The 115,343-nt window shown below is 70.0% G+C and carries 81 protein-coding genes (2 of these 81 running past the window's edge); 41 read left to right on the top strand and 40 right to left on the bottom strand.

Annotated features, from left to right (window positions below; genetic code table 11):
* The 5 genes from RCR19_RS07480 to RCR19_RS07460 form a co-directional block, all read left to right on the top strand.
* Positions 1-24: the final stretch of a carbohydrate ABC transporter permease gene (locus RCR19_RS07480; RefSeq protein WP_331269368.1), read on the top strand. 783 nt of this gene lie to the left of the window's left edge; only the last 24 of its 807 coding nucleotides appear in the window; the start codon falls outside the window, past its left edge; its stop codon occupies positions 22-24.
* A 39-nt stretch (positions 25-63) separates the two neighbouring features.
* Positions 64-2,193 carry an alpha-galactosidase gene (locus tag RCR19_RS07475; protein WP_331264404.1) on the top strand — a complete coding sequence of 710 codons (2,130 nt, stop codon included), beginning with the start codon at positions 64-66 and terminating at the stop codon, positions 2,191-2,193.
* Between the two features lie 224 nt (positions 2,194-2,417).
* Positions 2,418-4,277, top strand: coding sequence for an alpha-L-fucosidase (locus tag RCR19_RS07470; protein WP_331264403.1), 1,860 nt, complete (start codon positions 2,418-2,420; stop codon positions 4,275-4,277).
* Positions 4,278-4,965: 688 nt separating this feature from the next.
* A complete protein-coding gene (locus RCR19_RS07465; protein WP_220291498.1) occupies positions 4,966-5,196 on the top strand; it encodes a GntR family transcriptional regulator in 231 nt (76 codons plus the stop codon).
* A gap of 2,014 nt (positions 5,197-7,210) precedes the next feature.
* Positions 7,211-7,606 (top strand): DUF5133 domain-containing protein, encoded by a 396-nt coding sequence (locus RCR19_RS07460; protein WP_331264402.1) that lies wholly within the window; start codon positions 7,211-7,213, stop codon positions 7,604-7,606.
* A gap of 190 nt (positions 7,607-7,796) precedes the next feature.
* Here the strand turns inward: RCR19_RS07460 and RCR19_RS07455 are convergent, their stop codons facing one another.
* Together RCR19_RS07455 and RCR19_RS07450 are read right to left on the bottom strand one after the other, a co-directional pair.
* Positions 7,797-8,477, bottom strand: coding sequence for a TMEM175 family protein (locus RCR19_RS07455; protein ID WP_331264401.1), 681 nt, complete (start codon positions 8,475-8,477; stop codon positions 7,797-7,799).
* A gap of 364 nt (positions 8,478-8,841) precedes the next feature.
* Positions 8,842-10,248: an amidase gene (locus RCR19_RS07450; protein WP_331264400.1), complete on the bottom strand. Its 1,407-nt coding sequence runs from the start codon at positions 10,246-10,248 to the stop codon at positions 8,842-8,844.
* 441 nt (positions 10,249-10,689) lie between these two features.
* On the opposite strand from RCR19_RS07450, the gene RCR19_RS07445 reads away from it, so the two are divergent.
* The 6 genes from RCR19_RS07445 (at position 10,690) to RCR19_RS07420 (ending at position 21,394) form a co-directional block, all read left to right on the top strand.
* Positions 10,690-11,445, top strand: a complete 756-nt coding sequence (locus tag RCR19_RS07445; protein ID WP_331264399.1) for an RraA family protein — start codon at positions 10,690-10,692, stop codon at positions 11,443-11,445.
* Positions 11,446-11,566: 121 nt separating this feature from the next.
* Positions 11,567-12,295, top strand: coding sequence for a flavodoxin family protein (locus tag RCR19_RS07440; RefSeq protein WP_331264398.1), 729 nt, complete (start codon positions 11,567-11,569; stop codon positions 12,293-12,295).
* Between the two features lie 693 nt (positions 12,296-12,988).
* Entirely contained in the window at positions 12,989-15,070 is a 2,082-nt protein-coding gene (locus RCR19_RS07435) for an NPCBM/NEW2 domain-containing protein (RefSeq protein WP_331264397.1), read from the top strand.
* Positions 15,071-15,587: 517 nt separating this feature from the next.
* Complete coding sequence (locus RCR19_RS07430; protein WP_331264396.1) at positions 15,588-16,574, top strand: hypothetical protein; 987 nt, start codon at positions 15,588-15,590, stop codon at positions 16,572-16,574.
* A 48-nt stretch (positions 16,575-16,622) separates the two neighbouring features.
* A complete protein-coding gene (locus tag RCR19_RS07425) occupies positions 16,623-18,470 on the top strand; it encodes an HSP90 family protein (RefSeq protein WP_331264395.1) in 1,848 nt (615 codons plus the stop codon).
* A 2-nt stretch (positions 18,471-18,472) separates the two neighbouring features.
* Complete coding sequence (locus RCR19_RS07420) at positions 18,473-21,394, top strand: hypothetical protein (protein ID WP_331264394.1); 2,922 nt, start codon at positions 18,473-18,475, stop codon at positions 21,392-21,394.
* Positions 21,395-21,565: 171 nt separating this feature from the next.
* Here the strand turns inward: RCR19_RS07420 and RCR19_RS07415 are convergent, their stop codons facing one another.
* From RCR19_RS07415 to RCR19_RS07400, 4 genes are all read right to left on the bottom strand, one after another.
* Positions 21,566-22,051 (bottom strand): peroxiredoxin family protein, encoded by a 486-nt coding sequence (locus tag RCR19_RS07415; RefSeq protein WP_331264393.1) that lies wholly within the window; start codon positions 22,049-22,051, stop codon positions 21,566-21,568.
* A gap of 695 nt (positions 22,052-22,746) precedes the next feature.
* A complete protein-coding gene (locus tag RCR19_RS07410; RefSeq protein ID WP_220291480.1) occupies positions 22,747-22,971 on the bottom strand; it encodes a hypothetical protein in 225 nt (74 codons plus the stop codon).
* Positions 22,968-23,678 carry a sigma-70 family RNA polymerase sigma factor gene (locus tag RCR19_RS07405; RefSeq protein WP_331264392.1) on the bottom strand — a complete coding sequence of 237 codons (711 nt, stop codon included), beginning with the start codon at positions 23,676-23,678 and terminating at the stop codon, positions 22,968-22,970. Before RCR19_RS07405 ends, RCR19_RS07410 begins: the two co-directional genes overlap by 4 nt.
* Before the next feature lie 462 nt (positions 23,679-24,140).
* On the bottom strand, positions 24,141-25,283 hold the full coding sequence (locus RCR19_RS07400; protein WP_331264391.1) for a beta-propeller fold lactonase family protein: 1,143 nt from the start codon (positions 25,281-25,283) through the stop codon (positions 24,141-24,143).
* Positions 25,284-26,250: 967 nt separating this feature from the next.
* Here RCR19_RS07400 and RCR19_RS07395 point away from each other — a divergent pair.
* A complete protein-coding gene (locus RCR19_RS07395) occupies positions 26,251-26,472 on the top strand; it encodes a winged helix-turn-helix domain-containing protein (protein ID WP_331264390.1) in 222 nt (73 codons plus the stop codon).
* 196 nt (positions 26,473-26,668) lie between these two features.
* Complete coding sequence (locus RCR19_RS07390; RefSeq protein WP_331264389.1) at positions 26,669-27,478, top strand: DUF427 domain-containing protein; 810 nt, start codon at positions 26,669-26,671, stop codon at positions 27,476-27,478.
* A gap of 31 nt (positions 27,479-27,509) precedes the next feature.
* Here the strand turns inward: RCR19_RS07390 and RCR19_RS07385 are convergent, their stop codons facing one another.
* The gene (locus tag RCR19_RS07385; protein WP_331264388.1) at positions 27,510-28,370 is read right to left on the bottom strand and encodes a DUF2690 domain-containing protein; all 861 of its coding nucleotides are present in this window, start codon (positions 28,368-28,370) and stop codon (positions 27,510-27,512) included.
* Complete coding sequence (locus RCR19_RS07380) at positions 28,367-29,080, bottom strand: peptidoglycan-binding protein (protein ID WP_331264387.1); 714 nt, start codon at positions 29,078-29,080, stop codon at positions 28,367-28,369. Before RCR19_RS07380 ends, RCR19_RS07385 begins: the two co-directional genes overlap by 4 nt.
* 298 nt (positions 29,081-29,378) lie before the next feature.
* Here RCR19_RS07380 and RCR19_RS07375 point away from each other — a divergent pair, with 298 nt between their 5' ends.
* Positions 29,379-29,813: a peptidoglycan-binding domain-containing protein gene (locus RCR19_RS07375; protein WP_331264386.1), complete on the top strand. Its 435-nt coding sequence runs from the start codon at positions 29,379-29,381 to the stop codon at positions 29,811-29,813.
* 60 nt (positions 29,814-29,873) lie between these two features.
* Here RCR19_RS07375 and RCR19_RS07370 read toward each other — a convergent pair whose 3' ends face one another.
* A complete protein-coding gene (locus RCR19_RS07370; protein WP_331264385.1) occupies positions 29,874-30,044 on the bottom strand; it encodes a hypothetical protein in 171 nt (56 codons plus the stop codon).
* Between the two features lie 124 nt (positions 30,045-30,168).
* Here RCR19_RS07370 and RCR19_RS07365 point away from each other — a divergent pair, with 124 nt between their 5' ends.
* From RCR19_RS07365 to RCR19_RS07355, 3 genes are all read left to right on the top strand, one after another.
* Positions 30,169-30,555, top strand: a complete 387-nt coding sequence (locus RCR19_RS07365; RefSeq protein ID WP_331264384.1) for a peptidoglycan-binding domain-containing protein — start codon at positions 30,169-30,171, stop codon at positions 30,553-30,555.
* A 176-nt stretch (positions 30,556-30,731) separates the two neighbouring features.
* Positions 30,732-31,106, top strand: coding sequence for a peptidoglycan-binding protein (locus tag RCR19_RS07360; protein WP_331264383.1), 375 nt, complete (start codon positions 30,732-30,734; stop codon positions 31,104-31,106).
* A gap of 768 nt (positions 31,107-31,874) precedes the next feature.
* The gene (locus RCR19_RS07355) at positions 31,875-37,472 is read left to right on the top strand and encodes a GH92 family glycosyl hydrolase (RefSeq protein ID WP_331264382.1); all 5,598 of its coding nucleotides are present in this window, start codon (positions 31,875-31,877) and stop codon (positions 37,470-37,472) included.
* Between the two features lie 206 nt (positions 37,473-37,678).
* On the opposite strand, the gene RCR19_RS07350 is transcribed toward RCR19_RS07355, so the two are convergent.
* From RCR19_RS07350 to RCR19_RS07335, 4 genes are all read right to left on the bottom strand, one after another.
* Complete coding sequence (locus RCR19_RS07350; protein WP_331264381.1) at positions 37,679-40,102, bottom strand: lamin tail domain-containing protein; 2,424 nt, start codon at positions 40,100-40,102, stop codon at positions 37,679-37,681.
* A 497-nt stretch (positions 40,103-40,599) separates the two neighbouring features.
* Positions 40,600-41,739, bottom strand: coding sequence for a winged helix DNA-binding domain-containing protein (locus RCR19_RS07345; protein ID WP_331264380.1), 1,140 nt, complete (start codon positions 41,737-41,739; stop codon positions 40,600-40,602).
* A 204-nt stretch (positions 41,740-41,943) separates the two neighbouring features.
* Complete coding sequence (locus tag RCR19_RS07340) at positions 41,944-45,645, bottom strand: S8 family serine peptidase (protein WP_331264379.1); 3,702 nt, start codon at positions 45,643-45,645, stop codon at positions 41,944-41,946.
* 436 nt (positions 45,646-46,081) lie between these two features.
* Complete coding sequence (locus RCR19_RS07335) at positions 46,082-47,050, bottom strand: winged helix-turn-helix transcriptional regulator (RefSeq protein WP_331264378.1); 969 nt, start codon at positions 47,048-47,050, stop codon at positions 46,082-46,084.
* Positions 47,051-47,476: 426 nt separating this feature from the next.
* On the opposite strand from RCR19_RS07335, the gene RCR19_RS07330 reads away from it, so the two are divergent.
* Entirely contained in the window at positions 47,477-48,982 is a 1,506-nt protein-coding gene (locus RCR19_RS07330) for a phospholipase C, phosphocholine-specific (protein ID WP_331264377.1), read from the top strand.
* A gap of 653 nt (positions 48,983-49,635) precedes the next feature.
* Here the strand turns inward: RCR19_RS07330 and RCR19_RS07325 are convergent.
* On the bottom strand, positions 49,636-52,914 hold the full coding sequence (locus tag RCR19_RS07325; RefSeq protein WP_331264376.1) for a GH92 family glycosyl hydrolase: 3,279 nt from the start codon (positions 52,912-52,914) through the stop codon (positions 49,636-49,638).
* A 588-nt stretch (positions 52,915-53,502) separates the two neighbouring features.
* On the opposite strand from RCR19_RS07325, the gene RCR19_RS07320 reads away from it, so the two are divergent.
* A complete protein-coding gene (locus RCR19_RS07320) occupies positions 53,503-57,345 on the top strand; it encodes a S8 family serine peptidase (RefSeq protein WP_331264375.1) in 3,843 nt (1,280 codons plus the stop codon).
* A 648-nt stretch (positions 57,346-57,993) separates the two neighbouring features.
* The gene (locus tag RCR19_RS07315) at positions 57,994-61,671 is read left to right on the top strand and encodes a S8 family serine peptidase (RefSeq protein ID WP_331264374.1); all 3,678 of its coding nucleotides are present in this window, start codon (positions 57,994-57,996) and stop codon (positions 61,669-61,671) included.
* A gap of 124 nt (positions 61,672-61,795) precedes the next feature.
* Here the strand turns inward: RCR19_RS07315 and RCR19_RS07310 are convergent, their stop codons facing one another.
* Positions 61,796-65,866, bottom strand: a complete 4,071-nt coding sequence (locus RCR19_RS07310) for a carboxypeptidase regulatory-like domain-containing protein (protein WP_331264373.1) — start codon at positions 65,864-65,866, stop codon at positions 61,796-61,798.
* 542 nt (positions 65,867-66,408) lie between these two features.
* Here RCR19_RS07310 and RCR19_RS07305 point away from each other — a divergent pair.
* Entirely contained in the window at positions 66,409-70,650 is a 4,242-nt protein-coding gene (locus RCR19_RS07305; RefSeq protein ID WP_331264372.1) for a carboxypeptidase regulatory-like domain-containing protein, read from the top strand.
* A gap of 103 nt (positions 70,651-70,753) precedes the next feature.
* Here RCR19_RS07305 and RCR19_RS07300 read toward each other — a convergent pair whose 3' ends face one another.
* From RCR19_RS07300 to RCR19_RS07290, 3 genes are all read right to left on the bottom strand, one after another.
* On the bottom strand, positions 70,754-71,794 hold the full coding sequence (locus RCR19_RS07300; RefSeq protein WP_331264371.1) for a helix-turn-helix domain-containing protein: 1,041 nt from the start codon (positions 71,792-71,794) through the stop codon (positions 70,754-70,756).
* A 379-nt stretch (positions 71,795-72,173) separates the two neighbouring features.
* Entirely contained in the window at positions 72,174-72,896 is a 723-nt protein-coding gene (locus RCR19_RS07295; RefSeq protein ID WP_331264370.1) for an FAD binding domain-containing protein, read from the bottom strand.
* Positions 72,897-73,222: 326 nt separating this feature from the next.
* Positions 73,223-74,176: a hypothetical protein gene (locus RCR19_RS07290; RefSeq protein WP_331264369.1), complete on the bottom strand. Its 954-nt coding sequence runs from the start codon at positions 74,174-74,176 to the stop codon at positions 73,223-73,225.
* A gap of 732 nt (positions 74,177-74,908) precedes the next feature.
* Between RCR19_RS07290 and RCR19_RS07285 the strand changes: the two genes are divergently transcribed.
* The 6 genes from RCR19_RS07285 to RCR19_RS07260 are packed head-to-tail and all read left to right on the top strand — an operon-like array spanning position 74,909 to position 80,613.
* A complete protein-coding gene (locus RCR19_RS07285; protein WP_331264368.1) occupies positions 74,909-75,649 on the top strand; it encodes a DUF1684 domain-containing protein in 741 nt (246 codons plus the stop codon).
* Between the two features lie 45 nt (positions 75,650-75,694).
* Positions 75,695-77,215, top strand: coding sequence for an ABC transporter substrate-binding protein (locus RCR19_RS07280; protein ID WP_331264367.1), 1,521 nt, complete (start codon positions 75,695-75,697; stop codon positions 77,213-77,215).
* On the top strand, positions 77,215-78,180 hold the full coding sequence (locus RCR19_RS07275) for an ABC transporter permease (RefSeq protein WP_331264366.1): 966 nt from the start codon (positions 77,215-77,217) through the stop codon (positions 78,178-78,180). Before RCR19_RS07280 ends, RCR19_RS07275 begins: the two co-directional genes overlap by 1 nt.
* Entirely contained in the window at positions 78,177-79,055 is an 879-nt protein-coding gene (locus tag RCR19_RS07270; RefSeq protein WP_331264365.1) for an ABC transporter permease, read from the top strand. Before RCR19_RS07275 ends, RCR19_RS07270 begins: the two co-directional genes overlap by 4 nt.
* Entirely contained in the window at positions 79,052-79,852 is an 801-nt protein-coding gene (locus tag RCR19_RS07265; protein ID WP_331264364.1) for an ABC transporter ATP-binding protein, read from the top strand. The genes RCR19_RS07270 and RCR19_RS07265 overlap by 4 nt, the downstream gene beginning before the upstream one ends.
* Positions 79,849-80,613 carry an ABC transporter ATP-binding protein gene (locus RCR19_RS07260; RefSeq protein ID WP_331264363.1) on the top strand — a complete coding sequence of 255 codons (765 nt, stop codon included), beginning with the start codon at positions 79,849-79,851 and terminating at the stop codon, positions 80,611-80,613. Before RCR19_RS07265 ends, RCR19_RS07260 begins: the two co-directional genes overlap by 4 nt.
* 148 nt (positions 80,614-80,761) lie before the next feature.
* On the opposite strand, the gene RCR19_RS07255 is transcribed toward RCR19_RS07260, so the two are convergent.
* The 4 genes from RCR19_RS07255 to RCR19_RS07240 form a co-directional block, all read right to left on the bottom strand.
* Positions 80,762-81,562 (bottom strand): L,D-transpeptidase family protein, encoded by an 801-nt coding sequence (locus tag RCR19_RS07255; protein WP_331264362.1) that lies wholly within the window; start codon positions 81,560-81,562, stop codon positions 80,762-80,764.
* 410 nt (positions 81,563-81,972) lie between these two features.
* On the bottom strand, positions 81,973-83,202 hold the full coding sequence (locus RCR19_RS07250) for a CU044_5270 family protein (RefSeq protein ID WP_331264361.1): 1,230 nt from the start codon (positions 83,200-83,202) through the stop codon (positions 81,973-81,975).
* Positions 83,199-83,765 (bottom strand): sigma-70 family RNA polymerase sigma factor, encoded by a 567-nt coding sequence (locus tag RCR19_RS07245; RefSeq protein WP_331264360.1) that lies wholly within the window; start codon positions 83,763-83,765, stop codon positions 83,199-83,201. Before RCR19_RS07245 ends, RCR19_RS07250 begins: the two co-directional genes overlap by 4 nt.
* A gap of 239 nt (positions 83,766-84,004) precedes the next feature.
* The gene (locus tag RCR19_RS07240) at positions 84,005-84,493 is read right to left on the bottom strand and encodes a MarR family transcriptional regulator (RefSeq protein WP_331264359.1); all 489 of its coding nucleotides are present in this window, start codon (positions 84,491-84,493) and stop codon (positions 84,005-84,007) included.
* An 83-nt stretch (positions 84,494-84,576) separates the two neighbouring features.
* Between RCR19_RS07240 and RCR19_RS07235 the strand changes: the two genes are divergently transcribed.
* Both RCR19_RS07235 and RCR19_RS07230 read left to right on the top strand, forming a co-directional pair.
* Positions 84,577-85,410, top strand: coding sequence for an alpha/beta hydrolase (locus RCR19_RS07235; RefSeq protein WP_331264358.1), 834 nt, complete (start codon positions 84,577-84,579; stop codon positions 85,408-85,410).
* A 405-nt stretch (positions 85,411-85,815) separates the two neighbouring features.
* The gene (locus RCR19_RS07230; RefSeq protein WP_331264357.1) at positions 85,816-86,133 is read left to right on the top strand and encodes a hypothetical protein; all 318 of its coding nucleotides are present in this window, start codon (positions 85,816-85,818) and stop codon (positions 86,131-86,133) included.
* 246 nt (positions 86,134-86,379) lie between these two features.
* On the opposite strand, the gene RCR19_RS07225 is transcribed toward RCR19_RS07230, so the two are convergent.
* The 4 genes from RCR19_RS07225 to RCR19_RS07210 form a co-directional block, all read right to left on the bottom strand.
* Entirely contained in the window at positions 86,380-86,652 is a 273-nt protein-coding gene (locus tag RCR19_RS07225) for a GntR family transcriptional regulator (RefSeq protein ID WP_331264356.1), read from the bottom strand.
* Between the two features lie 898 nt (positions 86,653-87,550).
* The gene (locus RCR19_RS07220; RefSeq protein WP_331264355.1) at positions 87,551-87,988 is read right to left on the bottom strand and encodes a Rid family hydrolase; all 438 of its coding nucleotides are present in this window, start codon (positions 87,986-87,988) and stop codon (positions 87,551-87,553) included.
* Positions 87,985-89,112: an enolase C-terminal domain-like protein gene (locus RCR19_RS07215; RefSeq protein ID WP_331264354.1), complete on the bottom strand. Its 1,128-nt coding sequence runs from the start codon at positions 89,110-89,112 to the stop codon at positions 87,985-87,987. The genes RCR19_RS07220 and RCR19_RS07215 overlap by 4 nt, the downstream gene beginning before the upstream one ends.
* Positions 89,113-89,183: 71 nt before the next feature.
* Entirely contained in the window at positions 89,184-89,948 is a 765-nt protein-coding gene (locus RCR19_RS07210) for a creatininase family protein (protein WP_331264353.1), read from the bottom strand.
* 62 nt (positions 89,949-90,010) lie between these two features.
* On the opposite strand from RCR19_RS07210, the gene RCR19_RS07205 reads away from it, so the two are divergent.
* Positions 90,011-90,949, top strand: a complete 939-nt coding sequence (locus RCR19_RS07205; protein WP_331269367.1) for an ROK family protein — start codon at positions 90,011-90,013, stop codon at positions 90,947-90,949.
* Positions 90,950-90,960: 11 nt separating this feature from the next.
* Here the strand turns inward: RCR19_RS07205 and RCR19_RS07200 are convergent, their stop codons facing one another.
* Genes RCR19_RS07200 through RCR19_RS07180 form a run of 5 tightly spaced genes read right to left on the bottom strand, consistent with a single transcriptional unit; the run spans position 90,961 to position 96,143 of the window.
* Positions 90,961-91,830, bottom strand: coding sequence for an ATP-binding cassette domain-containing protein (locus RCR19_RS07200; protein ID WP_331264352.1), 870 nt, complete (start codon positions 91,828-91,830; stop codon positions 90,961-90,963).
* Positions 91,827-92,672 carry an ABC transporter ATP-binding protein gene (locus RCR19_RS07195; protein ID WP_331264351.1) on the bottom strand — a complete coding sequence of 282 codons (846 nt, stop codon included), beginning with the start codon at positions 92,670-92,672 and terminating at the stop codon, positions 91,827-91,829. The genes RCR19_RS07200 and RCR19_RS07195 overlap by 4 nt, the downstream gene beginning before the upstream one ends.
* Positions 92,669-93,583 carry an ABC transporter permease gene (locus RCR19_RS07190; protein ID WP_331264350.1) on the bottom strand — a complete coding sequence of 305 codons (915 nt, stop codon included), beginning with the start codon at positions 93,581-93,583 and terminating at the stop codon, positions 92,669-92,671. Before RCR19_RS07190 ends, RCR19_RS07195 begins: the two co-directional genes overlap by 4 nt.
* The gene (locus tag RCR19_RS07185; RefSeq protein WP_331264349.1) at positions 93,580-94,572 is read right to left on the bottom strand and encodes an ABC transporter permease; all 993 of its coding nucleotides are present in this window, start codon (positions 94,570-94,572) and stop codon (positions 93,580-93,582) included. The genes RCR19_RS07190 and RCR19_RS07185 overlap by 4 nt, the downstream gene beginning before the upstream one ends.
* Positions 94,569-96,143, bottom strand: a complete 1,575-nt coding sequence (locus tag RCR19_RS07180; RefSeq protein WP_331264348.1) for an ABC transporter substrate-binding protein — start codon at positions 96,141-96,143, stop codon at positions 94,569-94,571. The genes RCR19_RS07185 and RCR19_RS07180 overlap by 4 nt, the downstream gene beginning before the upstream one ends.
* 54 nt (positions 96,144-96,197) lie before the next feature.
* Between RCR19_RS07180 and RCR19_RS07175 the strand changes: the two genes are divergently transcribed.
* Together RCR19_RS07175 and RCR19_RS07170 are read left to right on the top strand one after the other, a co-directional pair.
* A complete protein-coding gene (locus RCR19_RS07175) occupies positions 96,198-97,034 on the top strand; it encodes an IclR family transcriptional regulator (protein WP_331264347.1) in 837 nt (278 codons plus the stop codon).
* The gene (locus tag RCR19_RS07170) at positions 97,031-98,071 is read left to right on the top strand and encodes a serine hydrolase domain-containing protein (RefSeq protein ID WP_331264346.1); all 1,041 of its coding nucleotides are present in this window, start codon (positions 97,031-97,033) and stop codon (positions 98,069-98,071) included. The genes RCR19_RS07175 and RCR19_RS07170 overlap by 4 nt, the downstream gene beginning before the upstream one ends.
* Positions 98,072-98,200: 129 nt before the next feature.
* Here the strand turns inward: RCR19_RS07170 and RCR19_RS07165 are convergent, their stop codons facing one another.
* The 4 genes from RCR19_RS07165 to RCR19_RS07150 form a co-directional block, all read right to left on the bottom strand.
* Positions 98,201-98,443: a DUF5302 domain-containing protein gene (locus tag RCR19_RS07165; protein ID WP_331264345.1), complete on the bottom strand. Its 243-nt coding sequence runs from the start codon at positions 98,441-98,443 to the stop codon at positions 98,201-98,203.
* Positions 98,444-98,712: 269 nt separating this feature from the next.
* On the bottom strand, positions 98,713-99,726 hold the full coding sequence (locus RCR19_RS07160) for an FAD-dependent monooxygenase (RefSeq protein ID WP_331264344.1): 1,014 nt from the start codon (positions 99,724-99,726) through the stop codon (positions 98,713-98,715).
* Complete coding sequence (locus RCR19_RS07155) at positions 99,723-100,253, bottom strand: isoprenylcysteine carboxyl methyltransferase family protein (RefSeq protein ID WP_331264343.1); 531 nt, start codon at positions 100,251-100,253, stop codon at positions 99,723-99,725. The genes RCR19_RS07160 and RCR19_RS07155 overlap by 4 nt, the downstream gene beginning before the upstream one ends.
* Before the next feature lie 29 nt (positions 100,254-100,282).
* Positions 100,283-101,341: a 3-oxoacyl-[acyl-carrier-protein] synthase III C-terminal domain-containing protein gene (locus tag RCR19_RS07150; protein WP_331264342.1), complete on the bottom strand. Its 1,059-nt coding sequence runs from the start codon at positions 101,339-101,341 to the stop codon at positions 100,283-100,285.
* Between the two features lie 148 nt (positions 101,342-101,489).
* Between RCR19_RS07150 and RCR19_RS07145 the strand changes: the two genes are divergently transcribed.
* A complete protein-coding gene (locus tag RCR19_RS07145; RefSeq protein ID WP_331264341.1) occupies positions 101,490-102,359 on the top strand; it encodes a UbiA family prenyltransferase in 870 nt (289 codons plus the stop codon).
* A 32-nt stretch (positions 102,360-102,391) separates the two neighbouring features.
* Here the strand turns inward: RCR19_RS07145 and RCR19_RS07140 are convergent, their stop codons facing one another.
* Positions 102,392-102,874 carry a hypothetical protein gene (locus tag RCR19_RS07140; RefSeq protein ID WP_331264340.1) on the bottom strand — a complete coding sequence of 161 codons (483 nt, stop codon included), beginning with the start codon at positions 102,872-102,874 and terminating at the stop codon, positions 102,392-102,394.
* 61 nt (positions 102,875-102,935) lie between these two features.
* Complete coding sequence (locus tag RCR19_RS07135; RefSeq protein WP_331264339.1) at positions 102,936-103,493, bottom strand: hypothetical protein; 558 nt, start codon at positions 103,491-103,493, stop codon at positions 102,936-102,938.
* Between the two features lie 192 nt (positions 103,494-103,685).
* Between RCR19_RS07135 and RCR19_RS07130 the strand changes: the two genes are divergently transcribed.
* Positions 103,686-105,209: a cysteine desulfurase family protein gene (locus tag RCR19_RS07130; RefSeq protein WP_331264338.1), complete on the top strand. Its 1,524-nt coding sequence runs from the start codon at positions 103,686-103,688 to the stop codon at positions 105,207-105,209.
* A gap of 264 nt (positions 105,210-105,473) precedes the next feature.
* Positions 105,474-107,060 (top strand): Na+/H+ antiporter, encoded by a 1,587-nt coding sequence (locus RCR19_RS07125; RefSeq protein WP_331264337.1) that lies wholly within the window; start codon positions 105,474-105,476, stop codon positions 107,058-107,060.
* A gap of 64 nt (positions 107,061-107,124) precedes the next feature.
* Here the strand turns inward: RCR19_RS07125 and RCR19_RS07120 are convergent, their stop codons facing one another.
* Complete coding sequence (locus RCR19_RS07120; protein ID WP_331264336.1) at positions 107,125-108,489, bottom strand: MFS transporter; 1,365 nt, start codon at positions 108,487-108,489, stop codon at positions 107,125-107,127.
* A 282-nt stretch (positions 108,490-108,771) separates the two neighbouring features.
* Between RCR19_RS07120 and RCR19_RS07115 the strand changes: the two genes are divergently transcribed.
* From RCR19_RS07115 to RCR19_RS07100, 4 genes are all read left to right on the top strand, one after another.
* Positions 108,772-109,908: a molybdopterin-dependent oxidoreductase gene (locus RCR19_RS07115; protein ID WP_331264335.1), complete on the top strand. Its 1,137-nt coding sequence runs from the start codon at positions 108,772-108,774 to the stop codon at positions 109,906-109,908.
* Positions 109,905-110,339: a hypothetical protein gene (locus tag RCR19_RS07110; RefSeq protein ID WP_331264334.1), complete on the top strand. Its 435-nt coding sequence runs from the start codon at positions 109,905-109,907 to the stop codon at positions 110,337-110,339. The genes RCR19_RS07115 and RCR19_RS07110 overlap by 4 nt, the downstream gene beginning before the upstream one ends.
* Positions 110,340-110,411: 72 nt before the next feature.
* Positions 110,412-111,023, top strand: a complete 612-nt coding sequence (locus RCR19_RS07105; RefSeq protein WP_331264333.1) for a hypothetical protein — start codon at positions 110,412-110,414, stop codon at positions 111,021-111,023.
* 53 nt (positions 111,024-111,076) lie between these two features.
* Positions 111,077-112,129, top strand: coding sequence for an NAD-dependent epimerase/dehydratase family protein (locus RCR19_RS07100; RefSeq protein WP_331264332.1), 1,053 nt, complete (start codon positions 111,077-111,079; stop codon positions 112,127-112,129).
* 93 nt (positions 112,130-112,222) lie between these two features.
* Here the strand turns inward: RCR19_RS07100 and RCR19_RS07095 are convergent, their stop codons facing one another.
* Entirely contained in the window at positions 112,223-113,335 is a 1,113-nt protein-coding gene (locus RCR19_RS07095) for a HAMP domain-containing sensor histidine kinase (RefSeq protein ID WP_331264331.1), read from the bottom strand.
* Entirely contained in the window at positions 113,325-114,047 is a 723-nt protein-coding gene (locus RCR19_RS07090; RefSeq protein WP_331264330.1) for a response regulator transcription factor, read from the bottom strand. The genes RCR19_RS07095 and RCR19_RS07090 overlap by 11 nt, the downstream gene beginning before the upstream one ends.
* Positions 114,048-114,160: 113 nt before the next feature.
* Between RCR19_RS07090 and RCR19_RS07085 the strand changes: the two genes are divergently transcribed.
* Complete coding sequence (locus RCR19_RS07085; protein WP_331264329.1) at positions 114,161-114,889, top strand: glycosyltransferase family 2 protein; 729 nt, start codon at positions 114,161-114,163, stop codon at positions 114,887-114,889.
* Positions 114,886-115,343: the 5' portion of a DUF2064 domain-containing protein gene (locus RCR19_RS07080; protein WP_331264328.1), read on the top strand. 199 nt of this gene lie beyond the right edge of the window; 458 of the gene's 657 nt are visible here — the first part of the coding sequence; the start codon lies at positions 114,886-114,888; its stop codon lies beyond the right edge, outside the window. Before RCR19_RS07085 ends, RCR19_RS07080 begins: the two co-directional genes overlap by 4 nt.

Here is a 115,343-nt window from a genome sequence, read left to right as displayed (position 1 = left end):
ACGAGCGGCGCCACCAAGGGCTGAACCGTCCTCGGCAGCCAGAGCCTCAAGGAAAGGAAGTCCATGGCGTCCGTTGTCGTCGACCGCGAGCGGCGTGTCTGGTCCCTGTCCACTCAGCACACCACCTACGCGCTGCACGCGACCGAGGACGGCAAGCTCGTCCAGCTTCACTGGGGGGTGCGGCTGGCCCCCGCCGAGGCGGCGGGTCTCGCCGGCCGACCGCACATCACCGCCCCCTACGACCTCCCACTCGACATCGAGGAGCAACTGCCGGTGGACGGTGGCCTGCGCTGGGGAGTGCCCTCGTTGCAGGTGACGTTCATCGGTGGGGTGCGTTCCCTCGAACTCGCCCTCGTCTCGGATCACATAGAGCAGGAGCCGCACGGGACCCGGCTCGACCTGGTCCTCGCGGACACCCACTTCCCACTCACGGTCGTGCTGCACTACCGGGTGCGGGAGGACTGCGACGTCGTCGAGCGGTGGACGACTCTGCGGCACACCGGTGGCGGGGATACGCCCGTCACCGTGCACCGGGCCGACTCCGGCAACTGGCTGCTGCCCGAACTGCCGCACTACCGGTACAGCGCGGTCTGGGGGGCCTGGTCCGCGGAACATCAGTTGCGCAGGGAGCCGCTACCGCGCGGCGAACTGACCTTCGGCAGCCGGCACGGGCTCACCGGCCACCAGGCCAATCCGTGGATCATGCTCGACGACGGTACGGTGACCGAAGACCGTGGCGAGGTATGGACGGTGGCGCTGGCCTGGAGCGGCTCATGGCGGCTCACCGCGCAGCACCGGTTCGAGGGCCGGGTCGCGGTGTCCGCGGGATTCGGGCACGAGGGCGTGACCTGGCGGCTCCAGCCGGGGGAGGAGCTGACCACGCCGCCCGTGCTCGGGGCCTACAGCGAGGGAGGGTTCGGGGCTGCGAGCCGCGCCTGGCACGGTTATGCCCGCCAGTACGTGCTGCCGCTCGCGCAGGAGGTGCGGCCCGTCCTCTACAACTCCTGGGAGGCGGTGGCCTTCGACGTGGAGGAGGAGGGCCAGCTGGAGATCGCCCGCAAGGCGGCGGACCTGGGCGTCGAACTGTTCGTGATGGACGACGGCTGGTTCGGGCGACGGGTGGACAGCAGCGCGGGCCTGGGGGACTGGTGGCCCAACCCGGAGCGCTTCCCGGAAGGGCTCGACCGGCTCGCCGACGAAGTGCGCAGGCTCGGCATGGGATTCGGGGTGTGGGTTGAGCCGGAGATGGTCAATCCGGACAGCGACCTCTATCGGACGCACCCCGACTGGGTGCTCCATCACCCGAACCGCCGACGTGAGGAGCTGCGTACCCAGCTCGTCCTCAACTTCGCCCGCGAGGACGTCGGCGAGTGGGCGTTCGGCTGGCTGGACAAGCTGGTCGGCGATCACGGCATCACCTTCCTCAAGTGGGACATGAACCGAGCCTTCTCACAGGCCGGCTGGCCCGCACGGGAGAAGGATGGGGACGGCGACCAGGACCGGCTGTGGATCGATCACACCCGCAACGTGTACGCGGTGATGGACCGGCTGCGGGCCAACCACCCGGATCTGCGCATCGAGTCGTGTGCGGGCGGCGGTGGCCGGGTCGACTTCGGCATCCTCGCCCGCACCGACGAGGTGTGGACCTCCGACAACACCGATGCCTTTCACCGGCAGTCCATCCAGCACGGATTCAGCCAGGTCTACCCTGCGGGCGTGATGGCGGCCTGGGTGACCGACGCCGGGCGGGCACCGTTGGCCTACCGGTTCCACGTCGCGATGGCCGGGGTGCTGGGCATCGGCGGGAACCTCCACCAGTGGTCGCCGGAGGACATCGCCGAAGCGCGGGAGCTGGTGGCGCGGTACAAGGACATACGGGCCACCGTTCAGCATGGTGAGCAGTACCGCCTCGGCGCCGAGCCCGGACGGGGCCTGTCGGCGATCCAGTACGTATACCGAGACGAGGTGGCCGTCCTCCTCTTCCACCCGCACCCCGAGGTGCTGCCCGCACCCGGCCTCCTACGCCTCGCCGGGCTCGACGCGGATGCCGTCTACCAGGAGTACACAGGAGCGGACGCCGCCGGGCCCAAGGCCACCGGTCGTGTCCTGATGAGCGTCGGCCTCCCGGTCCGCGACCGTCTCGCCCCGGGCGACTGGGCCAGTGCGCTGATCCGTCTGCGCCCCGCCCGGTAGGCGACCGGTGCCTGAGCGCCTGTCAGTACATCCAGTCCGGGGCAGGGCCGTCCGGGACTCCCGCCTCGGATTCGAAGGCCCCAGACGCCCTGGCCGCATCCGTAAGCGGGTTTGCCGACGGGCTCGGACCGACCCCACAGACGCGCATCGCCGGCCGAGTACCGGAGCGTTGCGCCAGATATCCGCCAGCCCAAATCGTTGGACGACAAGATGGGTGACAAGCAATGACCTCCAGACGTGAAGTCCTCAAAGCGACCGGAGCCCTGATGGGCGCCACCGTCCTCACCGGGGCGCTGTCCGAGTCCTGGACGGCCTCGGCGGCGCCGCGAGGCGCCGACCGCCCCGGGGCGCTCCCCAGCTACCTCCCCGAAGGCCTCTACAACCGTCGGCAGAGCTGGCTGCGTTCGGCCTCGGCCGGCCTGTTCCTGCACTGGGGCATGCGCACCTTCCCCGGCTACACGGACGCCGCCTCCTGGGAGGATGCGATCACCGGCGGCGGCTGGGACCCCAACTACTGGGTGGACGAGGCCCGCAAGCTGCACGCGAGCTATCTGGTGCTCGCCTCCTTCCACAGCAGGCTCGGCTACTCGCGGGCATGGCCCTCGAAGATCCCCGGCAGCGCCAGCACCAAGCGCGACTTCCTCGGCGAGCTCATCGCCGCGGCCAAGGCCAAGGGTCTGCACGTCATCCTGTACATGACCGACGACCCGCAGTGGCATGCCGAGGGCGGTCACGAACAACTGGACTCCGCCGCCTACTCCGCCTACAAGGGCAAGCAGGTCGATCTCACCACCCGGCCGGGCTTCGGCGAGTACAGCTTCGACAACTTCGTCGAGATCATGAACAACTACCCGGACCTGTCAGGCTTCTGGATCGACAATGACAACGAGTACTGGGAGCAGAACGGGCTGTACGCGCTGATCCGCCAGCGGCGACCCTCGTGGCTGCTGTCGAACAACAACGAAGACACGCCCATCATGGACACGGTCAGCAACGAGCAAAAGGTCGGCATGGTCCCGCCCTACGACTATCCGGCCGCGGTGTGGACCCCCATGCCCCGCCTCACCGAGGCGTGCTACAAGCTTCCGAGCAAGGGACAGTGGTGGTTCGACGGCTCCGACTCGACCGTCGACCACGGACTCAACCTCGGCCGCTTCATCACCAACGCCGGATCCTCCATCAAATCGCTGATGGCCGAGACCGCCCAGGTGAACGGCCGATTCCCGGCGAACCAGGAGGCGTTCAACAACTTCCTGGCCAGCTACCTGCCCGCGATACGCGAGTCGATCGACGACACCGTGGGCGGCGGCTACATGTACGGCGGACTGCAGCCCGGGGCGTGGAACGACGGCGCCTACGGAGTGGTCATGATCAGCAAGAAGGATCCGTTCCTGCAGTACGTCCACGTCACCACACCGCCCACCACCGGCATCCTCACGATCCGCGACAACGGTTACAAGATCGTGCGCGTCACCGAGTTCCGCTCCGGAAAGCGGCTGCCGTTCGAGCAGAAGGACGGCCGTGTCACCATCAGCGGCATCGCGACCTGGGACCCGTACGACACAGTCCTGCGGGTGCACACCGCCGCGCGTGAGGGGCTCTACCCGCAGCGACAGATCACCTCCACCGCGAGCGCCGCCGCCGACGGCTTCCCGGCCACAGGCCTCACCGACGGCTCCTTCCTGACCTGGTGGGACAGCGGCGAGGCGCTGCCCGTCTCGGTCACCCTCGACCTCGGCCGGCGACTGCCGGTCAGCTTCCTCGCAATCAACCAGCGTGAATGGTCGCCGACCTACAATCGCGAGACCTTCGGACGCAAGGAGGATTCGGCGCGCATCAAGGACTACGAGGTATATGTCAGTGACGACGGGAAGGAGTGGGGCGCACCGATCCTGACGGGTGTCCTGGAGAGTGCCCGTGGTGTTCGCTTCATCGACCTCGACGCCCCCCGCACCCGATACGTCCGGCTCACCGTCAATACGACCTGGGCAGCGGCCACCGTCCCGGCGTTCTACCAGAAGCTGGGCATCGACGAGATCCGCGTCGGCTGGCGCTCGCCCGTCGGCCATGACCACGTCGACTGAGCAGACCCGATTTCGACCCGGCCGGCGTACGGACGTCGGCCGGGTTCGCGGGGCCGGCTTCCACTCCTCCTCGAACCGGCCGAGCGGCGCATCCAGCCGCGACAGTCAGCCCTCGACGAACGTGGTGGACACGTCGACTTCCCGGGCCGGCCGTCCCGGCGCAGGCGGGTCCACTGCGCTGGGGATCTTCATCGGCCGAGTCCGGACGGGGCAGTCGGCTGCGGCGCTCGCTTGCACCAGCCCTTGTGTACAAGGAGCGCCACGCCCGGGCCGGACGGTCGCATCACGTCTCGGGTCTCGTACTCTTCGCCCTCGCGGATCTGCTTGTCGCAGCGAGCGCAGATCACTGGGCAACCCCAGGGCCGGCGCGGCGGGCTGCGGACCATGCGCTGCGCAGGCGGCTCGCTTCGGGGCAGGCGACAGCCGTTGTCCTGCGGCAGGTGTGGCAACCACAGCAGTGGTTGGTAAGGGCTTTGTATTCAGCGGCGCCTGGCTTTGCCGTGGTTGCGATGGTCGTACGGTCCGCCATGTCGATGCTCCCTCGTAGCGTCGGCCACACCCCCGGCCCGGCAACCGCGGGGGCTTTCTCGTGTGATTCACAATAGACGGCCTGTACACCCCTGTCTATGCCTAGGCGTGCCTATGCGCCTCTATGCCCTGATAAGCTCGAATATCTACAGTCGGTCGGGTGATCGACTACGACCCGACGCGGCCCAAGTGGGAGCAGATCGTCGACGTGCTGCGCGCCCGCATCGCCAGCGGCGAGTACCCGCCTCGCACGCTGATCAGCGAGGTGCAGCTCGAAAGCGAGTTCGGCGTGGCCCGTGGCACCGTGCGCAAGGCGACTGCCGCGCTGCGGGACGAGGGCTTGATTGTGACAACGCCCGGTATGGGCTCGTTCGTCGCTGAGCGGGCGTGACGAAACCCCCAAACGGCCCGAAAGGTGTTCTGCCGCATCTCGATCACGCGGGCACGCCTCCCGCTCCATCCGCGTGGCCGCAGAATGCAGAGCGGGGGCCGTATCCTGCGTCGACTTCCGGCGGCCTGGGTTATGGGTACCACCAGGTCGTGGCGGGGTCACGCCCAGCCTGACTCGGCAGCAAGACGCTGGCCGCCGGGGAGTATCCCTACAGTGGGCGAGCGCGACGAAAGCGCCTCAGTACACATCAGCCCAGGATCCGAATACGTCGCGCGGGCATGCTTGATGGCTCCTGTGTTGAACTGGTCGACGTCCATGCGAGGCCAGATCCGTGGTCGGGCCGACCACGGCCTCTGTGCCCGCACCGTAACCGTGGTCGCGCTCGCATGGTCGGCAGCGGCCCCCGGAGATTCCCCCAAGGGTCTGTTGCGCACCTGGCGGCGCAGCTTCGCCCGCCGTTGCGCAGATGGCCCGGGGCCAGCGGCAGAAGCCAGCCACGCGCCCCATGGCATGGCGGACTGCGCGGCCGGATCTCCGAAACAACGCATTTGGCTGTGCACCGCCGCGCGCCAGCCGACTGCGCAAGACCTCCGACCTGGGGTGGTGGGCGCCGGCCCGAGCCGCGGTCCGGGTGAGATCATCGGGCGGATAGGTGATGGTTGGGTCTCTGGTCGGCCCGACCATGGCCCCTACCAGCGACGTAAGGGACTGATCGTCACGACGGCCGGAGGAGCGCGGCACTTGGACGAGTACGGTCGCCGTCCCGGGAGAGCGGTGCAGGACGTGGGCTATGCGCACTGCCCCGCGACCGTCATGGAGGTGATTGCGCACGATCTCTGGGGTGCGCAGCCCAGGTCGAGATTCGCTTGCCGCGTGCGCAATCGACTGCACACGGCCGATTGCGCGGACGCTGAGCCCGTTGCGCAGCCCTCTGCGTGAGCGTCCGTTCTTCAGAGGCGCATTGCCGGGTGCGCAGCGCTCGTGGAGCGAGCGGTTTGGTCGGAGGCGGCCGTGAACCCAGCCACGGCGGGAGGTTGTTGGGGGCGATGATGGCGGATCCACGCCTACGAACTCCCCGGGTCATCTCTATCCGCTGGGACGGCTGGCGCTATGCGTCATTGAGGCGGTCATGCCGGGGGCCGGAAAGGCCGCGGGCGAGATCGGTTCCGTTCACCAGGGCGGTGAAGGAGTTACTTGTCCTGGACGGACAAAGCGGGCGCAGGCGTGCTCGCCGGGTCGGCTGCATCCTTCAACGTGGTCATGCTTGAGTGCTGCGAGGTGGTGCCACCCCCGCATTATCTGCCGCACCCGAAGGAAAGAGGCCGCTGGACCGGTTCGGTGGCTCGGACGGCGATTCTGGCGAAGGCCGCTTGGATTTGTGGCGCCAACTCATGTGCCGGCTTGCGCGGAAGCTGTTGCGCCATCTCCTGACCCCGGCCGCTGGTGGGCCTTCGAATGCAGCAGGTCAGAGGGCGGTTTGGCCGCGGTTGGGGAGCTGACATCCCCCTCTTCTGCCGCTGCTCCCCGCCTGAATGATGAATGAAGAGAGAAGGTGGGGCGGGCGTGGTCGGTGCGGTGGCATCGGGGATCGGGCCGGGCTCTTTTGGGTTGCGCGTCGGCCGGGCCTCCGCGCTGCGGCGCTGACGTGCCGGGGCGCTCGTCAAGCAGGGCGGCTTGGTACCGCGTACCCCTCCCGCGTCGAGACTTCCGCAAACGTTCCCGCGGAAGGCCAGGCGTCGGTGTCGTAAAGAGGGTCGAAGGAACGGAAAGCATCAGCTCGGCGCCGACACCGTCGGGTTTGCGTGGGCCGTTTTGGGCACCGTCGCCGGGCGCTGCTGGTCCGGAGCAGCACGATGCGTCACAGAAGTCCGGCGTCTCTGGTCTTTCACATCGAGGCAGTGGTGTGGGCCTCGAGGGCACGGCCGCTCCAGCCGCCGGGCGTGGCCATGACACCCACCAGCCGGCGGCAATCGGGCATCCATCTGAGCAGGTAACGACCACGGAGGTGCAAAAGGTGTCAAGCAACGACGCGGCGCGCTCGACTTGCGCCCGTGACGGGGCGCTTGACTCGAAGATCGACAGAAGGGGCTCGGCTGTGCCGCTCGTTCCGGATCCGAAGGTCGTCAGATCGCTGCTGACCCGGTACGCGTCCCTGCAGATCGCGCTCGCGGAAAGCGAGAAGCTGGAAAGGGCGCGTGAGCTCGAGGACGTCAGCTACACGCTGTGCGTCATGACGGGAACCAGGTCTGTTGCACGACGCCATAGTGGCCGCCGACGCACTGCTCGTGGCCGCTCAGTCCGCTGTGCCGACGCCCAGCCACAACTCGCGGGGCTCGGCCTGCAAGAGGCAACGCCGAGAAGGTCTCCACATCTGTCACTGACCCGCGATCGCGACAACGAGCAAAAATGACGCAGAGCAGCACAACGAAAGCGCCTCCCTGCCTTGAACCAACTGACCGGCTCACGGTGCAAGTTGGCAATGGTTCACCGTCGCGAAACGCGGTGTCGTGCAGGACAGGCTTCGTGAGTGTCGCAACTCGCCTCGTTCCACGGGCCGTCGAGACGGTCGGCCCCCGACGACGCATGCGTGGTGCCCGGTGTCAGGACGGCGACTCTTCCTCCCGTGGCAGGCTCTCTGCGTCCGGTGCCTGTGCGGTCGCGGGCGGCGCACGGAACAGCAGTCGGGTCGGGATCGCCAGCAACCACCAGTATTTGGCGAGGTCCGGCGAGAAGAACGCCACCGGGATCGAAGTGGCGAAAACCAGAATCAGCAGGGAGGCACCGCGGACCGCCTCCCTCAGCTGCGCGGGCGTTGCGAGCGAAGCGGCCAGGGCGGGGGCGGCCAGGAGCCGTAGGTGCATCGCGCACAGGAGTGTGATGGTCAGGGTGATGGCCGCCGCGTAGACGACGGTCGCCGTGGTGGTTCCGCCGTACTCGCTGATCAGCCGGGTCGGGTAGGGCAACGCGGCCACGACGGCAAGGAGGGCGAAGTACAAGTGCAGCGACCAGCGGTCGACCGTCGCGATCAGGCGGAACAGGGCGTGCTGGGCCAGCCAGAGTGCTCCGATGACGGCGAAGCTGAGCAGATAGGCGCCGATGGCGGGCACCGATTCCCCGACGGCGTGGGCGACTTCCGACTCGGGCAGACCCTCGGGGACGGTGATCTCAAGTGCGAGCAGGGTGATGGCGATGGCGAACACGGCGTCGCCCAGCATCGCCAGTCGTTCGGGTCCCACGAGGACGTCGCGGCGGCGGAAGCCGATGGGGGGCAGGTTGAGCATGTCGCCGGCACCAGGAATTCGTTCGGGGACGGAGGACGCAAGAGATACCACCGGATCCTGTCGGTGAGGACCTCGGGGCCGTCGAACCGTCGCCGACCTGGCACCTACATCCCGGGACAGCACGGGAGGACAGCGCTGAGGCCCAGCATGGGAGGACAGCGCCTCATGTGAGGGAACAACTCCCCTCCCTCATTTCATGCTTCACAGGTTGCGTAGGTGTTCCACGCCCTGCGTCACTCCCTCTCCGACCGTCCACCAGCCCGCTCGACACGTTGCCACCGGCAGGGTTCGCGGGACCTTGACGGGCTCCTGGCCGTGAACTGCATTTCAACTGGATCCCGGCGCGAAGAGTCCATCCCGGCCGTCAGAAGGCGGGGTGCCGGCCGCGTACCGGACTGAGTGTCTCCAGCAGTGAAGCGATGTGCAGGATCGTCGACTCGGCGTACCAGGTGGCGACCAGTTGCACGCCGATCGGCAGGCCGTCGCTGCTCGTGCCGAACCGCATGGACAGGGCCGGGAGTCCCGTGAGGCTGAAGGGTACGGTCGTCATACTCACGTGGAAGGCGCCCACCGTCCGGCCGTCGAGGGTGAACCGTCCGAGCCCGTGCGCGTGCGCGGGGATCGTCGTCACGGGAAGCAGCAGCGCGTCGTACCGCTGGAAGTACTCCGCGAAGCCGTCCCGGAGCCTCTCGACGCCCTGCTCGGCCAGGATGTAGTCCTCCACTGACGTGTCGGGTGCGGCGAGCAGAGCCCTGGAGTAGGTGAACATCTGGTCCTCGTGACCCGCGGTGGTCTCGCGGACGGCCGGCTTCATCTCCATGACGTGCTGCCGGGCGAAGAGTTCGAGGGGGTTGTCCCGCTCGAGAGCCGGGATGTTTACGGCCTCGACCCCGACACCCGCCCCCTCCAGGGCGTCTGCGGCCTTCTGCACAGTCGCCACGACCTCTGCGTCGACCGGACCGAGTCCCGAGTCGACCAGCCAGCCGACGCGGACGGGCCGGTCCGGTGAGGCGCCCAGGCCGGCGTCGAACTCGGGCGGGAGCACGGAGAAGCCGTCGGCTCCGTCAGGGCCGGCCAGCAGTGGATACGCCAGTGCGAGGTCACGGACGGTCCGGGCCATGGGACCGGCGTGCCAGTCGCGGCGGGGCTCCCGCGGCCAGAACCCCGTCAGCGGGATGCGCCCGTGCGTCGGCTTGAGGGCTGCGATACCGGTGTCCGACGCCGGCCCACGCACCGAGATGGACAAGTCGCTTCCGAGACCGAGCGGCGACATCCCAGCAGCGATGGCCGCGGACTCCCCACCGCTCGAACCTCCGGACGAGCGGTTGAGGTCCCAGGGATTGTTCGTCCTGCCCGTCAAGAGGTTGTCGGACTCGACCCAGTACGAGAACTCCGGGAGATTGGTCTTCGCCAGAAGGATCGCGCCGGCCCGCTTCAACCGCGCCACGCCGGTGGCGTCCGTGTCCGGGACGCGCCCCGCGAAGATCGGCGACCCGCGCTGGGTGAGCACTCCGGCTGTGTCGAAGCCGTCCTTGACGGTGAAGGGCACGCCGTGGAGCGGTCCCACCTGCCCACCCGCCGCGAGTTGCTCGTCCGCCGCCCTCGCAGCGTCGAGCGCGCCGTCGGCGAGCGTCACGATCGCGTTCACCTGAGGGTTGGTGGCCTCGATGCGGTCGAGGTGCGCCCGAACCACCTCGACGGAGGAGACCTTCCTCGTGCGGATCAGCTCGGCGAGTTCGGTCGCGTCGGAGTGGATGAGGTCGGAGGCCATGAGGGAGTTCCTCTCAGATCTGTATATACCGCCGTACTATCCGGTCGTTTCTCTGCTTCGGACGGTGCGACGCGCCGCCGGGGTGTCGGAGCCCGCGGCCCGCTCAAGGCCCCGGGACGAGCTCGGCACGACCGCCATGACCCGCCGACAGCTAGGCGAGCTCATCGACGAGCTGACTGCTGCGCCGGAGGTTCAACGCGTCCGAGTGCTCCGCACACGTCGCGGTCACAAGCGGTCGGTAGCCGCGCAAACTCGCGACCATGGACCTCCTCGGCCAACTCTTCGGCGTCACCGTCATGACCATCGGCCGCGCGAATCCGGAAAGCCTCCCACCCTCTCCCGACCCCATTTGAACCAAGGGTCAAAGGACGAGGCAAAGATCTGCACGCCTTGAGGAGCCGAAGTCAGTATCGTGGTGCCGCTTTCCCTTCGGGCAAAGAGATGCTCGCGGTCGGTGCCCCGTTTCATGAAGTACGGCGCGGTGCAAAAACTCTATTATTTCAAAAAAGCGCTTTGGGCGACCGAGGAGGCCTGGGCATGGAAACCGGCGACCGCCTGAGAGACCTCGCGCAGCGCGTGGGGACGGCCGACGTCGTGGACGCTCTGGGGCGGGTGCACCGGCATCGCAGTCACCTGGTCGATCTCGCCAGTCCCGCGCCCGACCGGTTGCTCTTCGGCCCTGCGGTGACGATCTCGTTCTTCCCCGCCTGCGAGGCCGCGCTGCCCTCGGAGACGTTCAATTTCCCTGCCCTCTTCAGCGAGGCGGTCCGGGAAGGGGGCGAAGGCCGTGTTCTTGTCATGGCGAGCAATGGATATCCAGATACCTCGATGGCCGGCGGAACCAAGCTCTCACTGTTGAGGCACGCAGGAGTATCGGGTCTTATCGCCGACGGACGGATCCGCGATTTCGACGAGTTGGCCGACACCGAACTGGCGGTGTACTGCCGGGGCGAGGCCGTCGCGTGGGGAGGCGCCACCGTCACGCCTTTCGAGGCCAATCGCCCCGTGGTACTGGGCGGGGTCGGGGTCATGCCGGGTGACTACGTGTTCGCGAAGGGATCGAACGCGGTGGTCATCCCGCGGGACCAGGTACTCGACGTGCTCGAGGACGCCGAGCGGATGATGGGGGAAGAGGCCGATTTGGCGACTCGATGGACCGCGGGGACCCCCGAGTCAGGAAGGGCGGACGTCCGGTGACTTCGGTGGCTCGCCGTCGGCGTCCCAGGAGCACGTCCGCGGGCCGGCCGCGCCCTCATGGCCGGGCGGACCGGCGCCAGGAAACAGAGCCGACTCGTTGTCCTTTCCCGGAAGGCACGTCGTGAACGCAGAAGCGCGTGACCCGAACAGCCACTTCGACGGACTGCGTGCGCTCTTCGTCAACTGCACACTCAAACCGTCCCCGCAACGCAGCAACACCGAAGAACTGCTCCTCATGAGCAGCACCCTGATGGAGCGCCAGGGTGTCGAGGTGGAGGTTGTCCGAGCGGTGGACCACGACATCGCGACGGGCGTCTGGCCCGACATGACGGAACACGGGGCGCCCAGTGACGAGTGGCCCGTCCTCTATCGACGAGTGCTGGACGCCGACATCCTGGTGCTGTGCGGTCCGATCTGGCTGGGCGACAATGCCAGCGTGACCAAGCGGGTTGTGGAGAGGCTCTATGCCTGCTCGTCCCTGCTCAACGAGCGGGGTCAGTACGCCTACTACGGCCGCGTCGCGGGGTGTCTGATCACCGGGAACGAGGACGGCCTCAAGCACTGTGCGAGCAATCTGCTCTACAGCCTGCAGCATCTCGGCTACACCATTCCGCCGCAGGCGGACGCGGGCTGGATCGGAGAAGTGGGGCCCGGACCGTCCTACGCGGACCCGGGGTCCGGCGGGCCCGAGAACGACTTCACCAACCGCAACACCACGTTCATGACCTGGAACCTCATGCACGTTGCCAAGCTGCTGAAGGAGGCGGGAGGTATCCCCGCCCACGGAAATCAACGCTCCCTCTGGGACGCCGGTTGCCGTTCGGGGCAGTCCAATCCCGAGCATCGCTGAGAGTGGCATGAGAGCGTTCCGCTCATGCCACGCGCCCGGATCCGGTTGAGGCGGATTCGCGCCGCCCGGTCGCGGAATCGGGGTTGACGCGGGCGCGGCGTCCGGCTGCGGCCCGGCGCGCCGAAGGGGCCGATGACAGCAGGGGCCCTCGCTCAGCCTCGCGTGAGGTGGGGAGGTCTTCGTCGAGATGCCCGCCATCGCCCCCGTCCGCGCCGCCTTCGACCGGCGTCCCCCACGCATCCGGTGAGCACGGACCCTGGCTCGATGAGGTCATGACGAGGTTTCCCGGTACTTCCAGCCGGTCTCGGAGCTGGGGAGCCACGAGGTTTCCCTCGAGCAGGGGATCTTCGAGGCGCCGATCAGTCCTGCTTTGACGGTGCGAGCCCGCGACCTGACGCGAACGCTTCCAAGTGGGGAACGAACCTCGCATATCGGCTCAAGCATCAAACTCTGATGTGAAATCACGCGCTTGCGTCTGAAGGGCAGTTGGGAACATCTAGCACTGCCCTGCTAGTACTCGTAATTTAGGAATTATTGTTGACACGCGTCTGTAACCGCTGCAAGATCCTGGAAACATTCCGCGGGCGCGCGGGCATTGACTGGTCCGACGTCCCACCGCCGCACCCTCCATGAGAGGGCGGCACCTCGGACTCACGACCAGGACGGGTCGCACGCCTGATCGAAGGATCCGATGTGAAACGACATCTCACCGCCCTCCTCGCCCTCGTGACCGGCTTGCTGGCCGTGTCGGTTCCCGCAGACGCCAGCCCGGCGGCCCGCACGGTGGCCGCCACGACGCCGGCATCCCAGCAGGTGCTGAGCCCGACGCCGTACATGGGCTGGAACACCTACTACGCACTGGGTGGCGATCCGACCGAGGCCGAGATCAAGTCGGTGGCCGACTTCCTGGTCAGCAGCGGCCTCCGCGACTCCGGCTACCAGTACGTCTGGATCGACGGCAACTGGGCGGCGCCGACGCCGCGCAGCGCGGCCGGTGACCTGGTGCCCAACCCCGACCAGTTTCCGAACGGACTGAAGCCGCTGGTCGACTACATCCACTCCAAGGGGCTGAAGGCCGGCATCTACACCGACGCCGGCCCGTACATCCCGGGCAAGTGCGGACTCGGCAGCCACGGCTACTACCAGCGCGACGCGGACCAGTTCGCCGCCTGGAAGTTCGACGCGGTCAAGGCGGACTACCTCTGCGGGATCGCCGCCGACCTCGACCCGAAGACCGTCTACACCGAGTTCGCGCAGGCGTTGCGGAACAACGCCAGCAAGCGACCCATGATCTTCAACCTCTGCAACCCGGTGACCTCCCCGGACTGGGGCAACTACCCCGAGGAGCAGCAGTCGACGTACTCCTGGACCTATGCGCCGTCGATCGCGCAGTCCTGGCGGACGTACACGGATGTGGGTTTCGTCGGCGAGATCAAGTACAAGGACGTGCTGCGCAACTACGACGCGAACGCGCGGCACCCCGAGGCCGCCGGGCCGGGACACTTCAACGACCCGGACTACCTCGGTCCTGAACTGGGGATGAACGATGAGGAGTTCCGTACCCAGATGACGCTCTGGTCGGTGGCGGCCGCGCCGCTGATGATCGGCAGCGACGTCCGCAAGCTCAGCAAGACCTCGCTGGACATTCTCGAGGACCGCGATGTGATCGCGATCAACCAGGACTCCGCCGGTGTCCAGGCCGTCCGCGTCGGGCCCGCCGGTACGACGGAGACCTGGGTGAAGCGGCTGGCGAACGGCGACCGAGCCGTGGTGCTGCTGAACCGGGGTGACAGCCCGGCGACCCTGACCACGAAGGCCTCGTCGGTAGGCCTGTCAGGGAACAGGTTCACCCTGAAGAACGCCTGGACCGACAAGGTCACCGAGAGCGCCGGCACCATCAGCGCCGCCGTCCCGGCCCACGGCGCGGCCCTGTTCCGGGTCAGCCAGGCCACGGGCAAGCCCGGAGTTCCGCACGTCGTCGCCGGCCTGCCGCAGGTGACGCAGGTCGGTGACGACGCGGTGCCGGCCGGTACCGCCCCGCTCGTCGCCGGCGGCGACCAGGCCCGGGTCGAGGTCACCGTCCGCAACGACGGTGCGCAGCCGGTCTTCGCACCCCGGGTCGAGCTGGCCGTGCCCGCAGGCTGGACGGCCCGTCCGCTCGACAAGGCACCGAAGCTGCTGGACTCCAACCACTCCGCGACCTTCGCCTTCACCGTGACTCTGCCGGCCACCGCCGCGCCGGGCAACGCCGCACTGACCGCCACCACGTCGTACGAGGTGATCGGCAAGGGACGGCTGCTGCAGGAGACGTCCACGCCGATAGTTGTCGCACCGGCGGCGCCGGACGGCGACGTCGCGCTCTCGCACCACCAGTGGATCAGCGCCACCAGCGGGTGGATGAGCCCGACGGTCGACCAGAGCGTCGGTGGCGGGTCGCCGATCAGCATGGTCGGCCAGGTCCACGCCACCGGCATCGGGGTCGCCTCTCCCTCCACGATCCGCTACTACCTCGGCGACCAGTGCAGCCGGCTGACCACCACCGTGGGCATCGACGACGCGGTACGCAACGTCGGCCCGGAGGGCGGCACATCGACCTTCCAGGTGATCGGTGACGGCAAGGTGCTGTTCGACAGCGGTGTGCTGACCCGCGACGACGTCCGTCAGGCCGACATCGACCTGACCGGCGTCCGGGTGCTCGACCTCGTGGTCGGCGACGCCGGCGACGGCGGCTACAACGACCGCGCCGACTGGGCCGGTCTGAACGCCACCTGCTGACCCGGCTCGGCCGCATCCCGGTGACACCTCACCGGGATGCGGCCGATTCACCATGACATCGGGACGCCGTGGCGCGGCTACGCGCCACGGCGTCCTGACGTCGGGCCGGGCCCCCAGGAAGAGCGGACGAACGTCATGCACGCCGCAGCACCACGAGTTCGGCGTCGTGCGCGGCGGTCCACCGCGCAGGTGGGCCGACGACGGTGAAGTGGGGGTCGGGAGAGCGCCGGTCGGCGCGCCGGTGGGTGCCGACCGGGTCGATACCGGCGAGCGGCGTGGCCGGAGCCGATGGCGGTCGTGGCGAAGTCCCGGCCGTGAGTCTGCCCTGGTGGATGTATGAGCGGTGTGCGCCCCTCGTACTGAAGGGGCGTGGATCGGCATCGCGGACCGCCGAGACCGGAATGCGCGCGAGGGCGGGACCGAACCCGTGAAGCAGGGGTGGAAACCCTGTGGAAGTGGTGTCGGTGGTGCCGCTTATGCTGCACCGGACGATCAAGCGGAACGTTGGGGGCGGGGCATGTTCGACAGGCTGTTCGGCAGAGGCGGGGAGAGGTCGGCGGCGGATCCGCACGCCCTTCCCGCCCCGCGCAGGACGAGGAACGGGATGTACACGCTGCGCGCGCTCGGAGACTCGCGGGTGCTCGCGCTGGTGGAGGCGGCAGGCTCGGGTGACTGGTCGGCGGTCAAGGCGACGCTGGCCCCCTTCGATCTCGGCCGCGACGACCAAGTCCTCGGTGAGCTCGCCGACTTGGACGGTGTGCAGGCCTGGATCGGTCGAGCCGTCGAGGAGGACAAGGAACACCGGGCGACGGCGCTGCTTATATCCGGCGCGCGCCACGTCAACTGGGGCTGGGAGGCCCGCACCAGCGCTCTTGCCGTGGACGTCTCGCAGGCGCAGTGGCGGGTGTTCCACGAGCGGCTCCGGATCGCCGAGGAGCAGCTGCTCGAGGCGGCCGAGTTGCAGCCGGAATGGGTCACGCCGTGGCGCCGCCTGCTCACCTCCGGCCGTGGCATGTCGCTGGGTCCCGCCGTCAACGAGACCCGGCTGGACGCCGCCCTTCGCCGCGATCCGCTGAACCTGGACGCCCATATCCAGTGGGTGTCGCAGTTGCAGCCCCGTTGGGGCGGCAAGCCGGGCGAGGCCCTGGCATTCGCCCGTGAGGCGTTCGCCGGAGCGCCGGACGGCCATCGCCTCGGCTGCGTGATCGCCATGGCGCACATCGAGGACTGGGTCGAGTCCAGCCGTCAGAACTGCCTTGTGACCCCGGAGATCCAGGACGAGTTGCTGGAGGCGGCCGAGCGCAGCATCCTCCATCGCGCCCATGTGCGGCGCCCGGGCTGGCAGGAGGACTTCAACACCTTCGCGATGGCGTTGTCACTGGCCTCCGAGAGAATCGCGTTGCCGCGCGTCTTCCGCGAGTTGGGCGGCGCGTACACCCCGTGGCCATGGAAGTACATGTCGCAGCCGGAAAAGATGTACGCCCGCGCCCGGCGCAACGCCTGAGCCCCACCCCGCCCACCGCTCGTCGCTCACCTCACCCCGGACTGCCCGATGACTCTGCACGACACCCCGTTGAGCCCGGCCGGCGCCGACCGCACCTTCCAGGTGGATCTGCGCGGCCTCGTTGATCTCCTCTCCCACCACCTCTACTCCAGCCCCCGCGTCTACCTGCGCGAACTCCTCCAGAACGCGGTGGACGCGCTGACCGCGCGGCACGGTCTCGAGCCGGGCGCCCCCGCCGACGCCTTCGGTATCCGCCTGTACGCCGATGGCTCGGTGGTACGTGTGGAGGACGACGGCGTCGGTCTCACCGAGGACGACGTGCACACTTTCCTCGCCACGATCGGCCGCAGCAGCAAGCGCGCCGAGCGGATAGCCGAGCAACGCGCAGACTTCATCGGCCAGTTCGGCATCGGACTGCTCTCCTGCTTCCTGGTCGCGGACGAGATCCACGTCCTCAGCCGTTCCGCCCGCACCCCCGACGCCCCCGTCGTGGAATGGCGGGGCCGCGGCGACGGCAGCTACACCGTCCGCACCCTGCCCTCCTCCGCACACCCGCGTCCCGGCACCACCGTCACGCTGACACCGCGCGTCGACGCGGGCGAGTGGACCCGGCCGGCACAGGTGCACGCGCTGGCCCGGCACTTCGGCTCCCTGCTGCGCCACCCCGTGACCTTCGACGACGGCACGGGAGGCTCGGGCGCATCCGTCAATCCCGAACCCGCACCGTGGGCGGGTACGTACCCCACGCCGGGAGCACGCTCCCGCGCGCTGGCCGCGTACGGCGAGGAGACCTTCGGATTCACCCCGCTGGACACCATCGAGCTTGACCTGCCGGCCGTGGGCCTGAAGGGCATCGCCTGCGTGCTGCCCGAGGCGGTGCCGGCCGGGCGCCGCCACGGCCACCGCGTGCACGTCAAGGGCATGCTGCTGTCCGAGCAGGCCGAGGAGATCCTGCCCGAGTGGGCGTTCTTCGTCCGCTGCGTCGTCGACGCCGAGAGCCTGCGCCCCACGGCGTCCCGCGAGTCCCTGTACGAGGACGACACACTCGTCGCGGTCCGTGACGCTCTCGCCGAGCGGTTGCGCGCGTGGATCGCCCGGACCGCCGCCAGCGACCCGGATCTGCTCGGCCGCTTCCTCCAGGCCCACCATCTGGCCGTGAAGTCACTGGCGGTGCACGACGACGAGATCCTGCGGATGCTGCTGCCGTGGCTGCCGTTCGAGACCACCGACGGGCACGCCACACTGGACGAGTTCGCGCGCACCCACCGCACCGTGCTGGTGACGTCCAGCGTGGAGGAGTTCCGGCAGGTCGCGGCGATCGCCTCGGCAGCCGGGCTCGGCGTCGTCAACGGCGGCTACACCTACGACCGTGAACTGGTCCACCGGCTGCCGGAGATCAGGCCGGAGGTCAGCGTCGCCGACCTCGACCCGGCGACGCTCACCGCCCACCTCGACCCCGTCGACCGGGAGACGGAGCTGGCCGCCGCGGCCTACCTCGCCCTGGCCCGCGACGCGCTCGCCGTCTTCGACTGCGATGTCGCCCTGCGCACCTTCCAGCCCGCCTCCGCCCCCGCCCTCCTCCTCGACAGCCGAGAGGCCCGGCACGAACGCACTCGTTCCCAACTCGCCCGCGAGCAGCAGGGAGGAGTGTGGGGCGACATCCTCGGCCACCTGCGCCAGGAGGCGCCCCGGGCCCAGCTGATCCTCAATCAGCTCAATCCACTGGTCCGTACGGCCGTCGGCATCGACGAACCCGAACTGGCCCGCACCAGCGCCGAAGCCCTCTACGGGCAGGCCGCGATGCTGTCCCGGCGCCCGCTCAGGCCCGCCGAGTCGAGCCTGATCAACCGCTCCTTCCTCGACCTCCTCGCCCACGCCCTCCGCAAGGACAGCTGACGATGCCGACCGCACCCCAGAACACCGACGAGCTGTACCAGGCGCTCCAGGAGAACGACCGGCGCCCCTACGGCCGTACCCGCACCGTCACCGCCGAGGAACTGGTCGACGCCGCAGAGCAGTTCGCCGAGCCCGTCCCCCTCGTGCACGCGCTCCTCGAACTCCAGGAGGCGTACACCTACGGCTCCGAACCCCGGAAGTCGCCCGTGGTCTTCGCCCGTCTGCTCACCCTTTTCGAGGAGCAGCCCGACGTCTTCGACGAGCGCCTGCGCCACACGTTGTTCTGGCGGTTCAAGTGGGTGGCCAACGCCTTGCGCGCGCTGCCCGAGATGCCGCTGGCCAGCCTCCGCCAGTGGCTGACGGAGATGCGCGACCGGTACGAGAAGGCCGGCCTCGGACTTCAGCCCTACTATGGGCAGGCGTACCAACTCGCCGCCCATGTGGGGGAGGACACCACCCTCGCCTACGAGTTGTGGGCGAGCCGTGCCCGCACCAGGCTCAGTGACTGCGAGGCCTGTGAGATCTGCGAGCGCGCTCTGTACCACCTCGCTGCGGGCGACGACGAGCGTGCGCTGCGTACCTGGGAGCCCGTCCTGACCGGGAAGGAGTCCTGCCAGGAGGAGCCCGCCCGCTCCGTGTCGTACGCACTGCTTCCCCTGCTGCGCACGGGCCGCACCGACCAGGCCCGCGAGGTGCACCTGGCCGGTTACCGCGCCTGCCGCCGCAATCCCTCGATGTCCGGGGAGGTCGGCCGGCACCTGGAGTTCTGCGCGCTGACCGGCAACGAGGCTCGCGGTCTGGAACTGCTCGCCGAAAACCGGAACCTGTTCGACGAGGTCGACTCGCCGCTGGACCTGCTCAGCTTTCTCACCGGCGCGGAGGTCCTGCTGCAGCGCGTCGAACTCCTCGGGCACGGGGAGCTGCCCGCAGCCGGATACGCGGGCCGCACCTGGACGGTGGCCGGCCTGCGCGCCGAGGTGCACGGTCGCGCCGACGACCTGGCCGCGCGCTTCGACGCCCGCAACGGGACCACGGCCCACACCGACCGGCGCGAGGCCCGCCTCGACCGTGCCCCCCTCCTGGACGCGCTGGAACTGACCCTGCGCACCCGAGGCCTCGACGATGTGGCCCCGGCTGCCGCGCCCGTCCCTCGCGCGACGGCCGCCGTCCCCGAGTCGCTCCCCGAACTCATCCGCCGCGCAAGGGCGTTGGAGGAGCAGGGGCATCCGGACGCAACGGCCTGCTGGGCACGGCTGCGCACGCTCGTCGCCGCCCCCGACTACGTCCATCCCGACGACCCGGCCGTGGGGCCGTTCGTACAACTGCGCGCGGACCTGCTGGAGGACGAGGCGAGCCGAGCGGGCGACAAGGAGGCCTTCGACGAGGCGGCCGCCCTGTACGAGAAGGCCGCGAGCCTGTACGACGAGGCCGGAGCGCCGGGGCACGCGGCGCTCGCACGCGCCTGCGCCCTGATCCCCGCGGGTGAGCCCGCGGAGGGTGCCGACGGCGCCGAGGCGAAGACCGCCGAGCTGACCGCCGCACACGCGGCTCTGGTCCGTCTGCACGAGGAGACCCCCGGCTTCGCCCCGTACCAGGAGGCCCGTGTGCTGCGGCTGCGGGCGACCGCGCTGGGCCTGCGCCTGCAGACCTCCAGGAACGAGGAGCACACTGCGCCGGTCCTTGCCGAGACGGACCTGCTGCTCGACTTCGCCACCCGGCACGACATCGCCGCGCAGATCTCCGGCGCCCTCCTGCTGCGGGCCAGCACATACGCCATCTCCGGCGATCTGCCCGCCGCGCTGACGGAGACCGACGCCCTCCTCGACCGGTTGAGGGCGCACGGCCCTGCCTGGCACCTGCCCCGCACACTCGGCCTGCGCGGCCGGATCCAGCTCGGCCTCAAGGACGCCCAGGCCGCCCACGCGGACCTGGCCGAGAGCCTTCGAGTGGCGGCCGAGTGGCCGGCCGGGACCATCGACACCGCCCGCCTCCAAGGTGATCTGGCCGAAGCCTGCATGCACCTGGGCCGCCCCGACGAGGCACTGCGGCACCTGACGCGCTCCGCGGAGCTGGAACTGCGCCACGGCAGCCGCACGGACGCGTTCCACTCCTACAGCAACGCGGCGCGGCTCAGCCTCGACCTGGGCCGTATCGAGGACTGCATCGCACTGCTCGACTCCCTCCTGACCGAACCGGACGTCGCAGCCGGAGAGCTGGACGACCGGCTCGTCGCCCAACTGCGCCTGACCCGCGCCCGCGCGTTGCACGCGGGTGAGGATCTGAAGGCCGCCACGGTGGAGTTCGCAGCCCTCGCGGCCGAGTCGGCCGACTGGGACGACGATCCCGGAAGCCACGCCATGATCGCCGCCGAGACCGCCGTGATCCTCGCCCAGTCCGGCGAGTTCGGCCGGGCCCGCGAGGCCGCGGACCAGGCTCTCGCCGCCCACGTCCGGGCCCCGCGCTACGAGCAGCTCAGCAGCTGCCTGCGCGAACTCGCCCGCCTCCAGGCCCAGCAGCAGGGTTCGGAGGGCCTGGCCGACGCTCTCGCCTACCTCGAGGACGCGGGCGGGATCGCCGACGAGGCCCGCGCTGCCGAGTACGAGGCCCGCGGCCGCTCCCTGGACAGTGCCCTGGCCTATGAGCACGGACGGGTCAACGCCTTCGCCGGCGAGTACGAGACCGCCCTGGCCGCCCTGGACGAGGCCGTCGTACTGCTCGGCGAAACGGGACCCGACGAGGACCACGCCGACGAGTGGGCCGAGTGCGTCCGTCTCGCGGGTGCGGTGGAGGGCATCTACCTGGAACGCCCCGCCCCGGCCCTCACCCGCCTCGACGCGGCGGTCTCCCGCCTCACCGCCCTCGGCCACACCGAGGAGACCGAGGAACTGGTCTCCCTGGCGGCCCGGCTGCGCGACCAGGGGTGATGCGACGGGCGCGGTACCGGGCGGACGCCCGCCCCGGCACCGCGCCCTGCCGGTCCGCCCCGGTGCGCGCCGGTCGCAGCCGGCGACAGCCTCCCCGTGCAGGAACGCTCCCGCCTACTCCCTGTCCTGCGTACTGGGGCACGGAGGCATTGGCTGCCGGCCATCGGGGCCTTACTGGGCGGCGTGCTCCTTGACGTAACGGATGAGGCCGGCGACGTCCTCGGGGACCAGGCGGCCGATGGCGCCGTTGGAGTAGACGGCCACGATGACACCGCCCTCGGGGTCGAGGACGAACCCGGTCGACTGGAGATGCTCGGGGTCGTCGTTGACAAAGGCCCCGGTGGCCGCGGCGATGGACTTGGCGTCCGCGCTGTGTCCGACGGGGTAGGTCAGCTTCAGCTTGTCGATCAGGGCCTGGGTGGTGGCCTCGTCGTCGACGGAGAGCGCGACGACCTTCACACCGAGTTGCTCGAAGGTCTCACGGGCACGCTGGAATGCCCGCAGCTGGCCGTTGCAGTACGGGCACCAGGAGCCTCGGTAGAACAGCACGACACCGAAACTCCCGTGCAGGGTGTCAGGCAGGGAGATCTGCCCGCCACCCGGAACCGCGACAGTGATCGCAGGGAAGGCGTCGCCGGGGCGCAGGACGTGGCTCACGGTGGTTCTCCTGTCATATGGTTTTGTGATCGTGCGGAGGTCGTTCGGTTGGGCGCTTCGGCGTGTCCGCCCTACGGCGTGGGGGCAACAGGTCTCGAAGGAGGCCCGGACAGAGCGCTGGACCCTCACCGGCGCCGTGAGGCGGTGGCGCGGGTTCCATCGGTCTCACCAGTCGCGTGACAGGCCGGAGGATCCGGAGGACCTGTGAGGCTGGAGCCGCGCATTCCCGGTGGTGGGGCCGACCGGGAGGTGAAGGTGCATACGGCTCGCGCCTCTCCGCTCTCCTCGGCCTGTCCACATTCGATTGGCGGCACCCCGGAGCGGATTCTTACTGTCGATCTCGGATCGGTTCTGCGAGCGCCCGTACCTGGAACGATGCGGTCATGCAGTCACCGCCGAGGTGAGGGCCGGCGATGAGGATACGCACGGGGCGAGGGCTGCCGGTTGCCGCAGACCGCAGGGGAAAGAGGTTCGGGGCCGGTCGGATCGTCGGCCGCGGCTCCGCCGGGCGCTAGCTGTTCCCGCGCCGTACGGCACGGGCCGTTCCGGCGCCTTGACGTCCGGCTGAGGACGTCATGCATGCCGTGCTCGGTTCGCGCGCGGTGTTGCCGTTCGCTGAACCGTTCAGAGGCCGCCGACATGCGGCTCTCGGCGCGGCCGGCCACCGCAGCCGATCGTCTGGGTGGTGCGACGCGTCAGAGGTCGTGCGCAGCCAGGGCGATGGCGGCCAGCAGTCCCTGGTAGTCCTCCGAGCACGGACCACACGCCCGAAGATGGGCCTCCACACCCGCCATTTCGCCGATGTGCCGGTCGTTCTCGGGCATCTCTGCGTAGATGTGCAGGACTTCCATGGCACGCTCGCAGCCAACGTCACGGGGATCGGTCCGCAGAAATGCTTCCAGCTTCGTTGTGTCGATCATGAGGGCCTCGATGTGCTTGTGGGCAGATACCCCAGGTCGGTCAGTCGAGCGCGCAGCCTGCTGCGCGCATCGAACATCGTCTTGTAGACGGCGTTGCGGTTGGTGCCGAGCCTGTCCACCAGCGCGTCGAGCGGCACGCCGTTGACGACGAGCGCCACGAAGACCCGCCGCTGGTGATCGGTGAGGACCTCATCCACAGCCGCACGCAGGTCTGCCAGCAATTCGCGAGCCTCGGTCTCAGCTCCCGGGTCGAGACCGAAGCGGTCCGGCAGCCGTTCCCATTCCTCGTTGTCGAGTGTGACGCCGGGTGTCCGCCAGAAGTGGCGGCCGAGCTTGGTCGAGACTTCGAATACCACGAATTTGAAGGCCCATGTCGTGAACTTGCTCTCGCCACGGAACTGCCCGATCTTGCGTGTGATGGCCAGAAGAGCGTCGGCAGCCGCCTGGTGGGCGAGGTCGTCACGCTCGGGACCCGCGACGTCATGGGTGGCGCGGCGACCGATCTCGAAGCGGGCGATCCGCAGCAGCACCGCGTGCAGCCTGGTACAGGCCTCCTCGTAGGGGCGTCCCTTCGACTCCAGCGCACGCACCCATTGTTCGGACTCAGGGTCGAGTCCGGTATGCCTCACGCCGCCGGGGTCGCCCATCACGGGGACGGAGAGTGGCCCCGCGGCCTCCATATCGGCTTCGGACGCACTGTTCGCCATGGTGCTCGCAGTCTCCCGGGCAAGCGGTATCGGCTTCGTAGGCCACACCACGACGGGTGAGCCGGGCGCCACGATCACACGGCCGGCAGGTCGCATCACCGACCCGAGGGCGCGAGACACAGCGCCCCGGTCGAATGGTGGCAGGAGCCGCAATCCTGCAGGAATCTTAGCAGCGCCGGACGGCGGCGATCCGCCTGCATCGTGAGCCCCGTCTCCTGCGGATGCCGGTGTCATGTCTGCGCCGCCCGCACATCGGCGGACGCATCGGACGAGACGAGTGAGCCGTTGCTTGCACGTGGTGCAGGTGGTCACCAGCTCCTGGACCTCGGCGCTCCCGGTGCGGCTCCGGGAAACACTGACGGGGGTGGTCCGTCCCCACCGGTAGGCGCGGCGATCCGCTGTAGTGCCTCCGCTGCCTCAGGGTGGCTGCCGCGAACCGGCGGCAGCCACCCCCGCGCGTGATCAGAGAGCGACTATGCCCTCGCCGCCCACCGCGTCGGGCACTGCGGTCGAAGCGACCTTCGTCAGCGAGCCGTCGGCGTTGACGCGGAATTCGTCGACGCCGCCGACCGCGCCGGTCTGGGCGTAGAGGAACTCCCCGTCGGAGGAGACAGCCGCGTCCACCGTGCCGGCGCCGGTCGAGGTGTTGCCCAGGACCTGCAGCGAACCGTCGGCACCACCGTGAACGCGGGTGAGGGAGCCGCTGCCCGCGTTGGCAGCGTAGAAGTTGTCTCCGTCACGGACGACCCAGCAGGTCGCCGCCTGGCCCGTGGCCACCTCGCTGACCTTGGCCAGCCGAGCGTCTCGGCCGAACGCATAGGTGGCCACCGAGTTCGAACCGGCCTCGGTGACGACCAGACGGCCCGCGGCGTCGAAGGTGAAACCGAAAGGCACTGCGCCGGGAGTGGGGGTGACGACCGGCTTGGCCGAGATACCGAGGGTACTGACAGGGAACACGTCGATGCTGTTGCCGACACCCTTGGTCGTGACGACCAGCCTGCTCCCGTCCGGGGTGAAGCCGACCTGCGCCGGGGTGTGGGTGAACTGCGGGGTGGCATTCGGGTCGAGGCCCAGTGCGCGGTGCCAGGAAGGCACCTTCAGCAGCTTCTCGCCGACGCGCAGGAAGCCCTGCACCGAGCCGCCGTCCAGGGCGTTCAGCACATACACCAGATTGCCGTGCACCGTCACACTCACAGGGAACGTGCCGCCGGAGGCGATGACCTGGCGCCGTACGAGCTGGTCGCCCTGCACCGAGAAGACCGTGATCGTGTTGCTGCCGGCGTTCACCGAGTACAGCAGTCGGTGTGCCTTGTCGTACGTCAGTGAGCCCTGGGATGCCAGGTTGTCCACCACGGCCCCGTCCTGCTTGCCCCCGAGGCCGCCCGTCGCATAGACCCGACGCTGTTCCAGGGAACCGTCCGCCGCACGGCTGTAGGCGACGACCGTGTTCCCGGTGGTCCGGTCGGTCTGCACGAACACCGGGGCGCCGGAACGGCTCGAGTGGTGCGCCGGCCGCGCCGACGCGGGACCGGCGAACGCGGCCAGCGACGCGACAGCGGCGACGCCGACGCCTGCTGTCCGGGCGGCCTTGAACGTCTTACCCATGGTCATCCTCACAGTGCCTGGGGCGGTGGTGGCCCAACCGCCGTGTCTGTTGCCGAGGCCCTGTCAGCCCCGCCATTGCCTCGGCATCGGGAAGCGGCGCGTTCTTACTGGACCCGGGAGCGTCGACATAGTTCGGTAAGGATTGAAAGTCCCAGGGCGGCCAGGGGGCGGGTGGCGGCGCGCGCGTGGCGGGGGAGGCGGGCGGCAGGGAGAGCACCAGATGTCGCAACCGGTGGTGGAAGCCGTCGCGGCGCCGCGTGCGTCGAGTACGGCCGTATCGGCAAGACCGTGCACTTGCTCACCCTCGTGATCAGGTTGAGGGCACCTTGTGCCTGTGGGAAAACCCTCCACGCCGGTCAGTCAGCATCGGTGCAGATCGTGGCGTCACCCCCCATGGTTCGACCACGCCGGCGCAACAGGCACTGCACGCCGTGGGTACCCACAGAGTGGTGAGGCGCCGTACGTGCTGACGGTGCAGGTTGTCCTTGGTTTCACGCGCCTTCGAACCGGCGCACCAGGTTTTCGCCGATCGCGCGGCGTGCGCTGTTCGTCAACGGCTCCTCGGGCGGAAGACGTTCCCCGCGCAGCTCGGCGACCATGATCGCATCCTCCGTCGCACGTGAAAGGAAGTGGATCGCGTCGCGTAACTCGGCACGGCAGGAGCACTGGTCACCAGCGACGGCCCGTGCGCGTCTGACGTCCTCCCTCGCTGCCGCCATCATGCTCTCCTCGCATGAGTCGGCCACGGCTGCCAGGGCTCCTCCTGGCTGTACGTACTCGCATTTGCCCTCTGGGGACGTCCACGGCAACCTTCGCAGCCCGGTGGTTCGGTTCACTGGGTCGACTCCTCGTGGTCGGCTTGGCTCCCGGCTCCCGTACCCGGCAGCGGGGGCGTTCTAGAGTTCAGTGTACGCGTATACGCGTATTCGCGGTCGCGTGAAGACGAAGATTCGCGCACGCTCACAGCATGGATCTTGACCGGAGCAAGCCCGTATGGCCGCAGGTGGCCGGTGAGTTGCGCAGACGGATCGACGCCGGCGTGTACCCGAAGGGTGAGCGATTTCCCGCTGTCGTGACCCTCGCCACCGAGCTCGACGTAGCAGCCTCGACCGTGCAAAAGGCGGTGGCCGCGTTGCGTGCTGAGGGGCGCCTCTACACCGTGCTCGGTCAGGGCAGCTTCGTGCGCTGACCGCGGCCCCGGCTTCCCGTCGAACGCCCCGACCCGACCGCTTGCCCTTCGCATACCGGTGGTGCCGCGGGCTCGGCCGTCGGGAAGGGGCGTCACCGGGCTCGTCTGCCGGGAGACGGCTGGAGTGGCCGGTTCGCACGTCCGCTGGAGACACTGGGTGTACGGAAGCGGCCGGGGCGGACCGAGGTGATCGCCGATGGTGGAGGAGACTGTGGACTATCCGGGTCTCATCGTCCCGGTCGGGCATGTCGAGCCGGTGCCGCGGCGCATCCGCGCGCAGGTCGGCAGCCGGTGGGTGTTCGACACCCACCGCGCGCTGTACGTGTGGGAGTGGCCCGGTTATCCGCAGTACAGCATTCCGCTGCGGGATATGGCCGAGGGTGTCCTGACCGACGACGGCCGCGCCGGCCGGCTAGGCCCCGGTCCCGCGCGGCGGCACTCGCTGCGGGTGGGTTCCGAGGTCCGCGAGGGTGCGGCGTGGGTCTGGGGCGAGGGTGCCCCGGAGCCGCTCATCGGTACCGCCCGTTTCCGGTGGGATGCGATCGACGCGTGGTTCGAGGAGGACGAGCAGGTCTTCGTACACCCGAGGAGCCCGTACACCCGGGTGGACGCGCTGCGCTCGTCCAGTGGCGTGCGCGTCGAGGTCGACGGCACCGTCCTCGCGGACGCGCCGTCCTCGGTGAAGCTATTCGAAACCGGCCTGCCGACCCGTTACTACGTGGAGCGCGCCTTTGTCGACTGGACCCTGCTGCGTTCCTCGGCAACCGTGACGGCGTGCCCGTACAAGGGGAGGACCAGCGGGTACTGGTCGTTCGTGAGCGGGGCCGTCAGTCACGACGATCTCGCCTGGGCGTACGACTTCCCGACGGTGTCGTGCTCCGCCATCGCGGGGATGGTCGCCTTCTACAACGAGCATGTCGACCTGTACGTGGACGGCGTTCTGCTCCCGCGGCCCACCGCCCTCTCGCGAGCAGAGTGGGACAAGCAGCGGCGAGCCGGATCCTGAGCTGTCCCCGGCGCCGACGGGACGTCCTCGCTCAGGTGTGGAAGCACTTCTTGTGTCCCTCTGCCGGTTTGAAGCATGCCCGGAGTCCGGTGCGGCCGCTGCCGTCGATCATGGGTGTGACAAGCGGGTTCTCCGTGTCGTACTTGTCCGCGGCCTTGGCCTGCTCGGGCGCGCCACCCGGGGTGGACACGGTGAGTACGTCTCCGATCCGCGCGGTGCCCACCAGTGCCCACGCGGCGCGGCACTGCCTGCTGTAGACGATTTCCAGTGTTGTTCCGGTGGAAAGCCTCTGCTCGCCGAGTACTTGTTCCTGACTGGGCATGGCGCAGCCCATCGCCGTCGGTTTGTGACCTGCGCACGTCAGGGCGTGGCATCCGGGAGCGGGCGGTGCGGCGGGCGCGGTATTCGTGGGGTTGTCGACGGCCGTATGAAGCCAGGCCGTCACCGCTGTCACGGCCGTGAGCCCGACCGCGCAGACGACGGCGAGGACCCCCCGGTGCCGCCGTCCGCTCGGTCCGTGTACCGGGCCGGGTGCGGTGTGGTCTGTGGACGGTCCGTGGCCGCCGGGCCGGTCGTCGTCCGACGGAGTTGCGTCCGGCCGGGCCACCGGGGGTGGTGTCGTGTGGGCCCGTCCGCTCCACTCCAGGTCGGCCAGTTCCCACAGCGCCACCAGACGCCCGGTGGGTTCACGTGCCACGGTGCACAGCGCCTCGACGGCTTGGCGCGGGGCGAGCTGCTTGCCGTTGAGGTAGCGCTCCCAGGAGGACTTGCTGTAAGCGGTGCGCTGGGCCAGCGCAACCATGCTCAAGCCCGTCCGGGTCCTGAGATCGCGCAGTTCCCCGGCCAGCCGCGCGCATACGGGTCCGGCCGCGGACGGTTCCGTGTCCGTCATTTCCGCAGTACCTGCCAGGTGCGCGGGCCGACGAGGCCGTCAGGAGGCAGTTCGGCCCTGTCCTGCAGGCGCTTGACCGCCCGCGTGGTGTTCGGCCCGTAGACACCGTCCACGACGCCCGGGTCGAAGCCCAGACGGCGCAACAGACACTGAGCCTCCACGACATCCCACCCCGGCCCGGTGAGCAGCGCCGTGCTGGTGGTGCTGTAGCCGGCGTACCACCGTCCCGCCTTCTGCTCGACCGCACAGGGATAGGTCTTCCCCGCCTTGTAGGTGAAGGCCCCGTGGGACGGCGGGGCCGAGTCCCCGTTCTTCCAGGGCGCGACGACCAGGAGCCCGGCGGTCAGCCCGCCGAGAACCACGGCCACAAGGACGCCGATCACCACCGTGCGCCGTGCGCCCCGCGACGGGGCCGGATCCGATCCCTTCGATGTGCCGGGTTCCTGCCGCCACGTCTCCTCGGCCACTTCATGCAGAACGAGAAGCCGTGTCGGATCGACACCGCCGACCCGCGCCAGTTCTTCCACCGCCTGCCGCGGTGGCAGGGCCCGCCCGTTGAGATAACGCTCCCAGGAAGAGCGGGAGTAGCCGGTCTTCGACTGCAGCGACGACAGACTCATCCCGCTGTGGTCCTTCAGCCGGCGCAGCTGAACGACCAGATTGCGCGCCCGTTCATCAAGTGAATCGGGTAACTCTTTCCAACGCGGCATGTTCCACCCCATACCACTTGCCGATCTGATCAGTCGTCACAATCATGTCGTCCAGGGGACGCTACCGTAGGCGGCCTTTCGGTCAGCCCGGCTGCCTCCGGGCCGTGCCGTCGCATCCCGCCCCTGCTTCAAAGGGACCGCTGTCCCAGCAGGTCAGCGGGCGGGACGTCCCGCGAAGTCCTCAATCCGGCGTCGTTCCTGGCAGCCGGTGCCCGCTGCCCCGCAGTCTCGGTGTGCAAGCCGGGCGGCGCGGTCCACCCCGCGCCGCCCTCGCCGCAACGAGGAAAGAGCACATCCCATGAACCGTCGCAAGGGTCTGGTCCTGTTGGCCGCGGTCGCCTGTGGCCTCGCGGTGTCGACCACGTCCGCCTCGGCGGCCGACGCCTCGGTCGTCGCCCCCGAGATCACGACTTCCAAGGTCACGGCTTCCGTTGTGCATCCGGACAGCCGCTGCTTGGTTTGGACCAAGGAGACCACCAACTACATCGGCCTCACGGCCGGCTACTCCTGGGCCTGGAACGTCACCGTGCGCCCCGGTGCAACGGGGGACAGGGTCAAGGAGATCCAGTGTCTCACCGACTACTACGGCGAGGGTCCCAGCGCACTCGACGGCGTCTACGGGCCGGCTACCACCGCCGCTGTGAAGCGGGTGCAGGCGCGTTGCGGATTCTCGTCCGCGGAGCAGGACGGCGTCGTCGGCCCCATGACGTGGCGTTGCCTGCGCATTCCCTGACGGGGTCGCCGTGGTGCGGCCGTCGCCGCGGCGCGCTCGCCGGTGTCCACCGTGTGCCTGTCACCCGGGGGTGGGCCGGAAGAGGGGAAGCCCGGACTCGCCGCCGCAGCGTTCGGCGACAGTGGCGAGAATGCTTCGGAGCGTTGCCGACCATCGGTGGCCCTCGCCCAGTACCGGCACGGTGCCGTGCAGTTCGCCGCCCACGAGCGCGTCGTCCCCGCCGCCAGGCATGTGCACCGCAGGCGTCGTCCGCTGCCCGCGCGTGCCTCCTCTCCCGGACCGTCGTGTCCCGCAAACGCAGTGGCGGCATGTGTCATTCGGACCCGCCACACAACATCTGGAGGAAGAACTCACCATGCGTATCAACAAACGTCTCGCGGCTGCGTTCGCGACTGCAGCAGTGCTCGGGGGAGGACTGGCCGTGGCCCCCGACGCGGAGGCCGGAAGCCAGTCGGCGCAGACCTACACCTGCCACTACTCCGCCTCTGGAGGTTACGAGTACGCCGGCTACTACAGCGGCAACACGGTCGTTCCGTCGGCTTCCTCCGTGACGAACGCAGGCATTGAGGCGCAGTGCCTGTTGAAGTGGATCGGTTACTACCGCTACTCCGTGGACGGGATCTTCGGCGCGCACTCCCAGGCGGCCATGAAACTGGCCCAGGAAACCATGGGGGGCGTCACGGTCGACGGTTTGCCGGGGCCCCAGTCCTGGCGCGGACTGCGCTACCTCGCCGCCGGCTGAGCAGGGATCGGGGACCGGTGCGGTGACTCAGCCGTCTCCGGTCCCCGTTGGTGCAACCGTCATTCGCCACGTGGACTCGGGGGCCTGTTGCTCATGCCGGCTGCCGGCGAGAGCCGCCATGTCCGCGCATTCAGACATCCAAGTGCGTCGTGGCGCAGGGGAGAAGAGGAGAGAGAATGTCGATCACGCGAGCTGTGCGCCGTACCGCTGTAACAGGAGCGGCCCTGGTGTGCGCCGTGACAGGACCCGTCGGCACCGCCGGCGCGTCGACTACCGCCGGATGGATCGGATACGGCTACGCGAACACCAGTAACGGGGTGAGGTGCGTGCAGGAGGCCGTCAACAACTCGCCCGCCCCCGCCCATGTGACCGTCGACGGTGCCTTCGGTTCCCAGACCTACTCCGGCATCAAGAGCTTCCAGCAGTGGTGGAACCACACCGGCTATTCCCCGCACCTGAGCGTGGACGGCGTCGTCGGTCCGCAGACCGGGGATCAGATGCTGGGCTACGTCGGCGCGGGCTGCTACCTCTACGTCCCCAGCACCGACTGAACCGTGATCCGGTGCCAAGCCGTCCCCTTCGGGCAGGGGCGGCGCGGTGCCCTTTCGGCGGAGTTGTCCTCGCGTGACCACGAGTGCCTCGTCGTGGGCTCGACCCGCCCCTCGGACACGCGCTCTCACGCTGCTGAGCGAGGGCCTCGGCCTTACGGTCGCGGTCCTCGTCGCGTGTTCGAAGGTCGACCGTGATGCCCGGGCCACTCGCAGAGCGGGCCGCCGACGCGTACGAGGCGGTCGACCCTGACCGGGACCCGCCAGGCATCCGCAGCGACACGACCCGGAAAGACGCCGCACGTCGATCGGCCGCAGCGGCTCCGGTTCGTCACGGCGCCGACCGTGGTGATGAATTCGAACGGAACAGGTTGCGCCGACAGTATTGACAACGTTGTCTGAGACGCAGAGGCTAGTCGCGATCTTCAGCTGGGTGTGCCCGTCCGCGAGCCAGCCATCCCCTCATGGAGCTTCCGCATGGTCCAAGAGCGATGTCCCCACGCGCGGCAGCGGTCGCGGCGGTTCTCGCTGTGCAACGGCGCCCGTTGCGGCGCCGATCCGTGCTGACCCGACGTCGGCGCGGAACAGCTTGAGCGCCGATCCAGGGCCGGGATTCGGCAAGTCCGGTCCGAACGTCCTGTAGGCGCACTCAGGCTCCACTGCCGTCGATCGACCGCAGTGGCCAGGCCCTTCACCCCTGAAGCTCGACGCTCTCAATCGCTACCAGTCAAAAGGCCTACGTTGATACCATATTCATCTCTTGCCCGCCTTTTGTCCCTTCGAAGATGGGTCAGTGCAGCCATAGCGCTGTCGCTGCCGGTGGGGGTGCTCGCCGTCGCACCCGCGGCGCTCGCCGCCGCGGCGCCGCCGGCCGGCAACTTCAGCGCCTCGTTCGAGTCGGCCGACCCGCAACCCGCGACGAGCACCGTCGAGATCGGCGCCAACGGCAAGCCGATCCAGACGAACCTGAGCGGATCGAGCCCCTCGGGACTGCCCGGCAGCCTGCTCGACCAGGTCAGCGAGGTGACCGCGAGCGCCGAGAACCCGCCGGGCGAAGTCGCCACGAACCTCAAGGACGGCAATCCGTCGACCAAGTGGCTGGCGTTCGACAAGACCGGCTGGGCGGCCTACCGGCTGTCCAAGCCCGCGGCGGTGGTGAAGTACTCGCTGACCTCGGCGAACGACGCGCCGGGCCGCGACCCCAAGGACTTCACCGTGCAGGGGTCGAACGACGGCAGCACATGGAACGACCTGGACAGCCGCACGGGGGTGAGCTTCAGCGGGCGGTTCGCCACCAACACCTACAGCTTCACCAACACGACCGCCTACAGCTACTACCGGCTGAACGTCACCGCCAACTCCGGTGACTCGATCATCCAGCTCGCCGACTGGAACATCAGCGACGGCTCGAACGTGATACCGCCGGCCACGCCGATGGTCGGCGTCGTCGGCGCCGGTCCGGTCAGTGGCTACAACATGAAGTCCGGGGCCGGATTCACCGGCACGGCTTCCCTGCGGTACTCGGGCGGCGCCCAGACCGACGGCCGCTCGTCCGCGACCGACAAGCTCTTCGACGTCAACATCCCGGTCGGGCCGAAGACGCGGCTGTCGTACAAGATCTTCCCCGAGTTCACCGGCAAGGACACCCAGTACCCGTCCACCTATGCCGCCGTCGACCTCCACTTCACCGACGGCAGCTACCTGAGCGGACGTTCGCCCGTCGACCAGCACGGCTACGCGCTGACGGCCGCCGGGCAGGGCGCGTCGAAGGTGCTCTACGCCGACCAGTGGAACGCGGTCCAGTCCGACATCGGGGCGGTCGCGAACGGCAAGACGATCGACCGCATCCTGCTCGCCTACGACGACCCCGAGGCGACCGCCTCGACGCGTTTCCAGGGCTGGCTCGACGACATCGCCGTGACGGGCACGCCGACGCCGATCGACGGCTCCAGCGCGACGAACTATGTCGACACCCGGCGCGGGTCCAACGCATCGGGCTCGTTCTCGCGTGGCAACAACCTGCCGATCTCGGCGATGCCGAACGGCTTCAACTTCTTCACGCCGGTCACCAACGCCACGTCCAACTCCTGGGAGTACGACTACCAGCAGGGCAACAACGCGGCCAATCTGCCGACCCTGCAGGGACTTGCGATCTCGCACGAGCCCAGCCCGTGGATGGGTGACCGCAACCAGATGTCGGTCATGCCGGTGCCGGACGGCGGCTCGCTCACCGGAGCGCCCGGCTCACGCGCACTCGCCTTCAGCCACCAGGACGAGACCGCGCGGCCGGACTTCTACCGGGTCACCACGCAGAACGGCCTGACCGCGCAGATGTCGCCCACCGACCACGGTGGGATCATGCAGTTCACCTTCCCGTCCGGAAAGGCCACCGGAAGCCTCGTCTTCTACAACGGCACGTTCACCATCGGCACGGACGGCACGTTCACCGGCTGGGTCGACAACGGCAGCGGCCTGTCCGCCGGTCGCAGCCGGATGTTCGTGTCCGGCACCTTCGACCGGGCGCCGACGGCGTCCTCCGCGACGTCAGCCACCTTCGACACCTCCGCGAACTCGCAGGTGACGATGCGTATCGCGACGTCCTTCATCTCGGTCGACCAGGCGCACAGGAACCTCGACCTGGAGGTCACCGGCAAGAGCTTCGACCGGATCCACGACGCCGCCACCGCGGCATGGAACGACCGGCTCGACCGGATCGAGGTCAAGGGCGCGAACGAGACCCAGAAGGTCACGTTGTACTCGAACCTCTACCGGCTGAACTTGTACCCGAACTCGCAGTCGGAGAACACCGGCACCGCCGCGGCACCGCACTGGCAGTACGCGAGCCCGGTGTCGGCGCCGACCGGCACGTCGACCGCCACGCAGACCGGTGCGAAGGTCGTCGACGGTCAGATCTACGTCAACAACGGGTTCTGGGACACCTACCGCACCGTGTGGCCCGCGTACTCGCTGCTGTACCCGGACATCGCGGCCAAGATCGCTGACGGGTTCGTCCAGCAGTACCGCGACGGCGGGTGGATAGCCCGCTGGTCGTCACCCGGCTACGCCGACCTGATGACCGGCACCAGCGCGAACGTCGCACTGGCCGAGGCCTACCTCAACGGCGTCAAGGTGCCCGACCCGCTCGCCGCCTACGAGGCGGCGGTCAAGGACGCGACCGTCGCGTCCGGGCGCAGCGAGGTCGGCCGCAAGGGCATCGAGAACTCCCTGTTCCTCGGCTACACACCGACCTCCACCGGCGAGTCGGTGTCGTGGGCGCTGGAAGGCTTCATCAACGACTACGGCATCGGGAACATGGGCGCGGCCCTGGCCAAGGACCCGGCCACACCGAAGTCGCAGCGCAACCGGCTCAAGGAGGAGTCGCAGTACTTCCTCCAGCGTGCCCGCAACTATGTGAACCTCTTCGACACGGACACCAAGTTCTTCGAGGGTCGCGACGCCAGCGGCAAGTTCCTCGCCGGCAACCCGCTGGACTGGGGTGGCGCCTACACCGAGACGGACGGCTGGAACTTCGCGTTCACCGCACAGCAGGACGGTCAGGGCCTGGCCAACCTGTACGGCGGGCAGAAGGGGCTGGAGCAGAAGCTGGACCAGTTCTTCTCCACCCCGGAGAAGGCCGACCACCCCGGTGGCTACGGCGGCACGATCCACGAGATGCTCGAGGCGCAGGCGGTGCGCATGGGCCAACTCGGCATGAGCAACCAGCCGTCGCACCACATCCCCTACATGTACGACTACGCCGGCACGCCGTCGAAGACCCAGGCGATCGTGCGGGAGATCCTGCAGCGCCTCTACGTCGGCGACGAGATCGGCCAGGGCTACCCGGGTGACGAGGACAACGGCGAGATGTCGTCGTGGTACATCCTCAGCTCGCTCGGCATCTACCCGCTGCAGGCCGGTTCGTCCAACTGGGCGATCGGATCACCGCAGTTCACCCAGATGACGGTGCACCGCAAGAGCGGCGACATCGTCGTCAACGCGCCCGGCAACAGCACGAAGAACGTCTACGTGCAGGGCGTGAAGGTCAACGGCAAGACGCAGCACACGGTGTCCATCGACTCCTCCGTGCTCGCCCACGGCGGCAGGATCGACTTCCAGATGGGCTCGCAGCCGTCGTCCTGGGGCACCGGCAAGAACGACGCACCGCCGTCGCTGACCAAGGGCAAGGACGTGCCCAAGCCTCTGCAGGACACCACGGGCCCCGGTCTCGGCACCGCGACCGCGAGTGACGGGCAGGACGCGTCGAAGCTGTTCGACGACTCGTCGACCACGCAGATGACGTTCACCACCGGTACGCCGCAGATCAACTGGGCCTTCCGCGGCGGCAAGCAGATGCCGACGTACTACACCCTCACCTCCGGGGCGAGTGTGGGCGACCCGACGGATTGGAAGCTGCAGGGCTCCAACGACGGGATCACCTGGACCACCGTCGACTCCCGCAAGGGCGAGGTCTTCCCGTCGCGCAACCAGAGCCGGCCGTTCAAGATGGACGATCCGGGTAAGTTCGCGCGGTTCCGTCTGGTCGTGACCAAGACAGTCGGCGCCGCGCAGACGAACCTCGCCGAGGTCGAGCTGCTCGCGGGCGGCGACGTCCAGATCGGCGGCGGCGACCTCACGGTCACCGCCGCGAGCAGCGAGTTGCACACGACGTCCGGTGTCGCGGTCTCCGCACCGCTGGCCACCGTCACCGGGGGCACCGCGAGCGGCTACCAGGCCACCGTGGACTGGGGTGACGGCACGCCGGTCACCACGGGCACCACGGCCCTGAGCTCGCGGGGCGTGTACAGCGTCAGCGGCTCGCACACCTACGCCAAGCCCGGTTACCACCAGGCCAAGGTCACGGTGACCGACGGCAACGTCCAGAGCGCGGCGACGGTCGGAGTGGACGTGGCCTACGCGCCGAGTGACGGCCTGGCCGCGGCATTCGACTCCGTGTGCATCGGAGACGAGGGCGTCGTCGCGGCGAACTGCGACAGCAAGTCGTGGGCGTACTCGCGTTCCGCTCTTGCGGCGGCGGGTGTGACCCAGGGCGAGGACCACGAGGTACCCGGAACGGCGCTGCACTTCACGCTGCCCGTGGCTTCGGCGGGGCAGCCGGACAACGCCACCGGCAACGGCAGCAGGATCGCGCTCGACCTGCCGGACGACGTGAAGAGCATCTCGTTCATCGGCGCCGGAACGCAGGGCAACCAGAGCACCACCGGCACGGCCACGTTCAGCGACGGCAGCACCGCCGACATCCCGATCCGGATGAGCGACTGGACGCTGGGCGGCAACCCCGACGGCACGCCGTCCTACGGCAACATCGTCGTCGCCAAGGCCGCGTACCGACTGCTCGGCAAGAGCCGGGACGGCGCACAGCCGTTCCTGTTCGCCACCGAGCCGTACCGGATCCCCGAGGGCAAGACGCTGGTGTCGGTGACCCTGCCGACGCAGACCGGCGACCCGGGCTCGACGGGCAGGATCCACGTGTTCGCCGTCGCCCACGACGGCACGCCGGACGCCGCGCTCAAGACCACCGCCCCCAAGGACCAGACGGCCACTCCGGGGCAGGCCTTCTCGGCGGACCTCGGTTCGGTGACCGGTGGAGTCACCGACTCGACGGGCTACCAGGCCCGCGTCCAGTGGGGTGACGGCACGGTTCCGGCCGACGCGACGGTCGACTCGTCCGGCGCGATCAGCGGACAGCACACATATGTGCAGGAGGGCACGTACACGGTGCACGTCACCAGCTGGGACAAGTTGTCCAGCAGCACCGAGACGTTCACCGTGACCGTGGGCAAGGCGAAGCTGCACCCGTCGATCTCGGCGTCGGTATCCGGCAGCGCCACCGCCGGTGACCGGATCACCGTGAACGGCAGCGGGTTCGCCGCCGGCGAGCAGGTGACCGTCAAGCTGGGCACCAGCCCGGCGCGCACCTTGACGGTCGCGGCCTCCACGACGGGAGCGGTACACGCGTCGATCGCGGCGTCCGACGACGCGCAGCCCGGCCGGTACTCCGTCACCGCCGCCGGCAAGTCCTCGCGGACACCGGCGACGGCGACCGTCAAGGTGACCGAGGAGTCGGCGGCACCCGCGTACCGGCCTGAGGTGTTGCTGTCGGCGACCTCGGGGCCGCGTGCCACCGCGATCACCGTCAATGGTTCCGGGTTCGCACCGAACGAAGCCGTGAGGATCAGCTTCGGTGACGGCCTCGCATCCGTCACGGTGCACGCGAACGGTGACGGCGTCGTCTCGGGCGCGACCATCAGCGTGCCGGGGACGGCGAAGCCGGGCGCGACCAGCGTCACGCTGGCCGGGGCCGAATCGGGCAGCCGTGTTCAGGTGCCCTTCAAGGTCAGTCGGAACTGACCCGAGGTGGTTCAAAGCCGCCGGTGGGCGGAGCCGTGAAGACGGTTCCGCCCACCGGCGGCCTCGTGATGGGGCGACCCGGTCGGCGCGTCGGGCGTGGCCGGGACCGTCCATGAAGGTGAGCCCCGGAACGAGGTGTGGCGTGCACGCGGTCGCGTGCACGCCACACGGGCATCAAGTTGTCGGGTGGCCCGGACGGCAACCGCCTACTTGAAGCGGACCACCTGCGGGTCGTGGTCGCTCGTCTGGTCGGAGAACTCGGCGTTGATGTGGACGACCTGGTACTGGAGCTTCTTGATGGCCGGTGAGACCAGGATGTGGTCCAGCGTCTGGGAGTTGCCGTCGTACACGTAGCTGTACCGCTCGTTCACCGGCAGGGTGTTGATGAGGTCCTTGAGGACACCGCCCGCGGTCAGGGTGGCCAGCGGCTTCGAGAACTGGTAGTCGTTCAGGTCGCCGAGGACGACGACCTGGGCCTTGCGGTCCTTGGCCAGCACGCCGGAGACGAAGGTGTTGACCTCCTTCGCCTGGGCCAGGCGCTGGGTCTCGGAGCTGAGCGTCGGCGGCTGGAAGGCGCCGTGCACCGGCTGGTCGCCGCCCTTGGAGTTGAAGTGGTTGCCGACGACGAAGACCTGCTTGCCGCGGAACCGGAACTCACCGACCAGCGGCTTGCGGCTGCTCGTCCAGGCGTCCGAGGTGGGGTCGATCCGGCCCGGGGACACCGAGAGCCGAACACCCTTCTTGCCGTCGGCGACCGCCTCGACGGACGTGGTGGAGCCGCCGCCCGGCCGGTCCACGAAGGTGACACGCTCGGGGTTGAAGAGGAAGACGTTGCGGATGTTGCCACCCGGCTCGCCGCCGTCCGAGTCGTTGACCGGGTCGATGGCGCGCCAGTCGTAGGCCGGGCCGCCGGCCGCCTTGATGGCGTCGATGAACTGGGTGACGGTCTTGTCGGCCGCGACAGTTCCGTCGTCCTTGGGGCCGTTGTTGTCCTGGATCTCCTCCAGGCTCACGATGTCCGGGGCCGCAAGGTTCGTGACGACCCCCTCCGCCAGCCGGTCGAACTTGCTCTGCGGGTCGGTCGGGTCGAGGTTCTCGACGTTGTACGTCGCCACGGAGAGCTCGTTGGACTTGCCCTTCTTCGCCACGTCCGGCTTCAGTCCGCCCTGCTCGACCGTTCCGAGGGTGGTGGCCTGGATGTTGTAGCCGCCGAAGTCGGCGTAGTCCACGGGGCCCGCGGTGGTGCCGGACAGCGTGTCGCCCACATTGGCCTCGAGCTGGTCACCGGTCAGCGAAGTGACCAGGAGACGCCCGGAGTTGGGGTTGTCGTAGCCGTTGACGATGGTGCCGCCCCGAGGAGTGGGGTTCTGGTCGGGCTTGGTGGTGATCCACGTCTCGCCGTAGGTGTTGGTCGCGCCCACCACGCGGGAGTCGCCGATCTGCACACGCATTCCTTCGTGGGCTTCCAGCCAGTCCAGCGCATAGGTGCCGGGGTTCAGCTCCAGGGACTCGATGCTCGCTCCCTGTGCCTGCGGCGCATAGGCGTCGGGCAGCGTGGCCGAGTCGATGACCTGGGCGTCCGGCACCGCGTTGCCGGAGGAGAGAGTAACGGCCGTGGGTCCGGTCAGTTCGGTGACGGACTGCGTGCCGCTGCTCTTGCCACCGGGGTAGTACTCACTCACCTTGCCCGAGACGAGTACCGAGTCGCCGATCTTGACCAGGGGAGTGGCGGAGCCCGTGTAGACGAAGATGCCTTCGCTGGTCGCCGCGTTGCCGTCGGGCTCGGGGTCCTGGATCCAGTAGCCCTTCGAGCCGGTGCTCCGCACACCGGTCACCACGCCGGGCACGTCGGCGACGGACTTGCCGTTCTGCGGGGAGATCCGGCCGGTGCCCTGGATGTCGTGGATGCGGAGGTCGCCGGGGACGGGGGTGGTCGACGGTGTCGGGGTCGGCGAGGGGTCGCCGGCGCCACCGCCCGTGCTGTTGCTGGGGTTCGGAGCGGAACCGGTCAGGTCCACCGAGTTGTCGTCGGTGTCGGTGTACGTGGCGTTGCGTGAGACGGAGGTGGTGTTGCCCGCGCCGGTGGCGGGAGTGCCCTCCCGGACCACGGCGGTACCGAAACCGACCAGGTCCTTGATGGTGCCGTCCGCCGCGCAGTCGGCAGCGGTCAGGCAGGTGAGGGCGGTGGTCGAGTGAACCAGTGCCACGCTGCCGGTGGTCGCCGACATGGAGATGGTGCCCGCGGCGTCGGGTGAAGGCAGGGGAGTGTCACCTGCCGAGCCCTTGGCCTCCTGGACCAGGTAGGTGCCGCCCGCGGGAATGGCGCCGGCGAGCGGGGTGACCTGCCACTTGCTGGTGGCGGACGGCGAACCGGGCAGGTACTGCACGGACCAGCCGCTCAGGTCGAAGGGCGCGGTGGCCCCGTTGCCCAACTCGATGAAGTCATTGGTGTAGGAGGCGCCGGAGTTGCCACCGCCGCCGTATACCTCGGAGATGGCGGCGTCCGACGAAGGTGCTGCCTGTGCGGTGAAGGGGAGCGCGATGAGCGATCCGGTGAGACCGACGGGAAGCGCTACGAGGAGGGCCTTGGCACCTCGGCCGCGCAGGGCCGGGGGTATACGTGAGGACACGTGGTGTCTCTTTCTGACTGGGGCGGATGTCGATGGCGCGGCTGAGATGTGGGGGGTGTGCGTTTTTTCTTGATCCGGCGTGAAGATACGCGCGTAGATCCGTGTCGTACAAGGCATTCGGCCCGGCAAGCGGCAAACGTTTCCCGACCGTTCGCCGAAAGTGCGGAACCTCGATGCTGAGGTGAAGCCTTGCCGCCTGGGAAGATTCCTGATTTCGCCAGGTAGCCGCCGGGTGCGGCGGTGACGGCCGCCCGGGCCCCGAGGGCGCCATCCCCGGCGACGTACGCGCGGACCGGGACCGGGCATGCGGCCCGCTTGCCCAACTCCTCGCGGAGCTGCGGCACATCGGCCGAGGGTCGCCCTCACACGGCGCCGGACTCCCCGCCGGTGCCGGCCTCTGCGGCGTCAACAGGCCCCACATCAGGAGGCGGCGCTCGCTCAGGAAAGCAGGACCGGCGGTCCGGCAGCCTCCGGAGCAGGCGAACAGGACGTGCCGGTCAGCCCTTCACGATCGTACGCTCGACATCGGGAAACTCCTTGTCCCACCAGTGTCCGTAGCGCTGGTAGACGTCCGGCTCGCGGTCGGCGAGCAACACCGAAAGCCTCTCCGCCTCCTCCGTCAGATCTTTCCACTCGGCCTTGCCGAGCTTGCGGAAGGCGGTCAGTTCCAGTCCGCCGGCGGCTGCGCGCCACACTCCGGCGACCTGCCCGTCGACGAGCAGGCAGGGCAGTACGTCACCGTTGCGCCGGACGACCAGGGGACGGTACTCCGGGGGCATGACCCGCCCGGGGACGGCGTGAGCCAACAGCGTGCTGTCCCACATCGGCAGCAACCTCGGTGGCGCCGGGGTGTCATCGGAGGGCACGGTGGCGTCGGCCAGGTCGAACAGGGCGGCGCGGCCCGGCCCCGGCACGCGGACCACCTGGTCACCCAGCTCATGCAGGGCTTTGGTGATCACGGGGCGTGTCAGCAGGGTGAACCGGGCGAAGTCCTGCGCCGACGCGGGCCCGAAGCCGCGCAGGTAGGCGAGCAGCAGGCGCTGGACCCCGGCGTCGGCCTCCTGCGGTGTGGCCGCGGGGGCCGCCGATGAGGCGCGGTAGGTGTTCGGCCGGGTGAACGACCACGGGCCGCCGTTCGGTGCGTGATGCAATGGCGCGAACGTGCGCAGCGCCCACCACACGCGGTGTGCGTGCTCTCCGTGTATCCCCGTGATCCCGTCCTCCACCTGGGCGCCGGTGCGGGGCCGCTGCAGGAAGCCTGCGAGCTCCGGAAGCAGCGCGTCGGCGTCGGTGGGTGCCAGCCCTGTCGAGGCGAAACGGCGGTCGTACAGCCGCGACGCCCGCAGAGTGCTCAGCATGGCGGCGCGGTAGGGCTCGTAGTCGTCGGCGTGGACGACGTGCAGAGTGATCCGCATGAGCGTCGCCTTCACGATCCGACCGTGCGTGAACGCTGCGTCGAGATCCTCGGGCGCGAAGTCCCGCACACGGTTCCACAGCGCCAGGTACGGTGACGCCGGTGTCTGTGCCTGCAGAGCACAGACCCGGCGTACCGCCTCCGCCACATCAAGGCTCCGGCGTTCGAGCAGGAGTTGACGGTCCAGGGTGGCCAGGGTGAGCTGCCGCACGGTGAGGCTCATGACCGGATCATGCCACCTTGGGCTCCCGCGCGAAGCGATCGCCGCCACGGAGCGCTGAGTCGAGGACCCCTGTCCGTTCTCGAAATGATTCGGGACCGATTCTTCGTCATGGCCTGCGAGTTGGGCGCGAGCCGCTTCTCGGCAGCGGCGACGTGGGCCGGTTCCGGCGGGGCACACCGCAACAGAGCGGTGCGCCCCGCAGGATCAGCGCAGACCGAACGCCCGGATCACGGTCTGTGCGACCGCGTTCCCCGCGCTGTCGTGGGCGTGAGCCCGCAGCGAGACGAACCGGGCCTGCTTCGGGGCGGACAGCCCGAACCGGCCGTCCTTCCCGCCGGTGATCGTGCGCCAGGTGCGTCCGTCGTCGTAGGACACCTCCAAGGTGAGCTTCGACAGGGTGCCGGCGCCGGTGGCGTGGGCGAGGTGGGCGACGGAGGCCGTCAGTGTCGCGTTCCGCCTGGCCCGGCCCGCCGCGTCGGTGTCGACGCCGTAGTCGATCTGCAGGAGCGGCAGGACCGACTGCTCGTCCCCCTCCGGAGCCCGGGAGGTGAAGTCCCACTCGGTGTGCGTGGTGGAGGAGTACGGGCTCACCGAGCTGTCCCGGCTGGTGTCCAGGAGGAGACGGTACGGCAGCTTGCCGGCGCCGGGTGCGTCGGCCTGCACCATGGTGTTTCCGGAGTTCCGGGCCAGCTCGGTGCCGCCCTGGTAGAGCGTGAGGGTGTGCGGCATGCGCTCGTAGTCCATGGACATGCCGACGTGGTCCGAACCGCCCCAGCCGGGGACGTCCAAGGTCAGCCGGCTTCCCGTACGGGTCGGCGGCTTGTAGTTGTTGTTCAGGTAGGGTCGCTCGATGGGCTTGAACCACTGCTGCGACTGAGTGCTGCCCGCCCGGTAGGTGGTACGCGGCTCGATCTCGTAGAGCAGACCCTCGACGTACGCCTCCTGGCCCCAGGAGTACCCGGGCCCGGTGGAGACCCAGTCGACCCGCTGCGAGTTCACCGGCTCACTCGTCATCGTGCCGATGCCCCAGTCCGAGTAGACCGGCCAGTCGAAGCGGAACTCCCCACCGCGCCGGGTGCTGTCGGGGCTGTCGAAGTCGACGTTCACCCGCGCGAGGTTCTTCGGGCCGCCCTGGACGACGATGTGGTCCGGGATCTGGTTGTGCCACGTCCACATCAGGTCGTAGACATAGGGGCTGACCGGCTGCGAGTCCACCGAGAGCACCGCCTTGGGGGCGGCGGCCTGGGCGAAGAGCTTCTCGCCCTCGTCCGTGCTCAGCAACGCGACGTCGATCCCGGCGAGGGTCCCCTTCCACGGTTCGTCGCTGTAGCTGCGGAATTGGCGGCCGGGTTCGTTGTTCACGACCAGCAGGAGTTCGGCGCCCGCCGCTGCCGCCGCGGCGGCCTGGTCGGCGTCGCCGATCGCGTCGTTGCGCCGGACGACCACCGCCTTGCCCCGCGCGTCCAGGCCGGCGTAGTCCGCGCTCGTTCCGTCGCCGGCGGCCACGAGCGGGAGCTTGTAGTGCCCCTGGGCCAACGCGGTGACGTCCTGCTGCCGGAGGGTGTCGGTGAACTCGGTGGTCCTGGTGGCGATGGCGAGTGCCGGCTGCTCCTTGCGCCAGCGGGCGCCGAGGTAGAAGTCGCCGTGGGTCACCTTGTGCGTGGTGGGCTGGGCCCACAGGCTGTCGTAGCTGGTCTGGGTCTCCATGTAGTCGCGCCAGGTGCCACCGCCCATCGAGCGGTTGTACTCGAGGCGCTGGTAGGTCGTCTCGGTCCGCTGCGGTGTGGTCATGTCCACCCGCTCGATCTTCGAGGCGTCCAGGGTGACCGTGGTGTCGTGGTCCATCACGACCTCGGGGTCACCGAGCAACGCCATCCCCATCGAGTGCGGGCCGTGGACACCTTGTACGTCCTTGAACTCCAGCACCGAGTAGACGTCGTTGGGGAGGAACATCTGCGCCGTGCCGGTCTCGTCGACGAGCCAGAACTCGGGCTCGAAGTGACCGGACCGCAGCAACTCGACGACCCCGGACATCGGCTTGCCGTGTGCGTCCTTGAGGACCAGGGTCAGCTTGTGGGCGATGTCGCCCAGCGACACGGCGGTGTGGGTGACTGCCCTCCCCGCGGCGTCGGACGCGACGATCTGGCCGGTCCAGCGACCGCTCGCCGTTGCCTTGGAGCCGTCGATGACAGCCGTGGTCCCGGCGGTTCCATGAGCCGGTACGACGACCTGGGAGGCGGACAGCCGGAACATTCCCGCCGGGGCGTTCGGGGCCTGCACGGACAGGTCGAGGGTGACCGGTGAGTCACCCATGTTGGTGTACGTGACCGGACGGCGCACCGCGTCCGACGCGCCCGTCGTCGCCTGGCCGGCGAACGCGGTCGCCGAGGCGAACACATCGGCGCTCAGCGCCGACGGGACGTCCACCCGGCCGCTGCCCGCCTGGAAGGCGTCGTACTGGGGCGTCTGCTTCGAGCTGCTCACCAGGAGGTCCTTCAACTGGGAGCCGGTCAGACCGGGATGCGCCGCCGCGAGCAGCGCAGCGGCGCCCGCGACATGCGGTGTGGCCTGGGAGGTCCCGCTGAGCGTCAGGTAGCTGCCCTCGCCGGACGGCGAGTACTGGGACCGTGCCGCAAGCACGTCGACGCCCGGGGCGGTGATCTCCGGCTTGAGCCCGCCGTCGCCGACGCGGGGACCCTGGCTGGAGAACCAGGCGACGTCGTCCGTGGAGTCGACGGCCCCCACGGTCAGGGCTGCGTCGGCCGCGCCGGGCGAGCCGACGCCGTAGTCCGAGCCCGCGTTGCCCGCGGCGACCACGAACAGGGTCCCGGTCTCGGCGCTCAGACGCTCGACCGCGGCGCTGAGAGGGTCCGTGCCGTCGGAGGGGGCCGTGGAGCCCAGGCTCATGTTGACGATGTCCGCGTGCTGGTCCACCGCGGCCCACTCCATGCCGGCCAGCACCCAGGAGTCCTGGCCGGAGCCCTCGTCGGAGAGCACCTTGCCGATGTGCAGGTCCGCACCGGGCGCAACGCCCTTCTCCTTGCCGTCCGACGCGGCCCCCGTGCCGGCGATGGTGGACGCGACATGAGTGCCGTGACCATGACGGTCCGTCACGTCCTCGTCCGGAACGAAACTCTGCTCGGCCGTTATCCGGCCGGCCAGGTCGGGGTGTTCGGCGTCGACGCCGGTGTCCAGGACGGCGACGTCCACGCCCTTCCCGGTGTCGCCGGCCTCCCACGCCTGCGGTGCGCCGATCTGAGAGGTCGACTCGGAGAGATCCGCCTTCACGACTCCGTCGAGCCAGATGTGGGCGATACCCCCACCGAAGGCGGGCTTGCCGGAGGCGGCCGCGGTGGTTCTCTTTCCGGACGGCGTGGAGGTGACGGCACGCCAGAAGTCGGCCGACCTGTCCCGGTCCTCCGACATCGCGGCACCTTGGACACTGCCGAGGGCCCTGACCCGGGTGGCGCCCTCGGGGGCCGTGGAACGCAGCCCCGAGGCGGCCTTGCCGTCGTACGAGACGATCAGCGGCAACTGGTCGCGATGTGCGTCGTCATAGCCGTCCGCGACGAGCCGGCTGATGTCGAACAGGCGCTTGTCCAGCACGCCCGCCGCCACATAGGGGAGAACGGACTCGGGATACACGTACAGGTCGCCGTTCGACTCCATGATGCGCGCCTGGGCCGGTGTCCCGGCCGCACCGCGCACATCGACGGTGCCGCCGCCGGCGCCGGACTGCCGTGTGACGACGACGTCACCCGTGACCAGGGTGACCGAGTGGACGCCCGGGGGTACGTTGCGCTGCGCGGCGGTGGCGTGGGCGGCGGAGCCGGCGGTGGCGTGGGCGGCGGACACGGCGGCGGGCTGTGCCAACGACAGAAGGGCGGCGCCTGCGACGGCGAACACGCTCCAGCGTCTTGGTGATGATCTCAAGGGATTCCCTGACTGCTCCGTAGGGCCGGGTCGGCCCGTAAGCGATTCATGGCTGAAGTGACGGATCGGCGGGGGAGGGGATGGCCGACGCTGCGGACCGATGGGTGGGGGTTCCGGGATCGCGGCAGCTCGGCGTGGACGATCAGAGTTAAGGCTCGTGAACGGGAGATGTATAGATCAGATCCGTGTCCGATATCGCCAGCTGGCGAATCGCGCCAAGGACGGGGGGATTGGACCGGGCTGCTCGAAACCCCGCGTGGATGACTCGGTTCACGAATTGGGCCGAGGCAGGCCGCATCACCCCGGAGGAGCATCACCCCGGAGGCGCCTCATTGATACGCCGAGAGCAGGGGTGCCGGGATCGCGCCACAGGCTCTGGGGTCCCGTGCGGTCGCGCGCCGCGCCGAGCTCAGATCCAGCCGCGCTTGGCGGCTTCGGCGCCCACCTGGAAGCGGGTCTCGAGGCCGAGGCGGGTGGCGATCGCGGCGATCCGGCGGGTCACGGTGCGTGCGCTCGTGCCCAGTTGCCGGGCGATCGCCTGGTCCTTGTAGCCCGCCTGCAGCATTCTCAGAAGCAGGAGATCGTCCGTGCTCGGCTGGTCAGGGGCCGCCTGAGTCGTCGAGACGATGGGTTGTGCCCGTTGCCAGTAGACGTCGAACAGCTCGAGGAGCGCGTCGAGCAGACCGGACTGATGGACGACGGCGATCCTGTCGTATCGCCCTCCGATCAGTGCGACCAGTGCGACACGACGGTCCATGATCCGCAGCCTGAACGGCACGGTCGGCAGGAGCCGGGCCTGCTCGCCGAGCTGGGCGAGGCGGGTGATCAGTTCGAATCGGCCATGGTTCTCCAGCGCCTCCGGGCTGTACACGGACCGTATGTCGACGCCGCGGTCCAACAGTTCCCTGGTGAAGGCCTCCTCCAACTCGGTGCTGTACGGGCCGAGATACGGTGGCCGGTCCAACACCCAGAAGTGGCTGCGGATCGACTGGGTCAGCTCGGCGACGCGCAGGCCGATCGCCGTCTCACCTGTGATCACCTCGATCAGCTCGTTCGGATGCTCCTGCAGTCGGCTGGCGCGGTACTCGCTCGCCAGGTCGTCGACCACATCCGCCGCTGCGGCGAACGCCGCCTCCGAATCGGCTCTGTACTTGGCGAGCAGTGCGCTCAACGCGGTCCGCGGGCTGACCGGTCGGTACTGGCCGTGTCCTTCTGTACGCAGCACGCCCATGTCCAGCAACCGGGCCACCGCGTGCCGTATCCGGCTGGGGGTGGCGTCGAGGTCCTCGGCGATCTCCCGCGCCGTACGGTCGGGCTTCGCCAGAAGGGCGCGATACACCCGCTCGTCGAACTCGCCGATCCCGAGGGCACCGAGCACCGTGCCTCCTTCTGTCGTCACCGCCCGGCGGGAGACCGGCCCGGCAATGGAGCGATGCGCCGGCCGACGCTATCAGACAGGAGATCAACCGCTCGTGTGCCCGACTCGACGTGCCTCGGCCGCCGTCGCGCCCCTATCGCGCCGGCCGCCCGGGTGCCGTGCCGGGTCCGTGTGTGGTGTCCATCCGGTCGGCCATGTGTCGCATCATCCAACTCATGCTGTTACGAAAGTGGTTGGGGCGAAATGGGTGGCGGCCGACGCCCTGCCGAGGGGCGCAGTTCGCCTCGCGCTCACTTGGGTGGCGCCGCCCCCGGACATCTTCTTGTACTGGCCACGTATTAGTCGCTGCCGCGTGCCCGATGGTGACCAGCCTTTCCGTGCCACTTCCCGTACGCCCCAGCAGGCGCGCTCGCGAAAGGAACACGGATGTCCGACGCCTCGCACGACGACACCCAGCAGGAAGGCCCCACCCGCAGACGGCTGCTCGGCGCCGCGGCGGCGGTCGGCGGCATGGCCGCTGCCGCTTCCATTCTGCCGCCCAACCTCAGCAGGGCGGCGGCCGCCGAGCCCAAGTCCGGCGGTCGACTGTCCGACATCGAGCACGTGGTGATCCTGATGCAGGAGAACCGCAGCTTCGACCACTACTTCGGTACCCTGTCCGGCGTCCGCGGTTTCGAGGACCCGCACGCGGTCCGGCTGCCCGGCGGACGGCCGGTCTACTACCAGCCCGACACCCTGAACCCGGACGGCTACCTGTTGCCGTACCACATGGACTCCAGGACCACCGCCGCGATGGCCCTGCCGTCGCTGAGCCACGCCTGGCAGGCCCAGCACAACGCCTGGAACGGCGGGCAGATGGACAACTGGCTGCCGGCCCACCGCGACGCGGACGGCAACGCCAAGGGCCCGTACACCATGGGCTACCTGACCCGTGACGACATCCCGTTCCACTACGCACTGGCCGACGCGTTCACCCTCTGTGACGCCTACCACTGCTCGGTGATGGGCCCGACGCACCCGAACCGGTACATGCACATGACCGGCACCGTCGACCCCGACGGACTGGCCGGCGGACCCGCGCTCGACAACAACGCACCCAAGGGCACGTACACATGGACCACCTACCCGGAGCGCCTGGAGGCGGCCGGGGTGAGCTGGAAGATCTACCACGAGCCCGCCAAGGGCCCGGGCGGCGGCCCCACCGGTCTGGCGCCGATCGCCAACATGAAGCAGTACCAGGCCGCGAAGGCCGGCGACCCGCTCTACGACAAGGCGATCGCCGAGAGCGCCTTCGGCCAGTTCGAGTACGACGCGATGAACGGCAGGCTGCCCAAGGTGAGCTGGCTGCTGCCGCCGTCGCTGTACGACGAGCACCCGGCGCGCACGCCCGCGGCGGGCGCCAACTGGCTGGCCGGCAAGATCGACGCGATCGCCGCCAACCCGGAGACCTGGGCCAAGACCGTCTTCATCCTCAACTACGACGAGAATGACGGCCTGTTCGACCACGTGGTGCCGCCGACACCGCCGGCCGGTACCTCGGGCGAGTTCGTCAGCAAGACCTCGCCGACCGGTGTCCCCGGTGGCAACCTCCCGGTGGGGCTCGGCTTCCGGGTGCCCTGCATCATCATCTCGCCCTGGACCGTGGGTGGATGGGTCGCCTCGGAGACCTTCGACCACACCTCCGTCCTCCAGTTCCTGGAGCGGCTGACCGGTGTGGCCGAGCCGAACATCAGCGAGTGGCGCCGCCGCGTCACGGGTGACCTCACTTCGGCGCTGCGGATGAACGCACCGCGCCGTCACGCGCCCGAACTGCCGCAGACCGGCGCCCGCTACAACCTCGCCCAGTACGAGGCGGCGAATCTGCCCCTGCCCAGCGTGCCGGCGCAGCAGACCCCGCCTCGGCAGGAGCGCGGCCACCGGCCCCGCACCTGACACACCGGCGGGACGGCCAGACGTTTGCTGATCACCGTATGGCCCCGGCGCTCGGACGAGCACCGGGGCCACACGTCTCTATATGCACGACGCGCGTACGCGGGGGACACCGAGCCGCCCGGTGGGCCCTGTGACCGGAGCCGGCCTTGTGCACCGGGACTGCGCGTTCCTCACCGGCGGTCGGCGTCCGCGCAATGCACCAGAACCCTCTCCAACGGGACGAGGTCTCCGGACCTGGCGGCGGCGAAAGCGCCTGCACCAGCCGCCGATGTGCGACGGCGTCCACGGGCTGCCCGCGGTGGCTCGTCGCGAGCTGGCCTGGGCGCGTGTGACGTGCTGCCTCGCATTGACGACGCTGAGGTGCAGGAGCTCCGAGATCCGGCTGTACGGGTAAGCGAGAGTCGGTCGGCCTCCGGCGGATGCCGAGCCCGGATGCCGGATGCCGCTTGTCTCCTTTGTGCGGCGGAACTGCGGGTGCGCGAGCGGCGGGCCTCGGCGTCGCCCCATGTCGGCGGCACACCTGAAGGCCCCCGACGCGCTCCTCCTCGGACCCAGGTGTTCCGTGGCGGTGGTGGGCGGGACGACGAAGGCCTGTCCAGCCCTTCACAGGGCTGGACAGGCCTCGCCATGGCCGGAACCGGCCGGATCCGTCGTCAGGCGGTCGCCGCCGCGAAGATGTGGATGATGCCGCCATTGGTCGTGGCGGGCAGTGTCACACTCGCGAGCTGCTTGCCCGCCTGCAGCGCGATGGGAGCGGTGGTGAAGACCTCCGTACCCACCGGGTCCTTGCCGCCACCCTGTACGTCACGGTACGTGGTGTGGATGGCGATCGTGTTGCCGAACGACGGCGTCTGCGAGCCGCCGCCGAGCGTCCAGTCGCTGAAGCCGATTTCGGCCTGCTGGGTGGTGCCGTCGGTGTACGTGAGCGTCACCGTGCCGCTCGCCGCACCTTCCGCCGCACTGCCCAGCAGACTCAGCTTCGTGGCGCCGTCGGCCGCCGGTACGGCGAGCACCTGACCGCCCCCGACGACCTCGATGTTGTCGGGTTCGCCGGCGGCCGCCGAGGGCCAGGTGAAGTCGAACCCGTTGGAGGAGACCGTGCTTCCCGGCTTCACCCCGGCGGCGGCGAGCGCGGCGGCGGAGTAACTCCAGCCCTCTCCGTCGAAGTTGGCCTGCGGGTTCGCGTCGTCCGCCGAGATGCCGTTGCTGTTGACGTTCCACAGCATGCTGTTCTTCGGGGCGACGGTCACCGAGGCGGACGTCTTCGGCAGTGCCGTGCCGGACGACGACGTCAGCGTCACCGGGATGGTGTAGAAGCCCTGCTCGGTCCCGGCCGCCGCGGAGACGGAGATCTTCGCGTCGGCGGAACCACCGCCCGGCACCGTGAAGTCGCCCTCGGAGGGTGTCACCGTGATGCCCGCGGGCGGGGTGGCCGTCCAGTGGACCTTGGTCTCCTGGTCCTGGAGCGTCTGCACCTTGACGGTCGTCGCGACGGCCTCACCGCCGGGTTCGGCCTTGAGCTTCGCCGGGGTGACACCGGTGAAGAACTTCACTCCCCCGCCGGGGAAGGACGGCGGGGCATCGGCCTTGGCGCTGCCCCACGAGGTGTTGGGCTTGGAGCCGAGCGTGTAGTCCAGGGTGCCGCCGTGGGTGACGAAGGAGGCGGGGACCCACGGCTTGTCGGATTTCTTGCCGTTGGTCTTCAGGCTCTGGATGTAGATGTTGTCCGCCGACGCGGCGGGCGCGTTGACCGTGATGGTCTTGTGGTTCCCGGTGTGGATCACGGCGTGCGGGAACAGCGGTGCCGAAAGCACCATGTCGGCGCGGCTGGGCACCTGCGGGTACATGCCGAGCGCCGAGAAGACGTACCAGGACGACATCGTGCCGGCGTCGTCGTTGCCGGGGATGCCGCCGGGGGTGTCGGTCCAGAGCTGGTCCATCTCCGCGCGGACCGTCTCCTGCGTCTTGTACGGGGCTCCGAAGTAGTTGTACAGGTACGGCGCGTTGATGTCGGGTTCGTTGGTCGGGTCGTAGCGTGTGCCGTCCTTGGCCGAGAAGTCGAAGGCACCGTCCGGGGTGCGGAAGAAGGAGTCGAGCCGGGTCACCGCCGCGTCGTCGCCGCCCATGGCGCCGGCGAGTCCCGCGACGTCGGAGTACACCATCCATGTGTAGCGGGCGCTGGTTCCCTCGACGAATCCGCTGCCGGTGCCCGGGGTGAACGTGCCCGCCCAGGTGCCGTCGGACTTGCGGTCACGGATGTAGCCGCCCTGCGGTGTGGCGTTGGGATCGAAGACGTTGGTCCAGTTGCCGGAACGGGCGAGGAACGCCTTCTCGTTGGCGCGGTCGCCGATCTGGCCGGCCAGCGAGGAGATGCCGAAGTCGGCCGCCGCGTCCTCCAGCGTCTCGGCGGCGCCGCCCCAGCAGTGGCAGCCGTCGGCCGGGACGTAACCAAGATCCAGGTACTTGTCCAGGGCGGGGCGCTGGCCCACACACTCGACGTTGCAGCCCGCGCTGTCGGAGTCGTTCGCCGTCGGCACGGTCGCCGCGGTCACCAGTGACTTCAAGGCGCCCTTGACGTCGAAGTCATGGCCGCCGAAGGCGTAGATGCCGGCGAGCGCGGCGTCCGACGGGTCGCCGGACATCACGCTCGTCTTGCCGTTCTCGAGGAGCCAGCGGTCCCACTCGCCGTCACGCTGATTCGCATAGTTGAACAGGGACTGCGCGTAGTCGCTGCCGGCCTTCGGGTTCAGCAGTGTCATCAGCTGCACCTGGGCGCGGTACTGGTCCCAGCCGGAGAACGTGCCGTACTGCGCCTTCTGTCCCTTGGCCAGCTTGTGGGGCTTGCGGTCGGCGCCCAGGTAGCGGCCGTCGACGTCGCTGGTCAGGGTCGGCTCCAGCATCGAGTGATAGAGCGCGGTGTAGAAGGTGGAGCGCTGGGCGTCGCTGCCGCCACCCACCTCGATCTTGCTCAGCTCCTGCCTCCAGGCCGAGGCAGCCTGGGACTTGACGGAGCCGAAGGACTTGGCGGGCGGGTTCTCGGCACGGAGGTTGGCCTCCGCGTTCTGCGCACTGACGTAGGAGATGGCCACCTTCGCCTGGACCTCGGTGGTGCCGCTCGCGAACGTGACGTACGCGCCCGAGCCCTTGCCGGCCACCGGGTTGCCGGACGAGTTGAAGCCAGTGCCGCCCTGGGCCGAGGTGGAACCCGCCTGTACGGTTCCGTCGGTCCAGGTGCCGACCTTGGCGAACGGCTTGTCGAAGTGCGCCGTGAAGTACAGCGTGTAGAGGTCCTTGCGGTTGTTCGCGCTCTGCGGGCCGCAGAAGTTGCCCGCGCTGACCGAACCGGTGACGGTCCTGGTAGCGGCGTTCACCTGAACATCGGCGGCGGTGCTGCCGCTCTCGGAGTTGGACGTACGGAACAGCATGCTGGCGGGCTTGTCGGACGGGAAGCCGAAGCGGCCCGAGCCGGTACGGGCGGTGGCCGTCAGTTCGGCGGAAGCCCCGCTGTCCAGGCCCACCTTGTAGTAGCCGGCCGACGCGGTCTCATTGGCATGGGAGAAGGTGCTGGCGTACTTGGAGTCGGTGGTGTCGGCCGTGGGCGAGGAGTCGACATCGCCCACGTACGGCATGATCGGGATGTCACCGTTGGCTCCGGAGCATCCGACGCCGTTGAGATGCGTGAGGCTGAAGCCCCGGATCTTCGTCGCGTTGTACTGGTAACCGCCCGGAGCGGGTGTGGAGGTCTGACTGCCGCGGGAGTTCTGGGGGCTCCACGCCAGCATGCCGAACGGCTGAACGGCTCCGGGATAGGTGTTGCCCGCGTTGGACGAGCCGATCAGGGGGTTGACGTAGGAGACGGGATCCTTGACCTCGCCCCGGCCCGGCGTCGCCGAGGCGGGCGTCACGGTCAAGGCCACCGCCAGGGCTGCCATGGTGGCCGCCGCGACGGATCCGAGAGCTCGTCGTCTATGACGAGTCCGGCCCTCCACATGAGTCTGACGATCCAATGAGCCTGACACCGCTTCTGCCCTTCGTGTCTGATGGAAGGTCAGGACGCACCGCAAGCACGCACGTCCACTCTCCGTTCCGAACTGCTGCCGACAACGTTGTCAATGAACGCGAGGATGCTCCCCCCGTATTCGGGCGGTGTCAAGGGTGCCGAAATCCCGTGTTCAGTCCCGCCGTTGTCGAAGATCGCATCCGCCCTGGTGGGGGCTGGTGTGCCGGATGCGAAGACAGTCACGCGTGAAGCCGGGGCGGGCGGCCGGGCGGGGTCACCGGGGCGGCGACCGCGACTCGTGTCAGGTCGCACTCAGGGGGAGGGAGGTCGCGATGTCCGGGCACCCTGGGTGAGGTCCCTGGCACCGTGATGCCGCCAGGCCTCGTCGACGCGCCGACGAAGTCTGTCGCCGTTGTGACATGTCGCCGATGTGACTCGTGATGCCGATGACACTCCGGTCCATCAACTGATTCCTTTCGTACAGCGCGTGCTCACCGGCTGTACGAAGGGTGTACTTGTGATGCGTTGGCCCCGCCTGACGGCGGCGATATCAACAGGATTGATGGTGGCCGCCGGCGTCGTGCCGGCCGCCGCCGTGAACCGGACGGCGACCTTCGGAAATGCCGAACGTCCCACTGCGGAGCGAGGAGCGGCGTCCGCGACCGTGCAACTGGTCACCGGTGACCGGGTGACCGTGACGACGCTGCCGGGAGGGCGGCGCACCGCGTCGGTCCAGCCCGGACCGGGACGTGAACGCATCGTCTTCCGGACGCTCGAGGGCGACGACAAGGCACTGACCGTGCTGCCGTCCGACGCCGAACCTCTTGTTGCCGCCGGGACGTTGGACCGCCGGCTCTTCGATGTGACGGCTCTGATCGCCCAGGGCTACGACGAGGCCCACGGCGATGCGTTGCCGCTGATCGTCTTCTCCGGTCCGTCCCGTGCCGGGGCCAGGGTCACCGCACAGGCGGCGAGGACGGCCGAGGCCACGGCCGACCGTCTGGCGGCACTCAACGAGTCCTCGGCTCCCGCCCGCACCCTGAGCAGCATCGGCGCCCGCTCCCTGCGGGTCTCCGACGGCGACCTCGGCACCTTCTGGAAGACGGTCGGATCCGGGGCGGGTTCGGCCGCTGCCCGCGCCGCGGTGACTCCGCGCATCGCGCTGGACGGCAAGGTCAGGGCGGTGCTGGACCGCAGTACCGCGCAGATCAACGCGCCCGTCGCGTGGAAGGCGGGTTACGAGGGCCAGGGCGTCAAGGTGGCCGTGCTGGACACCGGAGTCGACGCGAACCACCCCGACCTGTCCGGACGGATCGCGGAGGCCAAGGACTTCTCCGACAGCGGCAACACGGTGGACCACTTCGGTCACGGCACGCATGTCGCCTCCATCGTGGGCGGTACCGGCGCCGCGTCCTCGGGTACCCGCCGCGGGGTCGCGCCCAAGGCGGACCTGCTGGTCGGCAAGGTACTGGGCGACGACGGCTACGGCTCGGAGTCCCAGGTCATCGACGGCATGGAGTGGGCGGCAGGGCAGCACGTCAAGGTCGTCAACATGAGCCTCGGCTCGGACGCGCCGACCGACGGCACCGACCCCATGAGCCAGGCGGTCAACACCTTGACCGCCGCCACCGACACACTGTTCGTCATCGCGGCGGGCAACGCGGGCGAGCAGGGTCAGTACACGATCGGCTCGCCCGGCGCCGCCGACGCCGCACTCACCGTCGGCGCCGTCGACCGGGACGACTCCCTCGCTCCCTTCTCCAGTCGCGGCCCGCGCCAGGGCGACAAGGCCGTCAAGCCGGATGTGACCGCACCGGGTGTGGGCATCGTCGCCGCGCGCGCCGCGGGCACGACCATGGGCGACCCGGTCGACGCCGACTACACCTCCGCCTCCGGCACGTCCATGGCGACACCGCACGTCGCGGGCGCCGCCGCGCTGCTGGCGCAGGAGCATCCGGGCTGGGGTGCCCAGCAGATCAAGGACGCGCTGATCAGCACCTCGCACACCGTGTCCGGCACCAAGGTGACCGACCAGGGCGGCGGCCGTATCGACCTGGCCACGGCCACCGGCCCGGTCACCGCGACGGGCACCCTGGCGCTCCCCGCGGTCCAGACCGCCGGGACGACCGGGCGGCAGCAGGCGGCCACCGTCCACTACGCCAACACCGGTGACAAGCCGCTCGAGTTGAGACTCGCGGTCGGCCTGGCCACCGGCGAAGGACGCGCCCTGCCCGCCGGGGTGGTCACCCTCGGCTCCGGGACCGTCAGTCTCGCCCCGGGCGCCGACGTCGACGTCCCGCTGAACACCGACCCCGCCCACGCCACCCGCGGCGACTACTACGGCTACGTCACCGCCACCGCAGCCGACGGCACCGTCCTCGCCCACACCACCGTCAGTCTCAACGTCCACGCCCCGAAGCACCGGCTGACCGTGGTGGCACGCGACCGTGACGGCAAGGTCATCGAGGGCGCGGCCCCGACGATCTGGGGCCAGGACGGTTTCGTGGAGTACTCCAGCCTTGAGCCCGCGGTCGCCGAGGTCCAGGAGGGCACGTACCAGGTCAGCTTCGGCACGCTGGACAACGCGGCCGACGGCCAGGAACTGCGCGAGGTCGTCAACCCCGAGGTCAAGATCACCAAGGACGCGACGGTGACCCTGAACGCGGCCGACACCACCCCCGTGCAGATCCGTACTCCCCGCCCCGCCGAGCAGCGCGGCATCCTCAGCTACCAGACGTACCGGAACATCGAGGGCAACGGTCTGACCCAGGGCGTGATGTTCTTCGACGTCGCCAAGCGGATCTACGTCAGCCCGACGGCCCCCGTCACCGACGGCACCTTCGAGTTCGCCTCCCGCTGGCAGATGACCGCGCCCCAGCTGCGGGCCGAGGTCCCCGGCACTTCGCTTGCGTTCACCCCGTACTACGTGCCCGCGTCCCCCGCTTTCGACGACAAGGGGGCGAAGCTGACCGCCGTCGACGCCGGCACCGGCACCGCGGCCGAGCTGAAGAAGGCCGGTGTGCGCGGCAAACTTGCCGTCGTCCGCTGGCACTTCACCGACGACCGGGCCCTTGCCCAGGCTGCCCGGGACGCCGGGGCGAAGGCACTGATGCTCGTCATGGAAGACGGCTTCTACCCATGGACACGCTGGTCCCCGAGCGGTGAGCGCATGGCGGTGCCCACCATGCGCGCCGGAGCGGTGGAGGGCTCGGCGCTGCTGAAGCGTGCGGCGCAGCGCGCCACCACGGTGAACTTCTCCGGCACGGTCCACAGCCCGTACCTCTACGACGTCATGCAGGTGTCGAAGGGCCGCATCCCCCAGCAACTGGTCCACACGGTCTCCGAGCGCGAGAGCGCCGTCGTCCGGGCCACCTACACCCGTACCGGGGCCGGCTCCTGGGCCAGCGAGCAGCGCTTCGGCTGGCGGCCCTACCAGGACACCGCCTGGAACCAGTACACCCGTGACGTGCCCACCGGGCAGGAACGCACCGAGTACGTCACCGGCGGTGACACGCTCTGGTACCAGACGGTGCACCACAACGTGGTCGACAACCCCGACTTCCCGCTGCTGGCGGGCATGCGGGACGCCCCCCACACCTACCGGGCCGGCCAACAGGCCACCGAGCGGTGGTTCGGAGGGCCCGTCCGCCCGTCGATTCCCCGGGGCGCGCCCTGGGCCTCGGTACGCAACGGCGACACCTTGTCGCTGTACGTCCCCGAGTTCACCGACGGCGCCGGCCACTGGGCCTTCGCGGAGAGCGGTGGCTTCGGCGGCATCGGCGCAGGTGCCGGTGTCAGGGAAGTCGCCCAGGACGACACCGCCCGGGCGGTGCTGTACCGCGACGGGAAGCAGATCACGGCCTCCGACGCCGGTGCGTGGGGCAATGTCGAGGTGCCCTCGGGCGACGCCGAGTACCGCCTGGACCTGACCACCGCCCGTGTCTCGGACGACTGGCGTTTCGGCACCGGGACCAGCACCTCGTGGACGTTCCGCTCCGACACCACGGCCGATCCGGAGAAGCTGCCGCTGCTCCAGGTCGACTACGCCGTACCGGTCGACGCCCAGAACGCCGTCGGCCCCGGCCGCAAGCACACCGTCGGCCTGACCGTCCGTACGCAGGACGGCATGGCGGCACCGCACGGTGTGAAGCTGAAGGTCGAGACGTCCTACGACGACGGCAGCAACTGGACCACCGCCCGCACCACCGGGAAGGGCGGCGGACGGTTCACCGCCACGGTGGAGCGGCCGTCGCTGCGGCACGGCGACGCCTACGTCACGCTGCGGGTCACGGCGACGGACGCCGCCGGCAACAGCGTCCGGCAGACCGTGGTGCGCGCGTACCTCCAGCGCGGCACGTCCTGAGCCGCCCGGGACGGTGACACCGACCGTCCCTGCCTGAAACGCGGCGGGTGCCGGGCCACTCGGCCCCCGCACCCGCCGCGCTGCGTACGGTGTCACCCGGGGGAGGCAACCGTGTTTCGCCCCGACGCCGTTGTGCCGGAATACGTGCTATTTCCCAGATCACTTCGCGATGTCCGACAGCACATTCCGAGTCGGAATCACTCGGCCGTTTCGCACATGTAAAAGCCTCGCGATTCGCCTGATTGTCAACGTGTGCACATGGGGGAGACGCGCACACTTCGGGCCTGCTCGGGGCCCAGGCAACCACCGCTCATATGGGGGCAGTTGGCGCGGAAGGTCGCAATGCCGGTCTGCCGCTCAAGGCCGGTCGAAGATACGCCTTACCCTCGGGCGGTTGGGAATTCAAGTACTTTACATCGGGCCTTCACGGGTGATCGGATTCGGTCGATCGTCGACTCTGGAGGCAATGTGGGACTCCCTTTTGCACGAAGATCCGCGGCGTCGGTTGCGGCGGCCCTTGTCGCCGCACTGATCACTCCGGCGACGGCCCACGGGGCCGTCGACCCGCCGCATTCCGCCGTCACTTCGGCCGGACACAGTGAGCCTCGGCCGGCACCGGTCAAGGTCACGTTGATCACCGGGGACGAGGTGACGGCGACTCAGGGGCCCGGCCGGGTCGGCCTCTCGGTGGACGCCGTCGAGCGTCCTCCGGGAGCCACGGGCTCGGTGCGCGTGGCTGTCGAGGACGGCGACACCTTTGTGTATCCCGACGAGGCCATGGCGTACCTCGCCGCGGGGCGCCTCGACAAGCAACTCTTCAACGTCACCCAGCTGGTGGCCCAGGGATACGACGATGCGCACGCCGGTGCGCTCCCTTTGATCGTCACCCGATCCGAAGGCTCCTCTGCCCTCAAGTCCGGCCTCTCGAAGGGCTCGTCCGACTCGCCGTCCGACAGCGCACTGCCGGGGGTGGAGACCTCGCAGGCCCTTCCGTCCGTTCGTGGGGAGGCCGTTCGCGCCCGCAGGTCGAAGGCCGCCGCCCTCTGGTCGGCCCTCACCGACGCCCAAGGGCAGGACTCCCAGCGGTCGACGGCACGCGCCGGTGCGGCCCCGGACGACGGGGACGCGCCGTCCTTCACCGCCGGTATCGACAAGATCTGGCTCGACGGCAAGGCCGAGGCGGCCTTGGCCGACACGACGGCGCAGATCGGCGCTCCCTCGGCCTGGTCAGCGGGGGGCACGGGCACGGGCGTACGGGTCGCGGTACTCGACTCCGGCGTGGACGCCACCCATCCGGACCTCGCCGGCCGCATCGTGGCGTCCCGGAGTTTCGTCCAGGGCGAGGACGTCGTGGACAGGAACGGCCATGGAACGCACACCGCTTCGACCGTCGCCGGGACGGGTGCCGCGTCCGGCGGCAAGGAGCGGGGAGTCGCCCCCGGCGCCGAGCTGCTGGTGGGCAAGGTCCTCGGCGACAGCGGATCGGGTCCGATATCGGGGATCATCGCGGGCATGGAGTGGGCGGCGCGGACCGAACACGCCAAGGTGATCAACATGAGCCTCGGCACACCGGCGTGGCACACCCAGGACGATCCGCTGAGCCAGGCGGTCAACCGGCTGAGTGCCGAGACGGGTGCGCTCTTCGTCATCGCCGCGGGCAACGCCGGCAACGGCCCGTACAACGTGAGCGCGCCGGGGACCGCGGACGCCGCCCTCACCGTCGGCGCGGTGGACGGGGCGGACCACCTCGCCGACTTCTCCAGCGCCGGGCCGCGCATGAACGACGACGCCCTCAAACCGGACCTGACCGCACCCGGCGTGGACGTGTCGGCGGCGCGTTCCCAGTACATGAACGACGGCGGCGAAGGCTACTACCGCTCGGACAGCGGTACTTCCATGGCGGCGCCTCATGTCGCGGGGGCGGCCGCTCTGCTGGCCCAGAAGCACCCGCAGTGGACCGGGCAACAGCTCAAGGACGCGCTGATGAGCACCAGTGCGCCGACGCCCGCCTACAGCCCCTATCAGGCGGGCACCGGGCGGGTGGACGTGGGCACCGCGTACCGGCAGGACGAGGTCATCGCCAGTGGATCGGTGGATGCCGGACTCGTCCCCTGGTCGCCCGACCGGAAGCCGAAGCCGGTCGAGCGGCGGATCACCTACACCAACACCACCGACCGCCCCATCACGGTGCAGCTTGCGGTGGACCGCGGTGACTCGCCCGCGGGAGCGTTCGCACTGGCCGCCGACCGCGTCACGGTGCCCGCGCGCGGGACGTCGACGGTCGGCATCGTGGCAGACCCGAGTGGGCTCGCGCCGGGGCAGTACGCCGCCCAGGTCACCGCGCGTTTCCCGGCCGGTGCCGTGCACACGGCCGTGGGGCTTTCCGTCGAGTCCGAGAAGCACGCCCTGACCGTCCATCTGAAGGACCGGGCCGGCAAGCCCGTCAGCGGCGAGGTCGAGATCACCGGTGCCGACGGGAGGACCACCGTCATGTGGGTCCCCGACGGCACGCTCACCAGCCGCTGGGCTCCCGGCTCCTACACGATCGTCTCCACGCTGGACGTGGAAGGCCGCCACGGCCCGCACTCCCTCGGATACGCGGTACTGACCGTGCCCGAACTCGACCTGAAGTCCGATCGGGACGTGGAACTCGACGCGTCGCGCATACGCCAGGTGAAGGTGGAGACCCCCGAGCCCACGTCCGTCACCACCAGCAGGATCGACTTGTTCCGCTCCTTCACCTCGAGCGAGCCGACGCCCGGCGACGGGCAGGCCCTGCACGAGGTCCTGATGCCCTCCGCCGCCTACGACAGCCTGTGGGCACTGCCGACCAAGGACAAGGTGAGGAAGGGCAGCTTCGTCTTCACCACCCGGATCCGGGCCGAGCAGACTCCGTTGAGGATCGCCTACGGTGGGCGCAGCCTCGACGACACGCTCCTGGTGCAGCCGGGGTCCGCGCAGTTCCGGAACGGCACCAGGCATGTGGACGCCGTCTTCGCCGGAAGCGGCACGCCCGCCGACTACGCAGGACTGTCCGCCCGCGGCAAGGCCGCGGTCGTCCGCAGCAGCGCCGCCGTCGCCCCGACGGACCAGGCGGCCGCGGCGCGCACCGCGGGGGCGGCGATGCTCCTGGTGGTCAACGACGGCGACGGACGCAAGAGTGACTGGTACGGCGACCCGGACGGCAGGACGACCGGGCGGATCCCGGTCGCCTCGCTCACCGTGGACGACGGCGAAGACCTGATCACCAGGATCAAGGCCGCGGGCAGGAGCGGGACAAGGCTGGCAGTCGAAGCCCATCCCGCGCCGAAGTACCTGTACGACCTGGCCGACTACCACCAGGGAGGGGTGCCGGACGACCCCTCCGCGGCAACCGACCCGGGCAGCCTCGCGCGCATCGAGAACGACTTCACCCCGCCCGCCGGCAAACAGGTCATGGAAAGCCGGGAGGACAGCCCGTCGTACGAATACTGGCCGGCCGCCTACCCCTATGCCGGGTTCGGGATGACACGCGTCCCGCCCTTCCCGAGGGAGCCGGCCGCGCCGGGCCACCGTACCGACTGGGTCTCCGCCGGCAACGGCGTCAAGTGGCAGCAATACGCGAGCATCGACGGCTGGTCGACGTTCACCGACATCGCGAGCTACCGGCCGCGCAGCGTGCAGAACGAACGCTGGTTCGGCCCCATCACACGGCCGCGCATGGTCAGCTTCGAGGTCCCGCACCGCGTGGGCGACGCCATGGGCGGAATGATCGCGGGATTCGGCGACGGAGGCGCCGCCCACAGCGGCGACACCGGCCTGATGTCGCGGAGCTTCTCGCTGTATCAGGGGGACAGGCTGCTGATGCAGAACGGGCCGCGGCCCGATTTCGGGGTGGGCGGCCTGGCACCGCAGCGACTCACGTACCGGCTCGTCGCCGACACCAAGGGCAACGCCGACCTCACCCCCTACTCCACCGCCACGCACACGGAGTGGAGTTTCGCCTCCGGCAACGCCGACGACCAGGCCATCCCGCTGGTCCAACTCGACTACGGGGCGGATCTGGACCTCGCAGGCCGGGCGAAGCGCACCTCGGCCTTCTCGGTCGAACCGGTGGTCGTCGGCAGTGGCGCCCCACAGGACGCGGTCACCTCGCTGGAGCTGGAGGTCTCCTACGACGACGGGGCGACCTGGCGGCGGCAGGGCCTGAAGGAGAAGAAGGGCTCCTGGCAGGCGCTCCTGAAGGCACCTTCCCGGGCCGACTACGTGTCCATCCGGGTCACCGCCGAGCAGCGCAACGGAGGTGGGGTCACACAGACCGTCACCCGGGCCTTCGGCCTCGAATGACCCCGTGAAGCGGATGGGCCGGTCCACGAGGACCGGCCCATCCCTTGTGCCCGGTTCGCACCGGGTGCCCGCCGGCGGCACTGCTCCGCGTGCCGTCGGCGGGGTCCTCCCGGCGCTTTTCCCGCTACTTGCGCTTCAGGGTGAAGTTGCTGGTGACCGTCGCTCCCTTCGTGAGCTTCACCGTCGTCACGGTCGGCTGGTAGCCGTCCTTGGCGACGATGACGGTGAGGGGGTTGTTGCGGACGTCGAGCCACAGGGCGTACGTGCCGTCGGACGCCGTGGTGAGTGTGTACGTCGAGGCCCAGCTGTCGATCTGCACGGTCGCCCCGGCCAGCGGCGCGGTGCCGCCGGCGGCCGTGGCCCCGAGGACGGTACCGGTGATCTTGCCCCAGGTCTTGGGCGGGTTGACGTGCAGACCGACTGTGACGCGCGGCACCGAGTACGGCGTGTCGGTGCCCACGGTCAGGTCGGCGGTGTAGTCACCGGGCTGGGTCACCTCGGGAACCGAGGCGTCCAGGGAGACGGTGACGGTCGTGCTCGCACCGGGCTGCAGGGTGAGCTGCTGCGTGTTCTCGTTCAGCCAGGTGACATCGCCCGACCCGGTCTGGTCGTAGCCGGGCAGCACCTCGACCGTTGCGGTCGGGGTGCTGGGCGCGTTGCCGCCGCCGACCTTGTAGAAACCGGGAGCGCCGCCGCCGCGGTAGGTGGCGACGTTGGGGTTGGGAAGCGCGCTCCAGGTGCCGGCCTGCGGGTCGAAGGCCTGGCTGCGGTTGGTCAGCGCGTTGTTGCTGACACCCCCGGCCAGCAGCAGTCGGCCGTTGGCCGCGGTGTAGGCCGAACCCCACTGCGTGTCCGGCATGTCCGCGAGCTGCGACCAGCTGTCCGCCCCCGGGTCGTAGACGTAGGTGTGGGCCACGTCGCTGTTGTTCGACCCCAGGCCGCCCGCGCAGTACAGGAGGCCGTCGACGGCGCCGCACGCCTCCCACGAGATCGGCTCGGGATAGGCGGCGATCATGGACCAGCTGTCGGACTCGGGGTCGTAGACGCTGGCGTCCGTGGTGCCACAGGTCGTGGCGCCGCATCCGCCGATCATGTAGAGCTTGTCGTCCAGGACGGCGGTGCCGGAGCCGGCGTACGGCTTGGGCGCGGACGCGCCGGTGGTCCAGCTGTCCGCACTCGGGTCGTAGATCTCCAGCTTCGCGTCCGGTGCACCGGACGGGCCCCAGCCACCGGCGGCGTAGAACTTGCCGTCGATGAAGCCGTGGGCGGGATCCTCGCGGGTGTCGGACGCGCTCGCCAGCTTGGTCCAGCTGCCGGCGACCGGATCGAGGACGTACATGTCCTTGCTGTCGGCCGACCCGGTGAACCCGAAGGCCGAGTAGACCTTGCCGTCCTGGGTGCTGACAGCGTTGTCCATGATGGCCCCCGGGAAGTCCGGGGCCGCCTGCCAGGGGCCGTCGGCCGGAGCGGCGGACGGCTTGGCCGTGCTGCCCCCGCCATGGGCCTTGCTGGACAGTGCGTTGTAGTCGCCCTTGACGGTCTGCAGCGCGGCGCCCTTGCCCTGCTGGGTGAAGCCGCCGGACTGCTCGCCGAGCTTGACCGTGGCCGGTGCCCCGCCGGTGTTCTTCACGGTCAGGTTCTGCGTCTTGGACCCGCCCCAGGCGACGGTGGCGGCGACGGAACCGGGAGTGACGGTGATCTTCCCGGCCTTGAGCTTGTAGTTGGCCGAGACCGTGCTGTCGGCGCCGACCTTCACCGTCTTGGTCAGCGAGGTGTACTTGGACTTGGCGGCGGTGAAGGCGTGGCTGCCGAAGGTGGTGGAGAACAGCGAGTAGAAGCCGTCGGCGAGGTTCGGGTCGTCGGGGGTGGCCACGGTGCTCGCCTGCTCGGCGGGCTTGTCCTGACTGGTGACCGTGGCACCGACCACGCCCGAATTGGTGTTGGCGTCGGCCACGTTGCCGACCACCAGGGCGCCCGGGGTGGGCGTGACCATGCGGTCGCCGACGAAGACGTCGTCGACGGACCACCACCAGCCGAAGTGCGAGGTGAAGTGGAAGCGCAACTGAACCTCGGACTTGCCGGCGAAGTCGTCGAGGGGGACGGTGATCCGCTGGCCGGGCATGATGGACGCTCCCGCGGACCAGACCTTGGTCCAGGTGGCGCCGCCGTCGGCGGTCGCGTCGACCTCCGCGGTCTGGTTGGTGAACTGCTGGTACTGGGTGTTGAACGCCAGCTCCGGGTTGTCCTTGCCGCTGAAGTCGTAGACCGGGGTCAGCAGCGAGGTGTCCTGGGTGGCCGCACCGCCGAAGTGGTCGCTGTCGACGACCGCGAACGCCCCCTCACCGCCGGTGCCGTTGCCCCGGTTGCCGGGGTCGTCGAACTCCCAGCCGCCGGTCGTTCCGTCGGCGTTGACCACGTGCCAGCCTTCCGGTGGCGCGTCGGTGGCGTCGAAGGGCTCGGTGCTGCCGGTCTCGTGGACCTGGTACCCGGGTGTGCTGGTCGCCCATGAGTCGACGGGGACCGAGAACTGCACGGTCTCGTCGGAGTCGCCGACGTCGACCTTCTTGGTGACGGCCCGGTAGCCGGTGGTGCTCGTCGCGACGTGCAGGGTGTACGTGTGCCCCTCGGGCAGGTCGAGGCTGTAGGCGCCGGTGGCCGGGTCGGTCCACACCGATCCCGGGACCCCGTCCGCGGTGATCTTGGCGTAGAGCGGCCAGCCGTGGCCGGAGCCGTCGACGACCTTGCCGGCGACGGTGTGACTCGGTACGGGGGTGAGGGAGAAGCTCTTGGTCAATGTGGCACCGTCGTCGACCACGACCTTGTCGGCCGAACCGTTGGCGTAGCCGAACGCTTCGACGGTGACGTCGTAGGTGCCGGTGGGCACCGTCAGGGAGTAGGCGCCCGAGGCGTCGGTGTGGGCGACGTTGGTGCCCGCGCTGACGGTGGCTCCGCCGACCGGCTTGCCGGTGGCGCTGTCGGTCACGCTGCCGGAGATCACGCCGTGCGGGCCGCTGCGGAACGCGGACAGACCGGCGGGGGTGCCGAGGCCGGTCGGACCATCGTAGCCGTCGGTGCCGTTGCACAGGTACGACGGGGAGCAACTGCCGTTGCTGCCGGTGGTGATGTCGTTGATCCCGGAACCCGTCGCATAGGGGTAGGAGTTCGGGTAGGTACCGGCGACCGGTGTGCCGGCGTCGGCGTACACCGACGCGATGATGGGCGCGGAGACGCTGGTGCCGCCGTACACCGCCCAGCCGCTGTTGCCGTAGGTCTGGTAGACCGCCACGTCCTCGGCGACCGCGGAGACGTCGGCGAGCGCACGGTTGTCACAGCCGGTGTCGTGCTGGAACGCGGGCTTGGGCTCGTACAGCGAGCAGCCGGAGCCGGCGAGGTTCCAGGCGGACTCGGACCAGCCGCGCGACGTGGACGGGGCACGGGTCAGCGTGGTGCCGCCGACCGCGGTCACGTACTGCGAGGCCGCCGGGTAGCCGACGCCGTAGCCGTAGTCGCCCGTGGACGCGGTGATCGCGACACCCGGGTGGTTGTAGTGGGCGTCCAGCGTCGTGGTCTCGGACGGGTCCTCACCGCCCCCGCCGCGATAGTCGGAGCCGTACGAGTTGGAGACGAACTTCGCACCGAGTGCGACCGCCTCGTCGACGGCCGAGGACAGGTTCTCGAAGCTGTTGTCGTCGGCCTCGACCAGCAGGATGTGCGCGTTGGGCGCGACCGCGGAGACCATGTCGAGGTCGAGCGAGATCTCGCCTGCCCAGCCCGCATCGGGGGTGGGGTAGTCGGACCCGCCGCGCTGATCGACCTTGCTGAAGCAGCCGTTGGCCGTGGTGCAGGCCGGCAGCCCGTACTGCTCGCGGTAGACGGCCAGGTCCGCCTCGGCGTTGGGGTCGTCGAAGGCGTCCACGATGGCGACGGTCTGCCCGGCGCCACCGTCTGTGGGCAGGTTGTACGCGCTCTGCAGATCGGCGGCACCGTACCCGTTCGGGGTGTCGTCGGCCCGCACCACGCCCTTGACCGACTTCACGTCGGTGCGGCGCAGGGCGAAGCAGGAGAAGTGGCCGTGCTTCGGAACGGCGCAGGCCGGCTCGAAGAGCGGGTGTGCGTCCTTGGCCGAGGCGCTGGAGACGGAGACGGCCGCGGATCCGGCGGCCGACGCCGGTGCCTGCAGGCCGAGTACCGCCATGGCGGCGGCGCCCAGGACGGCCAGGCCGGTGGATATCGTTCGTCTGATCGGGGTTCTGGCTCTCGGTAATGTGCGCAACGTGTGACTCCCATGCGTGCTTGCTGGGGTCGACCCGTACACAGTTCTCGGGCGACGGTGAATGAGCATTCACCGGGGGCCAATTAGCGAGACCGCTACTTCGTGTGTCAATCAGTAGCCCTCCGTGACCGGAGTGACTGACCGTCAGTGCAGAGGCACCGTTCCTTCGCCTCCGACGCGTGATTCATAGGCGTTTCACCCGGAATGCATGACTCCAGGTGTTCGCTGAGCGGACGCAGGGCCGCCATAACGGGCGCCCGTTCACCGATATGTGTCGAGGGCGTGAACACGACACGGCGCCAAACCGCCAAGTTCCCGCATTGACCGGCCGAGGGGCCCGGTTGGACTTTTGTGCTGGTCAACACACCTCCTCTCCACATCCGGTGACCGCGCGGTCGTCATCGGACGTCCGAGTGCCGAACGATGCCGGGCCGCCCGCCCCCATCACCCTCTGGGAGTTCTCCTTGCTGCACAGATCGCTCGCCGGGCCAGGTCGGCGCAGACCGAAACGCCGCGGCTCCGCCGTGGCCGCGGTGGCCGCCGCCGTCCTCGCCGTCCTGGTGGCACTGCTGCCCCAACAGGCCCTCGCTGCGCCCTCCTCGGCGGCAACCGCCGTCTCCGCCGAGCCCGCCTGCGGCACACCAAAGCCCGGCTCCTTCACGTGTTTCGCCCTGCGCCGCACCGACATCCGCGGCACGCTCGGCCTGCGCCGCGACACGGCCGGCCAGGCGGCGCCCGACGGCTACTCCCCGGCCGACCTGCGGGAGGCCTACGGGCTGCCGGCCGATGGCGGTGCCGGAGCGACGATCGCCGTCGTCGACGCCTACGACGACCCGGACGCCGAGACCGACCTCGCCGTCTACCGCCGGCAGTACGGGCTGCCCGCCTGCACCTCCGACAACGGCTGCTTCCGCAAGGTGGACGAGCGCGGCGGCACCGCGTTCCCGGCCGCCGACGACGGCTGGGCCGGGGAGATCTCCCTCGACCTCGACATGGTCTCCGCGATCGCCCCGCAGGCGCACATCCTGCTCGTCGAGGCGGACAGCGCGTCCTCCGACGACCTGGGCACGGCCGAGAACACCGCGGTCTCCCTGGGCGCGCGCTACGTCTCCAACTCCTGGGGCGGCTACAGCGACGACAGCGCCCAACTCGCCTATGACGAGGCGTACTTCAACCACCCGGGAGTCGCCGTCGTCTTCAGCTCGGGTGACGACGGCTACGGTGTCAGCTACCCGGCCTCCTCGCCGTACGTGACCGCGGTGGGCGGCACCTCGCTGGTGCGCGACGGCAGCGCGCGCGGCTGGGGCGAGTCGGTGTGGAACGCCACCACCGTCGACGGCGACGGCGGGCAGCACTGGGGTGCGCCCGGCTCCGGTTGTTCGGAGGTCGAGCCCAAGCCCGCCTTCCAGTCGGCGGTCGACTGCGCGGGCCGCTCGGTCGCGGACGTCAGCGCCGTCGCGGACCCGGCCACCGGTGTGGCGGTCTACAACTCCTTCTCCGACGGCGGCTGGAACGTCTACGGCGGCACCAGCGCCTCCGCACCGATCATCGCCGGCGTGTACGCCCAGGCCGGCACCCCCGTCTCCGGCACCTACCCGGCCGCCTACCCGTACCAGGCGCCCGGCGCTCTCCACGACGTGACCCGGGGCGACGACGCCAGCTGCGCGGACAGCTCGGTGTGCGGTCACGGTACGACACCCGACTGCACCCCCGCCTTCACCTGCGCCGCGCAGCCCGGGTACGACGGACCGAGCGGGCTGGGCACACCGGACGGCACCACCGCCTTCCGGCCGGGTCCGCACGGCACCGTCTCCGGCTCGGTCACCGACGCGAGCACCGGCCGACCGGTCACCGGCGCCACGGTCGCACTCGGCGACCACCGGGCGACCACCGACGACCAGGGCGGGTACCGGCTGGACGTGCCCGCCGGTTCGTATCCGCTGACGGTCAGCGCGTTCGGCTACAAGGACGCCGACCTCGGCACGGTGCACGTGGACGACGGCGCCACGCTGACCGAGAGCGCGGCGCTGACCGCGGTGCCCTCGCAGACCCTGTCCGGAACCGTCCGGGACGGCGGGCAGCACGGCTGGGGCGTCTACGCCCGCCTCACGATCGACGGTGTGCCCGGCGCGTTCTTCACCGACCCGGCCAGCGGCCGGTACTCGGTGCGGGTGCCCGACAACCGGACCTACACGCTGCACGCCACGGCGCTCTATCCCGGCTACCGGCCGGCCGACACCACCGTCACGGTGGGCTCCGCCGCGCGGACCGCCGATCTCACGCTGCCGCTGAACACCACGGGAGCCCTGCCGCCGGGCTACGCGATGACCTATCACGGTGGTGAGGCGCAGTCCTTCCCGACCACGTCCTCACCCGACGGATGGACGGTCCGCAACAACACCGCGGCGGGCGGCTGGCAGTTCGACGACCCGCTCAACCGGGGGAACCAGACCGGCGGCACCGGCCGGTTCGCCGAGGTGGACGACTTCGCCCTGGGCTGGGCCCCCGCCGACACCGAACTCCTCAGCCCCAGCTACGACTTCAGTGCCGAGCGGGCCCCCGAGCTGCAGTTCGACACGGCGTTGCCCTCGCTGTACCGACTGGGCGACCTGACCGCCGACGTGGACGCGAGCACCGATGGCGGCGCGACCTGGACCACGCTGTGGCACCACACCGACATCGTTCCCGGACCCGCCCACCAGACGGTGCCCCTGACCGGGTACGCGGGCAAGAAGTCCGTGCGCATCAGGTTCCATTTCACGGGATCCCTCACCGGCATCTGGCAGATCGACGACGTGACCGTGGGCACCCCGACCCTGGTCACCCGGTCCGGCGGTCTGCTGGTCGGACGGATCGGCGACGCCAACACCGGCCACGGCGTGCTCGGCGCGACCGTCGCCGGCGCGGCGGTGCCCGCCGACAGCGGCCGCATGGTGGCCTCGCCCGGCGATCCGGCGCAGAGCGAGGGCCTGTACTGGCTGTTCTCCTCGCGCACGGGCAGCCAGAAATTCACCGCGGGCCTGCCCGGCTTCGGCTACCCGCCGGTGACCGACACGGTCAGGGTGCGGCCGGACTCCGTCACCGCGGCGGACTTCGCACTGCACCCGGCCCAACTGCGCTACGACGTCTCGGCGGTGGCGGCCGAGGTGCCGTGGGGCGACAGCAGGACCGTCAACGTGACGGTCCGCAACACCGGCGGTTCTGCCGCCACCGTCTCGCTCGGCGAGCAGCGTCTCGGCGGGACCCCGGTGACATCGGCCGGCACCCCGGCCCGGCACGCCAAGGCCGCACTCACCCCGAACTCCGTGCTGCGCACCGCGGCCGCGACGGCCTCCGACCCCGGCTCCCCGGCCGGTCAGGCATGGTCCGCGCTGACCGATCTGCCGACCGGTGCCTTCGGAGGAATAGCCGCGGTCGACGGCGGCACCTTGTACGCCGGCCTCGGGGAGGCACCGGGCGGCCAGTGGAGCGGTGACTTCCACGCCTACGATCCGGGCACCGCGAGCTGGCGCACGCTCACCGCCCCGGCCACCAAGCGGCTCGGAGCGGCGTACGGCTTCATCCGCGGCAAGCTGTACGTCACCGGCGGCCGCGACGCCTCGGGCGCGCCCATCGCGGGCGGCGAGGTCTACGATCCGGCCACCGACTCGTGGTCGCAGATCGCCGACGCGCCCAAGGCGTACGGCGCCGCCGGTTCGGTGGTGCTCGGCGACCGGCTGTATGTGATCGGCGGCTGCGACCGGATCAACTGCGGCGTCAACGACGTCCAGGTCTACGACCCGGCGACCGACACCTGGTCGGCCGGTGCGCCCTATCCGGAGCCGATCTCGTATCCCGTGTGCGGCGCCGCGGACGGCGTGGCCTACTGCGCGGGTGGCGCCTATGAGCCCGACGGCCGCGCCCCGCAGGACACCGACCACACGTATGCCCTGGATCCGGCGACCGGAGCCTGGCACCGAGTGGCCGACGCTCCGGCCGACGTCTGGGGGGCCACCGGGACGGCGGCCGACGGCGAACTGCTGGTCGCCGGGGGCTTCCAGGTGAGCGCAGGCGCGCTGACCAACGAGGCGCACGCCTACGACCCGGCCACGGACACATGGTCGGCGCTGCCCAATCTGGCCGAGCCGGTGCTGGGCGCACAGTCGGCACCCGGCTGGTTCGCGGTCGGCGGCATGAACGCCTACAGCGTGCCGCAGTCGGCCGTGCACGAACTGCCGGGCTGGAACCGGGCGCACGGCGATGTGCCGTGGCTCGCGGAGTCCGCGGGGAAGCTGACGGTCAAGGCGCACGGGTCGGCGAAGGTGCGGCTGACCCTGGACGCGGGGGCGATGACCGCCGCTGACGACGGCGGTCATCGGGCCGCGCTCGTCGTCGACAGCGACACCCCGTACGGCGCGGTGTCGCTGCCGGTCACCATGACGGTGGTGCCGCCCGCGGGCTGGGGCCGGCTGACCGGGACCGTGACGGGTACGAAGGCCGACGGCTCCTCGGCGCCGCTGGCCGGGGCCACGGTCGACATCGACGCCCCGAACGGCGGTCTGACCGTGGCCACGGGCCTGGACGGCACGTACTCCGTGTGGCTGCCGGCCAAGGGCGGCCCGGTGGGTGTGATCGTGTCGGCCGACGGCTACCGGCCCGCGACCCGATCGGTCCGGCTGGTGAAGGAGGGTGCGGTCACGGCGGACTTCCGGCTGCAGGAGAGGTGAGACGGGGCCGGCCGGGGTGTACCCGGCCGGCCGGCCCGATCGGCCCACGGCCCGGGGTGCGCGTTCCGCACCACCGGGCCGTGGCCGTCCCGCGCACCGGGGTTCACGTGCCGGCGAGCCCGGGTTCGCCGCTCACCGCCAGGCCGGCGGACCGCCCTTCGGGTTCAGGCCGCCACCAGCCGCGGCTGGCGGCGAGCACACCCGCCTGGAACCTGCTCGCCGCCCCGAGCCGGCCGAGCAGCGCCTGCACGCGGCGCTGCACCGTGCGGTAGCCGATCCCCAGCTGGCGGGCGATAGCCTCGTCCGACATTCCCATGGCCAGCAGCGAGATGATCCGCCGCTCCTCGTCGTTGATGAACTCGTCCGGGCCGATGGACGCGGTCTCTCCGGGCATGTAGGGCTGGGCCTGCTCCCACAACGACTCGAAGAGGGTGGACAGCGCGTCCAGCAGGGCCGAGGGATGGACCAGAATGCACGCGTCCAGGATCTGCGGGGTGGCCAGCAGCGGGATCAGGGCCGCCTGGTCGTCGGCGATGATCAGCTTCATCGGGGCCTCGGGCAGGAACCGCACCTCCTCGCCGGCCGCGATGTCGACCTCCACCCGTGCCACGGAACCGGGCATGCTGAGGGTGTCACGGGCATGGATGAAGCGGCTGCGCACATTGCGTCCCGCGATGGCGGTGGCGGAGTTGACGCGTTCGCCGTCGCTCGCCTGAGCGTAGGGAGGGGCGTCGATGCCGCGGATCTCCCGCTCGGCACGGTTGAACAACTGCTGTCCGCAGCGGGCGACACCGTCGCGGCCGGTGACGACCTCGATCAGTGCGGTCGAGTCGCGGCTGCGGCGGGCCTCGTGGTGCCGCTCGGTGAGTTGCTCGCTCAGCGCGCGTACCCGGTGGATGTCCCGCTCACGAGCCAGCAGGAGGACTTCCAGGGCGTGTTCGGGCGGTAGCGCCGTGTATGAGGGCGGGTTGCCCGGCAGCCGGGATATCAGGCCGCCGTCCTCCAGTCGCACCAGGGCGGCGTCGGCCACGTCGAGCTCGATTCCGGTTCGGCGGCACAACTCCTCGACGGACAGCGGCGGGTTGTCGACCAGGATGAAATACAGTGCCTCGGCAGGCTGGTCCAGCCCGAGAACTTCCAGCATGGTCACCTCCGACCACAAAGTAGCCCGCGGCACCTGGGTGATTGAACCACTGACGATCATTGGTCACATTGTTGGAACATCCGATGTTCCGGTGGCGCGCCTCATCTGTCGGGGTGAAGTTGGCGGATAAGGGGCGGACGCGACCGAAACACCTCCGACCACTGACGAGTGGCGACGACACCGTGGGATTGCAGCGAGGGACGCCGGGCGGCCCTGTGCGTTGAGCACGCGGAAGTGTCGGTGCCGGCGGCCCCTCGGGCTCGCGAGTGAGTGCCGGGCCCTTCGGTGGCTGGGGTGGGTGAACTGAGCCAGTGGACAAGGGCGTTGTTGTTCCCGCCTTGAGACGCGGGCGGGAGTCCTCCCGCCCTTGCCGGCGGTCTCAGTGGTCGTCGGTGCGCGCCAGGAAGTCGGTGACCTGTCGGCCGACCGCCTCCCGGACCGGTGGGCGCAGCGCACTCATGTCCGCACCCTCCAGAGTGTGCAGAGCCTGTTCGGCGTCGGCCGTGTGCGCGGTGCTCCCGCTGAACACCTCGTAGCCGTCGCGGACGGCGACACGGAGGAGCCTTCCGCTCTCGCTGTCGGCGTGCACTGCGGTCGCGACGACCAGGGGAGGTGGCCCGCCCGCCTCACCGGACTGCTTGTGGAAGGAACTGGCGATCGGTGTACGCCACTTCAGACCGAGGAGCAGCAGACGCTTGGCCACGACCTCGTCCAGGTCCGTCTCATGGACAGCGTCTGCCCCCAGTGTGACGGCCCTGGCGTCCAGGACGAGCGCGGCGGGCAGAAGGCAGCGCAGTGTGCTGCCCACGATGTTGCCGCCGACGGTGGCCGTGCGGCGCACGGCTCCGGTACCGACACTGGCGGCCGCCTGCCGCAGTGCCTCCGGCACACGCTCGTCGATCTGATGCAGTACCACGGCCGAACCCAGCGCGGTGGCTTCGATCGCATTGGCCTGCGGCAGATTGCGCAGGGACATGGCCTGCTGGGGAAAGCCGTCCCGCTGCCAGGTGGCCCACACGAGTGTCGCCCCACCGACGGGCACCGCTCCCTGGGCCATGCACTCTTGCGCTTCGGGCAGGGACGTGGGCAGGTGCAGCAGCACGGCAGTCGACCTTTCCTGGAGGGTGGCCGGTCGGGGGCCACCGCATGATCGCCGACAGTGGGCATTCTTCAGCCGGATGCGGGAGCATGTACAGGGGGCAATCAGGCACTTCGCGCGCCCTCGGCGACTCGAGCGATCGCGGGCGCGCGGGGAACTCGCAGGCGTGCGCCGGGTGGAGGCGTTACGTCGACCGTCCGCACGCCCCACCGCCGAGGCCCGGGCTACGGCCCATCTTCCTTCCCGACGGCTTCGCCGGGCAGAAGGTCCTGCGCCGCGGGTCCGTGAGAACGGAACGGTAGCGGCGCAGGACTCAGGTCACCGAGGTGTCACTTGACGTCTACGTAGTCGCCGGCGGCCGAGACGGCCGGGGTGGTCGACGTACCCGCGAAGGAGTAGCGCCAGTAGCCGTCCGTCGTCGCCTTGTAGGTCGTCCTGAGGTTGCCGTGGCTGTCGGTGGTGAGGGTCTTGAGAGTCGTGTAGGTGCTGCTCCCCTTCTTGCGGAACTGCAGCTTGACCTTCTGGCCCGTGTACCCGGCGTACTTGTGGGCCTCCCAGTTCGCGCGGGTCAGGGAGCCCGTGATGGTGAGCGTCCTGCCCTTCTTGACCGGCTCGGGCGCGGCGTTCACCGTGAGCCTGGACAGGCGCTGGACGGCGGGGGAGCGCTGCCCCGTCAGGCTCGCCGCGCCGATCTTGCTGATGTCGGAGGGCTTGCCGGGGTTCTGGCCGTTGTACGCGACGGCCCAGGCCACCGAGTGCCAGCTCGTTCCGGCGTCGGAGTTGGCCAGATCGTACTTCGGGTAGACGTCGACGGTCCCCTTGCAGGTCTCCACCGTGACTACCTTCTCGGGTGAGGACATGGAGGAGGTCACGGAGCACGTCGCCGGCCGGTCGCCGTAGAGGTCGGCCGACGGTGCGGCGACGGAGCCGTGGTACAGGTCGAGACCGACGACGAAGTCCGAAGCGGAGATGTCGACGTTCGTCGCGGTGAGGGTGAAGCTGTAGGGGACGTGCACGATGGCGCTGGTGCCCACGGTCACGGCGGACTTGCCACCGGCGACCTTCACGTTGGAGAAGGTCACCGCCAGCGGGTACGGCGTCTTGGCCGTGGCGGCTGCCGCCGTGAAGGCGGACTTCCCCGTTGCCGGGGTGTTGTGGCCGGCGAGCTGCCAGGGGCGCGTGCCACCGGGGGTACCGGCGGCCTGGGCAGCCGGCATGGCGGCGCCGGTCAGTGCGGCGACGCCGCAGACGACGGCGACAGCCGCCGTAGCGCGAATACGCATGCGTTCTCCGTTGGAGAAGCGCCGGGACCCGGACGACCCGGGTTCCGGCGCACAGAAAGGGAATGCCGACCGGGAGGGTCGGCGTGTGACATGGGCTCAGACCGCGTCGATGGAACGATGGTTGTACTCCCGGCGAATTTTTTGTGCACCTTTTCGTGAGGCCTGGCGCGGCTGGTTGTCATGGGTCACTCGATGCCCCGCCCGGTGGGTTCGCCGAGCGGCGACTTGAGACGGCGGCGCGATCCGTACCGTCGCGGGCACATACGCCTCCCGGCCTCGACAAGGCACCCGCGGCGCCCGTTCCTGAGCCGGAGCCGATCGCCTGCACGGAGGGCAGTGCAACGGCTCCGTGTCGGGCATCGATGCCGGAGATGCGCTGCTCGGACCGTCGTGGGTTGGGACCGCGGATCCGTGTGGTGACAGGGCCGGCCCGGGTGATCGGTCGCGCGGCGGATGTCTCGCGACATGAGGCAGCCGTCCTGGCGGGTCGTGCCGCACACGGGCCGGCCGTCCGGCCGGATGCGGGAGCGGCGTGCCTCCGGGCGCCCGGCGCGGTGGTCGTCCCTGGCCGCCCTCGGTCCCCTCCCTGCGGAATGGGTGTCCATAAACCGTCTCACGATGTGTACACCCGTTTGACATTAGATTCACTTATAGAAGATAAAGGACATGCTTTGGCCACTCTTTCGCGCTGCGTGACGTTCGCGGCGTGCGGCCGCCGATCCCTCCAAGCGAATGAGTCCGACCGTGTCCCACCTCACCAGCGACGGCCCCGACGGCGGCTCCGTCGGCCTGTGGCACGCATGGCGTGCCGAGCGCCATCGCTCGCTCACGTCGCCGACCGGGAATCTCGCCCTGGTCGAGACCCGCTGGCTCCCCGCCGGTGAACGTCCCGACGTGGAGGGGGCCCGCGTCGGCCAACCGGACACTGTGACGGTCACCACACTCCAGCGGACCGACCTCGTCACCGGTGAGCCCGAGCACGGCCTGCGTCTGTGGGACGCCGAGTCACCCGCCATCCACCACTTCGACCGGGTCGACGCATTCCCGCACGACCCGGCCTGGCTGATCGAGGCGACCTACACCCCCGTGCCCGGTGCTCGCCGGGTCGCCTTCGAGCATCTGCGGGACAACGGCGGCACCCGGGAACTCGTCGTCCCCGGCGACATCACCCTCGCCGTCGACGGCCGCGACTACACCCTCAGCGCCTTCGACGACGACGGCACCCTCCTGCTCGTCTTCGGTGATCCCACCAACGGCGTCAGCACCTACGGGGCCGGGCGCTTCCTCTTCGTGCAGCGCACGCAGGACGAGCACCGCGTCCTGCTCGATTTCAACCGCGCCTTCGTGCCGCCCTGCGGTTTCTCCGATCAGTACAACTGTCCGATGCCGCCGCGGCAGAACCGCTTCCACCTGCCCATCGAGGCCGGCGAGAAGCTTCCCGTCTTCCGCGACGGCTTTCCCGCGCAGCACTGACCGTCGACCGCCTCCCCGCACCGCAGCACGAAAGCGCCCTTCACCATGAGCCTGAAGAAGACCTCCCTGTACGGCACCGCGACCGCGGCCACCCTCGTCCTGACCGTGACCGCCTGCGGTGGCTCCGGCGCGGGCGGCAGCGCCGGGTCCGGCGCCTACGACAAGAACGCCACCGTCAGCATCGGCTCGCTGTACGAGCCGCAGAACCTCGACAACACCGCCGGTGGCGGCCAGGGCGTGACCGAGGCGCTCAACGGCAACGTCTACGAGGGGCTGTTCAAGCTCACCGACGACGGCAAGGTGGAGAAGCTGCTCGCCAAGGACTACAAGGTCAGCGGCGACGGTCTCACCTACACCTTCACCCTGCGCGACGGCGTGAAGTTCCACGGCGGCAAGGAACTCACCAGCCAGGACGTCAAGTACAGCTTGCAGAAGGTCATCGCGGACGACTCCCAGTCGGCGCGCAAGAGCAACCTCGAGGTCATCAAGGACATCGCCACCCCTGACCCGCGGACCGTGAAGGTCACGCTGTCGCAGAAGTCGATCTCCTTCGTCTACAACCTCTCCTACGTCTGGATCATCGACTCCCAGGCCAAGGACCTGAAGACGACCGAGGACGGCACCGGCCCCTACAAGCTGGACAAGTGGACCCGTGGTTCCGCGCTCAGCCTGGACCGGTTCGCCGGCTACTGGGGCGACGCCGCCAAGAACAAAGAGGTCGTCTTCCACTACTACAAGGACGCGACGGCCCTCAACAACGCGCTGCTGACCAACGCCGTCGACGTGGTCACCAGCGAGCAGTCGCCGGATGCCCTGGACCAGTTCAAGAACAACCAGAACTACAAGGTCAATGACGGCAACTCCACCACCAAGCTGCTGCTGGCCTTCAATGACAAGGCCAAGCCCTTCACGGACGTCAAGGTGCGCCAGGCCGTGTCCGCCGCCATCGACGACAAGAAGCTGCTGGAATCGGTCTGGGGCGGCTACGGCAAGCTCATCGGCTCGATGGTGCCGCCCACCGACCCGTGGTACGAGGACCTCACCAAGGTCAACGCCTACGACCCGGCGCGTGCCAAGCAGTTGCTCGCCGAGGCCGGGTACGCCAAGGGCTTCGCCTTCACGCTGGACACCCCGAACTACGACCCGCACCCCACCGCCGCCACCTTCATCAAGTCCCAGCTTGCCAAGGTCGGCATCACCGTCACGATCAACACGATCACGCCCGACGAGTGGTACACGAAGGTCTACAAGAACCACGACTTCAGCGCCACGCTCCAGGAGCACGTCAACGATCGTGACCTCGTCTGGTACGGGAACCCCGACTTCTACTGGGGCTACGACAACAAGCAGGTCACCCAGTGGGTGCAGCAGGCCGAGGAGGCATCCGGCACGGCCGAGCAGACCGCGCTGTTGAAGAAGGTCAACGAGAAGACCGCCGAGGACGCGGCCAGTGACTGGCTGTACCTGTACCCGCAGATCGTGGTCGCGAGCAGCAAGCTGTCGGGCTACCCCCTCAACGGCCTCAACTCCCAGTTCTACGCCTACGACATCGAGAAGAAGGGCTGATGGCGCGATACCTTCTGCGCCGCCTCGTCTTCCTGGTGGTGTCGCTGGCCCTCGCCTGCGTGGTGCTGTTCGTGTTGCTGCGCATGCTGCCCGGCGACCCCGCCAACGCCCTCACGGCTGTGGGCGCGAGCCCCGAACAGATCGCCGCGGCACGGCACGCCATCGGCTCCGACAAGCCGCTGCCCGAGCAGTTCACCCACTGGCTCGGGCAGCTGGCGAGCGGCGACCTCGGCACCTCCTTCGTCAGCTCGCTGCCGGTCGGGCCCGAGGTCGCCTCCCGGCTGAACGTCACCGTCCCGCTCACCCTCGCCGCCTTCGTCCTCGCCGTCCTCGTAGCCGTGCCCGCCGGATTCGTCGCCGCCCACAAGCGCCACACCTGGTACGGCGCCCTGCTCAGCGCTGTGTCGCAGCTGGGCATCGCCGTCCCGGTGTTCTGGCTCGGCATGATCCTCATCGCCGTGTTCGCGCTGAACGCGGGCTGGCTTCCGGCGGGCGGATTCCCGCAGGACGGCTGGTCCGAGCCCGGGGACGCGATCCGCTCGCTCGTTCTGCCGGTCGTCACCATCGCCCTGGTGATGAGCGCGTCCCTGATCCGCTACGTCCGCTCGGCGACCCTCGACGTTCTGGACAGCGACTATCTGCGCACCGCCCGCGCCCTGGGGTCGTCGTTCGGACGCGCGATGTGGCGGCACGGTCTGCGCAACGCCTCCGTGCCGGTGATCTCCGTCCTCGGTATCGAGCTCGCCTCGACCCTGCTCGGCGCGGTCGTGGTGGAGTCGGTGTACGCCCTGCCGGGCCTCGGTTCGATGCTCGCCACCGGCATCGCCCAGCACGACTACCCGGTCATCCAGGGCGTGCTGTTCGTCTCCACCCTCGGTGTGCTGCTCATCGGCTTCGCCGCGGACCTGCTCCAGCGGATCATCGACCCGCGGCTGCGCGGACGGCTCTCGGGAGGCGCCCGGTGATTCCGGCCGACACACTCGACGCGGCGCGGCCCGCGGGGACGCCCCAGGGCGTGCGCCGTTCCCGCGTCTCCCTCACGCTGGTCGTGGGCTCCGTCCTCGCCGGCCTCATCGCGCTGCTCGCCGTGGTGTCCCTGTTCTGGCTGCCGTACCCCGCCGACGACACCTCCGGCGGACGGCTGGCGGGACCCGGCGGGGGACATCTGCTGGGTACCGACAAGCTCGGCCGTGACCTGTTCACCCAGGTGATGACCGGCTCTCGGATCGCGGTCGAGGCGGGCCTGGGGGCCGTGCTCATCGCCGCCACCCTCGGGATCGTGCTCGGCGTGCTCGCCGCGTTCGCCCAGGGCTGGCTCGACGACACGCTCTCCGCGTTCCTCGACATCCTGATCGCGTTCCCGACGCTGCTGCTCGCGATGCTCATCGTCGCCGCGCGTTCGGCGACCCTGGGATCCGCCGTCCTCGCCATCGGTCTGGCGCAGAGCGCCGTCGTCGCCCGGCTGGCACGCATCCTGGTCAAGCGCGTCCTCACGCAGGACTACATCACCGCCGCACGCATCTCCGGCACGTCCTGGCCGCGTATCGTGCTCGGACACGTCCTGCCCAACATCTGGCCCACCCTGGTGGTCAACCTGGCCCTGCAGTTCGGGCTCGCCGTGCTGGCCGAGGCGGGCCTGTCGTACCTGGGGCTGGGCGCCCCACCGCCCAACGCCTCATGGGGTCGCATGCTCCAGGAGGCCCAGGCCACCTTCACCACTGCCCCCGCCGGCGCCCTCGCCCCCGGCATTCTGCTCGTCCTGCTCGTGGTCGGCGTCAATCTCGTCGCCGACGGTCTGCGGGACACCCTCGATCCGGCGACCGGTCGGAGGCGCTCATGACCTTCCTGGACGTACGCGGGCTGACCGTCCGGACCGCCGAGGGCAGAGTGCTGGTCGACGACCTCTCCTTCACCGTGGCCGGCGGTGAACGGCTCGGCCTCATCGGCGAGTCGGGGTCCGGCAAGTCGCTCACCACGCTGGCGCTCCTCGGCCTGCTGCCCAGCGGCATGACCGCCACCGGCAGCGTCGAACTCGCCGGCACCCAGATCGTCGGCGCGACCGAAAGGGCGCTCACCTCGGTGCGCGGCAGGGACGCCGCCGTCGTGTTCCAGGAGCCTCTGACCGCGCTCGACCCGTTGATGCGCGTGGGCCGGCAGATCGCCGAGCCCCTCGCAAGACGCAGGGGCCTCAGGGGCGCCGCGCTGCGCGACGCCGTCGGCGACATGCTGGCACAGGTGCGCCTGCCGGAACCCGAACGTGTCTCCCGCGCCTTTCCGCATGAGATCTCGGGTGGACAGAGGCAGCGCGTCGCCCTGGCGATGGCCCTGGCCTGCGACCCGGGACTTCTGATCGCGGACGAGCCGACAACCGCGCTGGACGTGTCGGTGCAGGCGGAGATGCTGGATCTCCTCGACACCCTCGTCCGGGAACGGGGAATGGCGGTGATCTTCGTCAGTCACGACCTGGCCGTCGTGGCCCGGGTGACCGACCGGGCGCTGGTGATGAAGGACGGCCGGGCAGTCGAGACCGGAACCGTCCACGACCTGGTCCGCTCTCCGCGCGCGGAGTACACCAAATCGCTCGTGGCCGGCGCACGGAGGCTGGAGGCCGCTCTGGATCTGAGGAGCCCGCGGTGACACCCGTACTGGAACTGAGAGACGTGGCGCTGCGCCACCGGGGGAGCGCGGTCGACGCGGTGAAGGACATCTCGCTGGCCGTCGAAGCGGGGCACAGCCTCGCCCTCGTCGGCGAGTCGGGGGCGGGCAAGACGACACTCCTGCGACTGCTGCTCGGGCTGGCCCGGCCCACCGCCGGGACCGTCCGGTTCGACGGTGCCGAGCTGTCACTGCGCGACCGGGAGCAGATGCGCCGGTTCCGGCGCAGCGTGCAGTGTGTGTTCCAGGACCCGTACTCCTCGCTCGACCCACGTCGTCGGGTGGGTGCCGTCGTGGCGGAGCCGTTGCGCTCCCTCGGTATCGACACACGGTCCTCCGCCGTGCCGAAGGTGGCGGCGGCCCTGGACCGGGTCGGCCTTCCGGCCGACGCGATGGACCGCTACCCGCACGAGTTCTCCGGAGGACAGCGTCAGCGGATCGCCATCGCCCGCGCCACGGTGTGCCGTCCACGGGTGCTGCTGGCCGATGAGCCCGTCAGCGCACTCGACGTCACCACCCGGGTCAAGGTCGTCGACCTGCTCGCGGAACTCAAGCAGGAACAAGGGCTGACGCTCGTGATGGTCTCCCACGACCTGTCGGTCGTGGCGTCCCTGTGCGAGCGGACCGCCGTACTGGAGCACGGCCACGTCGTGGAGCAGGGCGACACCGCTCAGGTGCTGGGCCACCCGGCGCACCCCTACACCCGCCGACTGATCGACAGCGTGCCGCGACTGCCCGCCTGAGGCTCCCCTCGCGAAGCGGCCGTTCGGCGCCCGAAGCCGCCGAGGGCCGCGCGAGCAGAGTGCCCGGGAGACGCTTGGCGGACCTGGATCGAGGACGTACCTCCGCTGATCGGTGCGTCCTCGGTGAGCGGTGTTGACGGCGGAACGGTCATCGAGCCAGAGAGGCGGCGTCGCCCATGACGACGACCGGGTGGTCGGCGGGGTCGAGGGCTTGCAGCAGCTGTTTCATGTGCGGCTTGGAGAGGCTGACGCAGGCGTGCGTGGGGCCCCCGTGGTCGACGTGGATCCAGATGCCCCCACCGCGGTTCTCGCCCAGCGGCTTGGTGCCGTCCATCGGTGATGTGCCGGGCTGCCGGTTGTAGTTGATGGCGATCACGTAGTCGAAGGAGCCGGTGAGCGGTTCGCCCTCGATACCGGGCCCGCTGACGGAGAAGGCGCCGGAGTGGTGGTACGGCAGTTCGGTGCCGGGGTCGGCCAGCAGTCCGCCGGCGTCGGTCAGGCCGAACACCCCTATGGGGCTGCGCAGATCGCCCGCGTAGTGCTCGTCGGTCCAGCCCCGGTAGCCGTTGTGGGCGGCCCATATCGCCCCGGGACGCCAGCCGCCGTCGACGCGCTGGTAGAGCACGACCTTGGAGGACGCAGAGTTCCGCGCGGCTCCCGTGACCAGGACGACCTGACGGGTGCCGGCCGGGATGTGCGACCGGGTTCCGGGACCCAGCCCCGGGATCCTGGTGGGGATTTCGGGCCGTGGCGAAGGTGTCGTCCGTGGTGTGGCGCGGGCGGTGGCAGACCCCAAGGCCGCGGGAGCAACGGCGTCCTGGACGACCGGGGCCGTCCCCGGAGCCGGGGTGTGGCCCCCGTCGGGGATGTGCTGGGAGGCGGCGACTATTCCCAGCGAGGAGACGACGACTGCCGCAGCTGCGGATACATAGGGCCTGTGGAGGCGCATCGGTATGGGCTTTCTGGAGAGGACGGGAACGCGAGGGGGCAGCCCTTGGGCGGAGGCGCTGTCGACGACCCGGACGAGGCCACCCGCCGCGGAGGGCCGCCGCCGGGGACGCCGATTGCCGCCGGGAGAACTGCCGCGTCGACTCGGCGGTGGAAGTTCCGGGTCGTCAAGTGACCCCTACCTGGGGAGCCGTGGCGCGTGATGTCCGGGAGTCCGCAGGCGCCGGTGAGGCGGTCACGTACGGAAGTGCCGAGTCCGGGGCGGCGCGGGCGCAGGAAACAGTTCTTCCGGGCTGTGTTCAAAAAAGGTGGGACGGGGTGCGGGGGCCGGACTCACCGGCCTCCCGGGGCGGGCCTGGAAGAAGCCCGCCCCGGGACCTGCCGTCACCCGGCGGGAGCCGGGCTCTCGACTCAGCTGCGAGCGTTCTTCGGCACCGCGATCTGGCGCTCGCCCCAGTTCATCCTGGTGGTCGCCTCGTAGTTCACCGTCGTGCCCGCGTCGAGACCCGCCTCCTTTGCCCTGGCCGAGGCCTTGACCAGGACGACCTGGTCGCTGAGCATCGCGCCGGTCGACGGGTCCACGACCAGCCGCTCCCGGGTCGTCCCGAGCGGTGTCGGGTACGCGACGGGAAAGTCGACACCGACACCCTCGCGACCCAGGGGATCGCTGACACGCCCGGTCACCCTGACTCCGGGCAGATCCGCCATCACCCGGTACGCGGCCGCCCGGACAGCCGGCTTCACGGGCATCGTGACGAGGTCGGCCGCCTGGCGCAGCATCCAGGCGCTGCGGCCCGACGTACCGGACTCGGCGCCGTTGTCCGTCGCGTACGCCCGCTCCAGGTAGCTGCGCAACTCCCCACTGGTGGAGGGCAGTGCGCGCAGGTCCTTGTAGGAGACGTTGCGCGGGCCGACGGCGTAGATCTTGTCGTTGAGGTTCGTCTTCATGACCATCGGCCGCCCGGTGCCCATCGGGTAGCCGATCACGCCTGTCCCGGCCTTCTTAGCGACCTCGACCCGCACCGTGCCTGGCGAGCCCGCCGCTCGCCAGCGTGCCTTGTCCGCCGCGGTCCTGGGCTCGGTCAGGGAGTCCAGCCCGGAGACCATGAGGCTCCCGGTTCCGGGGCGTACGCCCACCGACCACTCGGAGGTGGAGGTACTGCGCACGGCGAAGAGGTGTCCCTGCTCACCGGCGACGTCCACGTTCTCCGAGCGCGTCGTCGTCTGCCAGTACGTTCCCTGGTCGGCCGAGTTCGCGGCCTGCTCGGCCGCGCTGAGCAGTTCGAGGTGGCCGTCGACATGGACGTCCTCACCGGCGCCCGGCAGTTCCGTCGCGGCGGAGGATCGCGGCTGTGCGGCCGGCCGATCGGCCGGCTCCCGCCAGTCGAGCGTGGTCACCGCCACCGCGGACGCCGCCACGGCTGCGAGGGCCACCGCTCCCAGCGGCCTGAACCCACTTCTGCGGCGGGCGGCCAGGAAGCGTGTCACCCTGCCGTCCGGCGCTTCGTCGACGATGCGTGCGAGGTCCTCCCGCTGCCTCGTCGGGTCCACCAGCAGGGACGGATCCAGTGCGTCGGGCCGTGCGTCCGCGAGCACTTTCATGACGTCGGGCCGCCCGGGCCGATTGCGGGTGTTCTTCACGCGGGTGCTCCTTCGTGACGGGTGGGGTGCGGGGCCTCTACGGGAGATGCGGACGTCGTCCTGGACGCCGATGCCGTTTCCAGGGCCTTCTCCAACCGGCGCCGGGCCCGGTACAACCGGACGGTCAGTGTCGCGGTGGTGCAGCCGAGGACCTGCGCGGCCTCCCTGGCGCTCAGACCGTGCCAGGCGATCAGCGTCAGCAGTTCCCGATCGGCCTCCGGCAGGCTCGCGAGCGCCTGCAGCGCGTCGTGCCGGTCGGTGACCTCCGACGCGATGTCACCGACGTCGGTCCGGGCGCCGCTGCTGATGCGTTGCGCTTCCTCGGCCGCGAGGAGGTACTGGTGGGCGTCCCGGCGGCGCAGTTCGCGCACCAGGTTGCGGGCCACACCCAGCAGCCACGGCAGTGCCGGCCTGGGAATGCTGCCCACCCGTTGCCAGGCGACGGTGAACGTCTCGCTGGTGATGTCCTCGCCCGTCTGCCGCCCGACCAGGCTGGTGGCGTAGGCGAGGACACGCGGATAGCACTCCTCGTAGACGTCCCGGAAGCGTTGGGCATGTGTCACGCGCCGTCCCCTCATTTCGGCTCTCTCACCAAGCAATGAGCGCAGCGGCCCGGTTCTTACATCCCGGACCGGAAAATCCCGTGGATGTGGCGCGCATCACCCACGGGAGCCGGTCACCGTTTCCCGCGCGACGGCACCTGCCGCGTTCCCGGACCGGGCACTCCCGACGGCCGCACCCGCTCCGAGCGGCAGGTCGGACGGCAACGACCAGGGCGGATCCACTCCATCAGGCGGGCATGTCAGGCGCGAGGGGGCGCCGCCGGTGTCGGGGTGAGTGCATGGGCGAGCATCTCCAGCGCCGCGGTCACCTCCCGCAGACGGGCCGGATCATCGGTGCCGAGGGCCGCGGCCAAGGCCTCGGTGATGCCGGTCGCCCGGACGCGCGCGACCCGTTCGGAGGTCTCGACGGCCTGGCGCACGAGCATGCGGCGCCGATCGGCGGGGTCCGGCACGGTCTGCACCGATCCGGCCTCCCGCAACCGGGCCACTGCCGTGGAGACCTGACTCTGTGGGAGGCGGGTGCGAGCGGCGATCTCACCCACCGCGCTGTCGGGATGCGCCGCGATGTCGCTGGCCACGACCAATACCGTCCGCGTGCTGCCCGCATACTTCGCGGCGCCCCCCGGGGGCTCGGGCAGGGCTTCCTCGCCAATCTTCATCAAGACGCGCCCCAGCAGGAAAAGTTCGACTCCGTTCACACCCGCCAAGGTACATCTGAAGTGATGCATCGATCTAGATGTATCGAGTTCGATGGAATATGGTGAGGGGAGTCCGCGGCGGACCGCCCGCCGCGCTCTGAGGGGGAGTCACCATGCCCACGTTCTCCGGAACACTCGACGTGCCCGGCGGCGTCCTGCACTACCAGGTGCGCGGCACGGGCCCGCTCCTGCTGATCTCCGAAAGCGGGGAGGGTGACGCCGACCGCAGCGGCGACCTCATCGACCACCTGGCCGACACGTACTCCGTGGCCACCTACGACCGTCGCGGCCTGTCCCGCAGTCGCATGGACCACCCGGAGCGCGGAGCCTCACTGGCCGAGCACGCCGATGACGTCCACCGCCTGCTGGGCGTCCTCGCCGACGCCCCCGTCCGTATGCTCGGCTGCAGCCTCGGTGCCGTGATCGGCCTGCACGTCGCGGTGCGACACCCGGGTGAGATCGCCACGCTCATAGCCCATGAACCGGTCGCGCCCCGTCTGCTGCCCGAGGGCGAACGCTCCCGCCACGAGCGCGAACTCGCCGCGCTCCAGGACCTGTACCGGCGCGAGGGACTGGGTGCCGCACTCCCGCGCATAGCCCGCACCCTGGGTATCGACCCCACTCACAAGGATGCCGAACCGGACCTGACGCCCCAGCCGATCAACGAGCGTCGCACCGCCAACTTCGACTACTTCATCCGGCACGACTTCACCGCCGTCATCCATGACACCATCGACGTCGGCGCCGTGAAGGACGTCTCCGCCCGCATCATCCCCGCGGTCGGACGCACCACCCCTCAGGACGTCTTCGACCGTCGATGCGCGGACGCCCTGTCCGCCTTGGTGGGACAGGAGACGGCCGAATTCCCCGGCGGCCACAACGGCAACACCAGCCACCCGCGGGCCTATGCGACCCGGCTTCGGCAGGTCCTCGCCGACGTGGGGTGAGGTCTCCGTAACCCCGGGAGCTCCGCGGAGTCCTCGAGGCCGCGTGGGACGGCGCGCCCAACTGCCGGGCGATTGGCTTCGAGGAGGCAAAGGACGTAGTACCCCGGTCGCCACCGCTGTTGCTGACGTCACGCACGATGACAGAGCATTGATCGGTCAAGACGTCGATGCTCCGGCGCGCGCGGCTCACCTGCGGCGTGCCGGGGCGGCCACAAGCACTCGGTCGCTCGGAAGGAAGCCGGATTCGCCATGATCGCGGCGTACGATGCGCCTCCAACCGCTCACGGGCTTGTGCTGGTTGCCGTGGTGACCGGCGGATGGCCGGCTGTGATCTCCCTGTGCGTCTACCTGGTGGCATCGGTGCCGCAGCTAGGACGGCGCGCAGCCCGCGAACGGTGGCGGGACGTGGCCATCGTGTTTGCCACTGCCGCCCTCGCCCTCTACGTATGGGGATGCTCGCGCATCTACTTCCTGTACGGGCACGAAGGCGGAGTGGACTGCTTCACCTTGGACGACCTGACGCGAGGTATCCAGCTCGACGGCATCTCCGGGAGCTTCACTCCGCTCCAGCTCACCTGTCACATGTCGGACGGCCACAGCCTCGACATCATCATCCCCGCCTATCTCAATCCGACCATCGCCGTCCTGTTGCTTCTCGGCGCGGTCTGCGTCCTCAGGTCGGTGCTTCCGCGACGGACCGCGCCGCGGAAGGTCGGCGGCTAGCGTGAGGTGCCGGGCTCCCCGCAGCGAGGTCTCATGCCCGAAACTCGCCGCCCCGGCCCCTTGAGCATCCGCAGCGCCCAGTGATGCCTCAAGCGCACCGTCTGTCGGCAGATCTTCCAGGTCCTCGAACGAAGTCCGGCAAGGACGCGTAAGAGCTCCACGGGCGGCTCAACATGACATGGCAGCCCGTGGGACGTGGAGCTCCGCCGGGCCGTGGGTCGGTAGACACCGCGTCCCTGGTGGCTCCTACTGCGTGGCCTCCGGGTTAGACCTGTCTGTCACGTAGGTGCCGCGCTGGGGCACCGTGAAGACCTCTCCGGACTCCGCCAAGACAGCGATGGCCCGCCGTACCGTACTCCGGGCAAGCCCGTATTCCTGCACCAGCTGGGTTTCGGAAGCGATCGCGCGTCCCGGAGCCCAGTCGCCGCGTCGGATACGCGCGCGCAAGATCTCGGCAAGCTGCCGGTACGGCGTGAGCGGGGCACCGTGATCAATCTCAGCATCCGGATCGATGGCCATGGCCTGAAGTTATGCGTCCCTCTTCGTCGTCACACTTAGAGATACGTCTAGAGACGTAGCGATACAAGGCGATACCATGCATGAAGAGAGGGCCCCACAGGCGCCGCCAAGGGCTCCAGGGGTGTGTTCGGTGCTGAGAAGGAGCGACGATGATGCCGGCCGTACTGGCGTTGGCTTGCAGCGACCTACTTCCCGTCTGCGGAAAGCGCTGGACCGGAACGGGGCCGGAGCGAGCCCTTTCCGCTGCATGCTCCGTGGGCCCGGCGGACGTCGTCGAAGACGACTTGGCGCGCGACCAGGCGCCAGGCGGGTGGCGTCGGCAGAAGAAACCTCGTGCACAAGTAACTACAGCCGTGACGCGGCGCTGCCCCCTGGCGGTGACTCGATGAGCCGCCTACGACGCCTTCCGTTCGACGGGCCGGAAGGCAAGCCCGCGTACATCCCTTGCGACAACCCTGACGGTCCGCTCTCACGGTTCGCGGACGCCATCGAAGCGCAACAGTTGGAGGCGGGAGCAACGGTGCTCGCTTGGTGCGCCCCATGCTGGGTGTGACCCTGACCCTCGATGAGGCCATGTTCATGCTGCGGCGTACGGCGGAATGCCTTCGCGACGCGCTAGGTGTGGCGGAATCCCGTGGCCAGCGGCTGGGCCTTCCCGATCAACCTTTCTCGGGTATTGCTGCTGAAGAAGCACCGAGCCCGGCGCCGAAGCGGCCACTCACTGACGATGTGTCAGGGTATGGCAGGAGCGCTGATGCCTGGCGACAGGGCGCGGAGGGCAGCCCCGGATCCCGACGCCGACAGCACGGGTGCGCGTCGGCCGGGCCTCCGCGCGCCCCGGTGCCGGGCAGGACGACGTGGCGCTTCGCACTGCCCGGCATCTCCACGAGCGGACGGGTCAGTCGGTTGTGGCCCGCTCATGGACCACGGCCACTACGTCGATCTCGACAAGGATGTTCATCAGGTCGGAGCCGACCGTGGTCCGCACCGGGCAGGGCTCGGTGAAGAACGCGCCGTAGGCCCGGTCGAACTCGGCGAAGTCCCGCTGCAGATGCTCCAGATGCGCCGTCACCTTGACCACGTCCCGCAGTGTCAGACCGCGCTCGGCGAGTACGGAGGAGATGTTGCGCAGTACCTGTGCGGTCTGTTCCGCGACGCCTTCCGGAATCTCGCCGGTCCGCGGGTCCTGTGGGCCGAACCCGGCCGTGTACAGGAACCCGCCCGCCACCACGCCCTGGGAGTAGGCCCCTGCCGGGCGGGGGGCGTCGTCGGTGCGTACGGCCTCCCTTCCCGCATGTCCCACAGGTTCGGTCTCCTGCTCCGTGGCTCCGCTCATCCCGTCAGGTCGCCTTCCCGCTCGTTGACCGCGGCATAGTGACGGAGCTTGTCCTCGTCCACGCTCACACCCAGACCGGGTCCCGTCGGCACACGCAGTCGCCCGTTCTCGAGGTGCAGCGGTTCGATGATGTCGTCCGCGTGCAGGTAGTACATGCTGTCGATCGCACGTGAGAGCACCGGGGTGCTGGAGACGACGGCGAGATGCGCCGCCGTCGCTATGCCGAGTTCGCCCCCGCTGTGCAGGTTCATACCGAGGCCGAAGGTCTCGCAGTGCGCGGCGAGTGCCTTCGTGGCCGCGATGCCGCCCCACTTGTAGACGTCACCGTGGATCACGTCCACCGCGTTCAGCCGCGTGGCCGGTGCGAAGTCCTCGAAGCGGACGACACACATGTTGGTGCACAGCGGGATGCGTACCTTCGCCTTCACCTGGCTCATGCCCTCGATGCCGACACACGGGTCCTCCAGGTACTCGAGGTCCAGCTCCTCCAGGGCGATCCCGGCGCGTATCGAATCGGGGACGGACCAGGCGGCGTTCGGATCGACCCGCAGATTCACGTCGGGCAGTGCTTCGCGCAGCGCACGCAGGATGGCGACATCCCCGGCCGCGTCCTTCGTGCCCTTGAGCTTGACGGCCTCGAAGCCGCCCTCCGTGACGACGCGCCGGGCGTGTTCCGCCAGGGCCGCGGGCAGCGCCGACGCCGTCGAACCGGGCGCGTCGGCCCGGGTGACGAGAGCGGTGATCGGTACCTCGTCGCGAACGGCACCCCCCAGCAGATCGGTGACCGACTGCTGGGTGGCCTTGCCCATCGCATCCCAGCAGGCGACGTCGATCGCCGCGATCGCGGCGTAGCCGAGGTAGCCGTAGAAGAAGGGCACCATGTGCTGCTTGCGGTGGAAGCCTTCCAGCGCGAACGGACTGGTGCCGATCAGGTCCGCGGCCATCGACCGGACGATCGCCGCCACCGGCCTGCCCCACATCGTCTCGCCCCAGCCCTCGACGCCCTCGTCGGTGCGGATGCGCACGACGGTGCGGGTTTCTCCTGTCTTGGTCTCGAACGAACTGGTGAAGGGGTTGACCAGTGGGAGGTTCACGACCCACACATCGACGTCGGTGACCTTCATGTCTCTCCTTGCATCATGGGGACGGCCGGCTCGTGACGCGGCGGCGTCCAGGGGTGCGGGTGTCGCCGGATTCACTGCGTCGCCGCGTCGAAGGCTGCGATCGCCCTGGCCAGCCCTTGTGCCCGGTCGTCCAGCAGTTGACCGCCCGACGCGGCGTCGGCGGTGGAGGGGTCGTCCGTCGAGCCGCCGACCCGGGCCCACTCCCCGTGGCGTTCCACGGTGAGGCCCGGGTAGGGCGGGTTGTCGAACAGGGGCGGCGGTTCCACGGGTGTGCGGGCGTGCACGGGTGTGCGCACCAGGTCCGGGCGGGCCGCCAGCATCAGTGATGTCTCGAACCATCCGGCGTGCCCCGGGGTGACGTCGGGCCGGCCGACCTCGCGCCCGGCCGAGGTGAGCGTCCAGTAGGAGCAGGCGGCGACGGTGGCTTCCGAGCGGAGGGCGAACCGTTTCACCGCCAGGCGCATGATCTCGTCGTTGCCGCCGTGTCCGTTCACGATCAGTATGCGGCGGTGTCCGCTGGTCACGAGCGAGTCCAGAATGTCGTCCAGGACGGCGCTCAGGGTGGCGGCGGAGAGCGAGAGGGCCGCGGCGAACAGATGGTGGGGGCTGTGCCCGAAGGGCAGGACGGGCAGCAGCACGACTTCCGGATGGGGTGCCTCCCGGGCGAGCAGGTCCAGGGCCCGCTCGACGACCTCCTCGACCAGGAGCGTGTCGGTGCCCATGGGAAGGTGCGCGGCGTGCTGTTCCTGCGACCCGATGGGCAGCAGGGCGATGCCGTCCTCACCGGACCGGCGTACCTCGCGCCAGGTAAGTTCGCTCAGTTTCGATTGGCTCACGGTGCTACCTCTGTGAAACGGGACCGTGGCAGAGTCGGCGCATGGTCCACAAACGTTCTCCGTTGCGACTGGTCCCCGAGGCCGTGGCGCAACCGACCGCACCCGCCGCCTCGCAGCGGCTGGGTGCCGTCGAGCTGGTACCCGGCAGGGTCAGGGCGGCCGTGCTGTCCATGGCGGGTCGGATTCTGGAACGCATCGAGACCTCGTACGACGCCGCCTCCGCGACGCCGGCCGACATCGACACGGCACTGACGGAAACCGCCGTGATCTTCGCCGCACACGAGCTGACCGGGATCGGGGTGGCGGCCGCCGGGCTCGTGGACCCGCTCACGGGCCTGATCCTGGAAGTGAACGACGTACCCGGTCTGCACGGATACCCGGTGACGGAGCGGCTGGGCGAGCTGACCGGCGCGAGTGTGCGGGTGGAGCACCGGGCACGGCTCCAGGTGCTCGGGGACCGATGGTTCGGCGCGGGGCGCGGGCGGCGCACCTTCGCCTCCGTCTCGACGGGTGAGGTCCTCGGGGTGGGGGTCCTCTACGACGGCGAGGTGCTGGCGCCACCCGGCGGCCGCAGCGGCGCCCATATGACCGTGTCGGCCAGCGGTGAGCGGTGCACCTGCGGAAACCGCGGCTGCTGGAAGACCGTCGCGACCACGGGCTGGCTGCGGGCCCGGGCACACACGGCGGGCCTCGGGGACGGGGCGTCGCTCGCGTCGCTGGTGAGCCGCGGGGACGAGCCGGCGGGACGGATCGTGCAGGAGTACGCGCAGAACCTCGCCCTCGGCCTGGTGAACGTGCAGCAACTCTTCGCGCCCGGCCTCTTCATCCTGCACGGTGAGGCACGCGAGGGCGGTGAGGGCTTTCGTACGGTGGTCGAGCAGCGGCTGCGTGACGCCGTCGCCTTCGCGGGCGCCGAACAGCCGCGCGTGCTGGTGAGCGAGGCCGCCATGGACGACGTTGCGTTGCTCGGTGGCGCGGGGCTCGTGCTCTCCTACCTGTAGTGGGTGGGTGGTCATCGGCTCTCTCCGCTGGTGCGGGGCGCCCGTTCCGCGGCGCGGCGGCCTCTGCGCGGGTCAAGGACCGGCACCGCGTCCAGCAGTTGCCGCGTGTAGGGGTGCTGAGGGATGTGGAACACCTGAGCCGCCTCGCCCACCTCGACCAGGCGGCCACGGCGCATCACCGCGACCCGGTCGGCCACCTGCCGTACGACGGCGAGGTTGTGCGAGACGAAGACATAGGTCAGACCCAGCCGCGTTTGGAGATCTGCCAACAGTTCCAGGACGGTGGCCTGAACGGACACGTCCAGCGCGCTGGTGGGCTCGTCGAGCACCAGGAGGCGGGGCCGGAGCGCGAGTGCGCGCGCGATCGAGACGCGCTGGCGCTGACCTCCCGAGAACTCGTGCGGGTAGCGGTCCTGGATGCCGGCGTTCAGCCCGACGGCCTCCAGCAGCTCTCCGACCCGCTCCCTCGCACGTGCCCTGCCGCGCCGACCGCGTACCGCCGGGTCATGGGTGATCAGCGGCTCGGCGACGATGTCGGTGATACGCATACGGGGGTTCATGCTGGAGTACGGATCTTGGAGTACGACCTGCATCTGGCGGCGTACGGCGCGCAGTTCGGCCGCCGAGACGGTGGCGAGGTCCTGCCCGTCGAAGCGCACGCTTCCCGCCGTGGGTTCGAGGAGCCTGAGCAGCAGCCGGGTCAGGGTGGTCTTGCCGCAGCCGGACTCGCCGACCAGGGCCAGGGTTTCGCCCTCCCGGACCTCGAGTGACACGTCGTCGACGGCCACGTTCACGTTCCTGCCGCCGAACTCCTTGCGTAGTCCACTGAGTTCGAGCAGTGGCCGGCCGGCAGTCGCCGGCGTTCGGGTCTCGGGGCTCACGCCGCCTCCAATCGCGGGGTGACGGTCAGCAGCCTGCGGGTGTAGTCGTCGGCCGGGCGGTCGAACACATCCAGGACGTCGCCGCTCTCGACGACCTCGCCCTTGTTCATGACCGCGACGCGGTCGGCGGTCTCCGCCACCACCGCGAGGTCGTGGGTGATCAGCACGACCGCCATGTCGTGCTTGTGCTGGAGGGTGACGAGGAGATCGAGGATCTGGCGCTGCACGGTGACGTCCAGGGCGGTGGTCGGCTCGTCGGCGATCAGTACACGCGGCCGGCCCACCAGCGCCGTCGCGATCATCACGCGCTGGCGCAGGCCGCCGGAGAGTTCATGCGGGTACTGGCGGTAGCGCTGGGCCGGATCGGGGATGCCGACCTCGTCCAGCGCGGCCAGCGCGGCCTCCCTGGCCTCGGCGCGGGACATGCCGGTGTGGTGTCCGAGGACCTCCGCCACCTGGGCGCCGACGTGCTGGAGGGGGTCGAGGCTCGTCATCGGGTCCTGGAAGACCATGGCGATGTCGCGCCCTCTGATCCTGCCGAGCTCCTTCTCGGACAGCTTGAGCAGATCGTGTCCGTCGAAGAGGATCTCGCCGCCCGTGTAGACGCAGGGGGGTGTCGGGTTCAGGCCCAGCACGGAGAGTGCGGTGGCGCTCTTCCCGCTGCCCGACTCGCCCACCACGGCGAGCGTTTCGCCGGCGTGGACGGCGAGGGAGACGTCCTGGACGGCGTGTACGACGGAGGTCGGGAGCCTGAAGTCCACACTGAGGTGCTTGATCTGCAGCAGCGGCTCGGCGTCCACCGGGCGGGGGGAGTGGTCGCGTGTCTGTCGGTCCATGGTCATCGGCGGTAGGCCTTCGGGTCCGCGACGTCCCGCAGGGCATCGCCGGTGATGTTGATGGCGAGGGAGGTGAGCATCAGCGCGATGCCGGGGAAGACGGCGACCCACCAGGAGGTGCCCAGGTAGAGCTGGCCGTCGGCGAGCATGGAGCCCCAGGTGACCGTCTCCTTGGGCACACCGAGGCCCAGGTAGCTCAGCGACGCCTCGGCGACGACGGCCGCGGCGACGTGCAGGGTCGCGATGGTGGCGAGCGGGGCCATCACATTGGGCAGCAGATGGCGGCGCATGATGGTGGCGTCGGTGACGCCGATCGCCCGGGCCTCGGTGATGAAGTCGCGCGAGCGCAACGACATCACCTCGGATCGCACCACGCGGGCGTAGGAGACCCAGCCGGTGAAGCCGAGGACGAGGATCACGTACCACAGGCCGGAGCCGAGGAAACCGACGATGGCCAGGGCCAGGAGCAGTGCGGGGAAGGCGAGTTGGATGTCGGCGAGCCGCATGAGGACCCGGTCGGCCCAGCCGCCGAAGTAGCCGGAGACCAGTCCCACGACGGTGCCGATGGCGCCGGCGAGCAGGGCGGCGCCGGCACCGACGAGCAGCGAGACGCGCGCGCCGTAGATGACGCGGGAGAGCATGTCGCGGCCGAGCTGGTCTGTACCGAGCGGGTGGGCCCCGCTGCCGCCGTCCTGCCAGGCGGGTGGCCGCAGCCGCAGCAGAAGATCCTGTGTGTTCGGGTCGTAGGGTGCGATGAGGGGGGCGAACAGGGCGGCTGCCAGCAGGAGTACGAGTACGGCGAGCGCCAGAACGGCGAGCTTGTTGCGCAGCAGTGCCCGCAGTACGACGGACCCGGAGCCGACGGTGGGTGTCCCCGCGGGGACCCGGTCGGCCGCAGCCGGTGTCATGACGGTCATCGTGACGTCCTCACCCTCGGGTCGAGGAAGCTGTAGGAGAGGTCGACGAGCAGGTTCACCACGACGAAGGTGGCGGCGAAGAACAGAATGGTGGCCTGGACGAGCGGGAAGTCGCGATTGGAGATCGCCTCGATGGTCAGCTGTCCGACTCCCGGCCAGGAGAAGACGCGCTCGGTGAGGATCGCGCCGCCGAGCAGGCTGCCCACTTCGAGACCGACGACGGTCACCACCGGCAGTGAGGCGTTGCGCAGTCCGTGGGTGAGCACCACCTTCAGCGGCCCGAAGCCCTTGGCCCGGGCACTGCGGATGTGGTCGGAGGACAGGACGTCGATCAACGAGGAGCGCAGCAGACGCGCGACGACGGCGACGGAGTAGACGGCGAGTGTGACGGCCGGGAGGACCAGATGGGCGAAGGTCCCGTACCCGGAGGCGGGCAGCGCGTGCAGTCCGACGGCGAAGACCAGGACGAGCAGGATGCCGACCCAGAACGGTGGTGTGGACTGGCCGAGCAGGACCCCGGTCATCACGGCGTGGTCGGAGCCTCGTCCACGGCGCATCGCGGCGAAGATGCCCGCCGGGATCGCGACGACGAGGGTTACGACCAGTGCGGCGGCGGCGAGTTCGATCGTGGCGGGCAGCCGGTCGGCCAGGATCCGGCTGACGGGCTGGTTGTAGACCAGGGAATTGCCGAAGTCGAGGCGGGGCAGTCCCCCGATGAAGTCGACGTACTGAGTGAACAGCGGACGGTCGAGGCCGAGGGAGGAGCGGAGCGCGCTCTCCTGTGCGGCTGTGGCATCCGGCGGCAGCAGGAGCTTGACGGGATCGCCGGAGAGCCGCACCAGGAAGAAGGCCACGGTCGCCGTGCACAGCAGGACGAACACGGCGGTGCCGAGGCGCTTCAGGACGAACCACAGCAGCCGTGTCGCGTGGTGGTCGTGCCGTCGGCCGGCCGTCGGGGTGGGCGGCTGCTCGAGGGTGATGTCGCTCATCGGGAGACCTCCGCGCTCTCCATGGCGAGGACGCCGGCGGATCCCGGCTTCCAGCGGGGCCGGTCGTTGCGAGCGAAGATGTTGTCCATCTGGTAGAGGAAGACGAAGGGCGCTTCCTCACGCATCAGGCGTTGCAGGTCGGAGAAGGCCTTTTTGCGTTCCGCGGGGTCCTGGGAGAGCTCTTCGACATCGATGAGGCGGTCCGCCTCCTTCGAGTGCCAGCGGCTCTGCCGTCGGTCGTGGCGCACGTTCGACTGGACGATGCTCTCGCCGTCCAGCGTCCAGACGGTGCTGGCCGCCAGATAGATCGGACCCAGTGCCCCCCGGTTGTCGGAGGTGAGTCGCGCGGCGTACGTCCCGGGGTCGAGGAGGTCGACCCGCGCATGCACGCCCGCCCGGGCGAGCAGTCCCGAAAGGGCCTCCGCGACGTTGGAGTCGACGTTGGACGCGGTGAGCGTCGTGGAGAAGCCGTGCGGGTAACCGGCGTCGGCGAGCAACGCGCGCGCGGTGCTCACGGAACGGGTGAACGGCTTGACCGAGGGGTCGAAGCCGAAGGCGCCGCGCGGGACGAGGGCGGGCGTCTCGGTGGCCTTGCCGTCGAGCACCGCCTTGATCAGCAGGGGGACGTCGACGGCGTGGTTGAGTGCCTGGCGCACACGGCGGTCCTGGAGCGGGCCCTTTTCCAGAGTGTTCAAGGAGAGGTAGGAGGTGCGGATCCCCGTGAAGCCGTCCAGGGTGACACCGGAGTAGCCGTCGAGCTGCTGAGCGGCGTCCGGGGTGAGTCCGGCGACTAGATCGACGCCGCCGCTCTGGAGCGCGGCCAGTGAGGACGAGGCGTTGGGTGCCGGTGTGAAGACCAGGCCGTCGATGCTCGGGCGGCCCTCCCAGTGGTCGGCATGGGCCCGCATGCGCAGCTCGTGGTCCCGCTGCCAGCTGACGAATGTGAAGGGACCGGTGCCGATGGGATGTTCGGCGAATCCGGCGTCGCCCACCTCGGACAGATAGCGGGGCGGCACGACCACTCCACCGAAAAGCGACAGCTTGGCGGGCAGGATCGGGTCGTGCACCGTGGTGTGGAGGTCCACGGTGAGCCGGTCGACCACGCTGACGTCCTTGACGTAGCGGAGTTCGACGATCGGCGACTTCGTCGCGGGGGCGAGCAGTCTCTTGATGCTGAACGCGACGGCCTGCGCCTCGCACGGCTCACCGTTGTGGAAGGTCACCCCGGGCCGGATCCTGAACCGCCAGGTGTGCGCGTCCGTGGCCGACCAGGACAGGGCGAGCCTCGGGTGCAGCTGGTTGTCCCGGCCGCGGGTGGTGAGCGTGTCGAACATGTTGATGAGGACGTTCATCGACACCATGTCGCCCTGCTTCTGCGGGTCCAGCGTCTTGGGGTCCCCCGGCTGGGAGACCCGCAGGACGTTCCCGGCGCGGGCTGCAGCGGGGGTGCCGCAGCCGCTCAGAGACGTCGCCGCACCGAGAGCCCCGATCAGCAGACCACCCGCCCGCAGGACGTCGCGTCGGGGCAGATGGCCGCGGTCCACGATGCGCCTCTGACGTATTCGTTCCATTGAACAACACATCCGTTCCGTCAGATGGAATGCGGTTGCGCTAAACTAAGCGACATGGCGAAGGCGGTCAACAGTCGATCGGTCGAACCCGAACCGGTGAAGGGTCCTGTCGACAAGGCGATGGAGGTGCTCGAAGCACTCGTCGAGCCCGGTGGTCCCCACCGGCTGGGCGAGATCGCACGGCGCACCGGGCTCACCAAACCGACGGTCCACCGGCTGCTGCGGGCGATGGCGGACCACGGTTTCGCCGAACCCGCGGAAGGGGGCAGTTACCGCTCGGGTCCCCGGCTGCTGGGTCTTGCCGCGGCCGCCCTCAATGACGGACGCGCCCTCGAGCTCGCCCGGCCCGTCCTCGCCGACCTGCGCCGGCGTACTGGACATGTCGCGCTGTATGCCGTACGGCACGCGTCCGAGGCGGTGTACCTGGAGCAGTCGGAGCCGGCACGTGAGTACCGGATGAGCGCCCGGCCCGGCCACCGCACGCCGCTGTACGCCTGCGGCGTGGGGCTCGCCATGCTCTCCGTGCTCTCCGGCCACGAAGCCGATGCCGTTCTGCACTCGGCACCGCTCGAAGCCCGGACCCCGCACACACTCACCGATCCCGACGCGCTTCGTGAACTCCTCGTGGACGCGGCCCTGAACGGTTACGCCGTCGAGGACGAGTACGACGAGCCGGACGTGCGGTCGGTGGCGGCACCCGTCCTCAACGGGGACGGCCGGGTCGTGGGCGCGATCGGCATCTCGGGCCTGACCTTCACCATGGCCCCCGACAGCGTGGAGGTGTTCGGGCCGATGGTGCGTGCCGCCGCCCGCACGGTCTCCGCCGGTCTCGGTGCGCGCACACCGATTCTGGGCGTGGTGGACACGACCTCGCGGGGTGAGCGGGAATGAGCGCACTGGCCGAACTGCTCGCCACCGGACGCGAACAGCATGTCTACTCGGGTGCGGCCTGGTCCGTCGGTGGCGCGGAGGGGCCGCTGGACCGGGGCTGGACCGGCACCCGCAGCTGGGGCGGACAGGCGCTGGACGGCGGTGAGCTGTGGGATCTCGCCTCGGTGACAAAACCGATCGTCGGCCTCGCGGTCATGGCACTCGTCGAGCGCGGCACACTGACGCTCGACGACACCGTGGGCGCGCATCTGCCGCGATATCGCGACGGCGACAAAGCCGACCTGACGATACGTCAACTACTGACCCACACCTCGGGCATCCCCGGGCAGGTACCGCTCTACCGCGATCATCCCACTCGCGCCTCCCTGCTCGAGGCCGTACGCCTGCTGCCCTTGACGGCGGCGCCGGGCACCCGCGTCCAGTACTCCTCGCAGGGATTCATCATCCTCGGCTCGATCGCGGAGGCCGCGACCGGGCAGCCACTGGAAGTGCTGGTGGAACACCTGGTGACGGCGCCGCTCGGCATGCAGCACACGGTCTTTCGCCCCGACGCCGCGCGTCGCGCACGGGCGGTGGCCACGGAGGACTGCCCTTGGCGTGGCCGCCCTGTCGTCGGGGAGGTCCACGACGAGAACGCGGTCGTGCTCGGTGGCGTCGGCGGTCACGCGGGCCTTTTCGCACCGCTCCAGGACATGGAACTGCTCGGCACCGCACTCGCCGCCGGCGGCCGGGGACTGCTGCGCCCGGAGACGTTCGCCCTGATGACCGCCGCCCATACGAACGGCCTGACGCTGCGGCGTGCGCTCGCGTGGCAGGGCCAGGATCCGATCGACTCGCCCGTCGGAACCGCATTCGGCCCGGACTCGTACGGTCACACGGGATTCACCGGTACCAGCCTCTGGGTCGACCCCGCAACGCGGCGCTATGCCGTGCTCCTGACCAACCGAGTGCACCCGACCAGGGACGGAGACGGAATCACCGCCGTACGGCGTGCGTTCCACACCGCCGCCGCGAAGCCGGCATCTCGGGCCGGCTGAAAGCCACGACCACGGCCGGGTGGCCGACCAGGAGCGCGACTGCCCGGGCGTACCTCCCCGCTGACGCGGAGAGGTACCGAAGGAGACGGTTGCCTCCGTCACCCGGCAGGGTCCCGGACAGGTGTGAGGTCAGCCCCCGCTCTTTCGCCGGAACGAGCGCTGGCTCGAGGCCGGGCCGTGCGCGCCGCGGACCTTCGACGCGTTGGTGTTCGCTGCGAGGGCCGCGGCCTTGGCCTGCATGCCGCGCTTACGAGCCAGGGCCTCGCGGAACTTGTCCTTCAGTTCGTCCTGGCCGTGCCCTTCGGCATCGGGGTCGGGGCTTTCGGTGTCAGCCGGCTCCGAACCTTCCTGACGTGGAGACTCTGCAGTCATGGTGACCTCCTGGGTTCGGGCAGATGGTAAGCACAGCTTGTCATGCCGTTGGGCGCGTGGGTGCCGGTGTCCGGCGTCGTCGCCGCGGCTGACGGGGGCCTTCCTGCTCGTCCCGTCCCCGGCGCCCCGCTGAGCGCGTGCCGGCCGTGCTCCGGCCGCCGGAGTGACGATGCCGGACGCCGTCACTCGGCCGAGGGCGTGTCGGGGTTCGTACCGGGACCGCCGGTCGTTTCCCGTGCGCACCGAGGTTGCGGTACCCGGCCCGGCCGCTACTGCAGTGCGTGGACCGCGGCCGAGAACACCGGAGGCATCCAGGACGCCGCGGGGACGATCAGGCGGCCGGTGCCGGGACGGCGGCTCGCGGCCAGCAGGGCACCGGTCAGCATCCGGTGGCGCCGTGTCAGCCGGGCCCAGGCACGCTCGTAGTCGAGCGGTCGCCCGGCGGCCAGGCAGCGGACTGCGGCCCCGGCCGTCGCCAGCGCGAGGGCGATGCCCTCGCCGGTGAGGGCGTCGAGGTACCCCGCGGCGTCGCCGACGAGCAGTACACGACCGGCGGTTCTGCGCCGCACCCGTTGCCGCAACGGTCCGGCGCCGCGAACCTCCGTAGCGGCCGGACCGCGCAGCGAGGCGGTGAGGGCCGGGAAGGCCGCCAGGTGCCCGTCGTAGCCGCTACGGGTGCGGCTGAGAACCGCCACGCCCACCATGTCGTCGTCGACCGGCGTCACATAGGCCTCGCCGTGCCTGGCCCAATGGACCTCCACGAAGTTCGTCCACGGCTCGACACGATAGTGCCGGCGCAGTCCGTAGCGGCCGTGGGGGCGGGCCGGCAGTTCCAGTCCCAGGGAGCGGCGCACCGGGGAGTGCAGGCCGTCGGCGGCGATCAGCCAACGAGCCGTGGTTCCGGCGGCGGTCACCGTGTCTGCGCTCTGGTGCACCTCGGCGACCTTGCCCGGCAGCACGCGCACACCGAGGCCGAGCGCCCGCTGCTGCAGTGCGGAGTGCAGCGCCGTACGCCGGATTCCCAGCCCACTTCGCCCGCGGAAGGCCGCCTCGGCGCACGTGGTGCCCTCCAGGTAACGGATGCCGCGCAGTTCGCGGCCGGTGACCTCGACGCCCAGCGTCCGCAGCGCGGCGACACCACCGGGCATGACTCCTTCCCCGCAGGCCTTGTCCACAGGCCCGGTACGGGGTTCGATGACGACCGCCTCCAGGCCGGCGAGCGCCGCATGGATGGCGGCGGCCAGCCCGGCGGGTCCGCCGCCGGCCACCAGAACGTCGATCATGCCGGCGCCGGCCCGGTCGTGGCGGCGAGCGCCCGGTTCTCGCAGCGGACACGCACGGTGAGCAGGGCGGCGTCGAGCGAGGTGAAAAGGGCGGCGGTGACCCAGGCGGTGTGCACCAGCGGCAGGGCCACGCCCTCGGCGACGACGGCCGCATAGTTCGGGTGTCGAAGCCACCGCCACCGATAGGGACCGCTGGTCACGAGCGGCAGGCCGGGTACGACCATCACCCGGGTGTTCCAACGGGGTCCCAGCGCGTGGATGCACCACCACCGCAGTGCCTGGGCGCACACCAGCACGGCCAGCATCGGCCAGGCCAGGGCGGGGACGAAGGGCCGGTCCAGCAGCCAGGACTCGGCAGGACAGGCGATCAGCAGGCCGGTATGAAGGGCGACCATCGCAGGGTAGTGGCCTTGTCCGGCAACGATCGCGCCGCGGGCCGTGCTCCAGCGTTGGTTGCGGCGGGCGATGACGAGCTCGGCCACACGCTCGCCGGCGACGGCGGCCACCAGCAGTCCGTACCAGATCATGGGTCCTGTGTCCTTCGTCGGGTTCGGAACTACCAGCGCAGCAGGACGAGTTCGCAGGCGAAGCCAGGCCCCATCGCCAGCAGCAGGCCGGGGGTGCCGGGCGGCGGGCGGCGCTCGGCCAGGGTGTCCCTCAGCACGTGGAGCACCGACGACGAGGACAGGTTGCCCACGTGGGCCAGGTGCCGCCATGTCACATCGAGCGCGTCGGCGCTCAGGTCGAGGGCCTCGGCCACGGCCCCGAGGACCTTGGGGCCGCCGGGGTGGCACACCCAGGCGGTGACGTCCTTCGGCTTCAGGCCGTGGTCGCCGAGGAATCCCTCGACGTCGTCGGCGAGGTAGCGGCGAACCAGGTCGGGAAGCCTCGGATCGAGGACGACCTGAAAGCCGGAGCTCCTGATGTCCCACCCCATGACGTGCCCGGTGTCCGGATACAGATGGCTGCGGGTGTCCACGATCGTCGGGCCGAGGGTCGCGTCCGGGTGCTCCGCGCCGTAGGCGACGACTGCGGCGGCGCCGTCGCCGAACAGCCCGGTGGCGACCAGGTTGGCCATGGAGGCGTCGTCGCGCTGGAAGGTGAGCGAGCACAGTTCGACCGACAGCAGCACCGCCACACGGCCGGGACGCCCCAGCAGGTAGTCGTGCATACGGGCCAGGCCGGCGGCGCCACCGGCGCAGCCCAGGCCGAAGAGCGGCAGCCGGTGGACGTCCGGCCGCAGTCCGAGGCGGCCCACCAGCCGTGCGTCGATCGAGGGGGTGGCGATGCCGGTGACGGAAGTGAAGATCAGCAGGTCGACATCGGCCGTGGTGAGACCGGCCGTCCGCAGTACGGCTCTCACCGCCTTGGCACCCAGGTCGGTGGCCGCGGTGATGAAGACGTTGTTGGCGGCGCCGAATCCGTCCAGCGTTCCGTACCGTTCCAGCGGCAGCGTCATATGGCGCGAGCCGACCCTCGTGCTGCGGTGCAGCCGGTCCAGGACCCGGCGGTCGCCGTCCTCGGGCAGGCAGGTGCGGGCGACCATGTCGGTGATCTCGGACTGGCTGTGACGGTGGGGTGCAAGGGCACCGTGAACGGCGGCGATCCGCGTCATGTGGTTCCTGTGCGGCTGTCGACTGGGGTGAGTTGCTCTGCACGTGTTCCCCGGACCAGGGCTTCGGCACCATGGATCGCCCGTCCGGCCGCTCGCCCCGGGCGCGTGCTCGAGCCGGGTGGGCGCCGGGACGCCTACGATCGGCCCGGTGAGCACTCCTGAGCGCTCGACGGACGGCGGCGCGGCCGCGGTGTGGGCCGGTCGGGTCGGCGGCCTGGCAGGGGCGTGCCACCCCGGGCCTGTCGTGGCGGTCACCGCCTTGACGGCCGCGCTGGCCGTGACCGCCGGCCAGGGCGCCACGCGCAGTGTGCTGACCACCGCCGCCGTTCTGAGCGGGCAACTGTCCGTCGGCTGGTGCAACGACGCCTTCGACGCGCGCCGGGACATCGCTGCCGGCCGCCGTGGCAAACCCGTCGTCGACGCGACGGTGAGTGTGACGGAGGTGTGGGTGGCCGCCTGCGTCGCGCTGGCGCTGTGCGTGCTGCTGTCGTTCGCCTGCGGCCTGTGGGCGGGCGTCGTTCATCTGGTGGGAGTGGCGGCGGCCTGGGCGTACGACCTGCGGCTCAAGGCGACGGCGTGGTCCTGGGTGCCGTACGCGGTGGGCTTCGCCGCGCTCCCGGCGTTCGTGGCGTTGGGGCTGCCGGGGCAGCCCTGGCCGGCCTGGTGGGTCGTCACCGCCGGGGCGCTCCTGGGAGTCGGCGCCCATCTGGGCGATGTGCTGCCGGACATCCCCGGGGATCTGGCGACGGGTGTGCGGGGATTTCCGCACCGGTTGGGCCTGGACGGTGTGCGGCTGCTGCTGCCGGTTCCGCTCGCGGCGGCGTCCGCCGTCCTGGCGCTGGCGCCCGGGGGACCACCCGGCAGATGGGGAACGGTGGCACTCGCGGCGGCCGGCGCGGTCGCGGTGACGGGCACGGTGCTCGGACGCCGGTGGCAGCGAACGGCGTTCGCCTCGGCGGTCGCCGTGGCGGTGGTGGACGTGGCGCTACTGCTGGCGCGCGGCACCGGAATCGCATGACCGGCCCGCGCCGCCGACCGGCTGGTGGTGGTTCACGTGCTGAGCAGGCGGTTGAAGAACGAGCGGTACTGCTGAAGGGCCACCCGCAGGTCCTCGGTGTCGGCCTGTTCGCCCCGGTTCCACTGTCCTTCCAGCTCTTGCTTGTGCTCGGCGAACGTGGTCGCCAGTTGCCGCATGACGTCGGCGACCAGCGCGTCGGCCGTGTTCACGGCGTCGCGCGGATCGTCGACGAATTCGTTCTGGACCCTCTGCCAGCGTGCGCGGAAGCCCTCCTCCTCGTCCGTCGCGAGCAGCGGAGGCGTTTCGGCGTCCGCCGAAGCCGCCGTCGCCCGGTCCGGTGTCCCGGTGGGTTCGCCCGTGGCCGCCATCGCCCCGGGTGCCGTGCTCTCGCCGGGGAATTCGGGGGCCCTGCCGTCGCGCACCTCTCTGCCGGGCGGTCCGGTCCGGCGACGCGGCTCGGCCAGGTCCTCGGTCGACAGCCCTTCGGCCGGGTCGGGTACGTGTTCGTGTTCCATGTCTCCTCCGTCCGTCGCACCGAGCCGGTCCGGCTCCGCCCGGTCGCGGCCGGTGGGCGGTTCAGGCCCGCGCATGACGTGGCCGACCGCCGTCGGACAGCAGGTCGTCGAAGATGTCGCGGTAGTGCACCATGGCGCCGCGCAACTGCTCGGTCGTCGCCTTGTGCTCGGCGCTGAGCATCTCGATGCGGTGGGCGGCCCGGTACTGCTCCAACGTGTGACCGTGTTCGACCGACAGGTCCTTCAGACGCTGTTCGAAATCCTCGGTCGGGTAGCCGCGCTCGTGCATCAGGGACGTCACCAGGCGGTCGGCGTCATGGACGGCCTCATCGGGACGGTCCACGAACTCGTCCTGGACGCTGGTCCAGTTCCGGGCGTACTGCTCCCGGACACCGCTCGGCAGCGGTTTGATGTCCAGCGAGCCATGACGCTTCTCGCGTGCGCTGAGCTCGCGCTCGGCGGCGCGTCGGCTCTCGGCGGTCTCGACCGTTCGGTCGTACTCGGGTCCGAAGCGTTCGCGCAGGCGACGGCGGCGAGTCACGAGAGAGGCTGCCACTGCCGCCAGGGCGATCACTACGACGACGGGGATGATGATCGCTAGAAGTGTCCCTGTTGACATCGGGTCGTCCGCCCTACTTTGTGTGAATAGGTACTACTTGTGACCGTGTGCCCCTGCCCTTCCAGGTGAAACTCCCACAAGCCGACGCGGCTCCCCGGCAGGGTCGGACGGGCGAACCGAGCAGGGCGGGAGTGGACCTTCCGATGCTCTCGGCGGCGTGCTTGCGGCGTTCACCCGAGCTCATGACGGACAGTGAAGAGTGATCAACGCCCCCGCGTACCCCCGGACCCTCCAACAGGCGGGTTCACCGCCGGCCGTCATGAGACCGTACGCATCCACTGCCGGCTCGCCTGCGAGGACGTCGCCCGGCCCGCTGTCCTGCCGTTCAAGGTCGCCGAAGCAGCCGACCGTTCCCGCGAACTCGTGGAGCGCATCGGCGAATTGTCCGAGGCCCCCGAGGCCGTCGAATCCCGCCGCGGCAGGTGGCCCCTCCGTCCCCAGGACACAGTCCGCCGCATCGGCCGCCTCGCCACCGACGTGCTCCAACGGCGACCGGCCCGCGGTGCCCGTGACCGCTGGGGCGACGGCATGACCCACCTTCCCGCGCCGCACCCCGGTCTGGCCGACGGCCCCGTCTATCTCGACTACAACGCGACCACGCCCGTCGACCCGCGTGTCGCCGCGGCGATGCTGCCGCACCTGACCCGCTTCTTCGGCAACCCGTCCAGCGGCCACCCCTACGGGGCACGGCCCCGCACCGCCCTGGCGCAGGCCCGCGCCCAGGTGGCCGCGCTGATCGGCGCCCGCCCGGAAGGAATCGTCTTCACCGCGTCCGGCTCCGAGGCGGACCTGCTCGCGCTGCGCGGCGCCGTCCTCGCCTCCGGGAACCGCCGCCCGCACCTCGTCACCCAGGCCACCGAGCACCCCGCGGTCCTCGCCTCGTGCCGGGCCCTGGAGCGGCTGCACGGCGCCCGCGTCACCGTGCTGCCCGTCGACGGCGTAGGCCTTGTCGACCCCGGTGCCCTGAGCGATGCCCTGGGGCCGGACACCGTACTGGTGTCGGTGATGGCCGCCAACAACGAAACCGGTGCCCTCCAGCCGATCCCCGAACTCGCAGCCCGCACCCACGCCCACGGCGCCCTGTTCCACTGCGACGCCGCCCAGGCAGCCGGAAAGATCCCGCTCGACGTCATCGGCCTGGGCGTGGATCTTCTCACCGTCGTCGGCCACAAGATGTACGCACCCAAGGGAATTGCGGCCCTCTGGGTGCGTGACGGCGTACGGCTGGAGCCGGTCGTCTACGGTGGAGGACAGGAGCGCGGACTGCGCTCAGGCACCGAGAACACCGCACTCGCCGTCGCCCTCGGCGCGGCGGCTCAACTCGCCGCCGACGAACTCTCCGACGGTGCCCCGTCCCGGATCCGGGCGCTGCGCGACGAACTGCACGCCCACCTCGCCGACGCCCTGCCCGGCCGAGTGCACCTCAACGGCCCGGATCTGCGGCGACTACCGAACACGCTGAACGTCGGCATCGACGGCACGCGCGGACACGAGGTTCTTCGAGCGGCCCCCGGCATCGCCGCCGCCACGGGCTCCGCCTGTCACAGCGGCACCCACACCCCCTCGCCCGTTCTGACCGCCATGGGGCAGGACCCCGACCGGGCACTCGGCGCGCTACGGCTGACGCTCGGCCGCTGGAGCACGGCGCAGGACGTCGCTACCGCGGCCCGCGTACTCGTCCGCGCCGTCCCGGCGGTCGCCGGGAGCAGGCGGTGAGCACGTCGGCTCGCCGGAACTGCCCGCCCGACCGGCAGCGGCTGCCCGGGCGCCCGACACCCGGCCGAGTCACTCCGCCCGACCGCATCGGCGCGACCGGCTCTCAAGCGGGTCCGCACCATGGACAGGGACGCAGCCGCGGCGTCCGCCGTGTTCCCGACGGTCGCCGCCCCACGTCGGCTGCATCATCGCCCACGGTCGACTACTTTGATAAAGCACCTGGTCAGAGGGTAGGAAACCAGCCGAACGCACCGGGGACGCGCCATGACCGGCCTGATCGTCATTCTGCTGCTCGTGGTCCTGGCCACGGCCGTGGCGACCGGTGCCCGGCGCTGGAGCCTGCCCGCCCCCTCGCTCCTCGTGGTCGTCGGAGTGCTCGTCGGGCTGCTGCCCTGGATTCCCGAGGTCCGCCTGCCGCCGCACGTGATCAACGTACTGGTGCTGCCGCCCCTGCTGTTCGCCGCGGCCGGCGAGATGTCCGTCCGCGATCTGCGCACCGTCTGGCGGCCCGTGACCGGTCTCGTCTTCGGCCTGGTCGTCGCCTCGGCCGTCGCCGTCGGATACGTCGCACGGGCGATCACCCCGCTCACCGCCGCGACCGCGTTCATCCTCGGCTCGGTCCTCGCCAGCACCGACCCCGTCGCCGTCACCGCGCTCGGCCGGCGCCTGTCCCTTCCCCCGCGCGTGCAGGCCATGGTGCAGGCGGAGAGCCTGTTCAACGACGCCACGTCCCTGGTCCTGTACAAGGTCGCCGTGGCCACCGTGGTGTCCGGCAGTGCCATCACCGTGTCCGGGACCGTCGAGCAGTTCCTGATCCTCGCGGGCGGAGGGGCTCTCATCGGCGCGGCGGTCGCCGGGGTGGTGACGCTCATCCGCAGGCGGACCGAGGACCCCGTGCTGGAGACCGTCATCGCGCTGGTCACTCCGTATGCCTCGTACGTCGTCGCCGAGCAGTCGCACGCCTCCGGCGTGACCGCCGTCATCGTCGCCGGGGTCGTCCTCGGCAGCACCGGCCGCAGATTCAGCAACGCACCCATCCGCCTCCAGGTCCACGCCGTCTACGACACGGTGACGTTCCTGCTGGAGAGCGTCGTCTTCGCGCTCATCGGCCTCGAGCTTCCCTCCGTCGTCCGGCAGCTGGCGCACGACGAGCGTGGCTGGCCGCTGTGGGTGCCGGTGATCGCGCTGACGGTGCTGACGATCCGCCTGCTGTGGCTCTTCCCGCTGTCCGCCCTGATCCGGTACCGGAAACAGGAGGGGGAGGGGCGGCCGTCCTGGCGCGTTCCGGCCGTCCTGTCCTGGGCGGGTACCCGGGGCGTCATGCCGCTGGCCGCGGCGCTGGCGATTCCCCTGACCACCCACACGGGAGCGCCCCTGCCGCACCGGGCACTCATCCTCACGCTCACCACCGGGACCATCGCGCTCACCGTGGTCTTCCAGGGGTTCACCCTCGCCCCCGTGGTCCGCCGTTCCGGCATCGCCCTGGAGCCGGAGCACACCGCCCGTGAGGAGGCCCGGACCCGTCGGCACATCGCGAAGGCCGCTCTCGAAGAGCTCAGACAGCTCGGCGACCTGGATCAGCTCGCCGATCTGGGCGCCGCCTCCGAGGCCGCCGTGAAACAGGCCCGTCGCCATCTGGAAGCGCGTATCCACCAGGCCGAGGACGCCCACCACACCGACCCGGACGCCCGTCCCGCCGACGCCTACCGCGAGATCCGCCGGACACTCATCGCCATCGAGGCCGCCGAGCTCCAGCGCCTCTACGAAGCCAACAAGATCAGCGACGCCACCCGCCGCCGGATCCAGCGCGAACTCGACCTCGAGGAGAGCAGCCTGCGTGCCGACGGCTGAGCGCGGTCCCGGCCGCGCATACCCGGGCCCTCGCCGTGGATCCGCGGCACGGCGAGCGCCGTGGTCAGCCCTGCCGCTGCGGAACCAGCGCGCCCTTCACCCACCAGCCCTTGCCGTCCGCCTGCCGGTGGCCGGACTGCGTCAGCCGCACGTTGTTGGTCTCCGGCGCCCACATCAGGGACGTGACCCCGCCGATCAGCGACACGACGCCCATGAACACCATCGACCAGCTCAGGCCGAGGTGGTCGAGCGAGAGGGGCAGCAGGAACGTGCCGATGGCGGCGCCGATCCGGCTGGCCGCGGACGCCAGGCCCACGCCCGAGGTACGGATCGACGTCGGGAAGACCTCTTCGGGGTAGACGCCGGGCAGGATGCTCATGATCCCGTACGAGAGCAGGTAGCCGAAGAAGCACACCGTCGTGAGCCACACCGGCAGGAACGAGCCCAGCGCCACCAGGAACAGCGCCAGCGCACAGCCGAACATGGGCCAGATCAGAATGGTCCGCCGGCCCACCCGGTCGACCAGGAACCACCCGGTCGCGGCGCCGACCAGTGCGATGAAGGTGCCGAGCAGCGCGCCCGCCAGCGCGCTGCCGCCGAGCCCTATCGCCCTGAGCACGGTCGGCTGGAAGAACGTCAGCGCGAAGTACGGCAGGACGATGCAGATCCAGAAGACGCATGTGAACACCGTGCGCCGGAGGTAGTCGGACGAGAACAACTCCCGGTAGCGGGTCTCCTCCGCCTGCTCGTCGCGCCAGTCCTCGGTGTCCATCGACACTCCGAGGTCCTGCTCGACGATGTCGACGGCTTCCTTGTGCCGACCCTTGGAGATCAGCCAGCGGGGCGATTCGGGCAGTCCGTGCCGGATCAGCAGACACGCGACGGCGGGGATCGCGCTGGCAGCGAGCGTGTAGTGCCAGGCGTCCGGCCAGTTCGTGTTGACCAGATAGCCGACGAGGTACGCGACGACGTAGCCGACGTTCCAGAGGATCTCGAGGATGCCGAGGTAGTTGCCGCGTTTGCTGGTGGGCGCGAACTCGGCGAGCAGCGGTGACCCGATCGAATAGTCGGCACCGACCGCGAGCCCCATGACCAGGCCGAGGACGAACACCTGCCAGGCGGCCGTCACGAAGAACATCAGCACGGCACAGCCGAGGAAGACCGACAAGTCGATGGTGAACATGGGCCTGCGGCCGAGCCGGTCGGTGACGTAACCGAGGCACAGCCCGCCGAAGAACGTGCCGATGAGGGTCGACGACGAGATCAGCGAGTTCCACGTCGAGGTGACACCGATGTCACGGGCCATCGCCGTGCCGGCCAGGGCCGACGCCACCGAGGCGAAGACGAACCCGTCGATGAACATTCCGCCGCCGGTGGCGACGGTGAGGCGCCGCAGGAAACGGCTTGTCCGGTGGCTCGTCACAGCCATGTCACCTGGATCGTGTGCAGTCGTCGTCACAGGGGTGCCTTCCCGTAGCTCTTTCTGCCCCTGTCCGGCTTTCGACGATGAATTCCTGTGACGCTCGTTACCCACGATGCGGTGGGGAGGGGCGCGTGAGGCAACCGGGGTACACGCCCCGGCCCTCCGTCCGCGCCGGGCCGATTCTTCCGGCAGCCGTGCCCGGGTTGCCCATGACGCGGCGCCGATGTTCGTGTTCCGTAAGGGGCTCGGGCATTCCTGGGCGGCCCTGCGGTGGCTGTGATGGGTGACATGAGATCGCGTACGTTTCCGCCGGCGTTCAAGGGCAGGCTGCACGACCCGCGCACGGCGACTTCGATCGGCAGATGGCTGGGCCTCGCCTTCGCCGTCTGTTTCGTCACCGGCCTGATCAGCCATGTGCTGCAGCATCCGCCCGGCTGGGCGGCCGATGATCTGCCGAGCCGCCCGGTGTGGGGCTACCGGCTGACCCAAGGGCTGCACGTCGCCTCGGGCATCGCGGCGATCCCGCTGCTGCTTGCCAAGTTGTGGACGGTCTATCCGCGGCTGTTCGCCTGGCCGCCGGTGCGGTCGGTGCGGCACGCCCTGGAGCGGTTGTCGGTGGCCGTGCTCGTCGGGGCGGCCCTCTTCGAAGTGGCCACGGGCCTGCTGAACACCGTGCAGTGGTATCCGTGGCCTTTCTCCTTCGTGCCGGTGCACTACGCCGTGGCCTGGCTGGTGACCGGATCGCTGCTCCTGCACCTCGCGGTCAAGGCCCCGGAGATCCGGGCCCACTGGAGCCGCCGGTCGCCGGGGACTCTGGCCCTGCCTGAGGAGGACGGCCCCGACCGGCGCTCACTCCTCGCCGCGGTGGCGGCGGCGGTCGGCGCGGTCACCGTGACCACCGTGGGCCAGTCCTTCACCCCCCTGAAGGACCTCGACCTGCTCGCCCCGCGCCATCCGGACCACGGCCCGCAGGGCCTGCCGGTCAACCGGACAGCCGTCGCGGCCGGAGTCGGAGCGATCCCGGCCGAGCGCTATCGCCTGACGGTCGCCGGGCCGAGGCCGTACACGCTGACGCTGGACGAGTTGCGCGGCCTGCCGCAGCACGAGGTGGAGCTGCCGATCGCCTGTGTGGAGGGGTGGAGCAAGTCGGCGCACTGGACGGGAGTACGGGTCGTGGACCTCCTGGAGCTTGCGGGTGCCCCGCCGCATGCGCGAGTACGGGTGGTCTCGTTGCAGACCCGGGGCGGCTACCGGGTCTCCGAGATGGGGCACGAACACGCCCGCGATCCGCTGACCCTGCTGGCTCTCCGTCTCAATGGCGAGGAACTGTCCCCCGACCACGGCTATCCGGTGCGTCTCATCGCCCCGAACCGGCCGGGTGTGCTGCAGACCAAGTGGGTCGGCCGACTGGAGGTGCTGACATGAGGATGAATCCGGGACGGCTGTTCCTGTGTGCGGCCGGTCTGGCGTTGTCGGCCGTGGGTGTGTATCTGCTGACGGACGTGCGTGACCTGGCGGGTGTCCTGGTGTGGCTCGGCGGGGCGGTGGTGCTGCACGACGCCCTGATCGCGCCACTGGTGCTGCTCATCGGATGGGTACTGGTACGCGGGGGTGTGCGTGGGCCGGTGCGTGGCGCGCTGCTGGTCGCGGGGGCCCTGACGGCGGTCGCCCTGCCGGTGCTGCTGCGCCCCGGGAGGCCGGCCAACTCATCGGTCCTGCCTCTGGACTACCCGCGCAACTGGCTGCTCGCGCTGGTGGGGGTGGCGGCGGTCGCGGCCCTGGTGACGGCCGCGCGAGCGGTCCGTCGCAAGCGAGAGAGGCCGCCTCGACAAGCCCTCGGGGACGCCGAACGCTAGAGCATCCTTACAGGTGTCTTACGTGCCCGCAGCAGGGCCGGCGGCGGCTCGGTGCGCTCGTACGGTGGTGCGATGCGAACCGTTCGGACGACGGGCCTGGTGACTGCGCCACCCCTGCTGCTGGCCGTAGCGGGACTGGTGCATCCGCGACACCTGACGGCGGCGACGGCCGGTCACTGGGCCGGTCTCCACGTGGTCCTGCTGCCGGTCTTCCCCCTCCTGGTCCTGGGGCTGCTGGTGCCGCTGTGGGGCAGGCCCGGCCGCGACGCCGACGGTGCCCTGACCGTACTCGCCTGGGCCGGCTGCCTCGGCTATGCCGCCTACTACACCGGGCTGGACGCGGTGGCCGGCATCTCCGCCGGGACGGTGGCCGGCACCCCTGCGCGCGGTGGGGTGGGGCGGCTGTTCGCGACCGGTGACGCACTCGGCCGGGCAGGGGTCTACGCGTTGACGGTCGCCGCACTAGCCACATGCTCCGTTCTTCTGCGGCGGCACGGCCCGCGGGTGCTGCCCGGCGGCGCGGTGGTCCTCGTGGCGTGCTGGTCCTTCGTCGACAGCCACATCTTCTGGCCGCGCGGTGTGTTCACCATGCTCGCCTTCGCCGTGGGTTTCGGCCTGTTGACCGTCGCAGCCTCGGCCCAAACAGGCCCCCGGACCGCGTCCCCAGGTCTTACGGACCTCTGACGTCCCCGTGCCGTGCGCTCGCGGTGAGGGTCTGCGACCGTACGGTCGGTGGCATGTTGATCCTGGTCACCGGAGGCGCGGGCTTCATCGGCTCGCACATCGTCGCAGCCCTCACCGGCTCCGGGCACGAGGTGCGCGTGCTCGACACCCTGTTGCCCGCCGCGCACAGTACGCCCCCGCCGATCCCGGACGGGGCGGAGTTCAGACACGCGGACGTCCGTGACGCGGCGGGCGTCGCCGAGGCTCTGCGAGGCGTGGACGCCGTTTGCCATCAGGCGGCGATGGTCGGACTCGGCAAGGACTTCGCCGACGCCCCCGCATACGTGGGATGCAACGACCTGGGCACCGCGGTACTGCTGGCGGGCATGGCCGATGCCGGGGTCCGGCGTCTGGTGCTGGCGAGTTCGATGGTGGTCTACGGCGAGGGCCGCTACGAGTGTCCGGCCCACGGCGTCGTGGGACCGGGTCCGCGCAGGGTGGCCGACCTGGAGGCGGGACACTTCGAGCCGCCGTGCCCGAAGTGCGGGGAACCGCTGGTCCCGGGCCTGGTCGCGGAGGACGCGCCGCTCGATCCGCGCAACGTCTACGCCACGACCAAGCTCGCGCAGGAGCACCTCGCCTCCGCATGGGCGCGTGCCGTCGGCGGGCGGGTGTCGGCGTTGCGCTACCACAACGTGTACGGCCCCGGAATGCCGCGGGACACCCCTTACGCGGGTGTCGCCTCGCTGTTCCGGTCCGCGCTGGAGCGCGGTGAGGCACCGCGGGTGTTCGAAGACGGCCGGCAGAGGCGGGACTTCGTGCACGTACGGGACGTCGCCGAGGCCAACCTCGCCGCCCTGGACGGCCTGTCCGGCCTGCCGGACGGAACCGCGCGGCCGTACAACGTCGGCAGCGGCGAGCCGCACACGGTGGGCGAGATGGCCGCCGCGCTGGCCGAGGCGCACGGCGGGCGGGCGCCGGTGGTGACGGGGGAGTACCGGCTCGGCGACGTCCGCCACATCACCGCCTCCTCGCGCCGGCTGCACGAGGAACTGGGCTGGAAGCCGCGGGTCGCCTTCCGGGAGGGAATGGCGGAGTTCGCCACGGCCCCACTGCGTGCCGTCTGACGAACCCCTTCGACGAACGGCCGGTTCCGGGCCGACGGAAGAGGAGGGCCCGTCCGCATCGCCGGCAGGACGGGTCCTCCTCTCGAGGGCTTCTCAGACGGCGGCGGGCAGGCGCACCTCGAAGCGGCAGCCGCCGGGGACGTTGCACACCGCCGCCCGACCCTGGTGGGCCTCCACGATCCCCCGCACGATGGCCAGACCGAGCCCTGCTCCGGCCGGCGGCGTGCGTGCGTCGGTGCCGCGCCAGCCGGTGTCGAAGACACGAGGCAGGTCCTCCGGGGGAATGCCGCCACAGCCGTCGGTCACGGACACGACGACGCTGTTCTCTTCCCGGTGGGCGGCGACGGCGACGGTGCCGTCGGTGGGCGTCCGGTGGATCGCGTTGGTGAGCAGGTTGGCCAGGACACGGGACATCTCGCGGCCGTCGACCTCGATGGGTACGGGCTCGACCCTTTCGCCGATGATCCGCACTCCGTGCTCCCTCGCGAGGGCGTCGGCCCCCGCGAGTGCGTCGTCGACGAGGTCGTAGACGGACATCCGGGTGGTGTTCAGGGCGAGGACTCCGGCCTGGATGCGGGAGAGTTCGAAGAGGTCGCCGACCATGCCGCTCATCCGCGCGACCTCCGCGCGGATACGTCCGTGGTAGACGCTCGGGTCGTCGACGATGCCGTCCTCCAGCGCCTCGGTCATGGCCTGCAGTCCGGCGAGCGGGGTGCGCAGGTCGTGGGAGATCCAGGCGACCAGTTCGCGGCGGGAGTCCTCCAGGGCCCGCTCCCGATCCCGGGACGCGGCGAGTTTGGCACTGGTGGCGGCGAGTTCGCGTCCGAGTTCGGCGAGTTCGGCGGTCGGTGCGGCGGCGGGCGGGGTGAAACTGCCGTCGTCGCCGAGGGCACGGGTGGCCTCTGCCAGAGCCCGGCTGCCGCGTACGACCCCGCGGCCGAGCGCAAGCGCCACGCAGAGGGAGACGACGGCCGCGATGGAGCAGACCATCGTCACGACCCACAGGTCGTGGTCGGACAGGAGCATGGCCCAGGCCACCAGCATCGTCCCGGCGAGCATCGCCGCGACCGTGACGGCAGCGACCACTGCGAGGGACAGCGTCACCGAGCGGTTGCGCAGCAGACGCAGAACGCCCATGCCGAGCAGCCCCGCCGCTGCCGCGCCGATGGCCGCGTAGACCACGATCAGGGCGGTGTCACGCAGCATCGTCGGCTCCGTCCTTCTGCGGCGGAGCGTCGAAGCGGTAGCCCACGCCCCACACGGTGCTGATCAGCCTCGGATGTGCCGGGTCGTCCTCGATCTTCTCGCGCAGGCGCCGGACATGGACGGTGACCGTCGACAGATCGCCGAACTCCCAGCCCCATACCCGCCTCATCAGCTCCTCGCGGCTCGTCGCCTGCCCAGGGCTGCGCAGGAAGTATTCCAGCAGGTCGAACTCCCTGATGGTCAGGGAGAGTTCGGTGCCGTGACGGGTGGCTCGGCGGGCATCGGGGTCCAGTTCGAGGGAGCCGGCGCGCAGCCGGGACGCGGCCCCCGGGGAGGGGGCCGCGGTCAGTGCTCCGGTGCGGCGCAGTACCGACTGCACCCTGAGGACCAGTTCACGCGGGCTGAAGGGTTTGGTGACGTAGTCGTCGGCTCCGACCTCCAGACCGAGGATCCGGTCCTCCTCGTCGCCACGCGCCGTCAGCATGATCACCGGAAGCGGGCCGTTCTCGCGGATGCGACGGCAGACCTCCAGCCCGTTCATGCCGGGCAGCATCAGGTCCAGCACCACCAGGTCGGGCGGCCGAACCCGGGCATGGGCCACGGCCGCGGGACCGTCGCCTGCCATGTCCACGGCGAAGCCCGCTCGATCCAGATATCCGGCGACGACCTCCGAGACGGTGGGGTCGTCGTCCACGACGAGTACGCGTTTCACGTCACCGAGTCTCGCACCAGGGTTCGACGGTGGCTGGAAGCGCGGGCGGGCGTCAGAGTTCCGTAAGATCGCCAAACCCCTTATGTCGCTTTTGTCTCCGTAGGGTGAGTGACGTGACCGAGACATCCCCCTCTTCGCCTGCTCCTGTGGACGTGGTGCTGCCCTGCCTCGACGAGGCCGAAGCCCTGCCCTGGGTGCTGCAGCGCATCCCGTCGGGCTGGCGCGCGATCGTGGTCGACAACGGCTCCACCGACGGCTCGGCTGACATCGCCCGCTCCCTGGGGGCGCATGTGGTCCACGAGCCACGACGCGGCTTCGGCGCCGCCTGCCACGCGGGCCTGACCGCCGCGACGGCTGACGTCGTCTGCTTCTGCGACTGCGACGCATCCCTCGACCCAGCACTTCTGCCCGCCGTTGCCGGGCCTGTCCTCGACGGCTCCGGCGACCTCGTGCTGGGCCGCCGCAGACCCGTCACACGCCGTGCCTGGCCGATGCATGCCCGCCTGGCCAACCTGGAGCTGGCCCGCCTGATCCACCGGCGGACCGGACTGCGGCTGCACGACCTGGGCCCGATGCGCGCCGCGCGCCGCGAACCGCTGCTCGCCCTGAACCTGACCGACCGGCGGTCCGGCTACCCGCTGCAGATGCTGGTCCGCGCCGCCGACGCAGGCTGGCAGGTGAAGGAGACGGACGTGCCCTACCGCCCGCGCACCGGCCGGTCGAAGGTCACCGGCACCTGGCGCGGCACCTGGCACGCGGTGCGGGACATGCGCGCCGTCCTCGCCGAACGTCCCGCCGCAGACCAGACGCACCCGCACACCGCCAGAGGAGCCGGACGATGAGCGGCCCCCACCCGGCCACAGGGCCGGCCACGCTGCTGGTCATCGCAAAAGAACCCGTCCCGGGGCGGGTCAAGACCCGCCTCACCCCGCCCTACACCCCCATGGAGGCGGCCGCCATCGCCGAGGCCGCTCTCGCCGACACCCTGCACACAGTGCTCAAGACCCCCGCCCGCCGGCGCGTCCTCGTTCTCGACGGTGCTCCCGGCCCCTGGCTTCCGCCCGGCTTCGACGTCCTGCCCCAGGGATCCGGCGGCCTGGACGAGCGGATCGCGTCAGCCTTCGCTCACTGCGACCGGGGTCCGGCTCTCCTCGTCGGTATGGACACCCCCCAACTGACCGCGGACCTTCTCATGGGAGTGGGACACGACGAATACGACGCCTGGTTCGGTCCCGCCGCGGACGGTGGATTCTGGGCACTGGGCTTCGCGGAACCTTCACGCGCCGAGGCTCTGGT

This window comes from Streptomyces sp. WAC07094 (assembly GCF_036320405.1).
Taxonomy (GTDB): Bacteria; Actinomycetota; Actinomycetes; order Streptomycetales; family Streptomycetaceae; genus Streptomyces; species Streptomyces lannensis.
The sequence above is the reverse complement of the archived record's forward strand: the minus strand, read 5'-3'. Positions and strand labels throughout refer to the sequence as shown.

Excerpts from the sequence above, each read along its gene's own strand:
- RCR19_RS07475 (WP_331264404.1), top strand. The coding sequence starts at position 64 with ATGGCGTCCGTTGTCGTCGACCGCGAGCGGCGTGTCTGGTCCCTGTCC.
- RCR19_RS07470 (WP_331264403.1), top strand. The coding sequence starts at position 2,418 with ATGACCTCCAGACGTGAAGTCCTCAAAGCGACCGGAGCCCTGATGGGC.
- RCR19_RS07455 (WP_331264401.1), bottom strand. The coding sequence starts at position 8,477 with ATGCTCAACCTGCCCCCCATCGGCTTCCGCCGCCGCGACGTCCTCGTG.
- RCR19_RS07450 (WP_331264400.1), bottom strand. The coding sequence starts at position 10,248 with ATGGCCTCCGACCTCATCCACTCCGACGCGACCGAACTCGCCGAGCTG.
- RCR19_RS07445 (WP_331264399.1), top strand. The coding sequence starts at position 10,690 with ATGCTCGCGGTCGGTGCCCCGTTTCATGAAGTACGGCGCGGTGCAAAA.
- RCR19_RS07430 (WP_331264396.1), top strand. The coding sequence starts at position 15,588 with ATGTTCGACAGGCTGTTCGGCAGAGGCGGGGAGAGGTCGGCGGCGGAT.
- RCR19_RS07425 (WP_331264395.1), top strand. The coding sequence starts at position 16,623 with ATGACTCTGCACGACACCCCGTTGAGCCCGGCCGGCGCCGACCGCACC.
- RCR19_RS07420 (WP_331264394.1), top strand. The coding sequence starts at position 18,473 with ATGCCGACCGCACCCCAGAACACCGACGAGCTGTACCAGGCGCTCCAG.
- RCR19_RS07410 (WP_220291480.1), bottom strand. The coding sequence starts at position 22,971 with ATGATCGACACAACGAAGCTGGAAGCATTTCTGCGGACCGATCCCCGT.
- RCR19_RS07405 (WP_331264392.1), bottom strand. The coding sequence starts at position 23,678 with ATGGCGAACAGTGCGTCCGAAGCCGATATGGAGGCCGCGGGGCCACTC.
- RCR19_RS07400 (WP_331264391.1), bottom strand. The coding sequence starts at position 25,283 with ATGGGTAAGACGTTCAAGGCCGCCCGGACAGCAGGCGTCGGCGTCGCC.
- RCR19_RS07395 (WP_331264390.1), top strand. The coding sequence starts at position 26,251 with ATGGATCTTGACCGGAGCAAGCCCGTATGGCCGCAGGTGGCCGGTGAG.
- RCR19_RS07390 (WP_331264389.1), top strand. The coding sequence starts at position 26,669 with ATGGTGGAGGAGACTGTGGACTATCCGGGTCTCATCGTCCCGGTCGGG.
- RCR19_RS07385 (WP_331264388.1), bottom strand. The coding sequence starts at position 28,370 with ATGACGGACACGGAACCGTCCGCGGCCGGACCCGTATGCGCGCGGCTG.
- RCR19_RS07380 (WP_331264387.1), bottom strand. The coding sequence starts at position 29,080 with ATGCCGCGTTGGAAAGAGTTACCCGATTCACTTGATGAACGGGCGCGC.
- RCR19_RS07375 (WP_331264386.1), top strand. The coding sequence starts at position 29,379 with ATGAACCGTCGCAAGGGTCTGGTCCTGTTGGCCGCGGTCGCCTGTGGC.
- RCR19_RS07370 (WP_331264385.1), bottom strand. The coding sequence starts at position 30,044 with ATGCCTGGCGGCGGGGACGACGCGCTCGTGGGCGGCGAACTGCACGGC.
- RCR19_RS07365 (WP_331264384.1), top strand. The coding sequence starts at position 30,169 with ATGCGTATCAACAAACGTCTCGCGGCTGCGTTCGCGACTGCAGCAGTG.
- RCR19_RS07360 (WP_331264383.1), top strand. The coding sequence starts at position 30,732 with ATGTCGATCACGCGAGCTGTGCGCCGTACCGCTGTAACAGGAGCGGCC.
- RCR19_RS07345 (WP_331264380.1), bottom strand. The coding sequence starts at position 41,739 with ATGAGCCTCACCGTGCGGCAGCTCACCCTGGCCACCCTGGACCGTCAA.
- RCR19_RS07330 (WP_331264377.1), top strand. The coding sequence starts at position 47,477 with ATGTCCGACGCCTCGCACGACGACACCCAGCAGGAAGGCCCCACCCGC.
- RCR19_RS07325 (WP_331264376.1), bottom strand. The coding sequence starts at position 52,914 with ATGGCAGCCCTGGCGGTGGCCTTGACCGTGACGCCCGCCTCGGCGACG.
- RCR19_RS07320 (WP_331264375.1), top strand. The coding sequence starts at position 53,503 with ATGCGTTGGCCCCGCCTGACGGCGGCGATATCAACAGGATTGATGGTG.
- RCR19_RS07310 (WP_331264373.1), bottom strand. The coding sequence starts at position 65,866 with ATGGCGGTACTCGGCCTGCAGGCACCGGCGTCGGCCGCCGGATCCGCG.
- RCR19_RS07300 (WP_331264371.1), bottom strand. The coding sequence starts at position 71,794 with ATGCTGGAAGTTCTCGGGCTGGACCAGCCTGCCGAGGCACTGTATTTC.
- RCR19_RS07290 (WP_331264369.1), bottom strand. The coding sequence starts at position 74,176 with ATGCGTATTCGCGCTACGGCGGCTGTCGCCGTCGTCTGCGGCGTCGCC.
- RCR19_RS07285 (WP_331264368.1), top strand. The coding sequence starts at position 74,909 with ATGAGTCCGACCGTGTCCCACCTCACCAGCGACGGCCCCGACGGCGGC.
- RCR19_RS07280 (WP_331264367.1), top strand. The coding sequence starts at position 75,695 with ATGAGCCTGAAGAAGACCTCCCTGTACGGCACCGCGACCGCGGCCACC.
- RCR19_RS07275 (WP_331264366.1), top strand. The coding sequence starts at position 77,215 with ATGGCGCGATACCTTCTGCGCCGCCTCGTCTTCCTGGTGGTGTCGCTG.
- RCR19_RS07265 (WP_331264364.1), top strand. The coding sequence starts at position 79,052 with ATGACCTTCCTGGACGTACGCGGGCTGACCGTCCGGACCGCCGAGGGC.
- RCR19_RS07255 (WP_331264362.1), bottom strand. The coding sequence starts at position 81,562 with ATGCGCCTCCACAGGCCCTATGTATCCGCAGCTGCGGCAGTCGTCGTC.
- RCR19_RS07240 (WP_331264359.1), bottom strand. The coding sequence starts at position 84,493 with ATGCATCACTTCAGATGTACCTTGGCGGGTGTGAACGGAGTCGAACTT.
- RCR19_RS07235 (WP_331264358.1), top strand. The coding sequence starts at position 84,577 with ATGCCCACGTTCTCCGGAACACTCGACGTGCCCGGCGGCGTCCTGCAC.
- RCR19_RS07225 (WP_331264356.1), bottom strand. The coding sequence starts at position 86,652 with ATGGCCATCGATCCGGATGCTGAGATTGATCACGGTGCCCCGCTCACG.
- RCR19_RS07220 (WP_331264355.1), bottom strand. The coding sequence starts at position 87,988 with ATGAGCGGAGCCACGGAGCAGGAGACCGAACCTGTGGGACATGCGGGA.
- RCR19_RS07215 (WP_331264354.1), bottom strand. The coding sequence starts at position 89,112 with ATGAAGGTCACCGACGTCGATGTGTGGGTCGTGAACCTCCCACTGGTC.
- RCR19_RS07195 (WP_331264351.1), bottom strand. The coding sequence starts at position 92,672 with ATGACCATGGACCGACAGACACGCGACCACTCCCCCCGCCCGGTGGAC.
- RCR19_RS07190 (WP_331264350.1), bottom strand. The coding sequence starts at position 93,583 with ATGACCGTCATGACACCGGCTGCGGCCGACCGGGTCCCCGCGGGGACA.
- RCR19_RS07185 (WP_331264349.1), bottom strand. The coding sequence starts at position 94,572 with ATGAGCGACATCACCCTCGAGCAGCCGCCCACCCCGACGGCCGGCCGA.
- RCR19_RS07180 (WP_331264348.1), bottom strand. The coding sequence starts at position 96,143 with ATGGAACGAATACGTCAGAGGCGCATCGTGGACCGCGGCCATCTGCCC.
- RCR19_RS07175 (WP_331264347.1), top strand. The coding sequence starts at position 96,198 with ATGGCGAAGGCGGTCAACAGTCGATCGGTCGAACCCGAACCGGTGAAG.
- RCR19_RS07170 (WP_331264346.1), top strand. The coding sequence starts at position 97,031 with ATGAGCGCACTGGCCGAACTGCTCGCCACCGGACGCGAACAGCATGTC.
- RCR19_RS07165 (WP_331264345.1), bottom strand. The coding sequence starts at position 98,443 with ATGACTGCAGAGTCTCCACGTCAGGAAGGTTCGGAGCCGGCTGACACC.
- RCR19_RS07160 (WP_331264344.1), bottom strand. The coding sequence starts at position 99,726 with ATGATCGACGTTCTGGTGGCCGGCGGCGGACCCGCCGGGCTGGCCGCC.
- RCR19_RS07155 (WP_331264343.1), bottom strand. The coding sequence starts at position 100,253 with ATGATCTGGTACGGACTGCTGGTGGCCGCCGTCGCCGGCGAGCGTGTG.
- RCR19_RS07150 (WP_331264342.1), bottom strand. The coding sequence starts at position 101,341 with ATGACGCGGATCGCCGCCGTTCACGGTGCCCTTGCACCCCACCGTCAC.
- RCR19_RS07140 (WP_331264340.1), bottom strand. The coding sequence starts at position 102,874 with ATGGAACACGAACACGTACCCGACCCGGCCGAAGGGCTGTCGACCGAG.
- RCR19_RS07135 (WP_331264339.1), bottom strand. The coding sequence starts at position 103,493 with ATGTCAACAGGGACACTTCTAGCGATCATCATCCCCGTCGTCGTAGTG.
- RCR19_RS07125 (WP_331264337.1), top strand. The coding sequence starts at position 105,474 with ATGACCGGCCTGATCGTCATTCTGCTGCTCGTGGTCCTGGCCACGGCC.
- RCR19_RS07120 (WP_331264336.1), bottom strand. The coding sequence starts at position 108,489 with ATGGCTGTGACGAGCCACCGGACAAGCCGTTTCCTGCGGCGCCTCACC.
- RCR19_RS07115 (WP_331264335.1), top strand. The coding sequence starts at position 108,772 with ATGAGATCGCGTACGTTTCCGCCGGCGTTCAAGGGCAGGCTGCACGAC.
- RCR19_RS07110 (WP_331264334.1), top strand. The coding sequence starts at position 109,905 with ATGAGGATGAATCCGGGACGGCTGTTCCTGTGTGCGGCCGGTCTGGCG.
- RCR19_RS07105 (WP_331264333.1), top strand. The coding sequence starts at position 110,412 with ATGCGAACCGTTCGGACGACGGGCCTGGTGACTGCGCCACCCCTGCTG.
- RCR19_RS07100 (WP_331264332.1), top strand. The coding sequence starts at position 111,077 with ATGTTGATCCTGGTCACCGGAGGCGCGGGCTTCATCGGCTCGCACATC.
- RCR19_RS07095 (WP_331264331.1), bottom strand. The coding sequence starts at position 113,335 with ATGCTGCGTGACACCGCCCTGATCGTGGTCTACGCGGCCATCGGCGCG.